The sequence below is a fragment of the Microcoleus sp. ARI1-B5 genome, from assembly GCF_036705795.1.
In the GTDB taxonomy this organism is placed as follows: Bacteria; Cyanobacteriota; Cyanobacteriia; order Cyanobacteriales; family Microcoleaceae; genus Microcoleus.
The window spans coordinates 1-115,343 of the sequence record NZ_JAUBVK010000010.1; the positions used below are offsets into that span (position 1 = coordinate 1).

Consider the following 115,343-nt stretch of genomic DNA (forward strand, 5'->3'; position numbering starts at 1 on the left):
TAAGGGGTCGCAACCGCAGCCGGTATCCGGTTCGGGCACTCGGTCGAAAATAGCCGTCGGTGTCGGCGCGGGTGTTGCCGTCGGTACCGGCCCGGTTTCTGGTGTGGGCGTCGGTACCGGCCCGGTTTCTGGTGTGGGCGTCGGTACCGGCCCGGTTTCTGGTGTCGGTACCGGCGCGGGTGTGGGAGTTGGCGCGGGTATCGGCGTGGGAGTTGGCGCGGGTATCGGCGCGGGTATCGGCGTGGGAGTTGGCGTTGGCGTTGGCGTTGGCGCGGGCGTTGCCGAGGGCAAAATTGAGATCGTGGCAGCAGCGGGACTGTCGAGGCCGCGGCTGTCTGTGACGCCGTAGGTAAAGGTGGTACCGGTGAAGTTGCCGGATGCCTGGAAGAACAACTGGTTAATCAAAGCGGGCGTCAAGCGCTGGCCGATCGTAATTGGAACTGGGCCGCTGGCCGGATCGCCCAAGAACAGACTGCCTTGAGCTGTTGGTGGCAGGGTTTCGATGTCGAAGGAGGCGATCGTATCAGCCGGATCTGGGTCTCGGCCGGCTAGTCCGGGCACGGTAATCGTGCTGCCGGGGGCCGCCGAGGTATTGGCATTCAAGGGTACCGGCGGTTGGTTAAATTCGATCGGAATTGCGGAGATAGTAGCAACGGCCGGACTGGTAGCGCCGGCGTTGTCGGTAGCGCTGTAGGTGAAGTTTGCCCCCGTGAAACCGCTGCCCGACTGGAAGAACAACTGAGTAATTTGAGCGGGCGTCAGGACTTGACCGGCCGTTACCGGGACTGGGCCGTTGGCCGGGTCGCCCAAAAACAGCACGCCTTGATTTGTTGGCGGCAAAGTCTCGATTTTGAAGGAAACCACAGTGCCATCGGGGTCTGTTCCTCCCAATCCGGGGAGGTTGACAGCGGTACCCGGCAGCAAGCTGACGTTGACGTTGTTCGCGATCGGGGGTTGGTCAGCCCCAGGCGGGAACAGGGCAGCAGTAGCGGGGGCCGGACTGGGCAACCCGGTGTCGTCTGTAGCGCTGTAGGTAAAGCTGGCCCCTGTGAACGTGCCTGTTGCTTGGAAGAATAGTTGGCTGATTTGCGCTGGGGTGAGGACTTGACCGGGTGTAACTGCCACTCCGCCGGCGGCTGGGTCGCCCAAAAACAGGATGCCTTGGTTTGGGGTGGGCAGAGTGTTGATGGTGTAAGAGGCGATCGGGCTATCCGGGTCTTTTGCCGTCAGCCCTGCGAGGTTGATGGTGCCGTTCACCGCCACAGGGGAGTTGGTATTGACAGGTACCGGCGGTTCGTTGAACTGCGGGGGAATTAGGGAAACTGTAGCTGCAAGACTGCGCTCTCCCCGATCGTCCGTGCTGCTGTAGGTAAAGTTTGCCTTTGTAAAAGTGCCTGTGGACTTGAAGAACAACTGGCTCAATTGAGCGGGCGTCAGGACTTGACCGGCTGTAACTGCTACTCCACCGTTAGCCGGATCGCCCAAGAACAGTACGCCTTGATTAGCAGCAGGCAGGGTGTCGATCGTGAAGGAAACCACTGTGCCGTCTGGGTCGGTTCCTCCCAAGTTCGCGATCCTGACAGCGCTGTTGGACGCCAGAGTGGCGTTATCGTTATTTGCGGTAGGGGGGATGTTGGGGCCCGGCGTCGCGCTGACGGTGGTGATCACCGTGGCTCTGGGCTCGGAACCGTCGTTGTTGCCCGGGGTGGGGTCGGGGGTTGTGGAGGTGCTGCGAGCCGTGTTTCTGACGCTAGTCAGGGTGGCTGGGGGGATAAAGCCGATCGTCCGAGTGACTGTATTGCCATTGGCGATCGCAATACCGGGGAAGCTGACAATCCCTGTGGTTGGGTTGTAGGTGCCGCCGTCGGATGCGGTGACTCCCGTCAAGCCGGGAATGATGCTGTCAGTGATGGTGACACCTTCGGCTCCACTCGGGCCGTTGTTGACTGTCGTAATTGTGTAGCTGACGGAGGCCCCGGGCGTCGCACCCGTGGGCCCACTTTTGCTGGTAACAAGATCGGCAACAGCACCGATCGAAGTGCGGACAGTGGAATTAGGGTTTGTGCCGTCGTTGTTGCCCGGGGTGGGGTCGGCTGTTGTGGAGGTGCTGCGAGCCGTGTTGCTGACGCTAGTCAGGGTGGCTGGGGGCACAAAGCCGATCGTCCGATTGACTGTAGTGCCATTGGCGATCGCAATACCGGGGAAGCTGACAATCCCCGTGGTTGGGTTGTAAGTACCGCCGTCGGATGCGGTGACTGCAGTTAAACCCGGAACGATGCTGTCAGTAATCGTGACGCCTGTTGCAGGACTCGGGCCGTTGTTGGCTGTGGTAATTGTGTAGCTGACTGTCGCACCGGCAGTAGTAACGGTGGGCCCGCTTTTGGTAGTAACAACATCGGCAACAGCACCGATCGAAGTGCGGACAGTGGAATTAGGGTTTGTGCCGTCGTTGTTGCCCGGGGTGGGGTCGGCTGTTGTGGAGGTGCTGCGAGCCGTGTTGCTGACGCTAGTCAGGGTGGCTGGGGGCACAAAGCCGATCGTCCGATTGACTGTAGTGCCATTGGCGATCGCAATACCGGGGAAGCTGACAATCCCCGTGGTTGGGTTGTAAGTACCGCCGTCGGATGCGGTGACTGCAGTTAAACCCGGAACGATGCTGTCAGTAATCGTGACGCCTGTTGCAGGACTCGGGCCGTTGTTGGCTGTGGTAATTGTGTAGCTGACTGTCGCACCGGCAGTAGTAACGGTGGGCCCGCTTTTGGTAGTAACAACATCGGCAACAGCACCGATCGAAGTGCGGACAGTGGAATTAGGGTTTGTGCCGTCGTTGTTGCCCGGGGTGGGGTCGAGTGTGGCCGAGGTGCTGCGAGCCGTGTTGCTGACTGTAGTCAGGGTGGCTGGGGGCACAAAGCCGATCGTCCGATTGACTGTAGTGCCATTGGCGATCGCAATACCGGGGAAACTGACAATCCCCGTGGTTGGGTTGTAAGTACCGCCGTCGGATGCGGTGACTCCAGTTAAACCCGGAACGATGCTGTCAGTGATGGTGACGCCTTCGGCAGGACTCGGGCCGTTGTTGGCTGTGGCGATCGTGTAGCTGACTGTCGCCCCAGGAGTAGTAACGGTGGGCCCGCTTTTGGTAGTAACAACATCGGCAACAGCACCGATCGAAGTGCGGACAGTGGAATTCGTGGGAGTGCCGTCTTTATTGGTGGCGCTGCCGTCGTTGTTGGTTAGAAATGGGTCGGGAGTCGTCGAGCTGCTGCGAGCCGTGTTCCTGATTGAGCTAAGGGTGGCTGGAGCAACGAAACTGATGGTGCGGAAAACTGTACTGACGGCTAGGGATGGCAGCACCGGGAAGGTGACAATGCCCGAAACCGGATCGTAAATGCCGCCGTCCGATGCGCTGACTCCAGTTAAACCGGGAACGATGCTGTCAGTGATAGTCGCGTTGAGGGCGGGGTCTGGCCCGACGTTGGCTGTGGTCAGGGTATAGGTAATCCTTGACCCGGCTACCGAAGTGACGGGGCCGCTTTTGGTAGTAACGAGGTCGGCAACAGTAGCGGTGAGAGTAGTCTGCTGTTGGCCTAGGGGCGCTGAACCGTCGTTGTTGCTGAGGTCGGGGTCGAAAGTCGCGGAACTGCTGGATGCCGTGTTGGTTAAAGTCCTACCGATGGCTAAAGAACCAGGTAAACCAACTGTCAGGGTGTAGGTGACTGTCTCGCCGGGATTGAGAACGGGAATTTTCGGCCAGGTGACGTTCCGCGTCGTGCTTGAGTAAATGCCGCCGTTGGAGGAAGTAACACTGGGATTTGCTGGGTAAGGCGGCAGTAATTCGTCTGGTATTTGGTCTTGAACGAAAACTTGTTGAGCCGGTTGCGGCCCCCGATTGGTGGTAGTGATGGTGTAGGTGATGCTGCCGTTCGGCTTGACGAATGCCGGGCCGCTTTTGATGGTAACAACGTCAGCTAGACTGGTGGGATTCGGATTGACTGTCTCGATTTTGAGGTTGCGAATTTCGTGGAAGTTGGTTGCAACTCCCGTCGAACTGGCAAAACCAAATTTGAAAGTAGGCGGTATCGCTGCGTTTCCGTTTGCAGTTACTAGATTGGGGATGTCGATCAGAGTTTCGCCCGCGCCGGTGAACAAGCCGTCGTTATTCAGGTCTAGGGCAATGGTGAGCTTGGGCGTTGCTGAAGTCGAGGGGTCTAGGGTAATTTGAATGCTTCTTTTGGCTGCATCGCGAGTGGTAGTGACAGTATTGTCGAAGTCAAAACCAGGATCTCTAAAGTCAATAGTTTTGGGGATGTTGTCGATGCCTATGGGAGAGATAGCGTTAGTTAAAAACGCATAACCGCCTGCTTGACTGCCTCTAAGGGTTATGGAATCAGGTCTGTAGCCACCCAGAGAGTTGGGCTGTTCGCCTGGGATGGGGGGATTTGCTGGTGGTATTTGTGCTGGTGCCGGGCCAGAACGCCCTTCCGTAGGATTGGAAAAATTCCCAAACTCGTCCAATCCAATGCCCACATAACCTCCCACCAATCCGGGTGTATTGGGGGATGCAGCAGTATTGACGTTGGCATAGCCCACAGAACCGCCAAAGCCTCCTGCTGTTGTAGGGCTAGCTGTCCCGTCAATCAGGAAGAAGCTAATACCGTCCCCAGGCTGTGGGGTGATAAAACCGTTTGGGCCAGGAGAAGTAGTGCCGTTGTAAGCAAAGAAATCGAAGGTAATTTTTAGACCCTCTGTGGAGGGTATGGGGTTGTCGTAGAGGACAAAGGCTGGGAGTGCCACACCGTTGCTCGTCAATCTCAAAGCCCCAGAGCCTGCTGCATCGCCCCCTAAACCCGGAAGTATCCCAGATGAAGTTCCTGCGGTGATACCGGGAATAGCTTGGGTACTGGCTGGAAAGGCTGGGTTGGGGTCGAATACCTTGCCGTCTTGTCCTCGGTAGAGCCAAGGCCCCCTGACTGTGGGATCTCTAAAAGTTTCGTTGACTAAGGTACCGAGGACTCCGCTGTATGCCTCCAGCACCTCTTGCTCGATCGCAATCCTCGCCCCTATTTCTCCTGTCGCAAATTCTAATTCCCAATTACCACCTAGTGCCGCACTCCCCGTCAAGCCTGTGGAAGCTGCAATATCCGCCCCCGTAATTTCACTGAGTCTGTGCGCGAAAGCCGCACCGCTTTCCCCCGCTGCTGTACGGCAAGCAAATAACAAGATGTTCCCTCTCTCGCTGAGGGCGTTTCCCCACTGCTGCAACAAATGGCTGTAGCTTTCTAAGTTGTCGCAGCAGAGTTCTGCTGACCCCAGTTGCACTCTGGCTTCTCGACCGTGAGAAACTATTTGAAGGCTGTCTAAATCGCTGCAATTAGCCAGAATTCTAGTAATTCGATCGACTCCATCCCGCGTCGAGTCCAGTACAAATACCTCTGTACCGGCTGTTGCTCCTCTTGCCAAGCTGTCGCTGTTCTCTACTCTGGCATCGATGAACAGTACATTTTTTACAGTCCGGGCACCCACCGACTCGGTTGCTCGCAAAAATTCTCTGTGCGGGTGTTCGATTCCCGCGTTGCCACCGGATTTTTGAGACAGGAAACACTCCTCTGATTTTACTTGTTTTATTCTTTGTTTTTCGTGAGGATTAGTTGCTGTTGTTCGGGATTTTTTGCCCGGAATGCTTGTGGTGTCACCTGCTTTTTGGGTTGGCAAAATTGGTTTGCAGCCAATGATTTTCATGGTAAAATGACCTCGCTGATTGTATATAACATACCCATTTCGAGATGATAATTATCACCTCTTGAAAAGGGTTTAATTGCAGAGTTAGAGGCTGTGTTGTTTGACTGCTAGAAATAGCAAAAGGCTGGTTTTGCTCAGCATAAAATTGTGCTATCTTGCTATTTGATAGCATTGGAAATACAGCAGATTTCATCTCGGTCGAGTACGCCTCGGAAACCGGGAAGGGCGCGCACGGGGCTTCGACGTGAGACGAGCGCGAGCGTCGAGTCGCGCCCGGCCGAACGGCACCGCTGTCCGAGCGAAACCAGTTTTTTGTATTTCATTGACCAGCAAAAGTGCTGTATCGCCTGCGCGATCGCACTCGGCGGGGCAGTTTAAATCGCAATAATCTATCTATCGGGTGATATTTTGCCTTCTGTTTTCTGGGAGCGAGTGTATCTTTGACAGGCAGATATCTTACATCCCGCAGCAGACAATAACAGGGATTCTCAAAAATTTACTTGATGAGGTTTTCTGTAGATCGTCTAATACACTTTATTAGCCGAAAACTTTTACCGTTTCTGGATGCAGACACCGGGTTTGATAAACTAAAAAACACAGGTTGCAGCCGTCGCTCTCGGTAAAAAACCGAGTTTGTGAGAGTTCCAAGCGCGCCAGCCCTGTTCGCAATAGAAACCAGATATTAATTAGACAGGCGATGGCTAGGGAGTGCTGGTCGTAACATAATTAGGTCAACAGCGCCCAATACGTGTCAGTCAATTTTAGATTTTAGATTTTAGATTTTAGATTTTAAATTTACTCCACAGATGAATCTGGGAGATTGAACTTTAGTCTAAAGTCTAAAATTTTGGGCTCTCCACGACGATTGTCGGGGGCTTGTCTGCGTTTTTTGGCGGTGTCATTCAATTGAAATCGGCATACCCTGTATCGACGAGGCGTCTTAAAAATTTATGACTTGCAGTCTAGTGACAACAATCCAGTTTGAGACTGCGTTCATCTGCGATCGCAAAAAACAGCATATTGTCGCCCACAAGCAACTTCTCAAACTTTCAACTTAGAGTCTTCGAGCGGATTTCTGTTTAAGGCAAATGCTCGAGACAATTGTTCGTGCAGAATTTTTCATCATGTTTTGGAGAAATCGACTTGCAGATTTGCCCGTCAGCTACTTGCGATTTTTATTCGCTAATGTTTTTAACAGCAGGAGTTACGCCCAGGAGACTAGAAACCCAATTTATTCCTAGATTTCTCGCCGCCCAACGAAGATTTACGATCTAAACCTGGTTTCTGAGCGCAAGTCCTCAACTAGAAAAACACCGATCGCCATCCGCTACTTATGGCAACTTTAACCCAGCAATACAGCTCGATTAGGTTTTAATGGCTTAGTTTGGCCGCGGCTCGTCCAGAAAAAGCTCCCACAACAATCCTTACACGTAAGTACATATTAACTCATCGATTAGTACATCAGCAGATATGCGTAGATACAAGCCCCAATACAACCTATATCTTTTCACCGCGAACGTCAAGAGTTCTGGTTTGGTAGTACCGACAATTTTGACAGGGCCCCTCTGGATTGACCGCGCAGCGGATGTAATTAGAGCGAGCGTTATACTCGCAAGTGATATCGCCGATCGGATAACCGAGGCCTTCTATGTAGGTGCGATCGCCCGTTGCTAGTTGAGTTCGCAGGGGTCTATTTGCTACTGCAAGCTGTGCCGCTGCAATTCTGTCGCGGGCTTGTCTCTCGGCAGAGCGCATCACCCACAAAGACACCAGCGACGGAGCTAAACCTATCAAAATAATCAGGAGAGCTGTAAACACATTTTCAAAGCTTTTGTGAATAATCTTTTTTTTTATTTACACGATCGCCAACATTAAATCATCAGGCAACAGACGGTTTTCTATCAGGAAAGTTCCCCGTCAAATCTCAAACTATGTCGCCCGTGCGTTAACCGTTTGCCGATGAGGGCTGTTGTGCATAGGTTCTCCGCATCGGAATGCAAGTTTTTTTTAAATCGCAGGACTCGCATTCCGATGCGGAGAACGGGAGAGGGGTTACACTTTAGCAACCTGGGCCGCTAAATCCATCACCGCACCGGAAACCTCTACCTTAGCAACATCAAGCAAAGTCTTCAAAACAGAATCGGGATTCAAACTAATCGAATCAATTCCCAACTCAACCAAGAAGCGAGCAAACTCAGGATAATCGCTGGGCGCTTGACCGCAAATCCCAATCTTGCGATCGTACTTCTTGGCGGCTTTAATGGCAATTTCCACCATCCGCTTCACAGCCTCGTTCCGTTCGTCAAAGATGTGGGCGACCAAAGCAGAATCCCGGTCTAATCCTAATGTTAGCTGAGTTAAGTCGTTAGAGCCGATCGAGAATCCGTCAAAAACTTGGGCAAATTCGTCAGCAAATATCACATTGCTGGGCAATTCGCACATCACATAAACTTGCAAACCATTTTCGCCCTTAACTAAACCGTGTTTTGCCATCTCGGCCAACACTTTGCGCCCTTCCTCCGGCGTGCGACAAAACGGAATCATCGGAATCACATTTGTCAAGCCCATGGAGTCGCGCACTCGCTTCAATGCAAGGCATTCCAAAGCGTAAGCTTCGCGGTAATTCGGGTCGTAATAGCGAGAGGCGCCGCGCCACCCGAGCATCGGGTTTTCTTCCTTGGGTTCAAACTGCCGCCCTCCCAAAAGATTAGCATATTCGTTACTTTTGAAATCGCTCATCCGCACGATGACTGGATTGGGATAAAATGCGGCGGCGATGGTGGCAATTCCCGAGGCGAGTTTGTCGGTAAAGAAATCGGGTTTGTGCGTGTAAGATGCTGTGAGTTTGGCAATTTTACGCTTGACGGATTCGTCTGTCAATTCGTCAAAGTGAATCAGTGCTAGGGGGTGCGCTTTGATGTGGTTGGCGATGATGAATTCCAGCCGCGCTAACCCTACGCCGTCGCAAGGAATTGCTGACAAACCAAAAGCTTCTTCTGGGTTGCCGACGTTCATTAAAATTTGAGTGCGGGTGCGGGGCAAATTGTCGATCGCAATTTCTTGAATTTCAAAAGGAACTAAACCGGAATAAACTTTGCCTTCGTCTCCTTCAGAACAAGAAACAGTGATTTCTTGATTGTTGTGCAAGACTTTGGTAGCGTCGCCGGTGCCGACTATTGCGGGGATTCCCATTTCCCGGGCAATGATCGCGGCGTGGCAAGTGCGGCCGCCGGAGTTGGTGACGATCGCGCTCGCTTTTTTCATGATCGGTTCCCAATCCGGGTCAGTTTTGTTGGTGACAAGAACTTCTCCTGCTTCAAATTCGGCGATTTTGTGAGAGTCTAAAATTATGTGGGCTTTGCCTTGTCCGATCGCTTCGCCAACGGCGCGCCCTGTTGCCAAAACTGCGCTGGAACCCTGCAATTTGTAGTTCCGCAAAACTGTAGCGGATTTTTGTGATTGTACTGTTTCCGGCCGCGCTTGGACGACGTAAAGTTCGCCGGTATTGCCGTCTTTTGCCCACTCGATGTCCATCGGCGTGTAGGTGCCGCGCACTTGGGAGTAGTGTTCTTCTATCAGTACGGCCCAACGTGCTAGTTGCAGGATTTCTTCATCGTTAAGGGCGTATTTGCCGCGTTCTCTTGGCGCTACTGATACGTTTTTGGTGTATTTGGAACCGCCGAGATCGTACACCATTTTGATGTCTTTGGTGCCGAGGCGTTTGTCGAGAATTGGGCGGAAACCTTGTTTTAATGTGGGTTTGAAAACCAAGTATTCGTCTGGATTTACCGCTCCTTGAACGATGTTTTCGCCTAATCCGTAGGCGGCGGTGATCAAGGCGGCATTTTTGAAACCGGTTTCGGTGTCGATGCTGAACATGACGCCGGAGGATGCTAAGTCCGATCGCACCATTTTCTGCACGCCGACGGATAAGGCGACTTCAAAGTGGTCGAAACCGCGCAGTTGGCGGTAAGAAATCGCTCTGTCGGTGAAGGTGGAGGCGAAGCATTTGTGGCAGCATTGGAGTACGCCGGTGCAGCCGTGAACGTTGAGGTAGGTTTCTTGCTGTCCGGCGAAACTGGCATCTGGTAAGTCTTCGGCGGTGGCGGAGGAACGCACTGCTACGTCGGTGCTGTGACCTTCGCGAGCGCACAGTCGATCGTAAGCATCTGCGATCGCCGCTTGCAGTTCTCGCGGAAACGGTGTATCCAGAATCAATGCCCGCGCTTGCTTGCCTTTTTGCCGCAGGTTCTGGACATCTTCTACGTCTAAATCGGCAAAAATTTCGCGCAATTTTGCTTCTAAACCCCCCGACTCGATGAAGTAGCGGTAAGCGCGTGCTGTAGTTGCAAATCCGTTGGGGACGCTGACTCCTTTGGGGGTTAACTGTTGGATCATTTCTCCTAAAGAAGCATTTTTCCCGCCTACTAATGGGATGTCGGCGATGCCGACTTCATCAAACCACAATACTAAGGCTTTTTCTTTGGGAATTAAAACTTGTTTTTGTTGACTTGCTAATTTTTCGAGCATGGCTTTTTTCCTCTCAACTTCAGCTCAGTTCGGTCAGTCGATTTGAGATTTTGGATTTGGGATTGAAGAATTGACTCCACCACAGATGAATCCGGGAGCTTGAACAGGAGTCTAAAATTTTGGGCTGCTCGCGACTTCTGTCTTCAAGCTGTGTATCGGTTTTGGGCGGCGATTAAAGGACAGCCAACAAAGGACAGTCTATTTTTGAATGTCGTTTTGTTGCGCAAATTATCGGATTTTTCCCGAGGCTCTATCCAGCCGACTTTTTGATTGCCTCTATTTCAATCTTACAACTTTTTTCCTAAATGGCAAGACCCCTAGGGAAGATTTATTTAATTGCAAATAGTAAAGAAATGGTAGTGGGGAGTTTCTGTAAGCTATCATAAAAAAGACGAGTGAAAATGTGCAGGTCAAAGATAGTTCCTACCGATTTTTGGGTCGAGGGCGCGTATTTGTGGGGGATAGCGCTCGGATTGTGTTGAAGCGTGTAAAGGGCAACCTGCGCGGCGGTTTCGATCGCGCGATCGGGTGTAAGATGGCGATCGCCCAAAAAACACAACACCCAGCCGCTTAGTTTTCTCAAGAAACCGAGCTTCTAAAAACCTTCATTCAATTGACAGTTGACAGTTGACAGTTGACAGTTGAGAGCGACCTCTACTTGGAAGGAAAAGGATTGGAGTATAGTCTTCTTTTACTTTCTCAAGGGATCTCGGGGCTCCGGCTTTAAACCAATTCTTTCTAGTAGAATATTTCAGTGTTACAGCATTTACATCATATATTTTAATGTCGTATTCCCTACTCATCAAATCCTCTCCCCCTTTCCCCGAAGCCCGATAGAACCCTCGAAGATAACAAACAATTTCTTTCTGCTCAGCAGCTTACATCAGATTGGGTTTATCTACTGAGAGCAAAAACACAGTCGATGTAGAACATTGTAGTTTTTGAACTCAAACAATTTTATTTTTTGCCAGTTTTTTTGGGCATTCAATTATTTATATGCTATAATAGTTAGCTCGACTGCCTTATGACGATTAACAAGGTATATGATATCAGTTTTGAGCCCAACCGCAAAGCGAAACGGCTTTAAAGTTCTCCTGGTCGAAGACAATCAAGCCGAAGCCGATCTGATCGAAGAATTGTTATTAGAAACAAATGTCAGCAGAGCCGAGTCCCAAAGGCTGTCAGTAAGCCGTACAGAGCGTCTGGGCACAGCGCAGCAACTTTTGGTGGGCGAACATTTTGATGTGATTTTACTAGACCTTTCGCTGCCAGACAGCCAAGACTTAAGTACAATTGTCAAAATACAAGAATACAGCCTCAATACTCCGATCGTCGTCCTGACAGCCCGCAACGATGAACAACTCGCCGTGCAGTCAATCCAAGCCGGAGCTCAGGATTATCTAGTCAAGCGAAAAATTGACAGCGAAGTGTTAATGCGATCGCTCCGCTACGCAGTCGAGCGGCAGCACAACCAAGAAGCTTTGCAAAAAAGCGAAGAAAAATATCGCTCGGTAGTCGAGAATTCCCTCGTCGGAATTGCGATTATTGCTCCTCCAAATTCCCCCTCAGAACCCGCAAAATGCGAGTGGTTGGAAGTTAACGATGCTTTGTGCGATTTGCTCGGATACGACCGCCAAGAACTTTTGCACGGAAATTGGGATCAGTGGGGTTTTCCAGAAGACTGGCCCGCCAGTTTAGAGCAGTTAAATAAAATTTTGGCTGGGGAGAGCGAAGGCTATGTTTTAGACAAAAGGTGGCGCAGAAAAGACGGACAAATAGTTTATACTCGGGTTTCCCTGCGCTGCATTCGCGGCCGGGACGGCTCGATCGACCGGATGATTAAAGTAATTTTGGACGTGAGCGACCGCTACCGCTACGAAGCCGAACTAAAAGCATCAGAAGAGTTTTTAAATCACACGATTAATGCTACTCCCGACCCAATTTTTGTCAAGGACGATCGGCACAGGTGGGTTGTATTAAACGACGCTTTTTGCGAATTGATGGGAAAAGGGCGATCGGAACTGATAGGGAAGTCGGGATATGAGTTTTTACCCCCTGCACAAGCCGATTTTTTTGCGCAACAAGACGAGCAAATATTGCAAACAAGCATTCCCGAGCAAACGGAAGAAACTTTTACAGGGGGCGCAGGTAAAAAACGCATTATATCTACTAAAAAAACAGTTTTTAACAAACCCGACGGCACTAAAATGTTGGTGGGAATAATGCGAGATGTGACCGAGTATAAGCGCCAGCAAATAGCATTGCAGGAAAGCGAAGCTCGATTTCAAATAATCACCGCTAACGTGCCGGGAATGATTTATCAATATCGGCTCTCTGTTGATGGCAAAACATCTTTTCCTTACGTTTCTTCGGGCAGTTGGCAGCTCTACAATTTAAGACCAGAAGAAATAGAAGAAAATGCCGGCTTGGCTTTTGCAACAGTTCACCCAGATGACATCTCAGACTTGCAGCGATCGATCGCAACTTCAGCGGCGACTCAGCAAGCTTGGCAACACCAGTGGCGGCAAGTTGTGGGAGAGCAAGTGAAATGGCTCTCTGGCGCGTCGAGACCGGAAAAACAAGCCAACGGCGATATAGTTTGGGACGGTTTGGTGATGGATGTCACCGAATTAAAACAAACCCAACAAGAGCGCGATCGATTTTTTAATATCTCGCTGGATTTACTTTGCATTGCAGGTTTTGACGGCTATTTCAAACGCTTAAATCCCGCTTGGTCTACTGTATTAGGTTACAGCCGAGCCGAACTTATAGCCCAACCTTTTCTAGAATTATTGCATCCAGAAGACCGAGCAACAACTCTAGCTGAATTAGAAAAAATAAAAAAAGGCAACCCCGTTATTAACTTAGAAAACCGCTATCTTTGCCGAGATGGTACTTATAAATGGCTGTCGTGGACGGCATCGCCGTTTGCAGAAGAAAGTTTAATTTATGCAGTTGCCCGAGATATTACATTGAGCAAGCAAGCTGAAGCTGAATTGCGCAAAAGCGAAGCCACTAATCGCGCTCTTTTAAACGCCATACCCGACATGATATTTCGCTGTCGCGCCGACGGCACTTTTGTAGATTTCAAACCCGCAAAAGACCTCCAAACGCTTGTACCGGAAAACATATTTATTGGCAAAAAAGCACAAGACATATTGCCGGCTGCTTTTGCTGAAAAAATCGTGTCCGGCAATCAACAAGCGATCGAGACCGGCGAGATTCAAGTTGTAGAATATCAACTGCAAATTAAGGATGCACTGTGCGATTTTGAAGCGAGAATAGTCTTCTGCACGGATGACGAAATTATTGCGATCGTCCGCGACATCACCAGCCGCAAACGTTTTGAGTCAAAACTCCAGCGACAAGCAGCAGCAATGGCAGCGGCTTCCGAAGGCATCGCTATTGTCAATGCCAGCGGAGAGCTGATTTATGCCAACGCAGCTAAACTCAAAATGTACGGTTACAATGCCCTCGAAGAAATGTTGGGCAAAAGTTGGAAAATCTTTTATGAAGGTGCAGAATTCGCAAGGTTCGAGCGGGAAATTATGCCGGCTTTAGCGCGCCAAGGTTATTGCAGCACTGAAGCCGTAGGCTGCCGCCGCGACGGCTCTCAATTCCCTCAAGAAGTCTCGCTGACAGTTTTGCCCGACGGCGAATTAATTTGCATTGTTCGCGATATTGCTGCGAAAAAGAAAGCAGAAGCAGACTTGCAAGATAGCAAGCGGTTCGGCGATCGCATTGCTGAGGCAAGTCCTAATATTTTGTATGTTTACGACTTGATAGAACAAAAGAATGTCTATGCGAATGCTTCTATATCCCAGATTCTCGGCTATACAGTAGATGAGATTCAGGCAATGGGGCCGTTGATGTCAACTTTAATGCACCCGGAAGATGCCATCAAAATGCCTGAATATTTACAGCAAGTCGCAACGGGGAGAGAAGGGGATATCTTTGAAATTGAATACCGCGTCAGGCACAAGGATGGTTCTTGGCGCTGGATTGTCAGCCGAGATACTGTATTTGCTCTAACAGCAGACGGCGAGTTAAAACAAATTCTCGGCACGGGAACTGATATTACAGAAAGCAAGCAAGCCGAAGATGAAATTAAGCTGTTGCTGGCAGCAACTCAAGCAATTAGTCAGTCGGTAGATTTTCACAGCGCTCTCCCTGATATCCTGCGGTTGCTGTGCACTGCGATCGGCTGGGATTTTGCGGAAGCTTGGATACCCGCAGCTAACGATAATGTTTTGGAACACAGCGAAACTTGGTACGCTAGCGATCGCGATTTAGATAGGTTTGGCGGCGAAACTAAGAAAATTAGATTCGCCCCCGGAGTGGGAGTGCCGGGACGGATTTGGTCAACCCGAAAGGTAGAATGGATTGAAGATGTTTCTGATGTCAAAAATTCTGTTTTTGCCCGAGCGCAAATGGCGGCAGCAGTCGGATTGAAAGCTTGTTTCGGAGTGCCGATTCGCGCTAAGAAAGAGGTGCTGGCAGTTTTAGTATTCTGCAAGCGCGAACGCTCGATTATGGAACCGCGTATAGTAGAGTTGGTCAAGGCGGTAGCGACTCAGTTGGGTTCTCACATTCAGCGCAAACAAGCCGAAGAAGAATTGCGCAAAAGCGAAGAACGCTGGCAGTTAGTTCTCAAAGGCAATCAAGACGGAATTTGGGATCTGAATCTTCAAACAAATGAAGCTTTTAGATCTGCCCGCTGGCAAGAAATTATGGGTTACGCAGACGGCGAAATTGACAGCAGCAACAGCGCATGGATCGATCGCATTCATCCAGACGATCGCGATCGGGTGCAAGCAGCGATCCAAGATTATCTCGATCGCCAAACCCCCAATTACGCCGCCGAATACCGCTTGCAGTGCAAAGACGGCAGCTACAAGTGGGTGCTCGCCCGCGCTCAAGCAGTCTGGGACGAAGCCGGAAACCCCTTGCGGATGGTGGGCTCGATGACGGATATCAGCGATCGCAAAGCAGCAGAATTAGCTTTGCTGCAGGTCACTCAAGCCGTCGAAAGTACCAGCGACGCGATCGCGATCGCCGACTTGAAAGGGCGGTCTATTTACCACAATCAAGCCTTTATTCAGCGTTACGGCTACACAGTAGAAGAACTCAACGAGCTAGGCGATCGCGCCGCGCTTTACGTCCGGCCTAAAAGTTACAAGAAAATCTATAAAAACATTCGCAAAGGTCGCTCTTGGTGCGGCGAAGTTGCCCTCCGAACTAAGAGCGATGAAGCTGTTACCGCTTTGGTGCGAGCCGACAGCATTAAAGATATAAGTGGCAATTCAATCGGCTTAATTGCCGTGATTACCGACATCACAAGACGCAAAGAATCTGAAGCACTTTTGCGCCAGCAATTAAAGCGCGAACAGTTGGCAGTAGCCATGCTGGAACGCATTCGCTCTTCTCTCAATTTAGAAGAAATTCTCACCAAAGCAGTCGAAGAAGTGCGGCATTTTTTGCAAGTAGACCGCACTGTTATTTACCAATTCAAGCCGGATTGGAGCGGGTTTATCGCTGTCGAGTCGGTTGACGAAAATTGCCTATCAATTATAGGAACGGAAATTTACGACCCCTGTTTTGGAGAAACCTACGTTACTCTTTACCAAGACGGCAGAATTAGAGCCACAGATGATGTTTACAATGCCGGCATCGCCGACTGCCACTTGAATTTGTTGACTCAGTTCGAGGTGAGAGCGAATCTGGTAGTGCCGATTTTGCAAGGCGAAAACTTGTGGGGGCTGTTAATTGCCCACCACTGCACGGGCCCGCGTCCCTGGCAGAAATTGGAGGCAGAGTGCCTGAAACAATTGGGGGTGCAGTTGGCGATCGCGATCCAGCAATCGACGCTGTTTGAACAAGCACAAACCGAAATTGCCGATCGAAAACTTGCAGAAGCCGCCCTGCAATTAGCCGCATTAGCCGCCGAATCCGCCAACCGCGCTAAAAGCGACTTTCTCGCCAACATGAGCCACGAATTGCGGACGCCTTTGAACGGGATTTTAGGATACATTCAACTGCTCAAACCGGATAAGAATTTAACTGCGGAGCAGCAGGAAAGTCTCAACAACGTTCACCAGTGCGGCAACCACCTGCTGACGCTGATTAATGACGTTTTAGACCTCTCGAAAATAGAAGCTAGAAAAATGGAACTGTCTCCGGCAAACCTGCATTTTCCCAGCTTTGTTAAAAGTATTGTCGATTTGTTCCAGATGCGAGCGGATCAAAAAGGAATTGCTTTTAATTACCAGCAGGTGTCGGCGCTGCCAGATTGGGTTTTTGCTGACGAAATAAGGTTGCGCCAAGTTTTGATTAATTTGCTCAGCAATGCGGTTAAGTTTACCCAGAGCGGTGGCGTGACATTCAAAGTCGGTTATGCAGAAAAATTAGCCGAAAATTCGACTTTGACAGCAGAAGTTGCTACTCAAACAATCAATTTGACTGCGAATGCAGACGATCCGAAAAAGTCTAGATCGCCCCAAACCACAGAAGCGCCCGAGGCGATAACAGCAACAAAAGTCGAGATCGCCCCAACCGCTAAAATTCGCTTTCAAATCGAAGATACCGGCATTGGCATTTCTCAGAATAAATTAGAAGAAATATTTTTGCCTTTTCATCAAGTGGGCGATCGTAACAATTTTGTCGAAGGTACCGGACTAGGACTTTCCATCAGCCAAAAATTAGTCAAAATAATGGGCAGCCAAATTCACGTCCAAAGTACCCCCGGCAAAGGCAGCATATTTTGGTTGGATATAGACTTGCCGGCAGTCGCCGAGTGTTCTGAAATCCCCTCCACGCAAGAAAAACGCCGGCTTGTCGGTTTTAGCGGCAGCCAGCGGAAAGTGCTGATCGTCGACGATCACGAAGTAAATCGCGCCATGATGCACAGGCTGCTTTCTCGTTTGGGCTTTGAAATTGCACAAGCCACAGACGGCGAAGACTGTTTGCACAAAGCACAGGCATTTCTACCGGATCTAATTTTAATGGACTTGCTGATGCCCGTAATGGACGGTTGGGAAGCTACCAGGCGACTGCGACAGTTGCCAGAATTAAAAGATGCGGTTATCCTTGCTTTGTCCGCTAGCGTTTACGAGACTACCAGGCAAAAAAGCATACTTGCAGGTTGCGATAATTTTCTCACCAAACCGATTCAAACTAACGACCTTTTGGAATTATTGCGCCTGCATTTGAGACTAGAATGGATTTACGAAGATGGATCGGAAACCAAAAAACGGAAAGTTCAAACTCCCAAAGCATCATCTGAGATTGCTGTTGCTGACAGGGCGATGGTGTCTCCTGCCTCAGAGTCAGTCATGACCTTGTTAAGATTGGCTGCAATGGGCGATATAGAAGCTATTCTGGAGGAAACTGCTAAACTCGAACATTCTGACCCGAAATTAGTGCCTTTCGTTCATCACGTGCGCCAACTTGCTAAAGGATTTCAGCTCAAGCAAATTCGAGATTTTTTGAAGCAACATTTGCCCTAAAATTGACGGTAGCTAACCGATAAATTAAAATCAGTTAAATCTCACGCCCCGATCATCATTGTCAATAACGCAATACGCTTGGATTAAATCCGATCCCCCCTAGCCCCCCTCCCGGGGGGGACAGGATTCTTCTCTTTCGTCAACCCCTACTCCCCTACAACCAGGGGAGTAGGGGTCGAGTAGGGGGTATGCTGCAAGGGATCTCCGGAAAATAAACACTGTTAACCCAACAGTATTGCCCTAAAAGAGGTTATTGCAAATAGAAGCATCTACGGAGCAACCTGTTTCTAGAGCCGCAGAAAATTCCTTGAATCTGATGTAAAGTCACGACCCACAACTCACAAGTAAACACTTTGAATGTCTCCCTTGAATATGAACGATAAGAATTCCGAAAGAAGCATCATACTAATTGTCGATGACAACCAAACCAATCTTGACGTACTTTTCGAGCTGTTAAGGAATTACGGCTTTAAAGTATTAGTGGCTCTAGACGGCGAAAGTGCGATCGAGCAAATTGAATACATCCATCCAGACTTGATTCTTTTGGATATCATGATGCCAGGAATTGACGGTTTTGAAACTTGCCTGCGTTTAAAAGCAGACCAGTCAACGCGAGACATTCCCATCATATTCATGAGCGCCCTTTCCGAGACGCTTGATAAAGTAAAAGGCTTTCAGACAGGAGCCGTTGACTACATCACTAAGCCCTTCCAGCACGAAGAAGTGTTGAGCCGCATTGAAACTCACCTGACAATCCGCAACTTGCAAAAAAAACTCGAAGAAAAAAACCTCGAACTAGCCCACCTCAACCAAAATCTGGAAAAACTTGTCGAACAAAAAACCAAGCAATTGATCGACCAGGAAAAAACAGCCATCATCGGACGTTTGACCCAGGGAATGGTGCACAACCTCAAAAGTCCGCTGCAAGTGATCCAGACAAGCGTCGATTTGATTGAAACAAAAGCCACAAAAATTCAAGAAGACTCTTTTTTAAATTATACTAAGTATATTTTTCAAGCTGTCACAAAAATCAATCAGATCATGGATACTCTGATGATGAAAAGCAGAAAAGAACAAAACCAAGATTTGCATCCTGTGAATATCAACGATTTAGTACAGCGAGAAATTCAGCTATTGGAAGGCAATCTGTATTTTAAGAATAAGATTAGAAAAAAATACTTTTATGACGAACAAATTGAAAGTATTCCCTTAATTTATTCCTATATTTCCCAAGTATTTTATAATTTAATCAATAATGCAATGGATGCGATGTGGGAAAGAAAAAGCAGGGAACTCACTATCGTGACTCGCCAAGACGACTCGAACATATACATGGATATTGCAGATACGGGATGCGGCATAGCACCTGAAGATTTGTCAAAAGTTTTTGACCCTTTTTACACGTCAAAGCCGCCTAAAGGCGAGGAAAAAAGCGAAGGCGAACCAACAGGAACTGGTCTCGGACTTTATACTTGTATTGAACTTTTAAAACCTTTTAACGGCGAGATTGCTATTAGCAGTAATGTCGGCCAAGGCAGCGTGTTTACAGTTGTTCTACCCAAACAGCAGAAAAATTGATCGACTCAACAGAGTAAAATCCTGTCCGATTAAACAACCATAATTAAGTTCATAATTAGGTTCGCAGCATCGGAATGCAAGTCCTTTCTTTGAGATAAAGAAGGACTTGCATTCCGATGCTGCGAACAAAAGCTAATTGTCAGTAATTCAACGGATACAATCTCCTAGGGCGTTCCGTAAATTCACTGTAGTTTCCCTAGGTTCGCAGTCAGGAATCAAAGTCTTTCTGGAGCCGCGCTCTTTTGCCTTGCCCCTTGCTATTTCCCTGCCAAAGGTTGTAAATTTAAAATAGAGGGGAGTTGCAATATCGGAAAGAGTATGATAATTTTGGGCCACTAGGTTTGGGGCGAGGCGGACAACTTGCAGCGAACAACTCAATTCTACAAATAAATCTGGGCGGTCTGCAAGCACCCAGCGCACCCTAAAGCCTGCGGTTCAAGTTCCCAAAAAATGAGCTAGGTAGCTGCATCCGCTGCTGCGATTTTTTCTTTAGTAAAAAATAGCCAAATGAAATCTGTTTTTGAATCAACTTTAACGCCTGCTTGCTTGAAAGTTCTTTTAGTAGAAGACTGTGCAGAAGATGTAGAACTTATTCAAGAACTGCTGTCTGAGTGCCGACTGGGACAATTAATTGAGACGACCAATGTGGTTCGCCTCCGGGAAGCTAGAGAAATTTTAAGCCGCGAGATTTTTGATGTAATTTTATTAGACCTTTCACTTCCTGACAGTCAAAAATTCAATCCTCTTTTCCGGCTGCAAGATTTCGGGATAAATATTCCGATCGTCATTCTGACAGCCGCCGATGACGAAGAACTGGCCGTCGAGTTAATTGCTGCCGGCGCCCAAGATTATCTGGTGAAAAGCCAAGTAGACAGCCGGCTGCTGGTGCGGACGCTCAAGTGCGCGATCGCCCGCCAGAAACGGCAAGCTGAATGGCAAAAAAGTCAAGAAAAATACCCGCAGGTTGTTGACAATATCAAAGAAGTAGTTTTTGAAACAAATATTGCGGGCAATTGGACTTTTCTCAATCCGGCTTGGACGGAAATTACCGGATTTACGGTGGATGAAAGCTTAGGAACTTCCTGTTTGAGTTACATTCATTCTGACGACCAATACCAATATTTAAATTTGTTTAGACGCCAGAGCGAAAATCAAGAAATATCCTGCTGCTATCAACTTCGATATCTTACCAAAAATGGGGAATTTCGCTGGGTGGAAGTGCAGGCAGGTTTGATTTTTGGCTGGGACGGGGCGGCTGCCGGGACGACAGGAACTATCAACGATATTACGGATAAAATTTTTGCCCGAAAGGAACTGGAAGCTAGTAAAAATTTTTTAAATTATACAATCGATGCAGTTGCCGACCCAATTTTTGTTAAGGACGAACAGCACCGCTGGATACTGTTAAATGATGCTTTTTGCAAGCTGATCGGCAAGCAGCGCGAGGAACTGGTAGGTAAATCGGATTACGATTTTTTCCCAAAAGAAGAAGCTGATTTCTTTTGGGAGAAAGACGAACAAGTGTTTAGAACCGGGGAAGAAAACGACAGCGAGGAAATATTTACGGATGGCAGCGGTGCTAAGCACATTCTGTCTACAAAAAAAACCGTATTTGAAAATACCGACGGCAGTAAAATACTCGTCGGAATAATTCGAGAGGTCACTGAGGATAAGCGGAAACAATTAGCACTGCAAGAAACCCAAGCTAGACTCCAGCAAATTGCTGCCAATTTGCCCGGAGTAATTTATCAATTTCGCCTCTCAAGCGACGGGAAAATATCTTTTCCTTACATTTCTTCTGGCAGCCGCGATTTATATGAATTGGAACCCGAAGATATTCAGGAGAATCCGGAACTTGTCTTCAGTTGTACTCATCAAGACGACATCCAAAAAGTTCGCGAATCTATTGCTATTTCTGCTGCAAATATGCAGCCGTGGCAGCAGGAGTGGCGCGCGATTTTGCCGTCGGGAAAACTTAAGTGGATGCGAGGGGTTTCGAGGCCGGAACGAGTTAATTTTACGACGGTGATAGGGCAGGAAGGGGATATTGTTTGGGAAGGGATGATACTGGATATTACTGATTTAAAACAGACGGAAGCGGCTTTGCGGGAGAGCGAAGCAAGATTTCGATCGCTAATTGAGAATATCCCCGGCGCTATCTGCCGCAGCTTGTACGATGCTGATTGGACGATGGTGTTTGTTAGCGATGAAATTGAGGCAATTAGCGGCTATCCGGCTGGGGATTTTATTCACAACAACGGCTTGAGTTTTGGTAGCATCATTCATGGGGCAGACAGGGAAATGGTCGATCGACTCCGCAGAGCAGCGGTAGAGTCGAAACAGCCGTACCATGTAGAATACCGGATTGTTCGCGCTGACGGCGCCCTGCGGTGGATGTCGGAAAGAGGCAGGCCGACTTACAATCCAGAAGGGTTGGTTTTGTGGCTCGACGGAGCGATTTTTGATATTACCCCTCGCAAAGGCGCCGAACTGACTCTGTGCTTGGTAACTCAAGCTGTAGACAGCGCTAGCGATGCGATCGCGATCGCAGATTTGGACGGCTGTTCAATTTATCACAATCAAGCATTTATTCAGCGCTACGGCTATACAGTTGAGGAACTAAATAATGCCGGCGGCCCAGCAGTAATGTACGCCAAATCTCAAGAATTGAGAAAGTTATTTAAGGTGCTGCGGAAAGGTTTGTCCTGGAGCAGTGAAATTGAACTCAAGGCTAAAACAGGCGAAATTATAGAAACTCAATTGCGAGCAGACTGCATTAAAGATAGCGCCAGTCAACCAATAGGAATGATGGCGATTATTGCCGACCTCACAGAACTCAAACGCGCCGAATCGGCATTAAAGCTCAGTCAAGAGCGATTGCAGTTGGCGGTTTCCGGCAGCTCTTTGGGGCTGTGGGATTGGAATATAGCTACTGGCGAAACTTATTTCGACTCGCATTGGAAATCAATGCTCGGTTACGCAGAAAATGAAATTGAAAACAACTTCCAAGCTTGGGAAAATTTGCTGCATCCCGAAGACAGAATGAAGGCAATAGAATCGTTAAATTTATATTTTGAAGGTGGCATCGAACTATATGAATTTGAATTTCGGCTGCTCAATAAAGCGGGCAATTGGCAGTGGATTCTGGGGATGGGCAAGGTAGTCGAGTACGACGAATGGGGTGCGCCGTTGCGGATGACAGGCACTCACAAAGATATCAGCGCCCGCGTTGAGGCCGAAGCCGAAAAAACGCAGTTTATCGCATCTCTACAAGAACTTGCCGAGCAATTGCAATATGCACAAGAAATTGCCCGAATGGGAACTTGGGAATTCGATATAGAGACCGATATTGTTAATTGGTCTGCCGAAGTGTTTCGAGTTTACTGTAGAGAATTTAATTGGCAGCCGACAATGACAGAAATTTTAGAGCAAATTCATCCCGATGACAAGGAAAGCGTTACAGAAGCTTTGCAAAAGGCGGTGAATGAAGGGATAGCTTTCGACATCGACCACCGCATATGTTTTCCATCAGCAGAAATCCGGCACGTTAATTGTAAAGGAAAGGCTGTTAAAAATGACTTGGGTCAGGTGGTGCGGCTGTTTGGCACGGAAATGGATATTACCCACCGCAAAAAAACAGAAATTGCTTTGCAAGAAAGCGAACAGCGATTTCGAGCTGTATTTGAACAAGCGGCGCTCGGCATTGTTAAAGTGTGGCCGGACGGTCAATTTTTGAAGGCAAATCAACGCTTTTGCAATATGGTCGGATACTCTGAATTGGAACTGAAAGCGCGAAATGTTTGGGAGATTTCTCACCCGGAAGATGTAGAAGCAGATGTCGAGTCGGGCAAAAAACTGTTAGCTGGGGAAATTTTGAATTATTCACTTGAGAAACGCTTTGTGCGCCAAGACGGTTCATTTGTTTGGACTAACGTGAGTGTATCTTTAGTCCGGGATGGATTTGGGGAACCGAGTTACGGAATTGCTGTGATTGAAGATATTAGCGATCGCAAACTTGCCGAGGCGATCTTGCGGCAGCAATTAAAGCGAGAACGCTTGGTGGTAGGGATGCTGGAACGCATTCGCTCTTCTCTCAATTTAGAAGAAATCTTGACAAAAGCTGTTGCTGAAGTACGGCATTTTTTGCAAACAGACCGGACAATTATTTATCGGTTTAATTCCGATTGGAGCGGTTTTGCAACTGTCGAGTCGGTGGGCGAGAATTGGCTGTCGGTTCTGGGAATAAGTATTAACGATTCTTGCTTTAAAGACAGCTATGCTTTTGCTTACCAACAAGGTCGCACTGTAGCTGTGGATGATATTTATCAAGCCGGTCTTTCCCAGTGCCACATTAATTTGTTAAGTCAATTTCAGGTGCGAGCTAATTTGGTAGTGCCGATTTTGCAAGGCGAGAAGTTGTGGGGGCTATTGATTGCTCACGAGTGCGCGGGCCGCCGCCCCTGGCTGGAAATTGAGGTGGAGTGTCTCAAACAAATTAGCGTGCAGTTGGCGATCGCGATCCAGCAATCGACGCTGTTCGAGCAAGCACAAACTGAAATTGCCGATCGCAAACAAGCCGAGTCAGCTTTGCAGGAATCGGAAGCGCGAGAACGTTCAAAAGCGCTAGAGTTGGAAGCAGCTATTAACAAACTCAGAACCACTCAAGCTCAGCTCGTTCAAAATGAAAAAATGGTGAGTTTGGGTCAGTTAGTTGCTGGTGTCGCTCACGAAATTAATAACCCCGTCAGCTTTATTCACGGCAATCTCAGTCCGGCTCGCGGTTACAGTTTAGATTTGCTGGAATTGATTAAAGTTTATCAGGATTACTGTCCTAATCCTCCGGCTGAAGTTTTGGATAAAATTGATGCAATAGACTTGGATTATATTGCTGAAGATTTCCCGAAATTGTTTAGTTCGATGCAAGTAGGAACCGAGCGAATTGTCGAGATTGTCAAATCCTTGCGCAACTTTTCCCGCTTGGACGAGTCGGCTGGGAAGTCGGTCAACATTCACGAGGGAATTGACAGCACTTTGATGATTTTGCAAAATCGCTTGAAATCTCACAGCAGCCGTCCGGCGATTCGGGTAGTTAAAGATTACCAGTTATTGCGGCGAGTTGAATGTTTTCCGGGCGAGTTGAATCAGGTATTTATGAATATTTTGATTAATGCGCTCGATGCTTTGGAAGAACGGGACAAAGAGCGATCGATCGAGGAGTGCGATCGGCATCCCAGTACGATCGCTATTCGCACTTATCAGGCTGCTGCGGGCTTCGTAGCGGTATCTATTGCGGACAACGGGCGGGGGATACCGGAGTCGGTGCGATCGAGGCTGTTTGACCCGTTTTTCACGACTAAGCCTGTGGGCAAGGGCACGGGTTTGGGACTGTCGATTTCTCACTCGATTGTAGTCGATCGGCACGGCGGCCGATTGAGCTGTATTTCGACACTGTCCGAGGGAGCGGAGTTTTTAATTGAAATTCCAGTGCGATCGAATTTAACTGGTACGAGTTCAAATAACAGTTGACAGTTGACCTGGGACAGTTGACCTGGGACAGTTGACAGCTTTCCAGGTTGACAGTTGACAGTTGACAAAAGAAGGAAGAGGATTCGAGTAATTAATAGTCTTCTTTTGACAGTTGACCTGGGACAGTTGACCTGGGACAGCTTTCCAGGTTGACAGTTGACAGTTGACAAAAGAAGGAAGAGGATTCGAGTAATTAATAGTCTTCTTTTAATATCATTTCCGGTTGCATCGGAATAATATATTTGGATGATATCAGTGCGAGCGTCTCGCTCGCGGCATAGATCGCGAGCGAGACGCTCGCACTCTCATAATTCCGATGCTGCCGGATTTGATATAATTTGTCCCTAAAAGGGAGAGGCTTTAAACCAATTATTGGTTGTAAAAAATCAATTACCAATTACCAATTACCAATTCCCAATTCCCAATTACCAATTCCCAATTCCCAATTCCCAATTACCAATTACCTCAAAATCGGGGAAGATTCCGACTTGTTGCTGGCGTGACAAATACGATTTTTGCCTTCGGTTTTGGCTTGATAAAGGGCGCTGTCAGCGCTGCGAATTAGGCTGTCGGGGGATGCCTCGCCAGAAGGAATCGCCGTTGCAATGCCGCAACTGAGGGTAACGCACTCGCCGATCGACGATCGCGCGTGGGGCAGTTTCAAGCTGGCGATGCCGTCGCAAATTTTCCGGGCGACAATGTTTGCCCCTTCCGCGCTGGTGTTGGGCAGCACTACGGCAAATTCTTCGCCGCCGTAGCGGGCTGCCAAATCCCCAGCCCGCTTGGCATTCGAGGCGATCGCCCTGCCAACTTGGCGCAAACAATCGTCGCCGCCGAGGTGGCCGTAAAAGTCGTTATAAAGTTTAAAAAAGTCGATGTCAAACATAATTAAAGACAGCGGCAGTTCCTCTCTTGCCAATCTGCGCCACTCTAACATCAAAACGCGATCGAACTGGCGGCGGTTGGCAATGCCCGTCAGTCCGTCAGTAGTTGCCAGTTCCTGCAATTTTTGATTGGCTATTGCTAGCTGGCGGTAAAGTTGAGATTGTTCGATCGCGATCGCCACTTGATTTGCCAAGTGCTGTAAAAAATCTATTTCCCACTGCTCCCATTCCCTGGCATCGCTGCAATTGTATGCTGTCAGCATTCCCCACAAATTATTGCGATTTTCACTTACCAAATCCGGCGCACTTTTTCCCTGCGCCTGCGGTTTGCCAACAGCCGGCAGCGAGATATAGTTTTCGGCTGCATATTGATTTTTTTCGGCTTCCCAAACAGGGCCTTGTAGTCTTTGGTTTGCCGTTTCCCAGTCGCCAGATTGCCAAATTGGCACGCTTAAAACTGCTGCAATTTCACAATCTGCCAGCAATTCTTTGCAACTGCCAGACAATGCGGCAGTGTTGACATCTGCTATTGCTTGTACCGACTGGGATTCTACCAAAACAAAGCATGACACCGCCAAAGCAGCACTAATATTTTGGTTGTCAATATAACCGTCTGGCAAACCGTCACCTGCAACGATCGCACCTTTTTGCTCTTCCCCGTCAAATTGAGACGCCCAATCCTGACAGCGATAAATTAAAACGCGGTCTGTTTTGAGAAATTGGCGCACTTCTGCTACGGTACTCTGGAGAATGCTTGCCGCGTCTATTGACGATCGAATATGTTCGATCATTTGTCCCAACAGCCGCTCTCGGATGGCCTGCTGCCGCAATTTTTCTTCGACTTGCTGGCGTTCGATCGCGTAATGGATCGCGCGCACCAGCAGAGTTCTCTGAAATCTTCCTTTTACCAAACAATCTTGAGCGCCCGATCGCAATACCGACAGCCCCGTATTTTCATCGTTGATATCTGTCAGCACCAAAACTGGCACTGTGGGCGATCGGGCTTTCAAAATTGCGATCGCCTCGCTTCCCCCCAAGCTGTCTGACACTGACAAATCTAACAGTACGGCGTCAAACTTTTCTGCTTCCAGACACGCGAGTCCCATCTCCAGGGACTTAACAGTTTGGAGGCGAAACAGAGACTCGCTGAATGAGCCTAAAAGGTCTTCGATCAGCGTCGCATCTGCCAGATCGTCCTCAACCAACAAAATTTTCAGAGATTGGTTACGTGTTAACACAACTATAGCGTTCGGGGCGGGTTGAAGGAAACTTTTTAGTTTTGAGAGCGATATTTGCGATCGGCAAACAACAATAATATCTTCTAGAGGCGGGTTGAGTCCGGATTTTTTCTAGCAGCCAGTGGAGCGCTGCTCTCACCCACCCTCCCCATAAGCCTGTTTATTTGTACCTACCTACTTACTTGCGATCGGGCTATTTATTCCCCGGAGATCCCTTGCAGCATACCCCCTACTCCCCCGATCCTCGGGGAGTAGGGGTTGACGAAAGAGAATATTCTTGTCCCCCCCCCTACTCCCCTTAAAAAGGGGGGCGCCGGGGGGATCGGGCTTAATAGAACCGTATTGCAGCAATATGTCGGTCTATCAAATTCTGTTTACACTCAAACTATCGATCTAGCCCTCAATTAAAGCTTACAGATCCGCAGGCGGGAGCGAAACGATTTCAAACCAATACTGGCATAAAGTCTTCATTATTTCAACCAATCCTTCAAAAGTGACTGGTTTAGATATGAAAGAATTCGCACCCAACCGATAGCAAAGCAAGATATCTCCGCTGCGGTGCGACGTTGTTAGGATCACAACCGGAATTTGTTGCAACTCCGGGTCTGATCTGATCGAAATTAGTGCTTCTCGCCCGTCAAGCCTCGGCATATTCAGATCCAAAAGTATCACGTCTGGTCGGTGCCAATTGCTGCCACCAGCATATTGACCGCGACGGTACAAATAGTCTAACACTTGTTCTCCATTTTCCACAAATTCGCTTCTAATTGCTAATCGAACTTCTCGCAGTGCTTCCTCCACCAAAAAGCGCGTGTCCTCGTCATCGTTGGCTATTAAAAGAGTAAATTTTTTCTGGGGATTATTCACGGCTTTGTCTCACTACCAACGGATTTTGTGAGGCTGCAGGACTTGGAGCAGTGTCGGATTGCCTGCAAAGCATCTGTTGCCATCATCCGGCAAATCAGGCCGACCGCACTGAATTTGTGTTGCAGCAATTTGCGGTTTTGCTTGATTTGCTCATGTTTGCGAATCATACTTGTTTCACTTGGCAGTTGGTCCGAGAACCTGCCAACTGCAAAGACATCACAAATGCTTGTGGGCGAACTACTAAGGAAACTACAGAATCCCAAAGCAAGATGCTCTGGATACATTTGAAACAAACTGAAAAGTCTGGCGCACACCGCTGATTGTTAATTTGTATAAGGATCGAGGTAATAGATTTATACTGAGGGATTTTTAGCTCGTTGTCATCAGTGAATATGCTACACTTTCTGAGGAGGTATGTAAAGAAACGATAAAGATATTTATAGTTTAAGTAAATGACTGGTGACTGCTCCAAGGCGACTGCTGAGTTCACTGTGCAACAGGAATAGAAAAATAAAAAGTCGAGCCTCTATCGGGTTCTGATTCTACCCAAAGGCGGCCGCCGTGCCGATCGACAATTCTTTGACAAATCGCTAAACCGATACCGGTTCCCGAATACTCTTTTTGGGTGTGCAAGCGCTGAAAAATCTGAAAAATACGCGGATGGTACTGTTCGGCAATGCCAATACCGTTGTCCTGCACCGAAAACACCCAGTTATTCCCCTGACGCGAAGCGCCCAAGAACACCACCGGCTCCTCGCTGCTGCGATACTTAATGGCATTGCCAATTAAATTTTGAAACAGTTGCAGCAGTTGAAAACTGTCACCTCTTACCCTTGGCAAATCGCCCCTAGTTACAGAAGCTTGATTCTTGCGGATTGCCAACTGCAAATTAGCGCAAGCATCCTCAAAAACCTGATTGCAATCTATCAGCTCAAAAGGTTTATGACTGATCCCTACCCGCGAATATTCCAGCAAGTCATCAATCAGTGCCTGCATCCGCCCGCAAGAGTTAACAATATTGCGGATAAATTTATTTCCTTGGGCATCAAGTTGGTTGTGACAGCGCTTTTCTAATAGTTGAGCGTAGCCCGCAATCGTACTCAAAGGCGCTTGTAAATCGTGAGAAGCCACGTAGGAAAACTGTTCTAGTTCGGCATTAGAACGAGTTAATTCTTGAGCGTAGCGGGTTTGAGTGTCTAAACTCGCTTGCAGCAGTTCTTGTACCTGCTTGCGCTCGGAAATATCCTCGATCGCACAAATCAAATACTGCGCCGTCCCCTCAGCATCGCGCATTGCCGAAACAGTAACATTCGCCCAGCACACTTCCCGATCTTTGCAGATCAAACGCTTTTCCACAGAAAAAGTTTGAATCTCCCCAGATAACAGCAAGCGCACGTATTCTCTGTCAGCTTCGATGTCATCCGGGTGAGTAATTGCCTGCCAATGAAGCTGCAACAATTCCGATTCTGCATAGCGGACAATTTGACAAAAGCCGGGATTTACCCGCAGAAATTGACCGCAGAGCGCGGTTTTAGCTATGCCGACCGCAGCTTGCTCGAATATGGCGCGGAAGCGTTCTTCGCTTTCTCGCAGGGCAATTTCTGCTCGTTTGCGATCGGTTATATTGCGAAATGTTACAGCCAGACCGTCGTTTAATTTGACCGCCACAATGTGCAGCCAAACACTTGTCTCTCGATCGTGTTCGTAATAAAATTCTTGGTCTACAGTTTCTCCTGTTTCTACCACAGAAACGTACAAATCAAATAACCCGCTGTTGCGGACTTGGGGAATTTCTGCCAACAAATGCTTGCCAACAATCTCATTTAATGACCGAGCAGAAATTTTTTCGGCAGCACGGTTGACCAACAGCCACTGAAAATCCACAATATTTCCCTCATTGTTGCGGACAGCAGAATAAGCCGCCACACCGTCTAAGGAACTATTTAAGATGCTAGCAAGCAGCGATTGCGACTGTTGCAGTTGAGCGTTTTGCTCTTTTAGCTGCTGTTGCAGTTTTTGCAGGCCGACTTGCTTGTCGATGCGCGCTAAAACTTCTTCTACTTGAAAGGGTTTGGCAATATAGTCGGCGGCGCCCACTCGAAAAGCTTGTAATTTATCGTTAATGTCATCTAATACGGTTAAAAAAATCACCGGAATTTCTTCAGTTTCCGGTGTCGCTTTCAGTCTCCGACAAACTTCATAACCGTTCATTTCCGGCATTCTAATGTCGAGCAAAATTAAATCGGGGCAATGGGCGATCGCAGCCTTCAACGCCAGTTTACCGCAAATAGCCCGGTAAACTTGATACCCCTGGGCTGTTAGCAGCTCGGATAACAACCGCAGATTGCTCGGTTGGTCGTCAACCACCAATACTTTAATTGCGCTATTATCCATTTATTTTAAACTCGATTGAGTTAAATCCATTATCCTGTCGAGTCGGTAATCGGCAAGCAAATCTTTTAAAGCATCAGCTAAAGTTGGATGACTTTCACAAATGCGATCGACAATTTCAATCGCCAGCTCTTCATTAACATCATTAACTGCATCGTAGAGTTCCTGCACCCAACTTCGAGGCATCTGGGCCAGCAGCGGCCAGAAAAATGAATCTGGTTTTTCACTCACAAAATAACGCCGTAAACCCCCGACAGGGAGCCCCGGCAACTCTTGATAAATATAGCGCACTCCCAAATAGCCAGCCATCTTCTCAAAGAGGATTTGTTCTTGAAAAGGTTTCCGCACAAAATCGTCGCAACCTGCGGCGATAATTTCGCCTTTTCTTTCCTCAAAAGTGCTAGCAGTCAGAGCAATAATTACAGTTCGCCGCCCAGATGGTTTCTCTTTAGCTCTAATTTGTCTGACAGCTTCAAAACCGTCCATTACTGGCATTCGCGTATCCAGCCAAATTAAATCAGGCAGCCAACTTTCCCAAAGTTCAACAGCTTGGAGGCCGTTTTCCGCTTCTCGGACTTCAAAACCAATTGGTTGCAGCATTTTAACCAGCAGCAGCCTATTTTCTTGATTGTCGTCAACTGCTAAAATCCGATAAACCGGTTGATCTGGTTCCAATCCCATTACCCGCTGCAATGTCGCCACTGTTATGTCAGAAGAAATAGCGGGAAATACTCGGATATTAAATTTAAAACTGGTTCCCTCACCTAAAACACTGTCTACCCCAATATCTCCGCCCATGATCTCTACGTATTTTTTAGTAATTGTTAAACCTAATCCTGTACCGTCAGCCGCTTGTTTGCCAGCTTCTGTTTGCAGGAAAGCATCAAATAACTTGTCAGTTTCTGATGCTGCTATGCCAACTCCCGTGTCTTCAACTTCAAACAAAATTAAACATTCCTCGGTCGATGTAGAGTTAGGATTAATCTCCGATGCTGCGGGCTGCTGCTTGTCTGCCACGCTCGCGCGCAGCCAAATACTGCCGCAGTTTCCCGTAAATTTTATGGCATTTCCCAGCAAGTTAATTAAGCAGACGCGCAGCTTTTTTTCGTCTGTTTTGATATATTGGGGAACATTCGCCTGCACGGAAAATCTCAGTTGCAAATTTTTGGTTTCTGCTTTGATTTGAAACATCTCTTCGAGAGTGTCTAGGAGTTGATAAAGGTCAAAGCTGCGTTCATCTAAGCCAATTATCCCTGCTTCTATTTTCGACAAGTCTAAAACATCGTTAATTAGTTCTAGCAAATGTTGACCGCTGCGGTTAATAATTCGGAGATTTTCGAGATTTTCGTGGCCCAGCAAAGAGTCGCGGCTCATGACTTGGGTAAAACCGAGGATGGCGTTCAGGGGAGTCCGCAATTCGTGGCTCATGTTGGCAACGAATTGAGTTTTGGCGAGCGATGCAGCGGCGGCGGCTTCTTCGGCTTTTTTGCGTTCTATGATTTCTTGTTGCAGTTCGGTATTGCGATCGATCAATTGTTTTTTCAGTCTTTGGATAGTGAGTTGATGTTCGATTCGCGCTAAAACTTCTGCTACATGAAACGGTTTTGTGATATAGTCAACACCTCCCACTTGAAAAGCGGTTACTTTGTCCAAGACTTCATCTAAAGCGCTGATAAAAATAACGGGAATTTCTGATGTTTTCGGATCGGCCTTGAGCTGCGTGCAGACTTCGTAGCCGTCCATTTCCGGCATTTTGATGTCGAGCAAAATCAAATCGGGAGAACCCGATCGCGCTGCTCGGATTGCCATTTTGCCGTTAATTACGCCCCGGACTTTGTAGCCGCGATCCGACAGCGTTGCTGATAAAACTTGCAAATTTTCGGGAGTGTCGTCAACAATTAATATGTTGCCTTTATTCTCTTCTGTTTGATTGCTCGTCATCTATGCTATTTTTTGTTAAATTGAGAATTGCTGAGATTATGAAAACCGGTTAACTCGTCATTATAGCACTCGCTCGTGAATCAACTACTTGTATATTTACAGAACTTGCGCACACAAACCCAAGAAACCGGGTTTTTTAACCGGGATAGAGAGCCGTAACGAAGTATTTTCGTTAAAAAACCCGGTTTCTTCGTCCAGGACTGGTTTAAAAGATCATCAAGGGTAAATTAGCCGATCGCCCGCAGCCGAGTTTACAAATAGTCGATCGACCCAAACCATCAACAATTCCGAACCCGCCCCTCTCCCCTCAACATCCATCCGTTAAATCCGTTAAATCCGTTACATCCGTTATAAAATCCGTTGCCGAACTTCCTTCAAACATTTCTAAACTCATCAATCAAATCAATAATCCGATCGCACCGGAAGTTATGCACCAAATCCGCGATCGCGCTGCGGAAAGGAGCATCAACAGGAGGCACCGACAACAGCAGCCGAAAAATCTCCTCATTATCAACCGAATCCGCCGCATCGTACAACTCATCAACCCATTGGGGCGGCATAGTTTCAAAAAATGAAGCATTCAGCGTCAAAGGCAAATCAGCAGTCCCAGTTAGCGCGGAAACATCACCGGGCGCCACAGCATCAGAACTCGGGGAAGCTTCTCGATCGTAAACATAGCGGACACCCAGATACTTAGCCATCTTTTCCAGAATCACTTGCTCCCGAAAAGGCTTCGCCACAAAATCATCGCAACCAGCAGACAAAATCACCGATCGCTCCTCATCAAAAGCACTCGCCGTCAGAGCAATAATCACCGTTGCTTGACCCTTCAAATGCGCCTTAATTTGTTTAGTAGCTTCATAGCCATCCATCACCGGCATCCGCATATCCATCCAAATCAAATGAGGTTGCCAACTCGACCACATTTCCATAGCTTCAACGCCATTTTCAGCGTCCCGCACAGCAAAACCGAGGGATGTCAGCATTCTCACCAACAGCAAGCGGCTTTCCAGGCGATCGTCCACAGCTAAAATGCGATATTCCGGCTGTCCCGGTTCCAGGCCCACAACGCGGCGAGCCGTTTGAGCCACCTGAATTTCCACTGCATTAGGGAGCGAAACCTTAACATCAAATCTAAAAATGCTGCCGTTACCGACGCGGCTTGTCACCGTCATTTTCCCTCCCATTAACTGCACGAACTGTTGGCTGATCGGCAAGCCTAAACCAGTTCCTTCTTGAGCTTTTCTCCCGCTTTCAGTTTGCGCAAAAGGTTTAAACAAATTGTCGATTTCTTCCGGCGAAATTCCCGCCCCCGTATCTTCAACTTCAAAGAGCAAGCAGCAATTTTCACTTAGCGGAATCTCGCCGCGATTTTTCTTTGACAACAACTCATGCTTAATTCTCAAATTAACACCACCTTCCGCAGTAAACTTAATCGCATTACCCACCACATTAATCAATACTTGGCGCAACTTGCTTTCGTCTGTTTCTACATATTTAGGTAAGTCGGGCGTCACATCACAAATTAACTGCAACCCTTTTTTTTCTGCTTGCAGCTTCAGCATCTCTTCAGTATTTTTCAGCATTGTATGCAAGTCGAAAGTGCTATTATTAACTGTCACCAGCCCGACTTCAATTTTTGACATTTGCAGAATATTGTTGATCAGATCCAGCAAATGTTCGCCGCTGCGGCTAATAATTCCTAAATATTGCTGTTGGTCGGCACCGAGGGCTGCGGATCTGGCCAGCAGTTGGGTGAAACCCAGAATAGCGTTGAGGGGAGTTCGCAATTCGTGGCTCATATTCGAGAGAAATTCGCTTTTTGCCCTGTTGGCTCTGTCGGCTTCTTCTTTGGCTTTTTGCAGGGATATTTCTGCTTGTTTGCGCTCAGTAATATCGCTGGCTGTGCCTGTTGTACCGGTGATGTTTCCAGAGGCGTCCAATCGCGCGATCGCCTTCGTATTTACATCAATCTGCCTGCCGTCTTTTCCTAATACTATACTTTCGTACTGAAACACATCATCTCCCCTCAGCAAGCGCTGCTGAAGTTCCCAGTTCCGGTCTATTTGTGCAGGCGCTAAAAAATCGCTAAAAGAACAGCCTAGCATTTCTTCAGGGTCGTAACCGTAGATTTGTTTGACAGCTTGGTTCACAAAAGTAATGTGTCCTTCTGCATCGCAAGACCAGATAATATCTTGGGAAGTTTCAACTAAATGGCGGTATTTTTCTTCGCTCTCTGCTAGGGCTATCTCTGCCAGCTTTCGGGGGGTAATGTCCATCAAAGTTGTGAAGAGTTTTGTCACTTGCCCTTGTTGGTTGACAACTGCTTCTCCTCTGGATTCGATGTAGCGGATGAAGCCGCCTTCACTTGTCTGTGACGGGCAATTATCCCCAGCAATTGTCGATTCCGGGCGGAGGATGCGATATTCCAAACTGTAGGATTGCCCGCTGGAAATAGTAGCGTCGATCGCAGTTTGCCATTTTTGTCGATCGTCCGGATGCACGTATTGCCCAAACTCAGTTAGTGTAGGCGCAGCCTGGGTTGAATCGAAACCGAAAATATGAGATAATTCTTCCGACCAAGTAGTTGTATTGGCAGAAAAATCGCATTCCCAATTGCCGAGGCGGGCGATTCTTTGCGCTGCTGCTAAAGAAGCCGCTACGGTGCGGAGTTTTTCTTCGGCTAATTTGCGATCGCTAATATCTTGAATCACAGAAATCACGCAGGTTTCGCCGTGAATGTCAATGATTTCAGCAGACAGCAGCCCGGTTCGGAGTTCCCCAGTTTTAGTGCGCCAATCAAATTCGTAGTTGCGAACAATTTTTTGTTGGTCTAACATTGCAAACAACTTGGCGCGGGCTGGTTTGCTTTCCCAAAGATTGAAATCCAGCGCCGTGCGATCGATAATTTCTGCTGCCGAATAACCAATTGTCTGACAAAAAGCCTCATTGACTTCTAAATAACGACCGTCTTTAAGTCTAGTAATAGTAATCGGGTTGGGAGAAGAACGAAAAGCTTTAGCAAACTTTTCCTCAGACAAGCGCAGTTGTGCAGTCCGCTCCTCAACTAAAGTTTCCAATTCTTGATTCAGCTTTTGGAGTTGAGCATTTTGTTCCCCTAATTGCTTCTCCATAAAATAGCTGTTGACCGCTTCTTTTAAGGTCAACTTCAAATCTTCTGACTGCCAAGGCTTAGATATGTAGCGGTACAATTTAGCATATTTAATAGTATTCGCCACAGCTTCGAGGTCTGCTTGCCCCGTCAGCATGATTTTGATAGTTTTTGGCGAAATTATGTGAATCTGCTTCAGCAATTCGTCCCCTTTGATATTCGGCATCAGATAGTCGGAAATCACAGCCACGATTTCGCAGCCCTCTGCCAGCAAATCCTCGATTAACTCTAAAGCCTCTTCGCCGCCTTCAGCAGTTTCTAATAAGTGTTCTTCACTGAGAGCTTTTTTTAACTCAATCTTCAAACTTTCAAGAATGATCGGTTCGTCATCCACGCAAATAATCACAGGTTTATTGTTCATATTTTTGCCAAGCCAGATTTTATAGTTTCTACTAATTCTTGGCCGTCCCACGGCTTGTACAAACAGCGGTGCAAGTTTGCCTGCTCTTTCACCCGCTCTATTGCTACTTTGTCGGCTTGCCCAGTCAGCATGACTTTCACAATATTGGGATATTTTTGGTGAACCCGGAGCAAAAATTCATCTCCTTTAATACCCGGCATCAACCAGTCAGATACTATGACCAAAATATCGCTTTCATCTTCTCCTTGAATTTCCTCGATAATTTCGAGAGCTTCATCAGCATTTTCTGCTACTTCATATAGGTAATCATCACCAAATTCTTTTTTGAGTTGGATTTTCAAACTATTTAAGATTACAACTTCATCGTCAACGCACAAAATTACTGGTTTCGGCATAGAATTTTCCTCCTCTTTGATTTTAAAATTGGGGGGCGTCTCGCCCCTGGTTTTTAATTGCCCTCAGTGATTTCGATAGTCCTGGACGCACTCCATGGCTCAAATGCCGATCCCCCCGGCGCCCCCCGATCCCTTGGGGGGGAACCTGAAAGCCCCCCGAACCAAGGGGGAAATGGCTCAAATGCTGATCCCCCCTTAAAAAGGGGGGAACCTGAAAGCCCCCCTTTTTAAGGGGGGTTGGGGGGATCGATGCGTAAGTCCTGTTCGAGGGGCAAGGATACAGTAAATTTGGTGTGACCAGGCACGCTTTCTACTTGCAGTTTACCTTGGTGTTTTTCAATGATTTTTTGAACTATATCCAATCCCAAACCGCTGCCTTCTCCAGGAGGTTTAGTGGTGAAAAATGGCTCAAAAATTCTCGGCATAATCTCTGGGGGAATGCCTTTGCCGCTGTCGGTAATACTGACTGATATTGCGTTATCTTGGCGTTTGACATCAATTTTTAACACTCCTTTGTTGCCCATCGCTTGTAAAGCATTGTGAAGCAAATTTGTCCAAACTTGATTGAGTTCATCAGGATAGCATAGCACAGAGGGCAAATCAGTACCATAGTTTCTGACTACTTCCACACCGTGTTTGATTTGGTAGTGGTAAAGCGTTAAAACAGTATCAATGCCGTCGGTAATATTAGCCATCGCCTTGGAACCCGACTGGTCGTAACGAGAGTAGCTTTTCAAAGCAAAAACGATTTTAGCTGCCCTATCTGTCGCAGTAACAATATTTTTAGTGCTTTTTTGTACCGTAGCAAATTCGTAGGCGATTTGTAAAATATTTGGACTTGTGCTGTCTTTCAACAAAGGTAAAAAAGGTTCAACGTTATTGCATATACCAATATCTAATAAGGTACAGGCAAGGCTGTCGGCGCCGTCAATTTCTTCTAATTCTAATTGCCGCTGCAAACTTTTTTTCAACAGACGTTTTTCTTTACTAGATAAGTTGTCTGTTTCCGTACTTGAGTTGTACAGCAGGGCAAAGAAATCGTGCTGCCGTTCCGGGGATAGTTGCTGGAAAAACATCGGCAACTGCTGCAATTGTTCGGCCCAGAAGTCGGCGATGTTCTGCACCGAGGAGCGAATCGCCCCTAAAGGAGAATTGATTTCGTGGGCAACTCCGGCAATTAACTGTCCGAGGGCTGCCATTTTTTCTGATTGAATCAGCTCTTGTTGAGTGCGCTTCAGTTCTTCCAGGGTATGAGCTAATTCTGCATTTTTTTGGGACAGCGCTGACTCTGCTAGTTTGCGAGCGCTGATGTTGCGGGCAACCCAAATCACTGCATCTTTTGAGAACAGAGAAATGCAGGCGGAAAACCAAATTTCGCGGTCGCCAACTGTTAAGCTGTAGTCGAAATTGAGCGTTTGTTGCGTATCTAACACTTGCTTAACTAGCATCCACCAATCATCCGGGTTGTCGTCGTCAAAAAAATGTTCGATCGTCAAGCTGACTGTATCGCAATCCGGCTCTGAAAACGCCGCTGTATTTGTCGGCAAAACTTCTATGTTGCCCTGACTGTCTAGCACCATAACGATGTCTGTCATCGCTTCAAAAACTGCGCGAACTTTGCTTTCAGAAAAGTGCAATTTTTCTTCGAGCAATTTGCGATCGCTAATTTCTTGCTGCAATTCTTGGTTGCTGGCTGCTAGTTGAACCGTGCGCTCTAGAACTCGCTGTTCGAGTTCGGTGTTGAGGCGGCGGACTTCAGCTTCAGCGGTGGCGCGGTCTTGTATTTCCTGCTTTAACTGACTGTTAGCCTTAAGTAATTCTAAAGTACGCAGCTTAATTTGTTCTTCTAAATTTTCATTTAAAAGCCGCAACTGTTCCTCTACTTCGGTTCTCCGCAGCGCTTCTTTTTGCAATTGTTCGTTCACTTTTTTCAACTCCTGGATATTTTCGGCAACTGTTTCCTGCAAAAGCTCGACATTCGCGTGCATTTCTACCGGATCTAAGGCGTGCAGCAGCGTACTTTGGGTCACAATTCCGGCTAAATATCCTCCCTCGTCCACCACCACCAAGCGCCGGATGCGGTGCTCCTGCATGAACTGGTGAGCCTCCCACAATGTGGCTTTTACCTGCAACGGCATCAGGGGAAAACTCATGGCGGCGGCGGCAGGAGTGCCGGCGAAATCGAGTCCGGCAGCTTGAAATTTAACAATGTCCCGTTCTGTAATTATGCCCACAGGTTTCTGATTTTTGTTGTCGCACTCAGTGCAAATGACTGTGCAGCATTTGCGCCTTGTTGCCATCTGTTTTGCGATTTCTAAAACAGATGCACCCGTTGAGGCAACTATTACTTCTGCAGTCATAATTTCTTGGGCCCGCCGCATTTGCAGCAAGTCGCCCGGTTTCAGGATTTGACGGATGCTATCATTGGTGATTGCGCCGAGCAAGTTTCCGCCTTCGTCTGTGACGGGCCTATGACGGATTTTTGCCGTTAGCGCAGCCCTCGAAGAGGATCGCAATATACTCAATATTCTGAAGATATTCCCCGCTTTATCCAGAGAAATGGCGATCGGATTTTCCGTCATTACCTCAGAAATTGTCACCCCTGCTAGCGGTATTTCGCTAGCAGTTATTTTCACAACATCGCGCTCTGTAAAAATTCCGAGCAGTTGCCCCTCAAACGCGATTAAAACGCAACTGGCTCTGGCCTCAGTCATGGCGGCGATCGCCATTTTCAAAGGCGTGTCTGGAGGCAGCACCGGCGGTTTGGGGTCGATCGCCTGTTCTAAGAAGCTTTGGCTATCAGAAACTGTTATTGACATGGGCAAATCAAGGGGGAGATGCAGGCGGAACCGGCAATTAATACCATTTTAGATTTGAGATTTGACAATCGCGGCACACTGACCCAAATCCAGCTTTTACATCAGTCTAGAGTTGCATTTGTGGTCGCGCCTCGGTAGAATTTTTAGTGCTATAGGGCTAAAGAGTTCAGTTAAGCCCGATCCCCCCGGCGCCCCCCGATCCTCGGGGAGTAGGGGGTGGGACAAGAGTATTCTCTCGCGTCAACCCCTACTCCCCTTATTAAGGGGGAATAGGGGGTATGCTGCAAGGGCTCTCCGGGCAATAAACAGTGTTAACTCAAGTCTATTGTGCTATAGGGCTAAACGGCGATCGGAATTGACACGATAAAGCTCGTTTGACCGATCGGGGATGTTACTTCTATATTACCCGAATGTTTTTCGACAATTTTCTTAACAATATCCAGTCCCAAGCCGCTGCCTTCCCCAGCGGGTTTTGTGGTAAAGAACGGCTCAAATATGCGCGGCAAAATCTCCGGGGGAATTCCCTTGCCGCTATCCGTGACGGTGACGAACAGGCTCTGATTTTCTACTCTCACCTCTACTGTTAAAACTCCGCAATTGTTCATCGCTTGTAAAGCATTGTGAATCAGATTTGTCCAAACTTGATTGAGTTCGTCTGGATAGCACAGCAATTCAGGCAGTTTATCTTGATAAATCCTGACAACTTCTACTCCCTGTTTGAGTTGGTTGTAATAAAGAGTTAATATCGTTTCAATACCCTCAGTAATATTGGCAATTACCTTTTCTCCCGTACAGTTATAGCGAGAATATGTTTTTAAATAAAAAACTACTTTTGCTGCTCTATCTGTAGCTGTGATAATAGTATTCGTGCTTCTTTGCAAAGTAGCAAGTTGATAGGCTCGCTGTAAAATATCGGAGCTGGTCGGGTCTTGCAATAAAGGCAAAATTGATTCGATATTGTCGTAAATGCCGATGTCTACTAAAGTGTCAGCTACTGTTTCTGTATTGGCCACAGAGCTGTTTGATAGTTGCTGAACCAAAGCTCTTTTAAACTGGCGTTTTTCTCGGTTGGAAAAGCCGATCGCTTGCGGCTGGTATTCCGGCAGCAGCCTCAATAAATCCGAGTAGCGTTGTGGGGACATTTTGTGGAAAAAATCGGCGATTTCCGCAAGATTTTGATTGAAGAAACCGGCTAAATTCTCGACAGACGATCGAATCGCACCGAGGGGAGTATTGATTTCGTGAGCGACGCCGGCAACGAGCTGTCCCAATGCTGCCATTTTTTCTGATTGAATGAGTTCTCGCTGCGTTGCTTGCAGGTTTTGCAGAGCTTCCGAGAGCTCGCTGGTGCGATCGGCTACTTGCATTTCCAAGGTTGTGTTGTACTCTGCTACCAGTTTCTCAGCTTGTTTGCGATCGGTGATGTCGCTGAAAGCAGTAATCGCATACACAATATTGTTTTTGTTGTCAAAAATTGGTTTCGAGTGCATTTCCAAAGGCACAATCTTCCCGGATCTGCGGACTTCTAAATTATCGGCGATCGCACTTTCACCCTTGAGAACTCGCCAAGCCGGTAGTTGTTCGTCAGAACACGGGCTTTCCCTTCCTGATATATAAATTTCAGAAGCTGAGACAAACTCTTCACCTGTAGCTGACGGCGCCCAAATTTGAGCCAGCAACCCCTGTCCGGTTTGATTGATGTAGGATACCTCACCCTTGGAATTGTGTACAGTTATTCCCACAGGTACAGCCTCTAAAAACTGCGTCAATTTGCTTTGACTTTCCCGCACTTGGGCGTAAAGTTTAGCATTAGCAATAGAAACAGCAGCCTGCGTCGATAACAGTTGCAAAACCTCTACCCAGTCATCAGTAAAAGCACTGGTACTTAGATGGTTTTCTAAATAAATAATCCCAATTAATTGACCTTGATTAAGCAAAGAAGCGCACAAAAGAGATTGATAATGCTGTTTGATAATATACGGAGCGCGCGTAAAATTTCCTTTTTTAGCAGCGCAATCTTCTACAACACTTTGTTTGGTGCGTTCGATATAATTAATGATGGAAACTGGCAGGCATTTTTCTGCCGGAATCGACTGCAAAACATCAACGCGATCGCCATCTACTCTCCCCGCAGCTTCCACCAGCAACTCACCTCGGTTTTCCCAAATCAAAAAACCCTTTTCTGCCCCAGCATTTTGCAGCATAATTCTCATCAACTTCGCCAGTAACTTGTCCAGCACAATCTCGCTAGCGATCGCACCAAAAGCTTTCATCACTGCGGCCAAATCAAAATTTTTGCTGGAATCGCCACTCTTAGAAATATTAGTAATTGTAGCGCCGTCGCTGGTCATGCTAGTTGCTGCTGGAATTATGATTAAAAGTTGCGGATATTTTTTTTCCAAATCCTCAACTTTGGCTTGAGCTCCCCAGTGAGTGTAACAGTAGTGAGCGTCAGCCAAATAAACTCGCGCAATCTTCTCTTTTCCCCAAGCGATATAAAATTTAGCGGCCAGTTCCTGAGCCAGAGCTTCTTCGTTCATATATTCATTTTGCTTCGCTAAACCAATCGCGCGATCGTACTCTTCCATTGCCTGAAAATTATCGCCCAAAACCCGATGCTTCTCGGCCTCAACCAGATGAAAATTGTGCAAGTGATTCATGGGGGCGCGTGCAGCCCATTTCTGCATTTTATTTGGGTTTTCTCCTACTCTTTCGAGCAGAATCTCTCGCTCCAATACATCCGCCTCCGAATACGCAGCCCGTGCAGCCAAAGAATCGTAAAAATGGAAAACCGGCACAGTTAAAAAACCAGTTCCTCCCGTTAAACCTTGTCTAAATTTACCTGCATTTTCCAGTGCTTGGCACAAATCGCCGAACAAATAACACAGTATGAGCTTCTGCAAATAAAAGTAATGTATTCCCGTGCGATCGTTCGCTTTCGCCAGCAGCGGCAGCAGATGCTCTTCTTGGCAAGCTGTCCCGGATAAATTGCAGGGATTATCTGCCTCACCCAGCAAGTTAAGCACCGCTTGATGAAATATTTGATTGCACTGCAAGTTTATTGATTGCTTCAGTTGAGCGAGCATATTGCTAGACTCGGCAATTTCGCCTTTGAGGTTTGTAAGTTCTTGCCCGACAAAATAGGAATATTGAGATTTTTGTTGGGCACAATAACCGACAACTTCAAAATCTCCGTTTTTGAGCGCACTTTGATAGCTTTCTCGGAACATTGGCAGGGTTTCCCTGACATGATACTTGCTGTGAGCGATACAAGCTGCTACTACATATAATATCCTGCCTCTGAGGCTTTTGGCATTGAACATCGATACTAAGTTTAAAGCCAATTCGCCTAACTTATTTGCCGAGTCAATGTCTTGAGATTCGCCGTTTAAAACTACGCCCCAAGCCGCGTAAAAAATTGCAGAAATCGGTGAATTTCCATACTGAATACATGAACTAATCTGTGACAAAACCAGCGGCGCGAACAGTTGAGGAGTGCAGTGAAATGCAGCAGGAACTATGCTCGCTGCGATTTGCATTGCTGCCAGTTGTTCGGGAGATGTCATCAAAGGCAGATTAATTAAGTCTTCGATATTTTTTCCGGCTAATTTTGCCGCTGTTTGCTCTAATTCTCGCTGAATGTTTAACTCGCTAGGATTGTCGGGAAAACTGACGCCAAACTGTGCTAGCACTTCTCGGGCGAGATCGATCGCTTCTGGCTGTCTCCTCTGCACTATATAAGCTTGAATTTTTACCTGATAAACTTTGATTTTGTCCAGCAGAGTTCTCCCTTGCAGCAGCACAGTCCCTGCTAACTGTTCCATCAGCTCAAATTCCCGGCTCAAGTACGCCGCCTCTACTGATTCTACATAAATATTTAAAGTTAACTCGTACAGATTTTCCCAGCTCGAATCTGCCAGCAATCTCGTGCTGACAGTTAAATACATAACCGCAGCACCATAAGCTGCCACCGCTGATGCTTTTTTGCCAGCAATCCAATTCAAATTAGCGATTTTATCTCGCTCTTCCTGAGTAAATATCGCTGTTAAATTTCAACCATTTTCTCTGCCAATATTAATACGAGCGACAATTTTAAAGATATCATCTGCTAGCCTCACGCCCTCCGTATTCTCCCATAAGTAGTTTTCTAAGCTGTAAGCTTTGATGACTCCTGGGAGATTTAAGCTGCGGATGATGTCATATTCAAGCTTGTGAGGGGCGAGTGCTGCCGGAGTGGGGTAGTCTTGCTTGAGTATCTTGAAGATTGCGGGCTGTCCGTCTGCCGATCGCACTCCCCGGTAAACTAGAGATCGATCGCTTTCATAGATTTTCCTGAAAATTTTGTAGCCGGGAAAGTGGAGCATAGCTGCAGAATCTTAGGTAGCAGGTTGAGGAAATCGCCAATGAGCACCCTTTATATGAGTGTAACTACTGATATGTGTCCGCAGCTACCGCCACAAATATTCTCAGACTTGCCTGTAAGCTCTAAACCACGAGCTTCATCAATCATTCGCAAATCTTCAGTCTAAAATCTCAAATCTCAAATCTAAAATCATATAACCCTGCCTTTGTGCGCAAGCATTCAAGGCAGGGTTATTATTGAGTATTCAGAATTCTGAGCCAGTAGTCCATTGCCGGCGAAGCCGGATTCGGCTGCCGAGCGGTGAACTACTCGCCCAATCGAGTTATTTTAGAGCTGCGTTCAGCCAACATCAGCACTATATAAATAGTCATTACATAACCGGCGGCCAGAATGGGAATAATTAGAGGAATATCGCGATAAATCATAATGATAACCAAAAGTCAAGGACTAGGAGGAGGAGGAGGAGGAGGACAAGTTCAAGACCTACGACATTAAGTCAGCACGCAAGACGATGCCTTGGTTCTGAAAGCTGCTTTTCCATATCAAGCCTGTGGGAACATTTAGGCGTTCCCGGTCAATAATCATTTAGTGCTTTACAGATGCTTAAACAGCCTAAAGCCATCCACTTTGGCTGCTTTGAGCTACTGTGCATATATGATGCGCTAGTCTTAACTTCTGAAAATTTTTAGCCGCAAGTAACTAAAAATCTGTCCCAGAAGTTTTTGCTGCGATCGACTAACAAGGCTGGCTCTACGAAACTCTTACAGGCACATGAAAGCTAGCTGCCAGCCTGGCTCAAGTACAGCCTGTACTTAATGTATAGAATTGTTTAAATCCTTAATACGTATAATAACACAGGGTTTCTGGGATTTAGAGATTTTTTTGCAGTATCCTTAACAATTCTGCACAATGAGTGAAATTTATTATTAAAAAACGGCCCCGGTGGCCGTTGTATTTATTTTAGCGCTTGGTGGAGTTCTCTAAACACCAAATCTGCGAGCTTGCGACAAGTCGCGTTACGGGCGTCCGCGAGCTGGCGGCCGCGCTTTTTCGCGCCGTTGGCGTTGCGCGCTCGCCACAGAAAGAATTCTTTCAGTTCCTGCTGCAAGGGGAGGTAGCTCTTGTTTTTATCGGGTTCGATGCGGGTGTAGCAGTACGTCCACAGCACCGATCGCGTATTCGAGCACCCCGTCCACTTTCCGCCACCTTTACCCGCTGCGATTAGGCCGCTGGATTTCTCGACTTTGCCCAGGCCGCAAGCTTGCCGGAACCTCCGCAGAGCTGCCTTTTTTGGCAAGCACAAGAATGAGTCAAAGGGGAAAATTCTAGATAAAATCCATCCCCGCTCGATCGGTCCAAATCCGAATCTCTCAAAAACTTCATGGTATTTTACAAAATCTTCGAGTTTTAGTAGCTCAATGAGTTGGTTTTGGATAACTGCCTTTGACGAGTGCAAGTCGCAAATTTGGGCCGCAAACTGATGCGTCAGTTCGCTGACGTTTGCCCGACCGGCTTTGACTTCCTTGGTGTAATGATTCTCGAACCGCGATCGCGGATTTGCCGAAATCATATCGCCTCGGCCAGCCAACCAAGCCCAAAAGCCCGGTGGGCTGTCAGGTTCGAGCAAGCCGCGCCGCTTGCTCTGGATTTTCGCTCTCGCGGGGTACTCAAAAGCCAAGCGGCTCTTCACGGTGTTGATGAATGCAGTCTGTTTTTTTACAGTGGTTTTCAGATCCAGCAAGCACCGCTTGATTTGCTCAATCTCAGACGGGCGCTCGGACACCCAGAACCTGCGATCGTAAATTTCGAGGTAGTGCTGGACGTACAGCGCAACCATTACCAGCGCATCAAAAGCATCATCTTTGTTGTCTGTGCCGCCCAGACTGCGGCGGGTAGATTTTACCATGCCTTGATCGGCGACCAATACGGTAATTCCCCGCTTTTTGAATTGCTGTTTCCAGAAATAAGAGTAAGTGCCGGTGCTTTCGAGTACAGCAACACAGTTACTCGTCTCATCGGGAGCGAGAAAATTAAGCAGCTTTTCAACTTCTTCCGATTTCCAAACAGAATGCACGGCTTTAAAATCATCAGATTTGTAGAAGTCCCTGAGTGCAATCTTTGGCAAACCGTCCATCACTACAACATCGACTCGATTTAACGATATGTCAATTCCGATAATCTTCAAATTTTCAAGGTTCTCCTCACGTTAAAACTCTTACATAACCCATGAATCACCCAAGGGGATAAACCCAATTCTGCACCGGGGCTTAGGAGTTTGAAAGCTAGGAAGTTGTGGAGGCTTCCTAGCCGTGCGATTAATTTAACGTTCCCACGAGTCGTTAGAGCCATACTCTGAAAGCCCACTTCGATACTAAAGAACTAAAATTAATGCGAGGGCGCAACCCTTTACCGCGACCCCCTTAAAAAGGGGGTTTCGACTGCCAAGGGGAGGCAGTCATCATCAGGCGGGTTTGATGCAGTTGAGGGACACTAGCGCTATGTAAGCGTAGAGCGTTTTTGAATGTTTGAGAGAAGCGCTCAACAATTCCTCGGATTGACAGATTCTCAACAAATGGTTTGCTGCGTTCACGGTTTCTGCGAAACAGCAGCTCGGAAGCCTGTCAACCCCAAGCAAACCTTTGGCTTTTGCTTCTTGAAGGATGACAAACGAGTTTCTTAATTCATATTGGCTGAAGTTGTCGCCCAAGTATGTTTTGCAGTCGAGTATTAGCTGTTGGACTAACTTGTTGCGATTGGTGTTTGCTTTCATGATATTGTGAGTATCTAGGTTGGCGCTGGCAGCGATTGATGTCTTTCTCAATCGCTTCTGATTTTAGATTTCGGTTGTGAAAATATGGCCGTTCGGTTTCTCCCGAGCTGCTTTGGTTAATTGTTCGAGAACCTCTTCTATTTTTTCGGGAGACATTTCCCCAAATTGATTCTGAGCTTTGTGTCGAATTAGGGTTGCAGCGTCGGGGTAGTCCAAATCGAAAATATCAGCTAGCATCTCGATTGCCACTGTAGAAGTGATAGCGGTAGAAACAATTATTTGCTTCTCAGTTGTGGGTAGGTTAGCTAACCCGATCGCCCCCGGTGACACTTCGCCGTCGGCAATGATGCGAATAGAGCTCAAATTCAGTTCGCAACTATCTAGACAGTCAGCAAGAGTTTCTGCTAGCTCGGAGAGTGCGCGGTAATTGCCCTGAAATTTCAAAATCAAGTTCGCTACATTGAAGTCGATTTCTGTAATTTCCGATTTCATCTCATCAGTCATCAGCGGCATCTCTGAATGCCGGTAAGTGAAAGTATTTGGACTATTCATTGTTTTTGTGGTTGCAGGAAGCGATCGCCCGTCACAAGCGATCGCGCTAATAGGTAAGCAAGTGGTATGGAACGCTCTAGTTTTATCGTCGCACTAAGACATAGCATCACCTCCCGGCGGGCTGCGAGAATCTGACCGGGCGCCGATCGCCCGCGCAGGTTGTTGCTCGCTGGCCGCCACAGCAGCAAAAAAGCGATCGCACTCATCCAAAGTATCCACTTGCTCCGGCGCGTACTCGGTCGGCTCTTCTGGCGGTTCGGGCGGTTCGGGCGGTTCGGGCGGTTCGGGCGGTTCGGCGTACCGTTCGGTCAGAATTTCTTCGATCAACTGCTGCAAAGAAATTCCTTTGGCGCGGGCTTCTTCTGCCAGATTCTTGTTGAATTTCTTAATTTTTATAGTTGTCGGCTTTTCTTCTTCTGAGCCGCTTACTACTTCTTGAACGTGGGCGGTTGTAATCCGCCCTTCGGGAGCTAAGTTTAAAACTTCCTGCCATTTTTGCCCTAAGCCTTGATTGCCAATTGCATCGCTGTCGGGGCCGTCGGCTTGAGTGTCCGACATAAATTTTGCTAGCGGTAAAGCTTGTGAGATACAGCTAGGCAGTTTGGAAAAGCCTAGGTTAATCAAGTCGATCGCAACTTTGGCGGCTTTAATTATGTTCCGTGCGTAAGCAACGCTGCCTACGGGAGAGGACTTGCAAAACGTTTCAAATTCTTGCTTCCAGTTTTTGTTTTGGCAACTAAGTTTCAAGCGAATTGCGTGCAGGGCTAGACCGATTCTCACGTAAGCTAGGGAGCCGTCAAAAACTTCTGTCTCCCAGTAAGGGAGATCGAGCTTGGTAAAAGTATCTGCGTTCCAGAATGTTGTCCAAGCTTCGTAGAGGTTGGCAAGGTGTCTGTTGCCCGGTTCCTCAAAGTCCGGCTGGTGATGCAGGTAAGGTTTGACGAAATTGAAGAAGGAGGTTTTCGGCTCCTGGGGGCGATCGACTTTCGGCTCCTGGACGATCTCGACATCGATGGAATTTTCTACAGGGCGATCGACTTTCGGCTCCTGGACGATCTCGACATTGATGGAATTTTCTACAGGGCGATCGACTTTCGGCTCCTGGACGATCTCGACTTTCGGCTCCAGGGCGATCTCGACACCGGGGGAATTTTTTGCGGGGCGATCGGATGCGGCGAACACTTTGGTGAGGAAGTCGATCCAAGTTTGCTTGAGGCGCTTGTCACCAACCGGCTCGCATCGATGCTTGAAGGAAGCCTTCAGCAGCAAGCGCTGGGCGATCGCCTTGAGTTCGGTCAGAGTCTTGGTTTCTAGTTCTAGGGAAGATTCCATCTCTAGGAAAGGGCGAGGGAAAAGCTCGCCCACTACGTTTAGGGTATGCAGATATGCTCTTAATTAAGAGTCTGAATGTATGGTATACTCTTAATTAAGAAAATGTCAAGGCTCTTAATTAAGATTCGCTATTCTGGAGTAGAAGTCATGATCGAAACCTATGCGCAAAGCGAAACAAAAAGCACACGGAGAGACGAAGGCTCCGAAGAGTTACGGATTGACCCCGACGGCGGTGAAAATGTTGGACGAACTGGCGAAGGAACTCGGAGTCTCAGCTTCCCACCTGATAGAGAAGGTGGCGCGCCGGGAATTACTCTTAACTTCGCCATTGGGGGAATTCTCGACCAACTGATTGACGACGCGCGCAAACAGTTGGTGAAGTCAAACGAGTGCATTGTCTGGTACCAGTCCGAAGCCAGAGAGTACGAAGAGAAGCTCCAAAACCTTCTCAAGCTGAAAGAGCTCCAACAACAGGAGATAGCCAACCGCCAAAGCCAAACCCCTAATCTTGAACAACTAGAGTAAAAGCAAAAACCAGCACCCTCTTGGATGCTGGTTTTTGCTTGAGTTCCAGAAATCGCGCTACACATAAATGTCCTTCCCATAGAAACCGCATTTATGTGTAGCACCACAAACGAGAAAAGAGGTTAGAGAGCAGTTATGGCACATCAACAGTTAAGCTTGTTCGACTCGCTTTCGGGCGGCGAGGGAACTATCCGACCGGGCGACCGGGTGAAGCTGCGGAAGAAATCGGCGAGCGCTCCTTACACCAAGAAAGGCGACACCTTCCAAGTTGATATGGTTCACCCTGGAAACGGCAGCGTCAGAATTTGGAACCCGAACACCGAAGAATGGGGCTTTCTCTATCCCGGTGAATTTAAGCTAGTTCCGACCCCAGTTGATTCTGTAACACCGGAACCTGTTACAGAATCAATTCCCCCAGATGATTCTGTAACACCGGAACCTGTTACAGAATCAATTCCCCCAGATGATTCTGTAACAAAGTCGATTTCCCGGTACCGGCCCAAAGGTACGGCGCGGGGCGGCGAATATTTCCGATTCTCCTACCGCAGCGGCAACAAAGTGCGGCACGTCCACGTACCCGGCGGCAATACCGACTCGGCGATCGCCAACGCCCGCTGCGAAGAAATTCGGGAGGCGATCGCCCTAGGGGTGTCTTCGGAGGCGATCGCACAGTGCTTGCGAGATCGAAGTGCGATCGTCTTATTTTGAGAGGTAGTGCACCCAGAACTGACCGTCTGGGATGCACGTCCTCTCGATTAGCCCGTAGGAATAATGAAGGGATTCGCCGCTCACATCAGTTCGATAGCCGCCTTCAAAGTATTCTCCGTAGGGGTCATGAACGACAAAGCCTTCATCATCGAAACCAATCAACACAATAATGTGTCCCGAGGGCGTAAAGTGGCCGTGAATCACGCAGGGATTTCCCCCCCGAATATGCTGGCAACACTGCTTAACAGTACCCCAAACAGTAAAAACGTCTCTTTTACCGTAATCTCGGACAACCTGAGCCAAATCTTGCGGAGAATGTCGGTTCAGGCTATTGTCCTCCATGTACTGGTACAGTTCATCTTCTAGCTGCCCAGAACCCTTAGGCTTCACTCCAAAATAAGCCAAGCACATAGCGATGCTGGTAACGTTGCACGAACCGGTAGGTCGGAAACTGTTGTCTAATTGAGACTTAAACGGAACGTCGAGCCGTATCATTATTTCTACTCACTTAATTATATTGATTTACCTAAAAACCCGTATCCTTGCCTTCATAGTTGTCCAAGAAAGCTTCTTCTATGTCTGAAGCCGCGCCCCTGATGTGATATCCGTGATTGACAGAAGCAAACTTCTCCAAATCGCTAGTTCTAGACCTCAAGGCAATTGCCAGCCCCTTGAGAGAATCCAACCTCATCTGAATTACAACAAGTCGGCGGAGAATCGAATTGTATATCCTCCAAATAGTAAAAGTAGCAATTGTTATGCTAAGCACTACAGAGGCAGTTTCAATAGTTTCTTTCATTTACAACAAGTATTTATCTATTTGAATTTGGAAAGAATCTATCCAATATTTCGGATAAAACTTTAACTGATAGCCTGCAAACTCAGAAAAAGAAATTAACTTCGCGGCATTGAGCGGCAGATACTTGGTTTCCCCTTCAAAATCCCACCCCGAAACTTGCCCCAAGATTTGAACGAGTTCTCCCGCAGCGCGCCACGTGTTTCTAGCTGTCGCAGAACTGACTCGAACGCGGAGCGTTTGCGAGGCAAAGGAACCGGGCAAGTAAATCGGCTCCACCTGTTGGTAGCCGATCGATTCCCGGTAGTAATCCTGTCCAAAAACTGATTTCCACAAAGACTCGTCACCGACGCTCATAAACTATCCGTACAGCAAAAACAGTCCCAAAACCGGAGGTTGCTGCTTGCAAGGCCTCCAGTTTTGCAATTCGCTAAGCCTCTGTTTTTCCTTTGATGGACTTCAGGGGTTTGAGCTTTGTTGACTCAGTCATTTTCGGGTCTATCACGACTTCGGTACCCGATTCTAGAGTGAAATAGGCCGGTCTCCTATTTGCCTGCATCGCAGTATTCACCCACAAGGCAATTGCTGCCGCCGAGAGGATCGAAGGCACTCGAATTGTCATCGTCTTTTTCTTTTTGTCCGGTTTTGCGGCACTAACCGGCGGAGCGTCTGCACCAGTTACCGGAAATTTGATTTTTTTCCCAGCCAATTTCCGGCTTTTTGAGCGGTAGGAGACGCCGTTGCCTTTGTTGGTGTCGGAAGTCCCGGCGGTAGCGCCAGCACTCCCGGGCTTGTATCTTGTCACCGCAGCGTCAGCGGTGAGCGCAATTGTTGGCTGGAGACCAAAATAATTGTAAAAATCTTCTCTTACTCGGAATTCTAAGTAGACATTTGGCTCTACATAGGCTTGGACGACGCGAGATTGAATGCCTTTTTTCGCTGTTAACTCGGTAGTTATATCTGACTGTTGCTGTGGGGTTTGCGGCAAGTTTGTCATTTATTTTTCTCCTTATTGCTGCGCGGGCAGCAACTGTTGATTAGAGGAATACTTCCGTAGCGGTTGCCACGGGTTTGCCGGCAGTGTTGTTTGCCAGCGACGCCGGTAAAGTCAGCGCGACACTGAAAACGCCTGACAGTTCGTTTTGAGTGAACTGAGTGACCACCGATCGGTTTTGCGGGTTAGTAGTAGTAGAAACTTGCCTGTCGGCCACCAATCTCAATATTTCCAGCAGCGCGCCTTCTAAAGTTGTCGAAACCAAAGAGGTGTTGGTAAAAGCGGCCATAATGCGAATCTCCGATTGCTTGTTGCTTTTAGACGCTAGCACGCCAAAAACCTTGCTGTCACGCTTTTTTTTGTTCTATAATCAGACGAAGAAACTTACACCACCTTAAGGTGGTATAAGTCTGCAAAATAATTTTAAAATAGTTTCAATTATGGTTGCTATTACTCCGGGAACGGGAGCCACGATCGCGTCTCCTACGGCCGAAGGTCAAGCGTTTCTCACGTTGCAGTGGTGGCAAAATATGGAAGAGGACGCTAGCAAAAACCCGACCTCGATCCAGCGCTTTACCGGCTCAAAGGGAACTGACAACGATCGCTTTTTTAGCGGCTCGTGGCAAATTTTAGCCAAGCAAGAGATTGGCCCGACAGGCAGTTTGGTGATAACAGCGGAGTCTTATTTGAACAACCTGACTTTTTCTCCGGGCAGTCCGGCAGGTACATTTAAGAGTACAAATCCGGCGGCTTACCTGCTAGAAATTTTGAGCTTTTTGATGGCGAGACAAAACGATTCCACTAAAAACCCAGAAAAAAAGAACTACATTACCGGGACGTTCAACGCCGTCAGCGGCGTTTATTTGGGACAGTTCTCCCTGCCCTTTGCCACCACCATGCAAGCTAACGGAACGCTAGACACGCCACAGGAATACTTGCTCTAATGGAACCTAGAGGTTATACAATCCCAATTTTGCAGCCGATCGCCCTAAACAATTCCACCGTTCAAAAAATAGTGGACTGCAAGGCGATCGCCGACCGCTGCCTCAATTGGGCGGCAAACTTCTCTGCCAGCGCCGGCGATCCGCCGCAGCTTACTAGAGAAGCTGTAGGATTTGAACTTTACCTAGAACACTTGCAGATGCACTTTTACCTGCCCAGCCTGGGAACGAGCACGCCGGCACCGGATATCAAGCCAAATGCTTCGATCGCCGATCGCCTCGCAAAAATGCAAAACCTAGCCTCGGCGTTCCCCAAGTGCCAGTGGCTGCTGCACCAGCGAACAAGCGCATCGGCAAGCTGGACTTGGATTTATTCCAACACTTGTCAGAATTTTGGCGATCGGGTAAACAGCGAAAATCTGAAAGCCTACCTCACCGCTGGGGAAGTCGATCTGTTTGACGGCAGCGCGGAGATCGGGTTGCAATTTATCGCCGATCCGAATTTCAAAGTGCAGCTTCCAACCGGGAGCGATCGCATTACGGTGCGCGGTGGCTGTCGGGCGATCGTGAGCTTTTGAACTTTCAGGCCGAATGCGAGGCAATACTACAGCGGGATGAGTTGAAAAATGGTAGAAATAGGAGCTAGCTCAAAAGGTATTGATGTCAGCGGTTCTGTTGGAGGAGTCAAAGGAAAAGTTTCCGCCAGTTCTAGCGGTATTGATGTCAGCAGTTCCGTGAAGGGAGTCAAGGGAAAAGTCGGCCTCCGTCCCGATTCGATATCCCTGGACATAAATCTTGGAATTGGTGGCATCGGCGTCACGACTGACTACGGCGGCGCTGCTAAGGTTGAAATTGCCGGACAAAAAATAACTTGGGGAATAGAAGGCGGCAAGATAGAACTCGGCGTGGGCGGCTTTGAAGTGAAGGTTGAGGCGAGGGATTGCGTCGTCACCGAAACGAAAAAAATATTCGGGCAGGTAGTAGCTACCCGGACTTACCCAGACCCCGGCTGCAATCCAAAGCCTCCGTTTGAACCTGCTCCGCAAGTTCCTCAACCTCCAAAAGAGATACCTCCTGGCAACACAGGATTAGAAGCCATGAGCGACTCACAGCAACTGGCACTTGTTTCTGTTGATTGCGAATCGTATTTTTACGGATGGAATTATTTCCAACCTTTGGCTATAATTACCAAGTGGAAAAAAACTCAGCTTACTTTCCCTCCATTGCTTGCTCGCCCCGCGACTTTTGTGGAAGGACTGAATTATACTGAAACTTATTTCAAACTATTTCCCAACCACGTACCTTATCCAAACAAAGATTTAAGCTTTGAGACAAAATTTTTGAATGGTGTTATTTCAGGATTTTTTACTAACATAAAAGAAAATGCTTATTATTATACATATTATGCCAGTTGGCTTGACGAACCATTTTTGTCGATAGAATGCTATGCAGCCGTAGAAAGTAATCGAAAATACGGAGGATTTCTTTTCTATGGATCTATAGCAAAAATACATAAATATATCCAGACCTCAAACAGGTATTATAAGGAAAGGCTAGACTCACATTTAAAAAATAGAATAACAGGCGAAGAAACTTACTCTTTTTATACCGCAGCTTACGTGCTGCCTATAGGTGAAGTTAAAGTTGCACAAATACTACCAACAGGAAACAGACCTCTCGTGGAAAATTGCTGCAAAGAAGTATTAGCAGAACTAGAAGATATAAAAGAAGCTCTCGGAGTAGAGCGTTTGTTAAAAGATAAATTCCCGGTCAGCAATTCTTTCATGGCCCCGGGAGTCGATCCAAACAGCAAAACAGAAGCCAAGGACTATTACGAGATTGCTCAGTGCATTTTCCGAATGATGGCGCACGGCATGATATTCGAGCCGGAAGCTGTCATCAAAGACGCCGAGAGCGCCAGAGCGGGCAATCAAGCGCTCACAGTTCGTTACGTCAACGCCACCGGCTGGGCGAAAGCGATGGCAGAAGCGATGTTTGAGGTTCGCGACGATGGAAACGTCGGCACAAATATGGACTTGCGCAACGGATTTACCGTCACTCAATCTTTAGTGGCTTTAGTTGACGTAGTGAATAAATTAGACGCAATACTTGATGTTTTAGGCGTTACATTGAAACCCAAGACGGAAAAAGTCGTCACGGCGTTTAATTGCATGATTCAGACCGGTAAAGGTTTTGGCGAAAACAATGAAAGACAGCTAGACTTGAACGAAGACGAATCTACGGAAGCTTTAATCCCCGAGTTCCTAAAAACAAGAGAGAATAAAATTAAAACAGTCGAAATGCACCCCCGTTCAGAATCGCTGTTTGAAATACTGCGTCAGATTCAGAAAAACTTACCAAGGCAAGAATAAATATGGCAAAAAGTAGTCAGATAACTAAAACAGGTATCAAGACGTACCTAAAATTAAAAATCAAAGACAACGTACTCGAGCTTCGCAGGCAGCTAGCGCTAGACAGAATTAATATCAATCGCGCCGTAGGAGTAGGAAATATGAAAGACTACATCAAGGAGTACGAGAGCGACTTCGCGAATTCAACAACGGGCATTAAACCTGTCAAAACTAAAACTAAGAATCTCAAAAAACTAACAACCAACAAATTGGAGGAAAAACGATGAAACCCAGCCCTGGCGTCACGACAGAAAACTCTTCCCTCGTGGTTTCTTCAGGAGGAACTCTAGGCAGTTGGTTTAACTCGATCGGCAGTTCGATCGGCAGCATTTTGGCAAAGGGTTTGCTCAATGCCAAAGCCCTTCTCAAAAATATGGCCGACGGGGCAAAAGAGCTCTTTGGAGCGATCGCCCGCGGCGACTGGAAAATCTTCGAGAACTGGCTGAAAGAAGATCCTGTAGCCGTAGTAGCGGGTGCCGGTGCGGTGCTGCTGATCGGTGGAGTGATTGTCGGGGGAATTGCAGCAGGTATAGGAGCGATCGCCGCAGCGATCGGTGGCGCTGGGCTGATTGGCGGCGTTACGCTTGCTGGAGTTATGCCGCAGTTGGTTAACGCCGCCGTCGGGGCGACGCAGACAATTTACAATTTTGATTTCAACAAATCTGATGACACGCTACTCAAAGAGTTACAGCAGGGTTTTGTCAATTTCGCGGGGGTTGCGGGCGAATCGCTAGGGCGCAGTTTAGCTGGATTCATCATCGGGAAAGACAAGACGCCAAAACTAACAATTAACATGAGGGCCACCAGCACGATGTTCATGGTGCTCGAAGACGAGAACGAAGTAGCCGAAGAAATTCTCGAAGAACTCAGTACGGTCGGCTGGGCTGTTTTCCGACTGGCCCGCCAAGCGCTTTTTGCCGCTGGGTACATCAACTTTAGGAAGTGGGCGAAGGCTAACATCAAATCTGGCATCCCTTGGGTTGATAAGGCGATCGCCAGTTGGGGAGAAGAAGGCGGCAAACCCTGGATATTGAGCGATAAAGTTAACGAATTCGTACAGGCTATCGAAGACCAAAACCCTGCATTGGGAAACTTCTTGGAAGGAGTAGTCGAAGGTTTCGGCGAGGGGATGAGCGAATTCATCGTCTTGGAGTACGCCCGGTAAATGACTAAAAACACATCCGAAGCGAAAGTCAACCGCATACTCCAAAAAAGCGATCCAATCACTCGGATTGCCGGACAAAGCGACGCGAAGGTCAGCGACCAGTCTTATTTTGAGGTGTACGAACTCGTTCTAGACAAAGACGGCGATGAAGAAACAAAACTGCTAATCTCAGGTAACGAAGTTTTTATCGCCTTGCAAGCCAGCCTCTTGCCAGCAATTCAGCAGTTGATTCGAGCGGAGCTGGCGCGGGCAGACTTGGGAACTTTTGTCGGCTACCCTTATGCCGAGTACGTTCAAAATTTTGTTGCGCCCCTTTCTGTTGAAATTCACTGGCGTCTGAGCGGCACCAGACCTTACGAACCGAGCAAGGAAGTCAAGCGCCTCGGCAACCGAACGCCGCCCCGACCGTACTTAAATATTCCGAACATTCACCGGAACAAGTGTACTTGGGAAAACATTCTGGCGGTGGCGGGAGGGGAAAACGGTTACATTTACGGAAACCACTACGCAGTTGCGCGAATGGTTGACAAAGATACCGACAAGATAGGAAGAGGCGGGCAAATGAAAGCTTATGCCAGCAGTCAAAATGCGGCCCGCGAAATTATTGAGCGGACGGCGGAACTCAGCAAGTCTAAAATAATAAGCCTTGTCGGTGGGGAAGATTTGAAGGCAAAAATGCAAAAACCCCGCGTCCGAGTACACCCGGCTTGGTTTGTTATTTATGGAAGCCGACGCAGTAAAGACGGCTCTGACGAGTTGAGCGCGATCGGCGGCAAAAAAATCCCGCTGGGATTCAAACCGGCAGACGTGCGCGAAACTATACGAAAGTCGCTAGAAAGGTGACGGTCTGAGATAATAAATTTACTGATTAATTGTTGTTATGAAAAATTGGTTTCACATTCAAGAAGGGCAAGCAACCGTCAATTTGGATTGCGTTTCGTTTATAAGTTGGAACGAAAGAAAGAAGTGCCGCGACGGTGTAACGAGAGCAATAACCGTCGTTACTATCGGAACTGCGGGTACATACGACCCAGACACGCGCAGCATTGAGTATCATGAAATATGGATTCGTGATGACGGCGATCGCAAAGCGCTTTATGATACGGTATTTGCCAGCAATATGGCGACTGCTGCCAACATCCCGATCGAGTTATACCTAAACAACTAACATAATGGAATCTATAACCGAAACCCTTGCTTTTTCGCGTCGGCTCGTTCCAGCCGACGGCACCAACACCGTGACTCTTCTCGACTTAGCCCAGTGGACGCAGAAATTTGCGCCGTTTCTGGCTGATTATGAAATTTTTTACGAGTGTCGGCTCGTCGATGTAAAAGTTCGCCCGACAATTCCCAGCCTGCAACTGCCGGTAGCGACAGACAACTCGGTACCTCGAAGCGATCGGGGAGAGAGGTTGCAACTAGCCGCCAAACAACTCTTAAGTCAAAAAATAGCGCTTCAATTCTTTGGGATTGATACTTTCGGAGCGTGGGCAATCGAGAAAGAATTGACTCTTGAGGGATTCCCTTTTGAGGGTGAAATCGCCCTAGACGATCGGGCGATCAGCAGCAGCTTTAAATTAGGTGTCGGGGTACCGAATAAATGGCAAGCGCCACTAAAAACTGGAGATTCTATTCTGGTAGCGGGGGCTGTCTCTGCGAAGGCGTATTTCAAAAAAAAAGATGACCCAGCACTAGAAGTTTTGAGCAATCGCCTCACCGCATTGGAAAACTTATTGCAATTATTCGGAGCGGCAACACCCACTGCTGCGGGTACGAATGGATTAGTCAATGCCGCGTCAGCCGGACAACAAAACTACTTGCTAAGAGGCGATAGGACGTGGCAAAATCCGCAACAATTAGGCTTTGTAAGTGCAACAGCCAATGAAACGATTTTTGGCAATAAGACATTCACGGGTAATATCGAAATATCCACAGCGTGGCTACTGGAGTCGCGTAGCAATAATGTAGCTTTTAATGCCAATAATTTGACTTTCAACCAGTACGCCGCCACGATTTGGATAGACGGCGGTGTGACAAATTCAAATTTTCCCGTAAATTCGGGGATGTTACTGCAATTCGACGCACTTTTCGGAACCACATCTGCGGCTAAATATCGTCAGCAGGACTTTACCGACGGCAGCGGCAATTGGTGGAAAAGAAGTGAGTATAACGGCGTTTGGGGTACTTGGAAAAAGCTAGTTTTTTCGTAATTGGTCGATCACGGGCTAGAATTTTAGTAACTGAATTTTAATTTTAGAATATGGACAGCAGGAAAATCATAGTTGAAAATCCCAAAGCCGTTATTGCTAATATGCCAAGATTAGCTTCTGCTATTTAACTAGCGCTAGAAAAATATTGGAATGAAAAATTAAAATCAATAACAAGCTCGCTTTTTCCACCGCTAAATTAATAATAAATGTCGCTCCTGTGTCTGGGCTGCTATTAGCGGTAATTCTCAAGAATTGAGGAGAAGTATTGACATTCTCGAAATAATTCTATCGTGTCGCGGCCGGAATAAAGATAGGTAAAAAACTTTGTAGTTAGGCTCAATATCACAAAAACAGAGGATGCCGGAATCGTTATCTATGAACCTACGTTTATCTTCGCCTATTCCGTCGGGCCACACCATAAAATTGTACCAGTTACCGCAACGAGAGAGAGTTAATTCGGCCTTATCTTTTTTCAACATCTTTATTCCAAAATACATTAAATCTATTGGGGCTGAATGCCGCATTGAAGCCAGCAGCGCTCTAACTTTCACAGGCTTTGGCAAAATTTACCGCTAAAATGATGGCAGTTGAAGGGATAAATCTATTTTTCCCATAATCCTTCAAACCTTCCTGGACTAAGTGCGGTATACGTTACTGTATGCTGGATGCTTTTGTGTCCTAAATACTCTTGAATAAGGCGAGTATCGTATCCCTTTGAGGCTAAATAAAATCCACAACTGTGGCGGAACATATGGGGATGCGTCGAAATTTCTAGTTTTGCGATCGCTGTTAGTCGCCGCAGCATTTTTGCAACTCCATCCCTTGTCAGCGGAATTCCACTTTTTCCAGTAAACACCCACGGGCTATTTTGAATCTTTTGCAGGCTCTTCAGGCTTCGCAATTCATCTGCCTGCAATGGGTGAACGCCGGGAGTACCGTTTTTTAGTCGCTGAATGTGAATTCTGGCGGCGTCAAAGTCGATCGCTTGCCAGCGCAGCGCGATCAATTCGGACACTCGCAATCCGTGGCGAAAACTCAAAAGTATGGCGAGATAGTCTCGCAGTGCAAAGAGTCGGTCTTTGTTTGCCTTGGCTGCCAACAGTAAAGCCTCTATCTCCTGTTTTGTTAGATATTCTCTCGACCGTATTGATAGGTTAGTCTGCCGCATTGTCGTTTCTGCTTTTGGTTATTAAACACGCTTCCATACCGTCGCTGAAAGCCTTAATAGTGGGATGAGTGTGCGTTCCGCACTCTACCTAATGGACATATTGCAGACGTAGCGAGAGCAAGTGTCGGAAGTGCTGGAAACTGCTGTTAAAAAAGGTCTTAAAGCTTTGGTGGCGAGCTTTTTGCCTTTTACTTTCAACCTTCGGTCTGATAGTTAGCGGGCTCTACCTAAGCGGACTCATCTACCGAGTTGAGACAATTCGGCGGGTGAATAAATTTGGCGCTCGTAGTCGCACCTGCCGGTGACGCAGCACTCAAACCCATCCGCTGAAATCATAGAAGGTAAGAGGTGATTGCACTTCGGACACCTAACCAGGAAACACTTGTCAACCCAGTTCCCCCCTATCTTAGTTTTTCTCAGAAAAGCTCCTTGCCGCGCATAACGTCGGGCTAGCAGCTCTACCTTTGACATTGTTTTTTGGGGCATTGGGGATTCGATACAATAGGGGCAACCCCTCTGCCAGCGGGCCACTCGCCGGAGGCAGTGGGGTGACTCCTAGCTCGTAGCAGATGACAAATAACTGCCGGTCGGCTAGATTTTTCTTCCCTATTGCAGAGAATTGGCTTAAAATAAAGATATGATATGTAAAATTTTGTTACTTTACGGCTTGAGTCGGCGTATCCATGATCTCTAGCACTCTCCTATTTTCCTCGGTTGAAGAAGACCTGCGACTGTTGACAGAAAACTTAAAACAGTTAGTGGGTGCCCGTCATCCCATTTTGTACGCGGCTGCAGAATACTTATTCGGCACAAAGGGAAAACGGGTGAGACCCGCAATAGTCTTGTTGATGGCGCGGACAACGATGCCCGATCGTCCAATCACAGAAAAACACCGCCGCCTCGCGGAAATCACAGAAATGATCCACACAGCAAGTTTGGTTCACGACGACGTGGTGGACGAGTCGGATCTGCGGCGGGGAGTACCGACGGTACACAGTCGGTTTAACAACCGAGTGGCAGTATTGGCGGGAGATTTTCTGTTTGCTCAATCTTCGTGGCACTTGGCAAATCTGGACAACCTGCCAGTAGTCAAACTGCTTTCAGAAGTGATTATGGATCTAGCAGAGGGGGAAATTCAACAGGGACTAAATGGATTTGACACCAGTTTGTCGATCGAAGCGTACTTAGAAAAAAGTTATTACAAAACAGCGTCTTTAATTGCCAACAGCTCTAAAGCAGCGGGCTGTTTGAGCGAGGTTTCAGCGGAAATAGCAGACGATTTGTACAACTACGGTCGCAACATTGGTTTAGCATTCCAAATAGTAGATGATATATTGGATTTCACCGCTTCTACGGAAACTTTGGGGAAACCCGCAGGCTCGGATCTGATCGGCGGTAATCTGACAGCACCAGCGCTATTTGCCCTGGAAGAAAAGCCTTACTTGGAAGTTCTCATAGAACGCGAATTCGCCCAAGAAGGAGATCTAGAGCAGGCTCTGGCACTGGTACACGAGTCTCGGGGCATAGAGCGATCGCGAGAACTAGCCACAAATCACGCACAGAAAGCTGTCGAATACTTGGCTGCGCTGCCCCATTCAGAGTCCCGCCAAGCTTTGATTGATTTGGCAGATTACGTTTTGAGCCGACTTTATTAGCAGGTTGAAAAGTTACACTTTATTGGTAATGGGTAATTGGTAATTGGTAATTGGTAATTCCCTATTACCAATTCATAAGAAATTGAGTTATAGCGCTTCTTAAGTGAGTTCGGGAGAGGGCGAGCAATGACATATTACCGATTACCGATTACCGATTACCGATTACCGATTACCGATTACCGATTACCGATTACCGGACATACCTCACGCCCTTGAGAAAGGCTATATTTAGGCAATATCCGACGGTGGAGCCGATCGATACTGCTGCAAGTAAACATTTATTAAGTCCTGCACTTGTCGGCGAGGGATTTCGGTTCCGACTTCCTGATTGCCGGGATTTTCAAAAAAAACAATGCTGTCGAGACCTTCAAGAGCAATCATCTGAAATAAAATGTGAGTAACAGGCAAAGGCACCGGTCTGACGCGATCGCCCCCAGCCGCCGCAGCGGAGGACGCATCTTGAAAAGTAGGAAAAGCATAAATCACCTTCTTTTCCCGTCCCGGTTGCTTGAGATTGCTCAAAACCACGATCGCCCAACTTTGGTCTAGCGCTTGCAGGATCGAGTATTCGAGGTGCTGTAGCTGTTGGGCAATTAAAATCAGCGCCGGGGCGATCGCCTTTAAGATTTGTGGCGTCGAACCGTCGGGCGGAGCTTTGTCAATCAGTGCTTGAATCTGTTGGTCTAAATCCATCAGTCAGTTAATTTGAGATTTGAGTTTAAGAATGTCAGGGTAACAGGTGCGCGTCCAAGTATATATTAACCAGGACTGCCCCATATTAAGCTAAAATGCGAAATCTGAAATCCCATGAATATGATTAATAAATATTAAACATATACCCAAATATAGCGTTTTTGAGAAAATATCCCGCATTTTTTAGATAAATTGACGGTTTAGCCTCCAAATCTAACAGCGTCCTGCCTCATGCTCGATTTAATTAAGGCGAGTTTCGGTGGCTGATACAACATTTATAGTCCAGGACGCAAAAAACCAGGTTTCTGCTAAAAATCCTCTGGCGCTTGCCACCAAAAACCGCTAGTTTAACCGGGTTTTTTGCGGATGGTGCCTCCGGGACAGATTAAAAAAAAGCAGTCCTCAGTGTTTTTGCCCAGGAGGAGATCGAGGGCATTGCAGTTTGTCCTCTACCGGGAATACCGGGTAAAGTAGCAATAGAAAAAATTTATCCGTACTGCTACTAATTGTGCTAATTTCAATGTGAGCTGTAAACCATCATGCGGGAAATCTGCCAGAGCGTGGAAACCATATTTCAACTGCTGTTAGACGAACTCAAAAAGTCCACTCGCGCGTCTGAGCAGAACTGCCAAGATGTAGCAGGGCGACTCGCAGCAGAAGTCACCAGGATATGCACCGAAAGTCAGCGGATTCAAAACTCCGGAGACATCGAGGGTTCAGCCCAGAGCCTCGCTCAGCACCGCTTGCAACAATGCCTCCACTATTACAGTTTAGGCTCCGGGCCCGGGCGAGTAGAATTGCACAGTACCCTCAGCGCGATCGTCTATCGCTACATCACCCCTCCCCAGGTGCAGTCTAGCTATCAGGCGCGAGTAGAACTGATCAAAGATTTTTTGCAAGGATTTTATCTGGAAGCTTTAAAGGCATTCCGGCGGGAAACCCAACTGCCACCCACCTACAGTCCCCGCACTCGCTTAGAACTAGCAGAGTACATGGCCTTTGTAGAGCGTTTCGGCAAGCGGCGCATTCCTTTACCCCGAAACCGCAGCCAGCAACTAATTATTTTACGGGCCCAAACCTTTTCCCAGCAGCAGCCCAAAGAAACCTCCGTGGATATGGAACAAGCCGCCGACGGAGGGGCTTCAGATTCCGACCAAACTTGGAACGACACCTCGGTGCACTCGGTGCGGGAAGCAATGGCGGGACAGGGTTCCTCGGCAATTCGCCCCCAAGGCGACGAGTCAGAATCTCTGCGGCAAAAGGTGATAGACGAATTAGTAGCCTATTTGAAAGAGCGCAACCAACAAGAATGCGCCGATTATTTCATATTGCGCTTGCAAGATTTGCCGACTAATGAAATAGAGTCGCTGCTGGGCATAACTCCGCGCCAAAGAGACTATTTGCAGCAGCGCTTTAAGTACCATTTGCTCAGGTTTGCCATGTCGCACCGCTGGGAACTGGTTCACCAGTGGCTGGAAGCAGACTTAGATAAAAATCTGGGTTTGCTGCCTTCTCAGTGGCAGATTTTTGGCGAGCAAATCGGCCCAGAGGGACAGCGTTTGTTAAAGTTGAAGCAACAGGGTCTGTCAGAGTCAGCGATCGCGCAAACCCTCGGCAGCACGGTAGCCCAGGTACAGAAACGGTGGTTTAAATTACTCGAACTTGCCTGGGAATTGCGAAATCGTTCAGATTCCGGAGAAGGGGCATCTAGTGATGAATAACGAAACGAACAGGGATGCAGAGGCTTTCGAGCGCCATTTCTTAGACTGGGTATTGCAGGCGCCGATCGAGAATGCCTCTAGCAAAGATGAGGAAAACCTCAACAGACCCCATCTCTCAGAAGAGTGGGGCGACATAGAAGACAATTCTGGGGTGGAATACTGGGAATGGGACGAACCAGACCCGCTGGATTATCAAGTGGGGGGGCACAGCAATGCACCCGCACAACCGCTGACTCTTGGAGATATACCGACCGTGCAAGACCGTTTTCAGACCTTGTTAAAACAAAGGCTTAGAGCCGAAATTGAATCCAACCCGCCGCTGTTCCCCTGGGAAACAGAAATTAAAAGTTACGACCACGATTACCCAGACGATGTAGCCCCCCAATGGGTTCCCCCCCTACACATCTGGACTCCCCAACTACAAAATATCAGGTGGGGTCGCCTGCCAATTCCGATCGCCCAAGGGGTTTTTGCTCAACTGCTAGAACCTTGTCAGGAAATGGTAATGTCGTCGCTGCGGGAAGGCTCGAAGTTAGTTCGCGCTGTAGATAGCTTGTTTCCGGGCCAGTCTCAGGAACTCAACCAATTAGCTGGTTTCGTACTCATGGGTGCGGCCAGAGGAATTACAGGTTTAGAAGTAGAAGATTTACCGAATTACTCCGAGGCAACTACCGATCAACAAATGCTAATGTCGCTGTTGGCCGCCCGAGAAATCATTGAGTCTCTAACTTTGAATTGTCATGTAAATCAGCCGCCGGTTTCCCGGGAGTGGCTGACTGCTTTAGGTTCGCTGACTCTCAGGGCTCAATACCTGTCGAACACCAACAGAGAACAGCCAATGCCGTGTTTAAGAGTAGAGTGCGAATTTCCCGGGGCAGGAAGTTTGGAACTCAAAGGAGGAGATGCCGAAGCAAGTGCACACCGTCCGAATTCTGGGCATTTAAGTGTGGAGTTGTTTGACCCGCAACCAGACAAGACTTATGCCTTAGAAGTTCGATTCCAAAACTTCGAGACCAGACCTCTGATGTTTGCTATTCGTCCAATTTTGTCAGGACAAGATAGCAATTAGAAAAATCAAATTAGAGTAAATTATGTAGGTTTTTACTCTGTGGTTTGACCTCACACAAAAACCGATTCAATCCCCCGACCTCGCTCGTGGGAAGCCAAAAATTTTAGATCTTTAGTTAAAGCCCTCTCAGATTAATCTGTGGATTCAATCTAAAATCTAAAATCTAAAATCTAAAATCGTTGGATGGGTGCACATGACAACTGATAACCTGCGAAAGATACCTGTTTTAGGTAAGCTGTGGGAGCAGATAGAGGCCATGCCTCCGCCGGTGATTGAGGATTCTTTACTGCTGCGAATCCTAGTTCAGTTGTTGGTAATTGTGGGAATTGTGGCGACAGACGTTGCTGCTGAAGAAGCCCTGAACCTGTGGGCTGTGCCTGTTAGTATTGTGGGAGCAACTTGGAGTTGGTACCGCCGCCGCGATCGCAATGTAGCTGCTAAGTTCTGCATAGCTATTGGAATGCTGGTGGCGCTGTTCGCTTTTTTTACCCGTTTGGTAGGAGAATTAAACGATACCCGGTTAGTTTTGGCACAACTGTTAATTAACATTCAAGTGCTGCACAGTTTCGATTTGCCCCGCCGCAAGGATTTGGGCTATTCGATCGTCATCGGGCTGATTTTGTTGAGTGTCGCGGCGACTATCAGTCAAACGCTGACTTTTGGGCCGTTGCTGTTGGTGTTTTTGGCTTTAGCGCTGCCGACTTTGGTGCTGGATTACCGATCGCGCTTGGGACTGTCGAAGCCAGAAGCTAGAAAGCAGAAAGCAGAAGGTAAAGAAAAAAACAACAACTGGTCGCTATTTGCTGCTACTTTATCCCCCAAGTATTTTGGTTTGCTGCTGGTGATAACTGTCGGGTTGGGGCTGACTATTTTTGCGTTTTTGCCGCGCCTCCCGGGCTATCAGTTGCGGACTTTTCCTGTGAGTGCTCCGATTCAATATCAGGGAGAGTTTGACTCGCGCAGCATTATCAATCCGGGGTATGTCAGAGGCGGAAATCAAAAAGGAACTGGCGGAGGAAGGGGGAGAAACCCAGACAAAGGGCCAGGAGAGGTTGACTCTACTTTTTATTACGGTTTCAACCAGCGCATCAATCAAAATTTGCGGGGGGAACTGAAACCTCAAGTGGTGATGCGCGTGCGATCGCAGGCGGCGGGTTTTTGGCGCGTGTTGGGCTTTGACAAATACACGGGCCAGGGTTGGGAAATTTCGCGCAACGAACAAGCTCAAAAGATTAATAGACCCAGGTGGTCTTATCAATTTTATCTGAATCCTTTTCCCAATGCGCCCCGCACTCAAGAGGTTATTCAAAGTTATACTATTGTGGCTCAGTTGCCGAATTTGATTCCGGCTTTAAACAAGCCGAAGGAACTTTATTTTCCGACGACAGAGGTGGCGATTGATGCGGAGGGGGGTTTGCGATCGCCTCTGGAATTGGCGGAGGGTGTGACTTATACCGTGATTTCTAATGTGCCTTTTCGCGAGCGCTCTGTGTTGGGGCAAACTGGTACAGATTACCCAAAAAATATTCGCAAGTTCTATTTGGATGTGCCGCCGAAAATTGCCGCCAAGGTGCGAGAAAAAACAGAAGAAATCTTGTTGGCGAGAACTAGAGTATCTAAGTCGGAAAGGGCGATCGATTCTCCCTACGAAAAAGCTTTGTACTTAGCTCAATATTTGAAGCAAAACCCGAATTACAAACTCGTAAAAGCCTTGCCTTACTTGGAAGAAACAGAAGATTTAGTCGAGGGTTTTCTCTTTGGCTACAAAAACACCCAGGACGGCAAAAAAGTTACTGGCGGATATCCCGACCATTTTTCGACGGTACTGACAATTATGCTCAGGTCGATCGGGATTCCGGCGCGAGTGGCTGGCGGTTTCGATACGGGAGAATTCAACCCGTTTACTGGTTTGTATGTTGTGAAAAATACCGACGCTTTCTTGATGACGGAGGTATATTTTCCCAAATACGGCTGGTTTGGTTTTAATCCGATTCCCGGTTATCCGTTGATTCCGGCTTCGGTGGAAGACAACCAGACTTTTAGCGCGCTGGAATCGTTTTGGAAGTGGATCGCGGGTTGGCTGCCGACGCCTCTGAGAAGCGGGCTGGATTCAGTTATCGGTTTTGTGATTGGCTGGATAAGTTTGATTCTGGGCTGGTTTCTGGGACAGTTTGCGAAGGGTTGGGTGGGCTTGTTTACTGGCTTAATTGCTGCGATCGCATTTGGCTTCATTGGCTGGTTAATTTGGCAACTGTGGCGCAAGTGGCGCTACCGTCGCTGGCTGGGGAAATTGCCACCGGTGGAGGGGGTTTATCAGGAAATGCTGAAGGATTTGGCGAGTCGGGGATTTGTGAAGCAGAAAGCTCAAACGCCTTTGGAGTATGCTGAGGCGATGCGCGGGAATCATGCAACTGATGAAGCTGAGGTGATTGAGGAAGTTTCGCAGGCTTACGTGCGGTGGAAGTATGGCGGGGAAACGGGAAATTTGGATCGGTTGCGGGAGTTGGTGGGGAATTTGAGGCGATCGCACTTGAAGAAACTCAAAAAGCGCTGGTTTTAAGCGATAAGGGTAGGAAAAAAAGCGTCGCTTGCCTACCCTGTTGAGAAGTTCGACTAGCTCTTATTTAATCTTAATAAGTAACCCTCCTATTACTTGTAAATTTCTACCAGAAGGTACTCAATTATGTCATAGAAACCTCCTCAATTTGATTCCTTTAAAGTCATCCAACGTGCTGAAGAGTTGGTGGAATCTTCCAATCGCTACCGCATTACTGTTCAAGTTGCTAACCGTGCCAAGCGCTATCGGCTGGATGATTTGGAATATGATAACCTGATGGCGAAACCAGTAATACGAGCAATTATGGAAATGTCAGATGAGTTGACATACCCAGAAATTATTGATGGATTTATTGAACCTTCAGTTGAAGGAATATCGCCAACACCCGCACCAACACCAGCACCAACACCCGCACCAACACCCGCACCATCATCGCCATCATCGCCATCATCGCCATCATCGCCATCATCGCCATCATCGCCACAACCCAGCGAACAAATTCTTCAAATAAATACTGAAGTCAATGCTAATCCTCAACTACGACAACTAAAGCAAGAATCTAATTCAAATGCTTGGAATAGTCTAGTTAATTGGATTGGTGAATCTATTTGTGAAATTAATTTTGCTGCATCTGAATCGTCTGTTAAAAGGCTAAAGCACAGCTACCGAGACAAATCTCCCTATGAAAGTGCTCATGTTCTTATTGTTCAAAAATCGTTACAAGCGGCTGGAGTGGATTTAGTTAGAGGAATTCCGGGAGCTGAAGCTGTTATCAGGGGGATAGCTAAGTACGATTTACCAGAAATCACCAAACTCTCGGCAGAAATGGTTTATCAGATTGCCGATATTTATGGATTTAATTTACAAGCTCCCGAACGAAAAATTGAAGCTTTAACAGCCTTTGGTGCAGCTTTTTTGGGAGAAAGAGCTATTGATGCAGGTATAGACTGGCTAGAGTATGGCATGATTCCCAGTAAAATAATAAGTGCTTCTACTAAAGCCCTAATGATTTATGCCGTAGGAAATGCTGCTTGTAAGTTCTATGAAGCCAAACTTAATCAACATATTAATCCATTAACTTCGCCAACAGTTATAAATAAAATTAGGGAACAAAGTCAACATTATTTAGATAACGCTACTTCCGAAGAAGGAATCGTTGCTCTGATTTCTAGCGAAATCAATACGGCTTTGACCATAGACTATACTAGACTCAGTAGTTTACTAAAAGTGGGAGAATGGAAAAAAGCAGACCAAGAAACCTGTGACATCATAGTAAAGATAGCTAACCGTGATTTTGAGGGAAATCTGAGAATATTGCCCAGTGATGATTTACACACTATTAATCAACTGTGGTCAGATAACAGTAATGGGCATTTTGGTTTTAAGGCGCAAAAGCAAATTTATTTGAATGTGTTTAAAAACGTGGGAGATTTTGGAGAAAAAATTGGCTGGAGAAGAGACGCAGGTATATTCGGTGGGATTTTTGCTTGGAAGTCTTATGGATCGTTAACATTCAACCTAAATAATGCTCCTAAAGGACATTTTCCCGCTTTCCCTTTAGATATGCCTTGGTGGTATCACAAAGGTGAAACAACGAGAGATTTTGCCCAATCAATTTTAGAGAGAAACGATTGGTAAAGATTGACAAATAAAGCTGCAAATTTCATGGAATAAGCCTCTACCAATATGCAGCTTTATTGTCTGTGCTTCCTTCCCCACTCGTCATTATTCAAGCAATGGCTTAACCTTCTAAAACATTCGACTCAGAAAATTTCCACTATCGGACAAATGAGTCGATTCCAGAAGGAAGGATTGGATATTTTTTGATGAAACCTGCCGCCCTTGACTCACAATCGCAAAAACCCGGTTTCTGACTACCCGTGCATAATCCAAGAAACCGGGTTTTTTCGAGTTTCTACGACTGTAACGCGTATTCTCATAAAAACCAGGTTTCTGACTCCCCGTGCATAATCCAAGAAACCGGGTTTTTTCGGGTTTCTACGACTGTAATATCCTCATAAAAACCCGGTTTCTGACTACCCGCGCCAAATCCAAGAAACCGGGTTTTTTCGAGTTTCTACGACTGTAACGCGTATTCTCATAAAAACCCGGTTTCTGACTGCCCGCGCATCAAAATCCAAGAAACCGGGTTTTTTCGAGTTTCTACGACTGTAACGCGTATTCTCATAAAAACCCGGTTTCTGACTGCCCGCGCCAAATCCAAGAAACCGGGTTTTTTCGGGTTTCTACGGCTGTAAGGAAGTATTCTGGTAAAAACCCGGTTTCTGACTACCCGTGCATAATCTGCAAGAGTGAGCCAAAGATGAGCCAAAAACGGGACTCTTGGTTCAATGAACCAGAAACCCTTGATTTATAAAGCCTTAGATGCTATGCGGATAAAAGGACTTGAACCTTCACTCCTTTCGGAACCAGAACCTAAATCTGGCGCGTCTGCCAATTTCGCCATATCCGCATTTTGACATTCAATGACCATAACACACAACAGAGCGATCGGTCAACATCGAGAAACCCGGTCTTTTTTTGACACCGGGTTCACTGATGAGTCATCGCCACAGCAATTTTCCCTATTTTTAACTCGTCACTTAGTTTTGACCGATCGCCTTCCAGGTGATTTCGTCAACCACACCGTCAGCCGTCAAACCCTTATACTCCTGAAATTTCTTCACAGCCGTAGCAGTGCGATCGCCAAAAATGCCGTCGATCGGGCCCGGATCGTAACCCTGTACTTCCAAACGCACCTGTAGCGTCTTCACCTTGGAGCCAGCAGCGCCTTTAGTCAGAGCAGTTGCAGGATTGCCGGGAACAGGAGGATCGCTGTTCTGAGTTGGAGCATTGCCCTGCAAAGTTTCAGAAGCTTTAGCAGCCGGATCTGCTGCTAAAGCTGTCCAAGTTTCTTTGTCCACGATGCCGTCTGACTTGAACCCCTTAGACTCCTGAAAGGCACTGACAGCCGATGTGGTGCGAGAACCATAGGAACCGTCGATCGTGCCGATCGCAAAACCGTGAACTTGCAACCGCTGCTGTATGGCCGCAACTTCTGGCCCGTCAGCTCCCGCTGAGATAGTTTTTTCCTTTCTGACAGGCTTTTGCTCCCCAGCATAAAAAGGCTTATTAAACATATCTCCTTCGGAATTCGCCTCGGGCTGTGCCGGCGCACCCGGATCGGCGGGAGCTGCAAAGTCTCTGCGGTACTGTTCCTGCACAAAGGGTTTGGAGTCGAAGGCTGCATTTGCCTTTTTGGTCAACCCGGGAGCGAGCAGAGCGAGCAAGCTGAAAATCGTAACAGTAGTTACACGCATAAGTTTCATCCTGTTGGTAAGGTGTGACAAGGTTTCCCTGTTTTCTATGTTTCTCAATCTCATTGTATTACCCGGATAGCTTTCTGAGAAATAAAGAAGAAGTAAGAAGGAAGTTCGGCAGCGGATTCTGTAACGGATTTAACGGATGTTTTGAATATGATTTTTTTACTAACCGCGAAGACGCGAACGAGAGAAAGGAAGTTCGGCAGCAGATGCAAGTAACGGATGTAACAGATAAAAGACAGAAGTCCGAGGGAAAAAGCCATCCACCGCTGATGTTTGGGCCATTAAGAACGTCTTAACCGTCAGGGCGGTTGCTATATCTGCCCAGGCCTCTAGAAGTTGGTAATGGGGACAGCCTCCGTCAGCAGTTGCCAGTTGGAAGTAGGGGCCGCTTCGCACTATTCCGACTAAACCCGGTTTCAGCGGAGATGTTTCGTTACCAAACCCGATATTTTTGTATAAACCGGGTTTCTTAGCATCCACCTTAAATAAAGGTACGTTGTTGCGATGAAAGCGCTCTTATCTATAATAAGAGCGCTTTCATCGCAACAACGTACCTAGTCGATCGCTCCGAGGCCAAGTTTTTTCTCTGAACCGGCCCCTACAAACCAAAACTCGCCACTTATCGCTGCGCGTGTTCTGCCAATAAAGCCTTGGCTCTCGGCTTGTAAATCAGATAAAACAGCGCTTCTATATAGCGGAGCATATCTTCGCGGTTTTCTTTGGATGAGTAGTTCCAGAAACCGTAAGTCCGGGCGAGCGTCAGCAGCTTGGTAGTGTGAATTTTCCAGGTGTACGTGCTGTAAACTCGGTCAATTCCTCGCGTTGAAATTTCATACCAATAGTTGGGATTGTGTTCGCATTTCGATAAAAAATCGAGAAGTTTTTGGGCGGTTTCCTCGTGGTTTGTGGGGTTGATATAAAACCCATTTACCCCATCTTGAATGATTTCCAGCGGGCCGCCAAACTGCGTCCCGAAAGTCGGAATGCCGGTAATCATTGCTTCGAGAATTGTCAAGCCGAAAGCTTCAAATAAGGCTGGCTGAACAAATATACCTTGACCGTCGGCGATTACCCGGTAGATTTCGCCGGACAGGCTTTTGGAAAGCCGCACTCCCAGCCAGCGAATTTTACCGTGCAGGTTGTATTGCTCGATAATTGCGTAGAGCTTTTTAATTTCTTCGGCTTCTTCGTAGTCTTCGGTTTCTTCGACTCTGAGCTTGCCGGCTACTAGAATTAAGTTGCATTTTTCTTGCAATTCCTTGCTTTTTCCAAACAATTCTGCTAAGCCAGTCATGTTTTTAATGCGATCGAGCCTGGCCATGGAAAATAAAGGGCGCTTTTGCGGGTCGTCGAGTGTTCCGAAGACTTGTTCGGGGTCTTCTAGGGTAAACAGCAGTTCGTTGAGCCGATCGCGATCGCCCTGCACCCTGTCTTCGCTGCGCGTATAGGGAAAATACACGCTTTCGTTGACTCCCGGCGGCACGACGTTGAATTTAGGGCTGAACAGTTCAATGCCGTTGACGACGTGGTACAAATCCGGCATAGTAAAACAATTGTAAGATTCGTACTGCCCGACACTATCGGGTTTGCCCACAATCTCTTGATAGGTGCTGCTGACAATACAATTAGCTGCATTCATGGCAATTATATCCGCAGTAAATTGCAGCGCAAAATGGTATTTTTCCTCTGATTCTTGCCAGTATAGATTGCTGAACAAATATTTAGATTTTTCCAGCGCGTGGGCAATATTGCACTGAGTAACTTTGAGTTTTCTAGACAGCAAAAATGCTACCAAATTGCCGTCGGAATAGTTGCCAATAATTAAATCCGGCTTGCCCTGAAACTCAGCCAGCAGTTCTTTTTCGGCATCGATCGCGTAAGTTTCCAAATAAGGCCAAATCTCGAACCGCGAAATCCAATTTTGAGTCAATTTGGGATTGAACTCGCGGAAGGGAACCCGCAAAATCCAAGCATTTTCGGTGCCGTGAACTTTTTCCAAACGTTGGTTGCACCGCGTACCGTCGCTGTTAGGAATTAACCTGCTGAGAATAATTACTTTAGGTTTGACACCTAAACTATCGAGACCGGCAAGATGAATGTCTTCTTGCAGTTGTTTCTCTAAATTCTTCGCTTGATCGAGGACATAAACTACCTGACCTCCCGTATCCGGTCGCCCTAAAACTCCTTCTTGGCCGAACCAGCCGTGAGGAGAAACTAGGACGATTTTGAAAATCATCGGGATGCGAGAAATAAATGCTTCTAGGGTTTGCGGATCGGGGGAATCGATTAATTCGTCGAGAATTCCTAGAGTTTCTTGAACGCGGGCTGCGGTATTTCCCCAACCTGCGTCCAAACCCATCATTTGCAGGACAAATCGAAATCTTTCGTAGGCTTCATCTTCTGAAAGTTCGCTGACAAAGGTGAGGGCTTTTTTGACTTGTTCTGAAAGTTGTTCTTGGGATTTTATGCGATCGTTAATTAGTAACTGTGCGCCGTTATAGCGGTGAATGCGCAAGAAATTAAATAGAGTTTCCTGCCACTGTTGGGGGTCTTGAAACAGTTTGCTGGACAGGTATCGGTTGAGGAATTGTACTCCTTTGCCGATGTTTTTTGGGTCGCGTATGGAGGGGGAATAGTCGTAAAACGGGCCGAAATCTAGTTCGAGGATGTCGCCTTCTTGGGGGTGAAAGTGGTTGACGAAGCGATCGCGCACGTCGAGCAATTCTTGGACTGTCATCGGCTCCAGCGTCAAGTCGTCTCCAACTCGCACTATTTCCATTGTAGCAATTTTTGGTCGCAGCAGGACGCAAAGGCTGCCTTCTTCGACCATAATTTCCTGAACGTAGTAAATCAGTTTGCTCAAATGAGAGGATTGATGGAACTGTTCGGGTTTTTCGTATTTGGTACAGTAGGCGGCAAAAGCGCTAACTATGTCGTTTCGCAGTAAATATTTGTTTCCCAAAACCCGCAAATCGCTGGCAAACTGCCGCAAGTCGGTTTTTTCGTCGCTGGCAATAACAGCCTCAAAGAGTTCAGACATAGATACTCCCTTATTTGAGATTTTTGATTTTCTAGCGTGAAAAAGGGCGATACTATCTGAGTATCGCCCTTTTTTTTGAGGCTCCTACTTTTTGTAATGTAATTTTAAAGTCTGCAATCGGAAATTGCTATCCCTCAAATGACATAAAATTCCCCGTATTTGTGGCGGATGTAGCGAACAAACGGATCGATAGTTAAAGGTGAACCGGTAACGCGATCGATCAATTCGACGGCGGTGTATTTGCGGCCGTGCTGGTAGATGTTTTGTTTGAGCCAGTCGTGGAGTACGGTAAAGTTTCCCTGTTCTATTTGTGCGGGAATGGAGGGATGGTTTTTGAGTGCGGTTTCGTAGAATTGAGCGCTCATCAAGTTGCCGAGGGTGTAACCTTGGAACATTCCGCCGATCGTCCCGACATACCAGTGAACGTCTTGCATAGCGCCTGCGCTGTCGGTGGCGGGGACAACGCCGAGGTCAGTTTTATAGCGTTCGTTCCAGGCTTCGGGGAGATCGCGCACTGCGAGTTTTCCCTCTACCATTGCCAATTCTAGGTCAAAGCGGATGGCGACGTGGAGGTTGTAGGTTACTTCGTCAGCGTCGGTGCGGACGAGCGATCGCGAGACTTTGTTAATGGCGCGGTAAAATTCCTCTGGGGATACGTCCCCCAACTGCTGCCAAAATAGGTTTTGCAGTTGCGGGTAAAAACACTGCCAAAAACCGCGGCTGCGCCCGACTAAATTTTCCCAAAGCCGCGACTGGCTTTCGTGCACGCCCGAGGAAATGCCGCCAGCCAGAAGCGTGCCTTCCAATTCCGGGGAATTGCCGAGTTCGTAGAGGGCGTGTCCGGCTTCGTGGATGCTGCTGAAGAGGGCTTGATCGAGGTGATCTTCGTAGACGCGGGTGGTGATGCGCACGTCGTCTATGGAGAAGTTGGTCATGAAGGGGTGGAGGGTGGTGTCTTGCCGTCCCCGCTGGAAGTCGTACCCCATGCGTTCTACGACTGTGCGGGTGAATTCTAGCTGTTGAGCTTCTGGGAAGTTTTGGTGCAAGCAGGAGTCGTCGGCGGGAGGTTGTGAGGTGATGGCTTCGACTATCGGCACTAATTCTTGACGCAGTTGGGCGAACAGCGGGCGCAGCAGGGATACTTTCATGCCGTAGTCGCTGCGATCGATCAAAGGATCGGCGATGTGTTCGTATCCGGGGAAAAAGTCGGCGTACTGCCTGCTTAATTCTAGGGTTTTTTCCAGATAAGGCTCGACGGCTGCGAAGTTGTCGGCTGCTTTGGCTGTTGCCCAAACTTCGTAGCAGTCGGCTTGGTGGCGGCAGAGTGCGGACATGAAGGCTGCGGGGACTCTGGCTGCGCGATCGTAATCTCTGCGGGCGATGCGGATCAAGCTAGCTGCGGTGGAATCGTGGGGGAGGGTTTGTTCGTAGAAACGCAAGTCTTCTAGGAGTTCGCCAATTTTGGGATCGGTAAATTTTTCGTGGGATATTTGTTTGAGTGTGGCCAACTGGCGGCCTCTGGCACTTCCACCTTTGGCGGGCATATAAGTCGCCTGATCCCAATGCAGCAGTGACGAGGCTGATTCGATGTCGGTAACTTCCCTGAGGTGCGCTGCGAGTTGAGCGAATTTTGCTTGAGTTTTGTCTAGGGTTTGCATGATTGGGGTTTGTGGTGCTGTTTTGCCTACAAAAATTGCAGTGCGGCATTGGTATCCATCAATCATTGCTACCCTGAAATCAAGCTAAAAACCGCACTTCTTCCCGTATTGTACGCAATTTAGAGTCATTCTGGCACAATTTCCGGTATTTCTTAGGATTGAGTTCGATCGCCTTGGATAAGTTTTCGATCGCGTTGCGGGTGCTGGTTGCTACAGCTTCGGGGCTGTTTGTGCGATCGTTTGCTGCTTTTTCTAGGGCGTAAATGCAAGCTTTTTGATAGTAAAGATGTGGATCGTCGGGTGTGATGGCGATGATTTTATCGTAGGATGCGATGGCTTCGGTAAATCGTTGGATTTTTTTGAGGGCGACGGCGCGGTTGTACCAGGCTTCGATGTTTTCGGGCTGCAACTCTATGGTTTTGTCCCAAGAGGCGACTGCTTCTTCAAAGCGTTGTAAGTTGGCGAAAGCTAAGCCGCGGTTGTACCAGGTTTCGCTGTCGTCGGGCTTGAGTTCCAGGGCTTTGTCCCAGGATGCGATCGCCTCGGAAAATTGTCCCATTTGGGCGATCGCCGTGCCGCGTTTGTTCCAGACTTCGGGGGAATGCGGCCGCAGTTCCAGGGTTTTGTCGTAGGATGCCACTGCTTCCGGGTATAGTTTTTCATCGGCTAGGGCTGCGCCGCGGTTGTACCAGGCTTGATGCAAGTCTGGTCTTAGTTCTAGTGCCTTATCGTAGGAGGCGATCGCGGCTGTGTTTTGGCCGGAGTTTTTCAGGGCAAATGCTTTGTTGTACCAAGCTTCGCAGTAATCTGCTTTGATGGCTATGGCTTTGTCGTAGGAGTCGATCGCTTCTGAGAATTTTTCCAAGTTGACGAGGGTGTTGCCGCGGTTCGTCCAAGCTTCGTGATAGTCCGACTTGAGTTCGAGCGCCTGTTCGTAGGAGGCGATCGCTTCTGAGAGTCTGTTGAGCTTCCGCAAAACGTTGGCGCGATTGTACCACGCTTCTGGATTTTTGGGTTGAATTTTTAATGATTTGTTGTAGGCCCAGAGCGCTTCTGGTAGCTGTCCCAATTTTCTGAGGGCTACGCCTTTGTTGTACCAGGCTTCGTGAAATTTCGGTTCGAGTTCGATCGCCGCTGACCAAGATTCGATCGCTGCTGACAAGCGTCCCATTGCTTCTAGGGCGTTACCGCGATCGTACAGCGTCTGAGCGTTTTGGAGGTTGACTGGTATGGATTTTTCTCCCGAGTCGAGCTGCTTTTCTCTGCTAGCTAATTTTTGCAAGGGTTTTCACCTCATTTTATGTAAATTTGTTGTCTTTTCTTTTGTATGCGATGTTTTTCGCCATCTGCCATCTAATGCTGGCGATTGTACCTTAATTTTGTTATTGCTGACAATTTTACCTAAACTGGAGAACTTTTTCAATTTTTTGTCGTTGAATTCTAAGTAATTTTGTCTTCTGTGTTGATTTCGATGTAGGGATTTTTACTAAAATTTTTCGGGAATTGCGTAGAAGAGAGGAAAGGGCGATCGACCTGCGGTGTGACAATCCTCACCCTCGGTCATGGAATGGTTTACCGTCAGCAATGGTATAAATGTCGGCTTACGGGTCTAGAATCGAACCAAAATTAGGCTCGATCGCTGTTTTAATCGATTCTGAGTCGTGGAATGGCAAGCCATCAGCTAAAGTGTAGATATCTTCCGCGCTTGTCTCTGAGAGAAGCAAAGGCTGGATTTGCGATCGCAGCTTTTAGCTATTGATATTCTTCTAGTTTTGCTTGGTTAATGAGGGCAGCTTCTAGTGCTTCGTGTCGCTTCAGGTATGTCATTAATTACAGTTACATTTAGTTGAGTCATCTATTACCTCGCTATTAATTATCCCATCCGAGAGTGTTTGTGATGCTGTAGGGATTGGTTTTACAAACAATAATTGCCTCAACACCGACAATTTCGTAAACCCGCCCCGCTTGGGCGGCAAATCCCTATCCTTGAATCAAGGCTTGAAACTGAGAGTGCGATCGCACGCTGTCAAAAATAGACTCTGTTTTTATCATTTCTCGGTATCTGTCAGGGTTCAGCTTCATAGCTTGCTGCAAATTTTGAAGAGATGAGTCAACCTGACCTTGTAGTGCATAGCAGACAGCTTTATTATAAAATGCGTTGTCGTCATCTGGTTTGAATTCTAAGGCTTTGTCGTAGGAGGCGATCGATTCTTCCCATCTGCCTAACTTACCCAGTGCATTGCCCCGATTGTTCCAGGCATTGTCGTCATCTCGTTTGGATTGTAAGGCTTTATCATAGGAGACGATTGCTGCTTCTAGTCTACCTAAATTAACCAGTTCATTGCCCCTATTATACCAGGCTTTGTGGTCATCTGGTTTGAATTCTAAGGCTTTGTCGTAGGAGGCGATCGATTCCTCTAAGAATCCTAATTTACCTAGTGCATAGCCTCGATTAAACCAGGCTTTGTGGTCATCTGGCTTTAATTCTAAGGCTTTGTCGTAAGAGGCTATCGCTTCTTCTAATTTACCTAAATCATACATTACATAGCCCAGATTGTACCAGGCTTCGTGTAAATCTGGTTCGATTTCTAAAGATTTATCGAAGGAGGATCTCGCTTCTTCTAAGTTACCTAATTCACGCAATGCAATGCCCCGATTGTACCAGGCTTGGTGGTCATCTGGTTTGATTTGTAAGGCTTTTTCGTAGGAAAATATCGCTTCTTCTAGTCTGCCTAAATTAAGCAGTCCATTACCCAGATAGTTCCAACCTTCGTGTTTGTCTGGCTTGAATTCTAAGGCTTTGTCGAAGGAAGAGATCGCCTTTGCATATTGTTCAGCACAGAGATACAATAAAGCTTGTTCACCAAACAATTTAGCCTTTTCTTCTCGTGTTTGTCCGTCTTCATCAATTAAAGTTTTAATTTTTACCAATTCCCGTTTTCGTGCTTCGGGAGTTAAAGATAAATAATCTTCGGATTTCCCTCTTTCCGAACAAGCTTTGATTGATTCTGCTTGCAGGAGTTCTCCATCCATCGACAACTTAAATAAACTCGATCGCCAATCAAAAAAATCTGGTGCCCGCTGAATAAAATAATCAATAGCAAACTTAGGCAACATAAAAACAAAACAGATTTTAAAATTATCTCGAAATCGTTCTCGCTGCTGGTTTAAATTAATTAAAACAGGCGGTACACCCCGCCAACTGTAAGAGTAAATATCCTTACTTTCCCAGCCTCCCGCCCTTTTCTCTTGTTCGTATTCATAAAGTGAATATTCTAAACCATTGACAAATAGAACATTGATGAGATCGCGATAGGGTAACTCTGCAATTAGATTATAAAAGTCATAAACCGACTTATCCAACCGCAAAACCTCAATCTTTTGCTGCGGAATATCTGTTTTAACTCTAGCAATCCAGCGTTCTCCATCGGCCGGCGAACACTCCACAAACAACAAGCTAAAGCCATCTGTCCGCTTGAGAGTGCGTACCAGAGCTTGATATTCTTCCTCTGGTTCTGCTGGGGGTAAATCTTCGTCCCAATCAATTGTTTGTGGTTTCATGGCTAGCGACTGCTTCCTTAAATTCATCAAGACCTTTAATTAGCGGGTGAACATCGTACCATGGTCGCGTTTCCCCTTCATCGTCATAGTATCGGTATTCCAAAATACAGCGGTTAAATAACAAATTGCGGTACTTTTCTTCATTATCTATCTCATGAGAAATAGATACATCTGCTAATATTTGCCATTCATCTTTTCCCGGAGTTCTGCGGTAGACATCCCGCGCTCTTGTGATGGCTCTTTGCGCGGCTTTTGCAGTAATTGGTAAATCCTGCGTCCGAGTTATAGCTTCTTGCATCATCAACATCAAATTCCTGACGTGACCCCCGCTCATCAAACACAGCCGTTCTAGGGTTTCTTTTGTGTCAAACAATTCTGTTTCTAAAGATAGATTCGGATCGAGCTTTTGCACCCGCTTCTTAATCAACTCTTTCATTTTATCAAGTCCCGGTCTGTGTACTTCACCGCTGGGTTCACATACCATAATCATCGGCATCACTTGGGGAGCATTATTATAATTGTCTCTTAAATCAGCAGCGCGGTGGGAATGCACCATTGAAATCGGTACGGTGTAAACGATATGACAATCTAAAGCTTTAAGTTGTTCGCTGCGGTCTACAAAAATCTCATCAAGATTGCTGCGTCCCCCTGCATCTGTAGAAAACGGTACAATTCGGTCTAAATTATCGGCAATCACGGCTAGTTTTAAATATTTGGCGGGCAACTTTTTTTTAGCATTGCGAATAAACTCATTGAGTGCATCAATCAGCGTTGGTGTGTGGGGATTAACTTTTTCTCTGATCTTTTGGCGCAGACTCGGTTCAGTTCTCAGATTCGCTGTCAGCTTGGCAAACTGATGAATTTGCATTTCTAAGCTCAAGTCTTTAAAAGATAATTCTGTCAGTGCTAAATCTTTTAAATCGTTCCAGCGGTTTTCCATCCAATCACGCAAAGGTTTTGAGTCAGCATCTTTAATTGCTTCTAATAAGTGTCTGGTGCAAGCTAGCAAAATATCTGTATATTCTGTATCTTCGGGATTGATATCTTCCACGTCAGCGGCGAAATAAACGACAAAATAACCTTGTTCTTTCAAATATTGCTCTAACCGCAGCAATTCAGTTGATTTCCCCGCACCGCGATGTCCGGCGTACAACTGACAAGTCATCTGTTGGGAAAGCTTAATTTTGCGACCCAAGTCTACGGTAATATTGTCGTCTCCTCGCACTTCCCGACAGTCAACATATTGGGGGTCGCCTGCTGGTAAAGGATAAAATGGGTCGAAGGCATTGTAGAGGTCTGTTAGTAGTTGTTCTGTATTTTGAGTCATAATTTTTTTTAGTATTTTTGGGTTTTTATAGGAGCGAGCGCAGATTTAAGGCAGATGAACACGGATAAACGCAGATAATTTTAAGAATAGCGATCGAATCAATGCAATTGGAGTATATTTTGTCATTGCGAGCGTCCTCGCGAAGCAATCGTAATGCCCTGTGATTGCTTCGCTAAGAACTAGCAATGACAAAGGCTGGGTGCGTATTTCGCACCCAACAATAACTACTTTTAGGCTTGGTATTTTTTGAGGGTTGCGACTTTTTCGGGGAAGATTTCGATCGCCATTTTGTCATCATCACGAGTCGCGAGCGATCGCCTCACCTCGCCCAAAAACAGCGGCTGCGACAAGCCCGGTTCGGGATGTACAATTGTACGAACGCGGATTGTCATGTAGTCTGTTCCGCGTCCTGAGCGCCCTGGAGAGTACAAATCCGCAGCCGCTTGCCGCATCGTTGCTTCTAGCTCGGATTCGGCGATCGAAGGCGGCACCGTAACTACAGTTTGAGCGCCGCCAGTATCGTAAACTAAAGAATAGCGCACTGCGCCGGGAATTTCCGTGCGTGAAAACAGTCCCAAACCCAGACCGAATATACTCGCAGCAATTACCCCCATAAAGCTGGTCACTCCTACCAATCGGAAGCGAAAACCCCATTTTAAAATAAATGCTATGATTGTTAAAACAAACAAAGCTGCTGTTAGAATTCCCGCCCATTGGGCGTACATTAAAAGATTAGAATTTACGTTCATCTGTCAATTTAGTAATTGGGTAATTTAGTCATTGGTCATTAGTAATTGGTCATTAGTCATTAGTCATTAGTGATTTTTTAGCGGTCATTAGTCAGATCAAATCCTGTAACTACGGAATTATACTATAGTCCCGATCGCGATCGACACGGAGCCGGGCGGGACGATCGCACTAAATGCTGATTCGGATGTAATATCCTGTCCGATCCATTGACCGCAATTAGATTCGATCGCGCGTGCCCCCTTCAGTCCGCACGCGCGAACTGTTTTTGTTATGGTAATCGACCGGACATGATGTAACATGATTTGATATAACTCCTAACTAATGACTGAGGACTAATGACTAAGGACTAAGGACGGCAGGACTCATTAGCCTTTTCTGGCCACAAGCAGATAAGTCATCATATCGCCTTTGCCTTTCACCGAAATCACGCCGCGCTCCTCAAAAACGTACTTGTCCCGCAGGCGCTCGTAGGTAGCAACTGTCACCTGAATGCCGCCGGGGACGCCTTGAGATTCCATCCGGGAAGCTGTATTTACCGTGTCTCCCCACAAATCGTAAGTGAATTTTTTAGTACCGATTACCCCGGCTTCCACCGGGCCGGTGTGGATGCCGATGCGGATGCTGAGCGGCTGACCTCCCTTGGTGCGGATCTTGGCCATTGCTGCTAGAATGTCGATCGCCATGTCTGCAATGCTTTCGGCGTGCTTGTCGCTGGGCTTCGGCAAACCGCCAACCACCATATAAGCATCGCCGATCGTCTTAATTTTCTCAAGTCCGTAGCGATCGGCCAACTCGTCAAAAGCTGAAAAAATCTCGTTGAGCAACTCCACCAACTGGGCCGGCGACAAATGAGCCGACAGCTTAGTAAAACCGACCAAATCGGCAAACATCACTGTCACTTCAGCGAAACTGTCGGCGATCGTAATTTCCCCTTCTTTGAGGCGCTGCGCGATCGGGCCTGGTAAAATATTCAGCAGCAAACGCTCTGACTTTTCCTTTTCGCGAGCCAACTCTCGTAAATACGTCTGCTCCTTATCCCGCAGCCGCTTTTTTTCCAGACAAGCACTAATCCGAGCCTTGAGCAAAACCGGATTGAAAGGTTTAGAAAGATAATCCTCCGCCCCCAACTCAATACAGCGGACAATACTGTCAATATCGTCCACCGCCGAAATCATAATCACCGGGATGTGGCGCAACTTCTCGTCCGCCTTGAGATTTTCCAGCACCTGATAGCCGTTCATTTGCGGCATCATGATGTCCAGGAGAACCAAATCAAAAGGCTCGCTCCGCATCAGTGCCAGAGCTTGGACACCATCTTCAGCAACAGTCACCGCGTGGCCTTGACGCTGAAGTCGGCGGGCCAGCAAATCGCGGTTCACCTCATTGTCATCAACAACCAGCACGCTGCCCTCGTCAGCTTTCATGTCATGGCCTCTTTGAGAAGCGTTTCAATCTTACCCAAAAGTCGGGGAAACTCGACCGGTTTGGTGTCGTAGTCGTCGCAGCCGGCCGCCAGACACTTTTCACGATCGCCCGCCATTGCGTGAGCTGTCAGCGCAATCACCGGAATCGTTTTAGTTTCAGGAGCAGCCTTAATTTGCTGCGTGGCTTGCCACCCGTCGAGCACTGGCAGACTCATATCCATCAGAATTAAATCCGGTACTTTGTCGAGGGCCATCGACACTCCCTCAGCACCGTCCACAGCAATAAAGACCTCGTGTCCCTTGCGGGCCAGACGCCTCGAAAGCATATCCCTATTCATTTCGTTATCTTCGACCAACAGGATTTTAGCCATTGGTGTTCTCCTTGCCTTTCGAGTCGTACCTGCGATCGAGCCTGTCATTTACTATAGAGCGAACATCGCGCAGCAAAGTATCGCAACTGTAGACTCCCTTTTGTAACACGCGATCGACATAGCCGTTGAGTTGCTGACTTTCTGCGGGAGTCAGGTCTTTGGCGGTAATTACGACGATCGGTATAGGATCTTCAGAATGCGACTTGCGAAGTTCGGCGATCAACTCAAAACCATCCATTTCTGGCAGCATCAAATCCAGCAAAATCAATTGCGGGCGAGCAACTTCTAGCTGTTCGAGAGCAGTGCGTCCGCTGTCAGCTTCCGCCACAGCCCAGCCTTGTTTTTCTAATATCCGCCGCAGTATTTTGCGGGTGGCATCGTCATCTTCCACAACTAATATCTGACAGGGCAAACTGTGAGCCGCAATGCCTTCTTGGTCGCGTCGGTACTTGTTCAACAAAGCAACCAGCCGTTTGCCGTCCACTGGTTTGGTGAGGTAGTCCGAAGCGCCCAATGCAAAGCCGAGGCTTTTGTTGCCAACAAAGGATAGCAGGATTACGGGAATTTCGGCAAGGTCAGGATCTGCCTTGAGGGCGGAAAGCACCGCCCAGCCGTCCATTCCGGGCATAATCACGTCGAGGGTAATGGCGTCTGGCCGCAGTTGCTTCGCGAGCCTGAGGGCTTCCTCGCCACTGCCTGCGACTTCTATGTGCAGTCCTTGGCGAGCGAGGGCGCGCTCGATCAAATCCTGGGAGATGGGGTCATCGTCAACTACCAGCACAGTGCCGACAGCAGGTGCGTCCGCAGTCCTAGTGCTGTCGCCGACTTTGTTGGGGATTTGTGGCTGTTTGATGGCGCTGGGCAAGAGTACGGTGAAAGTAGTGCCTGCGCCCAACGTGCTGCTTGCCTCAATGCTGCCGCCCATCATCTGACAGAAGCGCTGGCTGATAGCTAGTCCCAAACCGGTGCCGCCGTACTGCTTGGTAGTTGAGGCGTCAGCTTGGGTAAAAGGTTGGAAAACTCGCTGCAATTGCTCTTGTGTCATGCCGATGCCGGTGTCGGTGACGCGAAAACTTAAAAATTCGGAGTTGGAAATTAAAATTTGGGCAGATTCCTCTTGATTTTTCATTCTTAATTGTTCGTTGGTAATTCTTTCAACTCCGATCGCAATTTTCCCGTTTTTGGTGAACTTGGCAGCGTTGCTGAGTAGGTTCAGCAGCACTTGCCGGACTTTGGTCATATCGGCGTGCATGGTGTCGAGATTGTCTGGACAGTAGACTTCTACCGTGTTGCCGTTTTTTTCCACCAGCGGCCTCGCCGTCGCGACAGCGCTTTCAATCAAGGCATGAATGTCGAAGTTTTCTAAGTAGAGATCCATGCGACCTGCTTCAATTTTAGAGATATCTAGGATGTCATCGATCATCGATAACAGGTGTTTACCTGCGCCGCGGATTTTTTCGAGGTCTGCGACAAATGTTTCATCGCCGGATTCTTCGGCTTCTTCTTGGAGCATTTCGCTGTAGCCGATGATGGCATTGAGGGGCGTGCGCAGTTCGTGGCTCATGTTGGCGAGAAATGTGCTTTTTGCCCGGTTGGCGGATTCTGCTGCTTCTAGGGCCGACTGCATGGCGGATTCTGCCTGTTTGCGATGGGTGATGTCGGTGACTGTGCCTTCGTAGTACAAAACGCTGCCGTTTTCGTCGCAGATGCTGCGGGCGTTTTCGGAAATCCAGATCGTGCTGCCGTCTCGGCGGTATATTTGAGATTCAAATTTTGACACTTGGCGGCGATCGTCCAATTGCGCCACAAATTCGGCGCGCCGGTTGGGGTCTACGTAAAGTTGGCGGTTGATTGGGAGTTCGGCGAGCATTTGGCTGACTGTTTCGTAGCCGTAAATCCCGGCTAGTGCGGGGTTGGCGCTGAGGTAGCGCCCGGTCGGGGTTGTCTGGAAAATGCCTTCTGCTGCGTTTTCAAAGATGCTGCGGTATTTGGTTTCGGCTTGTCTGAGGGCGAATTCTGCTTCTTGGCGTTTTAGGGCATGGGCGAGCATTTCTCCTACCATTTTTAGAGGAGTGGATATTTCGGTCGATCGACCGGCTGCGGGTTTGCAACTGTCGCATCCGAGAAATCCTACTAGGTTTTTACTGTAAATTAGGGGAATAATTATCAGCGACCGCAGATTTTTTTGAGGTTTGTTTAATTTGGTTTTGCCCGAATGTGCGATCGCGCGTGTTGGGGCGGTTGCTGTTTCGGATGGGGAGTTTGTCAGGAATTCTGCTGATTTTTTGCCTGTCAACCGGGCTATTTCGGCTATTGCTCCGGGCGGGAGTTCGCGGATGTCTCTGATGTGCAGGCATTCGGCGCGATCGAGCTTTTCTGCAATCCAAGGGATTTGTGCGATGTCTATTTGTTTTTCGGCACTGTCTTTGATTTGGGCCGGAACGCTGTCGGCGCACCACTCGTAGGTTTTGTGGGCGCTAGTTTTGTCGAAAGATAACAGGTAGATGTAACTGCGCTCGAAGCCGCTGAATGTGGCGATTGCTTCGAGAGTTCGATCGATGCCTTTGTCTATTTCCGATCCGGGCTGGCTGATGAAATGGGTTGACAAACTGGCAATCAATTGATCTAATTCTGCTCGCTCCTGCAAAGATCGTGCTACTTTTTGGCTGTCGGTAACGTCTCGAAAGCTCCATATTCGGCCGACTGTGTTCGCTCCGACTTTTGATGGCCATGAATTTAATTCGATAATTTTTCCGTCTTTAAATTCTAATAGTTCGCTGATTTGAGTATCTGGATCTGCCGACACTTCGATCGCGTTTTGGAGAAATCCTTGGGGGTCTTTTAATTGTTCCCGGGCGAAGGGGAATGCTGTTGCGATGGTTTTTGGGAGGGTTTTTTTTACCTCGCGAAGGGTCGAGCGGCTCAACTTTCCTGCTGCTTGAGACCAACCCCACATCTCGACAAATCTCTGATTGTAATGGCATACATTGCCGTTGCTGTCAACCGCGAGAATTCCCGCATCTGTAGATTCTAGAACTGCTTGCAGCATCGAGAGCGATCGCTGGTGTTCTCTACTGTCAAAAAACACCAAGACTGATATTTCGCCGCCCTCAACTGCGGGATTGAAAAAATAGGAAACTGGTAAAATGTTGCCGTCGCGACATAGAAACTCGCCGTCCCAATTGCTGCAAGGTTGACGGTCGGCGATCGCCTGCTGTAAAGATAGTGTAGGTGCGATCGCCCCATCAAGACTCTTGCTTGCTGCCTGTTTGGGAGCCGTCAAAACTTGGGATTTCTTGCCTTGCTTTTGCTTCCGAGCGATGCGAGAGAGCAGCGAAACGCCTGCAAGTTCCGACTCTCGCCACCCCAGCAAGCGCTCGGCTTCTGGATTCACCTCCAGCGCCAACCCGTTGCCGTCAAGGATACACAATCCCGCGCCCAAATTGTTGACAGTCGCCCGCAGCCGATCGAACTCTGAAGCTGTTGGAGAGTCATGAGGGAGGGCTGATTCATTCTCGGAAAAACGAGGGTTTTGTAGGGGTAGTACCCCCGTGCCTAGCCCCCCCACCGACAATTTGTCGGTAATTTCAGATATCGGGGCGATCGCGGGGGGATTGCCCCTACTAGAGAATGAATCAGCCCTGGAGTCTTGGGGCGACTGGGGCGAGGATGCCAAATCCTGTAGCGCCAGCGGTGATGGCTGACTCGGAGTGCAGTCATAGCTACAACTTACCTGCTCTAAGAATAGCTGCCACTGCTCAGCAGTGTTCGGGGGGGACTCGCCGGCTAAACCGAGCTGTTCGAGTTGGCGCTGGAGGTGGGGATGCATAATTTCTGGCGCTTTGTAGGCAACTTTCTACAGTATATCTTGTTAATTAATAGTATTTATACGCAGCTAGACAGTGAGTGGAAAGGTACGGAATCCAACTCTATCACAGGTTTTATCGATAATCCGATCGATCGTCTCTGTTATCCGAAAAATTTCCAACTGCGCTAATTATATTTATTATCAAAATTTTTGGGCGCTCAACAAACCCATGCTCTAAATGTCTGCCACCACTCAAAAATGGTATCATCTTATCAAGTGAAAACTCTCCGTCCCTCGCATACGATATGATAACTTAGGTTCAAAATTACCATACCTAGTAGCAAAAGAATCAGCCAAGGGCGGAAGCTAATAAAATTGGCGGCCGACCAAGAGCAAAAATTATTAGGGCGGAGAGTTTTCGATGAAGAAGGAAGTTTCGCTCAGAATAGCTGGCAGCCGAATTGTAAAAGTAGAGCCTTTTTCCAACTCGCTGAATGCGGTAATGTCTCCGCCCATCATTTCGCAGAATTTCTTAGTAATTGTCAGCCCCAAACCAGTGCCGCCGTACTTCTTAGTAGTTGAGGAATCGGCTTGCGTGAAAGGATCGAAGATTCTGGCTAACTGTTCTGAGCTCATGCCAATGCCGGTATCTTTGACTGTAAAAACGATCCAATCTTGAGAGGAAGACAAGGAAGACGAGCTATTTTCAGCAGGGGCACCTGCTATATAGGAGCCAAGTTTTTTGCGTCTGGCGGCAGTCTCGGCGGGGGTTTCGGCGCAGCGGGCAACGGCGAAAGTAATCGCGCCCGAGCAAGTAAACTTCGAGGCGTTGCTGAGGAGGTTGAGCAGGGATTGGCGGAGTTTAGTTAAGTCGCTCTGCATCGAGCCAATATCCTCAGGGCATTGTATTTCTAAGATATTGCTATTTTTGTCTGCAGGCGCGATCGTGGCGACTACTTGCTCAACCAGATTTAATATGGTGAAGGTTTCGACGTGCAAGTCGATGCGCCCTGCTTCTATTTTAGAGAAGTCGAGAATATCTTTAATCAGCGCTAGCAAGTGCTGGCCGGCCGTGTTAATTTTCTGGAGGTCGTCGATGAACTCTTCGGCACCGAGGTCTCGGGCGTCTTCTTGCAGGAGCTCGCTGTAGCCGATGATGGCGTTGAGAGGGGTTCTGAGTTCGTGGCTCATGTTGGCGAGAAAAATGCTTTTCGATCGATTTGCAGCTTCGGCGGCTAATGCGGCGCGCCGGAATTCTTCGGAACGCAAGCGTTCGGTGATGTCGCTGGTCATGATTAAAACGCATTGAGTGCTGCCGAGGTCGATGAGTTCCCCTGACAGCAGCCAGTCGCGCACTTCGCCGCTTTTGGTGCGAATTTTGATTTCTTGGTTGCCGATCGAATTTTGTGTTTGCAAAATCTGGGCGAGGCGCGGCCCGTCTTCGGAATTGACCCACATTCCTAAGTCGGTGGGGGTGCGGCCGATAAATTCGTGTCGCGACCAGCCTAAGGAGCGCAAAAAGCTTTCATTGGCATCGAGGAAGCGTGCGTCTGTGAGGGTACAGATGCCGATGCCAACTGGGGAGGCGTGAAAAGCCTTGGAAAATCTTTCTTCTGAAGAACGCAGGGCGGCTTCGGCCCGCTTTCTGTCTGTGATGTCTTGGACGGTGCTGGTGATGTAGAGGGAGTTGATGGCGGCTTGTTCGCAGACTGTGCGGTTGCTGGCGTCGCGGAGTACGAGCCTGTAGTCGATGCTGTAAGGCTGTTGCTGAAATAAAGCGGCTTCGATCGAGCTTTTGACTAATTCTCTGTCTTCGGGGTGCACGTATTCCAAGAAGGCTTCGAGGCTGGGTTCAAAAGTTCCGGGCCGCTCTCCCAGGATGCGATAAATTTCCTCTGACCACCGCAATTGCTGGGTGTTGCGGTCTAAGTCCCAGTTGCCTAGCTGGGCGATGCGCTGGGCGTTGGCGAGGCTGGCTTCGCTGGCGCGCAGGGAGGCTTCTGCTTGGTGGCGTTCGGAGACGGTGGCGGCTAAGACTAAGCCGGTGACGGCGATGACGGCGATGAAGGCTTGCAGGGATAACAGTGCTTGGGGGATGCTGCTGGCGTGCTTGAGAAAGGGGCCGCTGCCTCTGGCTATGCCCCAGATGGCGAAGCCGCAGAGGATGAAGTTGGACAGGGCCGTGTAGCGCTGGCCGAATCGAAAGGCCGCCCAAACTACTAGGGGAAATGGTAAGTATTCGAGGGGATAGCGGGCGTAGGCGGCGCGGGTGCGGGAGCAGAAGACGAGCCAGCCGATTGCTAGCAGCAGCAGCAGCCAAATCGCTCGTTCGGCAATCTGCCCTTTTTTGGTTCTGGCGTTTGGCAATTTGCGCCACGTCAGCAGCAGCGGGGCGACGAGCAAAATTCCCATCGCGTCTCCCACCCACCAAGTCCCCCAAATCGTGCCAAAATTGCTCCAGCTAGATAAACCGCTCAGGCACACGACGATGCTGCCGATGGTGGAGTTGATCGAGGTAGATGCTAAGGCTGCTAGTCCGACTATTCCTAAAACGTCTTTGAGCCGATCGAGCGCGGGGCTAAAGTTAATCCTCTGCAGCATATAAGTTCCCGTCCACGCTTGCAGGGTTCTCGCGCCGGCCGAGATCAATGCCGCGGCGATGTTTGCCGACGGTGCGCTGATGCTGAACAGGAAGCCTCCGATCGCGATTCCCGGCCACAGTTGCCGCCCAAACAGCAGCAGGGCGACTTGGGCAATTCCTGCTGCTGGCCACATGGGGTAGATTTCTGAACTCAGGGTAAGGGTGGCAATTGCGAATTGCGACGCCGCATAGTAAATCAGGGCGATCGCGCCTACTGCGAGGAAGTACCGCCAGGAATGTCCTTTGATTGCGTTAAGGAACTTTGTCTGCATTGTCGTTTGGGGAAAAGGTGGATGCTGGTTGGAGTATCAGTAGGTAGCACGGGACGGGCACGGGGTAGGAAAAATCTTTCTATTAGGCGATCGTAAGTCATGGGTGGTAGGTAGGGGGAGAACCTGTTGAGCTAACTTTTACACTGCGCGCGATCGGGAGCGGTTTTTTTGGCTGCCCGATCGCGATCGCCTATAAATTTTGGGAGCATCCCTTTTGTGCCAATATATCTGTGATGGCTAAGCATTCGGTCTGTTAATTTTGGTTTTTGTTAAAGATTTATTACCGAGCGACAGCGGGCGTCTTTTCGTGTCGGGCGATCGCTACTCGATTCATCCTAACATTTTGCACCATCAGTTCTGGACGCACACACTCTATAACTATTGTCAACCAAGTGAAGCGATCGCCAGTTGTCTTAGCTAATTCCCAATTCCCTGTTTTGCCAATTCCCAATTCCCTGTTTTGCCAATTCCCAATTCCCTGTTTTGCCAATTACCAATTCCCAATTCCCTGTTTTGCCAATTCCCTGTTTTGCCAATTCCCTGTTTTGCCAATTCCCAATCTGTACCTCACTTGACTGCAATATCTAAAGTTAATGTCAAACGGTCTTGAGCTTCTTTAAGAGCGTCTTGGGGGTGGCGGCCGAGAAGAGTTGCTTCTATGGCGCGGCCGAGGTTTTCTGACAGGCGGGAGTAACCTGAGATAATTGGGCGCGATCGGGCCCAGTTCATTTGTTCTAAAAATACTCGCAAAACAGGGTTTTTTTCCACAAAGCTTTGATAAGTTGGGCTCTGTCTCGATTTTAAGTTAATTGGCAAGTAACCTGTGCCCAATGCCCAGGCTGTTTGGAATTCTTCGCCAAGAACGTATTCTAAAAATTCTAGGGCTGCTTTTTCGCGTTCTGGCGAGGTTTTCATTAAAAATAGGTTTTCACCCCCAACAACGGCTGCTGGGCGCTTGAGGGCTGGTACAGGCATCACTGCGTAGTCGATCGCGCTTTGCTGCAATTGTGCTAGAGTCCACGGCCCGGTGATTTGCATGGCGACTTTGCCGGCGATGAAGTTGTCGAGTTCGTAACCGCGCTCGGGTGCTGACAGTATTGCTGAACCTTCTTTTAACAAGTCGCTCCACAATTCTAAGGCGGCGAGAGAACCGGGATTGTCGATTTGGGGTACGGGAGTTTGAGCTGTTTCGGTCAAGAGTTCGCCGCCTGCGCTGAACATGAATGGCAGCCAGGTAAATACTGTCCATTCTCCTTTGCCTAGGGAGAGCACTATGCCGTGTCGATCGGGGCGGCCGTCTCCGTTGGTGTCTCGCGCGAGCGATCGGGCTGCTTGCTTGAATTGCGCCCAATTCTGCGGCACTTTTGTGATTCCTGCTGCTTTAAATAAACTGGGACGGTAAAATATGGCGGCGTTGTTTGTGGCTAAGGGAACTGACCAAGTGTGTCCGCCGAGTTCCATAGACTCGAACAGTGCCGGATAGATTTCTGCTTTTCGGGGCGATTTGTCGAGCCAGTTTTCTAAGGGTTGAATTGCGTTTAGTTCTGCTAGTTTTCCGGCAATTGTGGGAACGTTCCACAGCAAATCCGGCGGCGCGTTCCCTACTATTGCTGTGAGGATTTTTGGCAGTTGTTGGTCGGGCTGGCCGATGTAAATTGGTTCGACTTGGATGTTGGGATGTGTTTTGTTAAATTTGTCCGTGAGGGTTTGAAATACGGAGCGATTTGGCGGGGGATTGATGCCGTGCCACAGTGTTAGTTTTATTGGTTCGCCGTTTTTGCGTGTGTTTTCACAGCCGCTTAATATTAGCAGATTTAAGGCAAGTAAAATGCAGACTGCTAGTTTTAGTTGACTTTTAATTGCTTGGGAAAATTTGGATAAAATCATTTTTTAGTTGCATTCAGGGCAGAAGATTTTTGGGAACCGCAGATGTACGCGGATGGACGCGGATGGTTAGAGGTTGGTAAAACGGGCTGAATCTAAGAAGTCTGGGGGGAGGTGATTTGTCTCTCCTTCTGTGGTATTTTGAAACAAAACTGTGAAAGCTCCTGCTCCTAGTCTATCTTGCGGCCGCATCCGACAGCAAGGAATTTCTGTCAGGTGCGATCGATATTTTGCTAAATGAGGCACTTCCACGGGCTCGAATGCGGTAATTCGGTTAACAGCCATTGGCTGACTTGTTCGTTATAAATATATTTTTATGGTAGTGCGGTATCTGCCAATAAGCTGCGACTGGCTGGCGGCCGCATATTCCAAGGATTTTTTCATGTTTTGGCAGATATGATAAAATCGACATGACCAGTAAAATTGGTGACTCAGATGACAACTTTTAGTGTAGAGCAGTTAGATTTAACTTTGGAAGAATGGATGCAAAATCCTCCTGACGGGACGGAGTGGGCGGACGGTAAAGTGATAGTCAAACATCCTGTAGAATTTGTCAATGGAGAAGTAGTAGGGAAACCGGGAATGACTGCAAAGACTCGTCGCATTCAAGCTAGATTGGTACGGTATTGGGGCATTTACATGGACTCAAGCGCCCAAGGGGGCGAGGTTTATGTGGAAGTTACTTGTCAAACTCTGAAAAAAGGGCGAATACCGGATGTATCTTATATTACTCCTGAACTGTTGGCGCAAGTTGGGGAGTTTTCTGTTTTGCCGCAGAGTTTTCCCCTGCTAGCTGAGATTGTTTCGCCTAGCGATTTTGCTGATGATGTTTTTGCTAAGGCACAGGAGTATTTGGATTCGGGTTGTCGGGAAGTTTGGCTGCTGTTTCCTAAAAGCAGTTGGGTGTTAGTAATTACTCAAGGTGAGACCGTTTTATTTAAGCCGGGTGAGGTGGCGAGAACTCAGGTTGTGTTGCCAGGATTTAGCGCGGCAGTTGATGAGTTAATGGCGTAGTTTTGGTATTATTATAAAAACTAACTAAAAATCTATGAAACTTGTTTTTTTTGGTACTCCCGACTTTGCGGTTCCTACTTTGTCCAGTTTGCTGAGTCACCCAGAATTTGAGGTTGTGGGTGCGGTGACTCAGCCGGACAAGCGCCGGGGAAGGGGCAATAAATTGATGCCTTCACCTGTAAAAGATGTGGCTTTAAATCACAGTCTCCCGGTTTGGCAGCCGCGCCGAATTAAGAAGGATGCGGAAACTATTGCTAAGTTGCGGGAAGCGGAGGCTGATGTTTTTGTGGTGGTGGCTTACGGCCAGATTCTTTCTCAAGAAATTCTGGATATTCCTAGTTTGGCTTGCGTTAATGTTCACGGTTCAATTTTGCCGAAGTATCGCGGTGCTGCGCCGATTCAGCGGTGTCTTTTTAATGGGGAAAAGGCTACTGGAATTACTACTATGCTGATGGATGCTGGCATGGATACTGGGGCGATGCTGTTGAAGGCTTTTGCGGGGATTACGCTGTTGGATAATGCTGATTCTTTGGGAGACAGGTTGGCGGAACTTGGGGCGGATTTGTTGGTGGAAACTTTGATAAAATTGAGGGATGGGGAAGTTAATGCTGTTGTTCAAGATGATGCTGAGGCGACTTACGCGCCGATGATTAAGGGTGCTGATTGTGTGCTGGATTGGTCGAAAAGTGCGATCGCGCTTCACAATCAAGTTAGGGGTTTTTTCCCGGATTGCACCACGACTTTTCGCGGTAATTCTTTGAAGGCGATCGCAACTGTGCCCGTCGGGCCGGAATATTGGCTGCAAATGCCGCCGGAGTTGAGAATTTTGGAACGGGAATGGCCCGTTTTGGCCGAGTTGTCGGGCAAAAATGGGGAGGTTGTCAGGGTTGTGAAGGGCTTGGGCGCGATCGTCCAAACTGGCGATGGTTTGTTATTATTGCGGGAGGTGCAGTTGGCGGGGAAAAAGGTGCAGTCTGGGGTGGATTTTGCCAATGGCACTCGGTTGGCGGCGGGTGAGGTTTTTGGGAGTTAAATAGTATGTTGAGGGCGGGCTTTCGGGCCCACCCCACAAGATTTGGCAGCAAAATTATTCTGTAATTAGATGCGCGATAGTTGACCTAAAATTACACCAAAACTTACTCCGTGCCTTCACAAATCCTTTACAGTCTGCCGGGGCGGGTTTATAGATATTGTGGATGTGAATCACAGATTGTTGGCTCACTGGCCCCTACAATTATTATGGTTGATTTACTAGATATTGTGTTACCTAAAATTCGACCAAAACTTCCTCCAAAAGTTCCTCTTCTACTCCCAACAAATCCCGCGCGGCCTCTAACATACTGTCAGTAATATCTTTCAAATCTTCTCGACTTGCTAAATAAGTTTTCAAGGCTTCTAACGGTTCGATACTGTTGTTAGCATTCAATTCCGGCAACCGCGGCCTTGCTAGCTGGCTGACTAATTCCGGTTGAATTGTGTAGCTGTGGGCTTCGCCTAGAAGTGCGTGCAATTCTGCGTTGTCAATTAAATCTAATTGTTCCGATCGCAATTGGTAAATTAATCTCACGACTGCATCTTGGATTTCCTTCTTACCAATAGCTTTAACTAACTCGGCTTGCGGGTTTTCCGATTCGGAAACATTCACTTTAATCGTCTGAAACACCCGCACCGGCAAAGTGCAAAATTCCCACTCTGCTTTCCCCCGTTCCAAATTTATTAACACAAAACCTTTGTCTTCTTTCTCTTCGCTAAAGTCAACTCGTTCGATACTTCCCGGATAAATTACTGGCGGATTGTTGTTGGCGTTGAGATTTTGGTGTTTGTGGACGTGGCCGAGGGCTACGTAATCAAAACAAGGGCGAGTTAACATGGAAACGGGTATGTTAAAACCTTTGCCAACTGCTAAAAAACGCTCGGCGCCCAAGCTGGCTTTATCTGCCATTAAGTGCGCTAATAGTACGGTGGGGATGTTTGGATCTAGGCGGCGGATTTCACCTTCCATGGCGATCGTCAGTTTTTCGGTTAATAATTGGTTAACGTCGCCCACAGAAAGGCTTTCAGTCTCCGATCGCGTCATTAGGGTCGATCGCGTCAACCAAGGCAGCGCAACCACCTGTACGGCGCCGTTGCGGGTGTGTATGAGGTGAGTTTCCAGGCGATCGCCTACAATAAACTTAGGTATTCCCAAAGTCCGGTAAATTCCCAAACTCGCGCCGCCCTGTCCCTGGGAATGTTGGTCGTGATTTCCTACTAGCAAAACCGTCGGAATTTGCGCCTCCACCAAGCGGCTGAATTGGCGCGCAAAAGCCTCTTTGACAAACGGTGGCGGCGTCGAATCCGGGAAAGCATCGCCGCCGAATATGACTAAATCTACGGGTTCAGAAATTGCTCTGTCCATACATTTGCTCAGCGTCGCCGCGAAGTCTTCCAGCCGCGTATTTAAACCTGTTTCTGGATTGACGCGGCCGTGGGAAAAGCCGCTTCCCATGTGAATGTCTGAAAGGTGAAGAATTTTAATCATTGTTTTCTTTGTGAGTTGTTATACCTGAATATCTGTAAGGAAACGGCATTGCCTTTCGTCGTGTCAACAACCAGCTAAAAACCGTTGTATCTCTCGTTTATCGCCGAGGCCCGATCCCCCTCGCATACCCCCTACTCCCCCGATCGAAGACTTACTTTGAGCGCTTCTTGTCCCACCCCCTACTCCCCTTAGGAAGGGGGGTTAGGGGGGATCTGGGCCTTAATCGCCAGACAGAAGACCGGCACTACGTTTGACGTTAAGTTGACACGACGAAAGGCACGGTGCGGTGTCCGTACCCGTGCCTCAACGCGGTGCTAATTCGACGCTGCGCCGATTGGGATTGATGCGTTTCTCGATCGCAAATATTGCCTTTTCTTCCTCAAAATTGATTTCGTGAAACTCTTTAAACAAACATTCTAACTCAATTTTGGCAATAACAGTTTCCAGCCACTTATCAAACGAATCGCATTCAATACTTCTCAAAGGTTCGCTTTTGCACTCGAAACTGATAATTTGTCCCGGAATACCGCCGAAACAGCCCTGTGTATCCACAACCCGCAGCCACAAATCATCTACTTTCATAAACGGAATCCATGCTTCATGCCAATATTCTCCTGGCTGCCATTCTTGAAAATTAACTTGACTCTGGGCGTCCCAAAAATCTTTCTCCTTGGCAATAGATCCCAAAGGTAAAATACTCCGGCCGTGTTCAAAAGGCAACAGCCAGTCATTCTCTAAACTCTCATAAGCCGAACCGTTACACCAGCGATAAAAATCATAAAATGTTTCGGGAAGCGATTGTTGGTAACGATTTTTGAATAAGTTGATTTCCGGTTCGGCGACACCGGGATTTAGCAAGTCGAGCGCGTCGGGACAGCAGCGGTTTAAGGTTTGTGCAAAGGTACGAACCAGAGGATTTCGTGGTTGAAAAAGTTGTTTCATACATTATAATAGAATTCCGGGTACTTTTTGATATATTTGTTCAATCGGGCCGCGAAAATCTATACTCGTTAACTCTAACTCATCTCCTTGTCTGTAAATCTGAGACACCCAATTTCCCTCAGCATTGAGTCGAAAACATTCAATTTTGATTTCCGATTGAGTGATAAGTACGTATTCCTGCAAACTCGATGCTGTTTGGTAATCTGCAAATTTATCGCCTCTGTCAAAAGTTGCCGTTGACGGCGACAAGACTTCAATAATCAAAGACGGATGAACAATGAAATCCTCGGTGGAATTTATCTCTCTTTCGTCGCAAGTAACTGCTATATCGGGGTAGTAATAGCAATTTGCCTCTTCTAATCGGACTTTTATATCTGATGTTAGAACTAAGCAGGGCGAATTCCGAAGATGAGTCCCTAACAACATGATTAAATTGCTAGAAATAATGATGTGAGGCTTTTTGGCCCCAGTCATTGCATAAACGTGTCCGCGTCTGTATTCGTGTTTGATCGGACTTACTCGTTCGCCTTCTAGGTACTCTTCTGGGGAAATGTAAAAATTGTTTTTGCCGATCGCCATTGATTTGTCCTTGGCTGATTTTGTGCGATAATATTTGTTTGAATTCGCAGATCCGGCTAGGACATGGCTGAAGACCGGACGGCTAAAATTATGTTATTTTCTTAAGTCTGCGGAGGCCGACATCGTTTGTATAGACGCGGTTTCAACCGCCGTCCTATTTTAACACAATTCGAGGAATCGGGCGTGCCACAGTTTGCCGCTTTCCGTCAATCCCTGCGATCGCACTTTAATTTTAACTCCGCGGGGGTTAGCCTCGTAGAGTCGGGCGATTTCCTGCATTTCCCCGCTGCTAAAGCCCGTTCCCACTGTTCCGACCGGCACTAATTTGCCCGCGATTTCTTGGGCGACTTCGATCGCACTAAACGGCCGCCCCGCAACTTTTGTCGGCGTCAACCCGACAATAAACAAATCGTGTTCCTGACAGTATTTAGTCCTCACCATCGGAAATTTCTTAACATCTTTGCCGCCGACATAGCGGCAGTTGTGCAAAATCCAAACTTCTCCTTCTCTGTTTTCAGATTCTTGCTGCTTAGCGAGTAACAGTTTTTCGGCGGCGGTGCGAAATGTCGGTACAATTTCAAATTCTGAAGACAAACTCACCAGCATTTCGCCAACTGCAACTCCGGCTGCAATTCTTTCTGATTCGGCAGTTTGGGTCAGGTCATTTCCCTTGAAAAACAAAGCTTTAAAAATGGCATAAACTGCCGTTGGCTGGGTTGTCGGAAAACCGCTTTCAATATTAACTGTAGCAGCTTGCGCGCCCGTGCGGTGTTCGCTGCCGGTACAGCTTTTGTAGTAAAGTTCGCCGTCTAAAACAAAGGTGCCAATTTGAGCGGCCGTGTCGGTTAATGTGCGATCGATCGCAACTGATGCTTGCTGCCGCAGGTTAGTCGATCGCGATTGGTAGTATACTTTATCTGGCGTCGCGATGACCGCAACTCGATTGCCGTCCCGTTTTGGCTGTCCCCAATAATCGGGATTTTCGATGTAATAAGAACGTTCGCTGGGCGCGTCAACCGGCTGCATCGTCACAATCCTTCCCGGCTGCAAGTGCGGAGGTAATTCGGCAACTACGGGGTAATTAACAGTCTCAACTTTGCTCGGAGAAGTTGATTTGGCAGCAGGAGCAGGATTGGTGGTAGAGTTGTTTGGAGGATTTTTAGTCGGCTTTTCTCCTGTTTCCAATTCAAACGCTCTTTTCCAAAAGCCGATCGCCATGGAGGGGTATCCTTCCGACTCCGCGCAGAGTGCAAAACTAATAACTTTTGCCGTACCAATTCCGCGCCCGTAATCAGCCAAATACTGCACCGCCCCCGCTTCACCCATCAAGTGCAATCCCCGCGTGACGATGCGATTGTTCCAGCGTTCTCGAATATCGGCGCTAATTTTTTTTGCTGCTTTTCGCTTTGCTTCTGCGTATTCGGTGTAATCCATACAGCCTCCTTTTTGTTGGGTTACTTTTACACTATACTGAAGCTTGATTCATTAGTCAAGTAAGGACAAAACCAGGAGTTACCAGAAAGAATTGGTTTAAAGCCCCAAGCCTTGTAGGGAGAAATGAAAAGAAGACTATTCATTACTCCAATCCTCGGACTTATGATTGTCAACTGTCCACTGTCCCAGGTCAACTGTCAACTGAATGAAGCATCAAGCCCAAGAAACCGGGTTTTTTCACAAAAATTCTTCGTTGCAGCCAGCAGATAAGCGTAAAAAACCCGGTTTCTGACCGCCCGCGCGTAAGTTATAACAACATTGTTATGTCCCTACTCCAAGGCATTATGCCATCAATCATTGCTCATCTTAAATCTTAAATCTTAAATCTTAAATTTTTAAATCTTAAAATCTTCAATCCAAAATCTAAAATCCAAAATCCAAAATCGTCTGATTATCCTCTGGCGCCTGTTATCCTTTGGAAAAACTTAGGCGTATACCTTTGTAAAAGATTCCCCACCGCCAGCGTTACTAAAGTGGTACTTGTGAGTATTAACAAATAGTTAACAATGACAGCCAGCGAATTTGAAGGATTTAACAATTTCTGAAAAACCTCCTTAAAAACTGTTACCGTTGGTTCGTGAGCAGCATAAACAAAAAATGCCAAACCAGAAAGATTTAAACAGGCTTTTTCCAGCTTCCCAGACACCAAATCGGAAGCGCACCAAATCGCCGCCGTACCTACTACTCTCGTGCAGCATTCAAGCTGGTGTTTGAAAGTTTGAATGTCGGATATTTCCATGATTGTCAGCACCACAGCCATCCCTAAGTATATACCTAAAATCGCACTTTTTTGTCGGTCGAGCCAAGTTAGATCCAATTTTTGAACAGCAATCAGACATCCCAAATAAAAGAACAACGGCCCCAACCACTGGATGTTAATAAAACCAAGTTGTAATTCCAGCAACCAAGGCGCGGCAAACAAAGCTAAACCTAGATACGGTATCTTTCTGGCAATTAGCAAAAATACCGGAGACAAAATCACCATCGCGATTAAATCCCGGACGTACCAGAAATGAAATGCGATCGGATACAGGCTTTTGTACCCGGTAAAACAATCTATAAAATTGGCGAAGCTGTAGTCTCCAATGTATTTCTTGTAATGCCCTTGGATAATTGCACTCGTTGCCGGTACGTTCATGACAATTAACACCATTGCCAATAAAGCCAAGTTCCAGAACAAATAGGGAACTAGGAGAGTCCACAACCGAGATTGCAGCTTTTCTCTGTAAGAATTAAGCGATAAATTAAAATTTCTGAAAAACAGGAATCCTGAAAGAATGAACAAAAAAGCCACGCAAGAACCGCCCCAAGTTCCGGCAATTAACGTCTGGAAAAAATTGTCAGCATATCCCACAGAATTGATCGAGGAGTGAATAGTAACAATCCCAATGATTAGAGGCAGACGCAATAATTTGATTCGACCAGATATTTCAGGCGTAATTAGCATTTTTTACTGACAGAGTGTAGGGTTCGATCGGCTGGTATTTGCATTGAGATGGCAAATTGTAGTAATCGGTTCGCCGCCAATGCTAAGATAATCTGGATCGTGCGTTGAGGGCAATAATAATGCGGCAGCTTGCTTCTTGCGAAGTCTGGTTCGCCAACTTCCGATCGCACTTTCGAGATTTTAAGATCGAGTCTAATTGTACTCTTATGATGCGATTAATTTTGTACAGCAAACCCGGATGCCACTTGTGTGAAGGGTTGCAAGAAAAACTCGAACAGATTGAAAGCCTCAAGTTTCAATTGGAAGTACGAGACATTACCGAACGCGATGACTGGTTTCAAGCTTATCAGTACGAAGTGCCAGTTTTGTTTAAAGTGCAGCCCCAACGAAGAAATTCTGCTGGCGACGCTGCATTTTCCCCAGAAGAACAATTACCTCGTCCTTCTCCCCGCTGTACAGTCCCACAATTGGAGCAAATGTTACAGAAATATTTGCAAATCCATCCGTCAGAATAATACGATTTACGCAAAAAATCAAGCCCTCCGGCTGCCGGGTCCGCACCTTTGACCCGGATGGCGCGCACCGGACACCGAAAAAGCCTGTAGGTAGCGGATCGAACAATTTCTGGCGCAAGTCATATTCAAGACATCCAAGTGAGGAGTTTTTCAGATGAAATTGAGAGAATTATTAGCAACACTTCCCGGCATTTCCTTTGACGCCCAACATCCGGCCCTCGACGCCGAAGTCAAGGGTTTATCGACTAATTCCCACGCTTGTGGGGCGGGGGATTTGTTTTTGGGAATGCCGGGAACTCGGGTAGATGGGGGAGATTTTTGGCAAGGCGCGATCGAGGGCGGTGCAATTGCCGCCATAATTTCCACTCAAGCCGCCGAGAAAACACCCCCCCAACCCCCCCGAAGCCTGGGGGGGCTAGAAGAGCTTCCCTGCGTCATCCCAGTAGCCGATATGGCTCAAGTTTGCGGTCAAATAGCAACCGCATTTTACGGCAATCCAGCTAGCAAATTAAAACTTGTCGGCGTTACCGGTACCAACGGCAAAACTACAACAACTCATTTAATCGAATTTTTGCTCAATCAAATGCAGTTGCCGGCAGCGATTTTCGGCACGCTTTACACTCGCTGGCAGGGCTTCCAACAAACTGCACTTTACACTACACCTTTTGCGGTTGACTTGCAAAAACAGCTAGCAGAAGCTGTAGCCGCCGGATGCAAACACGGCGTGATGGAAGTCAGTTCCCACGCTTTGGCACAGCAGCGAGTTTTGGGCTGTAATTTTGAAGTTGCTGTGTTTACCAACTTGACTCAAGACCATCTCGATTATCACCGCGATATGGAGGATTATTTTGAGGCGAAATCTCTGTTGTTCGGTTCGGATTACCTCAAAAATCGCGCTGTAATTAATATTGACGACTCCTACGGGCGGCGGATTGTTGAAAGCCTCAAATCCGAGCAAGTCTGGAGTTACAGCACTACCGACAAGACGGCTGATTTGTATGCTTTTGATTTGCAGTACCAGCCCAACGGAGTTAAGGGAATGCTGCACACTCCCAAGGGCGAAACTGCTTTTGTTTTGCCTTTAGTCGGTCAGTTCAATTTATCTAATATGCTGGCGGCTGTCGGTGCTGTTTTGGAATTGGGTTTAGATTTGTCCGCAATTGTGGAGAAATTATCTCAGTTTTCGGGAGTTCCGGGACGGATGGAACGGGTGCAAATTAGTTCCGACCAAGATATTAGCGTGATTGTCGATTACGCGCACACTCCCGACAGTTTGGAGAACTTGTTGAAGGCTTCGCGGCCGTTTATTCCGGGTCAAATGATTTGCGTGTTTGGCTGCGGCGGCGATCGCGATCGCACGAAACGCCCGCTCATGGGTAAAATCGTTGCAGAGTTGGCCGATGTAGCTGTTGTTACTTCCGACAATCCGCGCACCGAAAATCCCGATCGCATTTTGGAAGACGTTCTAGCAGGCATTCCCGCCACCGTAAAACCGATCGTCACGTGCGATCGCGCAGCAGCAATTCGCACTGCTATTATCGACGCTAAACCCGGAGATGGCGTGCTGATTGCAGGAAAAGGACACGAAGATTATCAGATTTTGGGCACCGAAAAAGTCCATTTTGACGATCGAGAACAAGCGCGAGATGCCTTGAAAGCCAGAATGAGTTAATTCTCTTAACTGTTAACGGTTAACCGTTAACAGTTAGCTGCTTGCTGGTGGGGAAATTTGTGGTATTTTTAAGTATTTATACGAGGGGGAGAATCTGATTGGGATTAGAGCGCTATAGTTAGTAACACTAAATACTATAATAATCAAAATAATAAGTCTCGCTATGATCGAACTAACAGGTTATCAAATTCTCGATCGCATTTATTCAGGCACTCGCACCCTAGTTTATCGCGCCCGCAGCCTCTGGGACGAAACACCCGTCATCATCAAAGTCTTGCACAAGGAGTATCCCAGCTTCAGCGAACTGTTGCAATTTCGCAATCAGTACACCATTGCCAAAAACCTGAATTTCCCCGGAATCATCAAAACCTACAGCTTGGAAGCGTACCGCAACGGCTATGCGCTGATTGTGGAAGACTTCGGGGGAATTTCTCTGAAGGAATGGACGGGGAAAGGGGAAACCGCGCCATCTCTGGCTGATTTTTTCCAAATTGCGATCGCGATCGCCAATACATTAGATATACTTTACCGCCAGCGCATCATTCACAAAGACATTAAACCCGCCAATATTTTAATTAATCCCCAAACAAAACAAGTCAAACTCATTGACTTTAGCATCGCATCTTTGCTGCCGCGATCGACTCAAACCCTGATGAGTCCCAACCGGCTCGAAGGCACATTAGGCTATTTGTCTCCCGAACAAACGGGAAGGATGAATCGCGGGATTGACTACCGCACTGATTTTTACTCTCTGGGCGTGACTTTTTACGAGTTGCTGGCGGGAGAGTTGCCGTTTGTGTCGATCGATCCAATGGAATTGGTACACTCTCATATTGCCAAACAACCGCCGCCGCTGCATGACATCAATCCGCAAATCCCGTCGGTACTCTCGTCCATTGTCAGCAAATTGATGGCGAAGAATGCCGAAGACCGCTATCAGAGTGCATTAGGATTAAAGCACGATCTCGAAAAATGTCTGTCTCAGTGGCAAGAAACAGGAAACATCGTTCTGTTTGAATTGGGAGAACGAGATATTGGCGATCGCTTTACCATTCCCGAAAAATTATACGGTCGGGAAACCGAAGTAGAAACCTTACTCAATGCCTTTGACCGCGTTGCGAACCCCCTTTCATTTCCCCGAACCTCGGGGGGACAGAGGGGGGGCGAAATGATGCTAGTCGCCGGGTTTTCGGGGATAGGAAAAACCGCCGTTGTCAACGAAGTCCACAAACCCATTGTACGGCAGCGCGGCTATTTCATCAAAGGCAAATTCGACCAATTTAACCGCAATATTCCTTTTTCAGCATTTGTCCAAGCATTTCGAGATTTGATGGGACAATTGCTGAGCGAAAGTGATGCTCAGTTGCAGACTTGGAAAACGCAGATTCTGGAAGCTGTTGGTGAAAATGGACAAGTCATTATTGAAGTCATTCCCGAATTAGAACTGATTATTAGTCCTCAGCCGCCAGCGATGGAACTGTCGGGAACATCTGCTCAGAATCGCTTCAACTTACTATTTCAAAAGTTTATCCAAGTTTTTACAACCCAAGAGCACCCTCTGGTAATGTTTTTGGACGATTTGCAATGGGCCGATTCGGCATCTCTCCATTTGATGCAACTTTTGATCGCTGAATCAACAGCAGGCTATTTGTTACTGATAGGTGCTTATCGAGATAACGAAGTGTTTGCCGCCCACCCGTTGATGCTGACTTTGGAAGCAATTGCCCGCAGCGGCGCAACCGTTAATACCATTACGTTACAACCCCTGAGCGATACCAGCCTGAATCAGTTGGTTGCCAATACGCTGAATTGCTCGAGTGCATTAGCACAACCACTCACGGATTTGGTCTTTCAAAAAACGCAAGGTAATCCCTTTTTTGCAACCCAATTTCTGAAGGCTCTGCATCAAGACGGGCTGATTAGCTTTGATACTGAATTAGGGCACTGGCAATGCGATATCGCAAAAGTGCGATCGGCCGCATTGACCGATGATGTAGTGGAATTCATGGCGTTGCAGTTACAGAAACTACCAAAAACCACCCAAACTATTCTCGAACTAGCAGCTTGTATTGGCAACTCTTTTGATTTGACGACGCTGGCGATCGTTTCAGAGCAAACAGAAGCCGAGGCTGCCACTCACCTATGGAAAGCTTTGCAAGAAGGGCTGATCCTACCCCAAAGTGAAGTCTATAAGTTTTATTTGGGATCGGTTCCGACAACCGATACTACTCATGAATCGGTAATATATCGATTCCTACACGATCGGATTCAGCAAGCTGCCTATTCGCTTATTCCAGAATCACAGAAAAAAGCGACACATTTAAAAATTGGTCAGCTCCTTTTGGCAATAACACCTGAATTAACCGACAAATACAATATTTTCGATATTGTTCATCAACTCAATATAGGGGTTGAACCGATCGCCGATCGATCTCAATTAAATCATCTCGCCTCACTAAATCTACAGGCTGGAAAAAAAGCCAAAGCTGCTACGGCTTATGGAGATGCTGCCAGATATTTGAATACTAGCTTGGCCCTGCTGGACTCTGATAGTTGGCTAACTCAGTATGATTTGACGCTGGCTGTTTATATCGAAACAGCAGAAGCAGAATACCTTAATGGCAATTGGGATCGACTACAAAGCCTTGCTCAGATTATTTTAAATAATGCTCAAAATTTGCTAGATAGTATCATTATATATGAGCTACAAATTCAAGGTTATCAGTCGCAAAGCCTGATGACAAAAGCGATTGAAATCGGCTTTGAAGCCTTAGAAAAATTGGAAATTAACATTGCTCCCAGCATCAGCGATCGCCCCATGCCAGAATTACCTCGAATTGAAGACTTAGACAATATTCCTGAAATGACCGATCCGCAGCAACTGGCGGCTTTGCGGATTCTCATGGCACTTTTTCCTCCGATTTATATTGCCAGGCCAGAGATGATTCGTCCCCTGATCTTAACGATAGTAAATCTTACCGTTGAAGGTGGATATTCTGGATTATCAGCTTATGCGTATGTGCTCTATGGCACGATTCTCTGCGGAGCGCCGGGAGGCATTGAACAAGGATATCATGCAGGCAAATTAGCTTTAAATTTGTTAGATAAATTTCAGGGAGTCGCACTTAAAGCAAGAGTTTATAATTTATTTAATGGTCTGATCCGATCTTGGAAGGAGCCAGCCCAAGCTACACTAACCGCTTATATAGAAGGATGTCAAAGCGGTTGGGAAACAGGGGATTTGGAGTGGGCTAGTTATAACTCCATGCACTACTGTAAGAATCTATTTGTGACTGGGGAGAGACTAGAAATAGTCGAGGAAAAACAAACTCCTCACATAGAGTTATTAGTAAAAAATAAGCATAATTTTGCCTTGTCATACGCTAAAATATGGGCGCAAGCTACCTTAAACTTACAAGGCCAATCTTCTGACAAGCTCCAATTGATTGGAGAGCGTTTTGATGAATTGCACTTCCTGCCACTTTGGCAAAGTACGAACAATTCTATGTCCTTGTTTGCGCTATATGTTGCCAAAGCAAATATTTTCTATTTATTTAAGGAATATGGCAATGCTTTAGATTGTGCTTTGCTGGCTGGCGAACATATACAGGCTGCGATCGGACAGATCACGATCGCAGTTTATAACTTTTACCACTCATTGATTCTGCTTGCGGTCTACCCTCAAGCTGAACCGAGCCAGCAGCAACAATATATGCGGGCGATCGAGGAAAATCAAGCAAAGCTCCGAGAATGGTCTGATTGTGCTCCGCAGAATTTTCTCCATAAGTATTTATTGATTCAGGCAGAACAAGCCCGAGTATTTGGCAATGTTCTTGAGGCTATGGAGTGTTATGACCAAGCAATTCAAGGTGCAAAAGATACGGGATATCTTCAAGAAGAAGCCCTAGCCAACGAACTAGCAGCCGAGTTCTACCTCGACTGGGGTAAAGAAAAAATCGCCGCCGGCTACCTACAAGAAGCCTACTACTGCTATTCCCATTGGGGAGCCAAAGCCAAAACTGATGACTTAGAAAAACGCTATCCCCAGCTCTTGACTCCCATCTTGCAGAGCCAACAGAATCGATTTCTCCTCAACCAAACCCTGATTTCAAACACCAATCGCTCGTCTATTTCTCATCAAACAATCCAAACCACCTATTCTAGCAGCAGTACCATTTCTGACTCTCTAGATTTCGCCACCATCCTCAAAGCTTCCCAAGCTCTATCTGGTCAAATTCAACTGGAACAATTGATTTCCACCTTAGTGAAAATCGTGATGAAAAATGCCGGAGCAGATAAATGCGATTTAATTTTACTAAAAGGTGAGAATTTAGTTATAGAAACCACGGCTGTTTTAGGGGAAAAAACGACAGATAATCAAGCTGCTGTAAGGCGAGCGCTCCCCGTTGAATCAAGCCAAGATGTCCCTACTTCTATTATTAACTATGTGTCTCGCACTCAGGAGACTGTGGTCATTGATGATGCGATCGCTCAGACTTCTCTAGCCTCGGATGCTTATATTCAAAAGCAAAAGCCCAAAAGTTTATTGTGTACTCCGATCGTCAATCAAGGCAAATTAATTGGGATTCTCTCTTTAGAAAATCGCTTAACCCAAGGGGTATTTACGAGCGATCGCCTGCAAGTGATCGAACTGCTCGCGGCCCAAGCTGCGATATCCTTGGAAAACGCTCAACTCTACAGCCAGTTAGAGGATTATTCCTACACCCTAGAACAAAAGGTGGAAGAACGCACCCAAGAGTTAGAAGAAAAAGCCACTCAACTCGAAGTCACCCTGCAAAAACTTTACGCGACTCAATCCCAACTCATTCAAACTGAAAAGATGTCAAGTTTGGGACAGCTTGTTGCCGGAATTGCTCACGAAATTAACAATCCCGTTAACTTCATTCACGGCAATCTTAACCATGCCCATGAATATATTACATCCTTAATTGAGTTGATTGACTTATATGAAGAACTATCTCCTCAACCCCAACCCAAAATTCAAGCTAAAATCGCAGAAATTGACCTGGAGTTTATCGTTGAAGATTTACCTAAAATCCTAGGTTCGATGACGACAGGAACCGAGCGCATTCGCCAAATTGTCGAATCTCTGCGGAACTTCTCTCGCCTTGATGAATCTGAGATTAAACCGATAGACATTCATTCGGGAATTGATAGCACTTTATTAATTTTGCAGCATCGACTCAAAGCTAATGAGAAACATCAGGAAATCAAAGTGATTAAAGACTATGGTAAACTCCCTTTACTAAACTGTTACGGAGCGGCCCTAAATCAGGTGTTTATGAATATTATGACTAATGCCATAGACGCTTTGCGACAGGCAGAGGATAACCGAGCTAATTTGAATAAAAAACCGACTCTGATGCTTCGGACTTTGGTTCATGATGCTCGCAACCTGGTCATTCGTATTGCAGACAATGGTATAGGGATAGAACCCTCGGTGGTCAATAATATATTTGAACCGTTTTTTACCACAAAACCTGTGGGCAAGGGTACGGGCTTAGGACTGTCAGTCAGCTATGCGATTATTGTCGAGAAACATGGAGGTAGGATCGAGGTGAATTCAACGCTTGGAGAGGGAACAGAATTTACGATCGTCCTTCCTCTTTATTCAGTTGACAGTTGACAGTTGACAGTTGACAGTGGACAGTTGAGAGCGACCTCTACCTTAAAGGAAGAGGATTGGAGTAATGAATAGTCTTCTTTTAATTTCTCCCGAAAAAGCTTTGGGCTTTAAACCAATTCTTTCTGGTAAACAATTTAGTAAACAATTGCTCTCAACTCATTGCAAAGTCTTAATTGTAACTCCACCATATAAAAATCATGAGCGCAACAACTTTACCTCTCTCGGGATACAGCCTCGGCGAAACCATTTATTCAGGCACTCGCACCTTAGTTTATCGCGGAACTCGATCGTGCGATCGCACACCCGTCATCATCAAAGTCTTGCGGCACGAGTATCCCAGCTTCAGCGAACTCGTGCAATTTCGCAATCAGTACACCATTGCCAAAAACCTAGATTTCCCCGGAATTATCCAAACATACAGCTTGGAAGCGTACCGCAACGGCTATGCGCTGATTGTGGAAGACTTCGGGGGAATTTCTCTTCAGGAGTGGACGGGGAAAGGGAAAACCGTTAAATCTCTGGTGGAGTTTTTCCAAATTGCGATCGACATCAGCAATACATTAGATATACTTTACCGCCAGCGCATCATTCACAAAGACATTAAACCCGCCAACATTCTGATTAATCCCGAGACTAAACAAGTCAAAATCATTGACTTTAGCATCGCATCAGTGCTGCCGAGGGAAACTCAAACTCTGATGAATCCTAACCGGCTCGAAGGCACATTAGGCTATCTGTCACCCGAACAAACGGGAAGGATGAATCGCGGGATTGACTACCGCACTGATTTTTACTCTCTGGGCGTCACTTTTTACGAGTTGCTGGCGGGAGAATTGCCGTTTGTGTCGATCGATCCAATGGAATTGGTACACTCTCATATTGCCAAACAACCGCCGCCGCTGCATGACATCAATCCGCAAATCCCGTCGGTACTCTCGTCCACTGTCCGCAAATTGATGGCGAAGAATGCCGAAGACCGCTATCAAAGTGCTTTGGGGCTGAAATTTGATTGAGAATTTTGTTTGCGTCAATTGCAAGAAAGTGGGAAAATAGAAGATTTTGAAATAGGTCAGAGGGATTTGTGCGATCGGTTCATCATACCAGAAAAACTCTACGGGAGAGAAGCCGAAGTTGCCCAATTATTAGCAGCGTTCGATCGCATTTCTGGTTCCGAAACACTTCCAGAGAACCAGTCAAAGCGCGAGTTAATGTTAGTCGCGGGTTTTTCCGGCATTGGCAAAACCGCCATTGTCAACGAAGTCCACAAACCAATTGTCGGAGCGCGCGGCTACTTCATCAAAGGCAAATTCGACCAATTCAACCGCAATATTCCCTATGCAGCATTTGTGCAAGCATTTCGAGAATTAATGGGGCAATTGCTGAGCGAAAGTGACACCCAATTAGCAGCCTGGGAAACCAAAATATTAGCCGCACTTGGTGACAGCGCCCAAGTAATACCAATTTTAAAAAAGAATGCAACAGTATTCTTGTTCCCCCCGCAATACAGCGGGGGGGCTAGGGGGGGTCGAAGAGTGTTGCACGATTTTAGAAAAATGGTATAATTATCGACGTAATTCCTGAACGAGAGCAAATTATAGACCAACAGCCAACCGCCACAGAACTGTCTGGGACAGCCGCACAGAACCGCTTTAATTTACTGTTGCAAAAATTTCTGCAAGTATTCACCACCAAAGAACATCCCTTAGTAATTTTTCTCGATGATTTGCAGTGCGCTGATTCCGCATCTTTGAAATTAATGCAGTTGTTGATGAGCGAGTCAGACGGCGACTATCTCTTATTAATTGGAGCCGCTCGCGACAATGAACTTTCTGCAGCTCATCCTTTGATGTTGGCGCTAGACGAGATTGCGAAAGCACAAGCTGCAATCAATACGATTACATTAGCCGCGCTGACTGAAACGATTTTAAATCAACTTGTTGCCGATACGCTTAGCTGTTCGGAAGCGATCGCGCTACCGTTAACTAAACTACAGCACTTTGCGTGACTAAGAGGTACAGTAACAGCAGTGAGCAAAATAATTTCTGATTTGTTTACTTGAACATAATTTCACTCCCAATTCCCAGAGTTTTTCCACGCTTCTGTACACTTCGAGGTACGAATCTCCTGAGCCATGCCTTTAATTCCCACCATAAATATTCGAGCGGGTTAAACTCAGGTGAGTTGGCGTGATAAATACACTACTTTTGCTCCCACTGCTTCGATCATTTCTTTCACACCTTCTACCTTGTGTGCCTTCAGATTATCCATCACTAATACCGCTCCTTTCCATAATGAAGGCACCAGTTCTTCTTGCACAAATTTCTTGAAATCCTCTCCATTCATAGATTTTCCCATTGGATTCATGGCGATTACCTTCTTATTGCTTATTGCGCCAACTACTGTCACCCTACTTCCTCTATAAAATGGCTTGATATCGTAGCTTCTTTCTCCCTTTTTACTTCTAGCTCTGGACCTCATTATACCTAGCAATACGCCCCTTTCGTCCAAAAATTTAAATTTTTATGGTTCGACATCTCGGATTTTTTCCCAATACTCTATCCGCTGATGTTGGTTACTTTCTTTATCGGCTTGACTGCTAGGAGAGTGTTTTTTTTCAAAGTAAGTTTCTGCTTTTTTAGGAATCGGCACATGGCACTCTCGCTCAACCATACTCCTGTTTTTTCGTGCCAATACTCACAATATTCTGCAAGTGTGTAATCTGGATACTTGGCTACCATCTCTTCAATCTGTTGTTCGTGACCAAACAGTTGGCTCGGTTTACCACCCTTTGCCTGACTAGGGAGTAATCTTCCTGTCTCTTTTTTTCGCTTTAGTAGTGCCTGTACGGTACTTTTACTCACTTGAAATCTTTCTGCTACTTTCCTAATAGAGGTGTTACCTGCTTCTCCTTGTGTTAATGATCTTTTGACGCATATCTAGGGAGTAGGGTTTCATTTTTCTCTTTCTTATCACCTATACTATTGTACCTAATCGTTAAGCAAAGTGCTGTATTTACACGTTGGGTTTGGAAACCGGAGATTGGGAATTTACAGCCTACGGTATAGCCGAGTATTGCAACACTCCATATTTACGCGGTTACAATTTAGTAGATTTAGGGCCCGAAATTACCCAATACAATCATTTTCTCCGGCAAATCAAGCAAGAAAGAGTGTTTTACTGCAATTTAATCGTGGAGCAAGCAGTCTTAAATTTATTGGGAGCAAGCGCAAATCCCTGTTTGCCGATCGGTGCTGCTTATAACGAAGAGGAAATCCTGCCGGTTCACCTGCAAGCAAGCGATATGTTCGGGCTTTTTGAGTTCTATCGTTACAAGCTTCAGCTTTGTTATTTGTTGGGCGAATACGGTGCGGCGCTGGAAAATGCAGTGCAGGTAGAACAATATTTAATGGTGGCTGTTTCCCAGGTCAGAATTCCCAATTTTTACTTCTATGATTCGTTGACGCGCTTGGCAATTTATGCCAATGCTGAAGCATCAGAACAACTTCAAATTTTAGAGCGGATTAGTGCCAATCAGGGAAAGATCCAGCAGTGGGCCAACCACGCACCGATGACTTTTTTGCACAAATTATGTTTAGTTGCAGCAGAGAAACATCGAGTCCTGAATGAAAAGATGGAAGCAATAGAAATGTACGATCGCGCAATTCACCTCGCCAAAGACAACGGTTACATCCAAGAAGAAGCCTTAGCCAACGAACTCACAGCTAAATTTTACCTCGGCTGGGGCCAGGAAAAAGTCGCTGAAGCCTATATGCAGCAAGCTTACTACTGCTACGCCCGCTGGGGGGCGAAAGCTAAAACCGATGATTTAGAAACCCGCTATCGGCAACTGCTGATTCCCATATTGCAAGCCCAGCGATCTCGCCCTTTCCTGGGCGAAACCCGGTTTCAAACTGCTGATAAATCTTCATTGAGCGATCGAACTATCCAAACAACCCGCTCTAGCAGCAGCATTTCTGAATACCTCGATTTTGCCATTATTTTCAAAGCATTGCAAGCTTTGTCGAGTCAAATTCAACTAAAGCAATTGCTTTGCACTTTAATGCAGCTTGTGATGGAAAATGCCGGGGCAAAAAAGGCGGCTTTGCTGTTGCTCAAAGATGGCAATCTGGCTGTAGAAGCCCTAGCAAACCTGAACGAAAGCGTTACCTTGCTATCAGTGCCGTTAGAAAAGGGCGAATCGCTTCCCCTCACACTGATCGACTATGTTAAACGCACCTTAAAAACCGTCGTGCTGGATGATGCGACAGCAGGAACCGATTTTATTGCTGACTCGTATTTCGTGCAGCAACAGCCCAAAAGCGTGCTGTGCGCGCCGATTTTGTATTAGGGTAAATTAATCGGGTTGCTGTATTTGGAAAATCAATTAACGATTGGCGCATTTACTGAATCGCGCCTCGAAGTCGTGCAACTTTTGTGCGCCCAAGCCGCGATTTCTCTGGAAAATGCCCGCCTTTACCAACAATCCCAAGATTACGCGCAGCAATTAGAGCGATCGCTCGAAGATTTGCAACAAGCCCAACTGCAAACGATCCCAAATGAAAAAATGGCAACTTTGGGCAATTTAGTAGCCGGTGTAGCGCACGAAATCAACAATCCGATTGGCTTTATCACAGCCAGCGTCAACAACGCCGAAGAATACATTCAAGACTTAATTGCTCATATTGAATGCTATCTACAATCTTATCCCGAACCCGCGCCATTCGTCACCGAGCGTGCCGAAGATATTGACTTAGAATTCCTCGTCGAAGACTTGCCGAAGCTAATCCCGTCGATGAAAATAGCATCGCAGCGGCTTCGCGAGATTAGCACGACGCTGCACACTTTTTCCCGAGCCGATACCGCCGAAAAAGTGGCTTGCAACCTCCACGAAGGGATTGACAGTACGCTGTTGATTTTGAAATACCGCCTCAAAGCTAACGATAAACGTCCGGCAATTGAGATTTTCAACAGTTGACAGTTGACGTTCATGACAGTTGACCTGTGGAGAGCGACCTCTACCTAGAAGTCCGAGGATTGGAGTAATGAATAGTCTGATTTTAATTTCTCCCTCACTCGTGAGAGGCTTTCAACCAATTATTTCTGGTAAAAAAATACGGTAATTTGCCGCTTGTCAAGTGTTTTTTCGGACAATTAAATCAAGTGTTTATGAATATTATCGCCAACGCGATCGATGCTTTGGATGCAGCGTGCGTTGGGCGAACCTTTGCGGAACTAAAAGCCAATCCTGGGCGAATTACGATTTCTACTTCCAGGTCGATCGACTTGCAAACAGTATCAATTCGTATCAAAGATAACCGCCCCGGGATGCCAGACTCAGTAAGATTGCGGATATTCGACCACTTGTTTACTACAAAAGAGGTTGGGAAGGGGACGGGATTGGGATTGGCGATCGCCCGTCAAATCGTTGAAGAAACCCACAGCGGTAAGTTGAGCTGTATTTCTGCATTGGGAGAAGGAACGGAGTTTGCGATTGAGATGTTAAATGATTAAAAATGTGTGCGGCGCTGATGATTCGGAATGATAATTTTCCGAGTGCAGGGCGAGCGGACGCGAAGCCGAGCCATAGCATTATATCATGTGCGATCGGACGACCATAATAAGATGGGTTTGATCGTTCGGACTTTAGTCCTCATAATCAGAGGACTAAAGTCCGAACGATCAAACCTTTACAGATTGCAGGTAATTGACCGGACATGGTATAGCAGTTGACAGTTGACCTGTGACAGTTGACAGCTTACTATGTACCCTAATCAAACCGTTTATGCTAGCGGTTTCAGGGAGCTATTGATGAGGTTATTTATATCCGCGCCAGATGTGGCGGTTGCTATATGATAATTTCACTGAAACTGGATTTGATATTATCGATCTACCTTGGGTGCTAACTTCAGCTTTAAAGCGCTTAAAAATTGAACGCATTGAGCTTCAAGCGAGCGGTACTTAATGGGTTTTATGAATGTCTTAAAAGGATTTAATCCCACAATATAATTCCCAATTTGGATACCGATAGGTTCTAAATGATTGCCTTCAATTTCCCGAGTTAAAGCTGGCAATTCTCTAGTTTTCAACTGTTCAACTAACCAAAGCACATCGCTGTTTTTCTGTACTTCCAGACTTTTGTGAATATCCCTGACCGAGCCGGCAATTTCATCTCTGTCGAACGAAACCAGTGCAGTTAAATTAAACAAAGAACTGCTGGCAATAAAACACTGGGTTTCTGCTCTTGTCTGCCGCACTCCCAAACCGAGTTTGTCTAACAGCACTGCGAGCGATCGAATCGGAATTGCACTCTCGGTGTTGCTGATATCGGGAGCAATTAATAAAGACGGTTGACCTTTAATTGAAGGTGTCTCGATACTGCGATTGTAGATTAAGCTGTGAATCTGTAGATTTTCATCTCTACCGCAGCATTGATTCGCAATCGTTGGCCAATTGGCATCGCTTAAAAACTCTAAAAGAGCGATGTACTTGCATCCCAAACTGTGACCGACCCAAAAATAGCTCGATCGCTCTTGATAAATATCCGATTCATACCCCCGTCTTTTCGCAACTTCTGTTAGTTCTGTTCTAAGTATCTCCTGTTCTTGCAATAAACTAAGTGCGATCGGCCAGTGGCGAAAACTAAACCTAAACGGCAAAGCAACAATTGTATAGCCGTCGGCAAACAACTCTTTTAAAAAATGTCGGTAAAATAGAGTAGGAAAAGTGCCAAAAAAAGTGCCGCCTATAAACTGGATAACGCCTTTTGGCTGTGGGTGAACCGCTACCCAGCTAAAGGAAATTGGCTGAAACTTAAATACTGGTTGCATCTGAATAATCCTCATACCATTTTCGCTTTTCGATTTTTAACGTTCGATCGTTCGGACTTCCGTCCGAGCGAAAAACTCGCGGGGACTGAATTCCGAACGATCGAACTAGCGGCAAGGTGCGCGGCCCGAGCGCACCCTACATACAAGGGATTTTAGGTATTTCCCACCCTATAGAGTTGGTGGATAATTCCCTTCTTTTCTAACAGTGAGACATTTTCACGGGAATATCGAACTTGTTCATCACGGTATTTAGCGCCTTCAAATTGGCCTCGTTTGGTTCAATTTCAGCTAGAAGTTCTACTAGCATTTGAGCTTTTTATGAAGAGTCTGCTTCCGAAGTAGCTAACTCCAAATTACCGCTGCGCAACTCTTCCAAAACCGGAATCAGAATTGGCGGATCGATAATAATTGGGCCGCTCGTTTTCAGTGGAATCAGATTCAGTGCTTGGCCGCTAGCAATCGCCAGGGTGTAATTAATTTGATCGAAGTCTAGATCCCCAACTACACCAGGAAAACCATTCGGCAAAAAAGTACCCCGAATTTCTGGATTCAGCAACACTCTGACTGCTTTTTTGGTTGGGATCGCGGGGCCTGGAAAGAAACGGCGGGGGTGGAAAAACAGCGAGACATATCCCCGTACTTCCAAGGTACCCGGAGTGAGAGCTGCTGGTACAATAGGCAACAGTTCCACAGATGCAGTTTTGCCAGCAGGTATTCTGAAAACCCCCCAATATACACTGGGATTCATTGGGCTCTGAGTCAGAGGTATAAAGGTGTTAGTGCCTTCAACGTCAATAATTAACCGAACGTTAACGCCGTCGATCAAGATTTTATTAGGATCGGCCGGTACGGGCAAACTGACGGTAAACTCAATCCGATATCGCAAGTCCATCGCTTCGAGATTAGAGATGGTGAGAAAGTATCCTTGAACGACTCGGCGCAGCACTGGAGCGAGTTCTGGTGATGTGGGTACTGGAGGTGCGATCGGCTTTGCCAACAGTTCAAAAGTTGAAATTTCCATTTGTTTATCTAAGTAAGTTGTTCGATCGTCCAAGTTTTGTTTTTGCTTTTCCGTCGCTATATCTATTGATAACTGGGGGTACAAGTTAGTTACCAGTCGCTTTTTGCAGTGACACTTATTTAAGCTAACCCGATCGGGCTAGCTCAACCGTGCGGCTTGACAATGAAAATAAGGTTTGTTAGAAGGGCGATCGTTTTTCAGTCAAAACTTATGTATCAACGCAAAGAAACCGGGTTTTTTGACTCTGATTGAAGGTTTTAAGCAAATATGAGGGTTAAAAAACCCGGTTTCTAGCTACCCGTGCGTCCAGGACTATAAGTATAACTGCACGAAAAAAAAATAAGCTCGGGTAGGGTTTTGTAGGGGAGCTAAAGAGCATAGAATCTATACTAGAAAAGAGCTGATGAGTAAACTCACCCGCCCTTTCCAAGTTATGTTTATTTGTACTGACTACTTAGCTTTTGATAAATATTAAAGTCTTTGCCGTCAGTAGAGTTGAAGACAAATTTCGATCGTTAAAGGCGTTTTATCGACTTGTGCGGGCTGTACGGGCGAGCATAGCCCCCCCAAGCCGCGATCGACATGATACCTGAGCCGCGATCGTCTCCCTCGCGACTGAGAACATTCGCTTGCAGGGGGACGATCGCACTGGGTATAAACTATTGCAGCGGCAAAAATACGGTCATCACCTCACCCTTTTGGGGGCGCTGGCGAATTACCAACTTCCCGCCAGCAGCCCGAAATAAATTCTTAGTCACGCTCAAATTTAAGCTCAAACTTCCCGTCTCCGGCTGTACCATGAGCAAAGGCCCGATCGATCGCAAAGGAGAATTCGCCGATTGTCCAAAAGTCGATTCGCCATTACCTTCAGATAGGTGTTCCGATTCCAACTGCAACTTTAACTGATCGCCAGCCAAAGTCACCTCCACCTGAATGCGACTCCCCGAGGGCAAAGTTCGAGTAAAATTCTCAATCAAATTAGTTAAAACCTGATCCAACATCGTCGGATCGCTGACTACCGCCGGC

At 47.2% G+C, this 115,343-nt stretch carries 75 protein-coding genes, 1 tRNA gene and 3 pseudogenes (1 of these 79 running past the window's edge); 29 read left to right on the forward strand and 50 right to left on the reverse strand.

The window, feature by feature from the left end:
• From QUB63_RS16610 to ppsA, 3 genes are all read right to left on the reverse strand, one after another.
• Positions 1–5,739, reverse strand: a 5,739-nt coding sequence (locus QUB63_RS16610) for a DUF4347 domain-containing protein (protein WP_332946363.1), incomplete at its 3' end; no start/stop codon positions are given.
• Positions 5,740–7,236: 1,497 nt separating this feature from the next.
• Positions 7,237–7,557: a DUF6464 family protein gene (locus QUB63_RS16615; RefSeq protein WP_332946364.1), complete on the reverse strand. Its 321-nt coding sequence runs from the start codon at positions 7,555–7,557 to the stop codon at positions 7,237–7,239.
• Positions 7,558–7,791: 234 nt separating this feature from the next.
• Positions 7,792–10,269: a phosphoenolpyruvate synthase gene (ppsA, locus tag QUB63_RS16620; RefSeq protein ID WP_332946365.1), complete on the reverse strand. Its 2,478-nt coding sequence runs from the start codon at positions 10,267–10,269 to the stop codon at positions 7,792–7,794.
• A gap of 403 nt (positions 10,270–10,672) precedes the next feature.
• On the opposite strand from ppsA, the gene QUB63_RS16625 reads away from it, so the two are divergent.
• The 4 genes from QUB63_RS16625 to QUB63_RS16640 all read left to right on the forward strand — a co-directional run bounded on the left by QUB63_RS16625 (position 10,673) and on the right by QUB63_RS16640 (position 24,878).
• Positions 10,673–10,843: a hypothetical protein gene (locus QUB63_RS16625; RefSeq protein ID WP_332946366.1), complete on the forward strand. Its 171-nt coding sequence runs from the start codon at positions 10,673–10,675 to the stop codon at positions 10,841–10,843.
• A gap of 469 nt (positions 10,844–11,312) precedes the next feature.
• The gene (locus QUB63_RS16630; protein WP_442921801.1) at positions 11,313–17,774 is read left to right on the forward strand and encodes a PAS domain S-box protein; all 6,462 of its coding nucleotides are present in this window, start codon (positions 11,313–11,315) and stop codon (positions 17,772–17,774) included.
• 357 nt (positions 17,775–18,131) lie between these two features.
• Complete coding sequence (locus tag QUB63_RS16635; protein WP_332946368.1) at positions 18,132–19,352, forward strand: hybrid sensor histidine kinase/response regulator; 1,221 nt, start codon at positions 18,132–18,134, stop codon at positions 19,350–19,352.
• A 507-nt stretch (positions 19,353–19,859) separates the two neighbouring features.
• Positions 19,860–24,878 (forward strand): PAS domain S-box protein, encoded by a 5,019-nt coding sequence (locus tag QUB63_RS16640; protein WP_332946369.1) that lies wholly within the window; start codon positions 19,860–19,862, stop codon positions 24,876–24,878.
• A gap of 460 nt (positions 24,879–25,338) precedes the next feature.
• Here QUB63_RS16640 and QUB63_RS16645 read toward each other — a convergent pair whose 3' ends face one another.
• The 13 genes from QUB63_RS16645 to QUB63_RS16705 all read right to left on the reverse strand — a co-directional run bounded on the left by QUB63_RS16645 (position 25,339) and on the right by QUB63_RS16705 (position 47,963).
• On the reverse strand, positions 25,339–27,000 hold the full coding sequence (locus QUB63_RS16645) for a diguanylate cyclase domain-containing protein (RefSeq protein WP_332946370.1): 1,662 nt from the start codon (positions 26,998–27,000) through the stop codon (positions 25,339–25,341).
• 411 nt (positions 27,001–27,411) lie between these two features.
• Positions 27,412–27,867, reverse strand: coding sequence for a response regulator (locus tag QUB63_RS16650; protein WP_332946371.1), 456 nt, complete (start codon positions 27,865–27,867; stop codon positions 27,412–27,414).
• 486 nt (positions 27,868–28,353) lie between these two features.
• The gene (locus QUB63_RS16655; RefSeq protein WP_332946372.1) at positions 28,354–30,261 is read right to left on the reverse strand and encodes a PAS domain S-box protein; all 1,908 of its coding nucleotides are present in this window, start codon (positions 30,259–30,261) and stop codon (positions 28,354–28,356) included.
• A complete protein-coding gene (locus tag QUB63_RS16660; RefSeq protein ID WP_332946373.1) occupies positions 30,262–32,199 on the reverse strand; it encodes a response regulator in 1,938 nt (645 codons plus the stop codon).
• Between the two features lie 374 nt (positions 32,200–32,573).
• Positions 32,574–35,732, reverse strand: a complete 3,159-nt coding sequence (locus tag QUB63_RS16665; RefSeq protein WP_332946374.1) for a PAS domain S-box protein — start codon at positions 35,730–35,732, stop codon at positions 32,574–32,576.
• Positions 35,729–36,127 (reverse strand): response regulator, encoded by a 399-nt coding sequence (locus QUB63_RS16670; protein WP_332946375.1) that lies wholly within the window; start codon positions 36,125–36,127, stop codon positions 35,729–35,731. The genes QUB63_RS16665 and QUB63_RS16670 overlap by 4 nt, the downstream gene beginning before the upstream one ends.
• 227 nt (positions 36,128–36,354) lie before the next feature.
• The gene (locus QUB63_RS16675) at positions 36,355–38,946 is read right to left on the reverse strand and encodes a CBS domain-containing protein (protein WP_332946376.1); all 2,592 of its coding nucleotides are present in this window, start codon (positions 38,944–38,946) and stop codon (positions 36,355–36,357) included.
• Positions 38,947–39,284: 338 nt separating this feature from the next.
• Positions 39,285–42,950: an ATP-binding protein gene (locus QUB63_RS16680; protein ID WP_332946377.1), complete on the reverse strand. Its 3,666-nt coding sequence runs from the start codon at positions 42,948–42,950 to the stop codon at positions 39,285–39,287.
• Positions 42,951–42,998: 48 nt separating this feature from the next.
• Positions 42,999–43,310, reverse strand: a complete 312-nt coding sequence (locus QUB63_RS16685) for a hypothetical protein (protein WP_332946378.1) — start codon at positions 43,308–43,310, stop codon at positions 42,999–43,001.
• 954 nt (positions 43,311–44,264) lie between these two features.
• Complete coding sequence (locus QUB63_RS16690) at positions 44,265–45,494, reverse strand: IS110 family transposase (protein ID WP_332946379.1); 1,230 nt, start codon at positions 45,492–45,494, stop codon at positions 44,265–44,267.
• A gap of 276 nt (positions 45,495–45,770) precedes the next feature.
• Entirely contained in the window at positions 45,771–46,130 is a 360-nt protein-coding gene (locus QUB63_RS16695; RefSeq protein ID WP_332946380.1) for a hypothetical protein, read from the reverse strand.
• A gap of 12 nt (positions 46,131–46,142) precedes the next feature.
• The gene (locus QUB63_RS16700) at positions 46,143–46,631 is read right to left on the reverse strand and encodes a hypothetical protein (protein WP_332946381.1); all 489 of its coding nucleotides are present in this window, start codon (positions 46,629–46,631) and stop codon (positions 46,143–46,145) included.
• Between the two features lie 93 nt (positions 46,632–46,724).
• Positions 46,725–47,963 (reverse strand): hypothetical protein, encoded by a 1,239-nt coding sequence (locus tag QUB63_RS16705; RefSeq protein WP_332946382.1) that lies wholly within the window; start codon positions 47,961–47,963, stop codon positions 46,725–46,727.
• A 147-nt stretch (positions 47,964–48,110) separates the two neighbouring features.
• Here QUB63_RS16705 and QUB63_RS16710 point away from each other — a divergent pair, with 147 nt between their 5' ends.
• Both QUB63_RS16710 and QUB63_RS16715 read left to right on the forward strand, forming a co-directional pair.
• A complete protein-coding gene (locus QUB63_RS16710; RefSeq protein WP_332946383.1) occupies positions 48,111–48,488 on the forward strand; it encodes a hypothetical protein in 378 nt (125 codons plus the stop codon).
• 135 nt (positions 48,489–48,623) lie between these two features.
• On the forward strand, positions 48,624–49,196 hold the full coding sequence (locus tag QUB63_RS16715; RefSeq protein WP_332946384.1) for a hypothetical protein: 573 nt from the start codon (positions 48,624–48,626) through the stop codon (positions 49,194–49,196).
• Here the strand turns inward: QUB63_RS16715 and QUB63_RS16720 are convergent.
• The 5 genes from QUB63_RS16720 to QUB63_RS16740 all read right to left on the reverse strand — a co-directional run bounded on the left by QUB63_RS16720 (position 49,188) and on the right by QUB63_RS16740 (position 51,275).
• A complete protein-coding gene (locus QUB63_RS16720; protein ID WP_332946385.1) occupies positions 49,188–49,691 on the reverse strand; it encodes a C39 family peptidase in 504 nt (167 codons plus the stop codon). The two genes, QUB63_RS16715 and QUB63_RS16720, sit on opposite strands and share 9 nt — an antisense overlap.
• A gap of 31 nt (positions 49,692–49,722) precedes the next feature.
• Positions 49,723–49,995: a hypothetical protein gene (locus tag QUB63_RS16725; RefSeq protein WP_332946386.1), complete on the reverse strand. Its 273-nt coding sequence runs from the start codon at positions 49,993–49,995 to the stop codon at positions 49,723–49,725.
• A complete protein-coding gene (locus QUB63_RS16730) occupies positions 49,996–50,349 on the reverse strand; it encodes a hypothetical protein (RefSeq protein WP_332946387.1) in 354 nt (117 codons plus the stop codon). It abuts the gene before it with no gap.
• Positions 50,350–50,422: 73 nt separating this feature from the next.
• A complete protein-coding gene (locus tag QUB63_RS16735) occupies positions 50,423–50,989 on the reverse strand; it encodes a hypothetical protein (protein ID WP_332946388.1) in 567 nt (188 codons plus the stop codon).
• Between the two features lie 40 nt (positions 50,990–51,029).
• Positions 51,030–51,275, reverse strand: a complete 246-nt coding sequence (locus QUB63_RS16740) for a hypothetical protein (protein ID WP_332946389.1) — start codon at positions 51,273–51,275, stop codon at positions 51,030–51,032.
• Positions 51,276–51,426: 151 nt separating this feature from the next.
• Between QUB63_RS16740 and QUB63_RS16745 the strand changes: the two genes are divergently transcribed.
• Genes QUB63_RS16745 through QUB63_RS16780 form a run of 8 tightly spaced genes read left to right on the forward strand, consistent with a single transcriptional unit; the run spans position 51,427 to position 57,713 of the window.
• A complete protein-coding gene (locus QUB63_RS16745) occupies positions 51,427–51,930 on the forward strand; it encodes a hypothetical protein (RefSeq protein ID WP_332946390.1) in 504 nt (167 codons plus the stop codon).
• Positions 51,930–52,505, forward strand: coding sequence for a hypothetical protein (locus QUB63_RS16750; protein WP_332946391.1), 576 nt, complete (start codon positions 51,930–51,932; stop codon positions 52,503–52,505). The genes QUB63_RS16745 and QUB63_RS16750 overlap by 1 nt, the downstream gene beginning before the upstream one ends.
• 48 nt (positions 52,506–52,553) lie before the next feature.
• Positions 52,554–54,299, forward strand: coding sequence for a hypothetical protein (locus tag QUB63_RS16755; RefSeq protein WP_332946392.1), 1,746 nt, complete (start codon positions 52,554–52,556; stop codon positions 54,297–54,299).
• A gap of 2 nt (positions 54,300–54,301) precedes the next feature.
• Positions 54,302–54,565, forward strand: coding sequence for a hypothetical protein (locus QUB63_RS16760; RefSeq protein ID WP_332946393.1), 264 nt, complete (start codon positions 54,302–54,304; stop codon positions 54,563–54,565).
• On the forward strand, positions 54,562–55,503 hold the full coding sequence (locus QUB63_RS16765) for a hypothetical protein (RefSeq protein ID WP_332946394.1): 942 nt from the start codon (positions 54,562–54,564) through the stop codon (positions 55,501–55,503). The genes QUB63_RS16760 and QUB63_RS16765 overlap by 4 nt, the downstream gene beginning before the upstream one ends.
• A complete protein-coding gene (locus QUB63_RS16770; RefSeq protein ID WP_332946395.1) occupies positions 55,504–56,346 on the forward strand; it encodes a hypothetical protein in 843 nt (280 codons plus the stop codon).
• Between the two features lie 37 nt (positions 56,347–56,383).
• Positions 56,384–56,671, forward strand: a complete 288-nt coding sequence (locus QUB63_RS16775) for a hypothetical protein (protein ID WP_332946396.1) — start codon at positions 56,384–56,386, stop codon at positions 56,669–56,671.
• A gap of 4 nt (positions 56,672–56,675) precedes the next feature.
• Entirely contained in the window at positions 56,676–57,713 is a 1,038-nt protein-coding gene (locus tag QUB63_RS16780) for a pyocin knob domain-containing protein (protein ID WP_332946397.1), read from the forward strand.
• Between the two features lie 601 nt (positions 57,714–58,314).
• Here the strand turns inward: QUB63_RS16780 and QUB63_RS16785 are convergent.
• A complete protein-coding gene (locus QUB63_RS16785) occupies positions 58,315–58,881 on the reverse strand; it encodes a tyrosine-type recombinase/integrase (RefSeq protein ID WP_332946398.1) in 567 nt (188 codons plus the stop codon).
• Positions 58,882–59,564: 683 nt separating this feature from the next.
• Between QUB63_RS16785 and sds the strand changes: the two genes are divergently transcribed.
• A complete protein-coding gene (gene sds / locus QUB63_RS16790) occupies positions 59,565–60,536 on the forward strand; it encodes a solanesyl diphosphate synthase (protein WP_332946399.1) in 972 nt (323 codons plus the stop codon).
• A gap of 228 nt (positions 60,537–60,764) precedes the next feature.
• Here the strand turns inward: sds and QUB63_RS16795 are convergent, their stop codons facing one another.
• Positions 60,765–61,229, reverse strand: a complete 465-nt coding sequence (locus tag QUB63_RS16795) for a hypothetical protein (RefSeq protein WP_332946400.1) — start codon at positions 61,227–61,229, stop codon at positions 60,765–60,767.
• 539 nt (positions 61,230–61,768) lie between these two features.
• Here QUB63_RS16795 and hetZ point away from each other — a divergent pair.
• The 4 genes from hetZ (at position 61,769) to QUB63_RS35070 (ending at position 68,214) form a co-directional block, all read left to right on the forward strand.
• Entirely contained in the window at positions 61,769–62,950 is a 1,182-nt protein-coding gene (gene hetZ / locus QUB63_RS16800) for a heterocyst differentiation protein HetZ (protein WP_332946401.1), read from the forward strand.
• A complete protein-coding gene (locus tag QUB63_RS16805; RefSeq protein WP_332946402.1) occupies positions 62,943–64,019 on the forward strand; it encodes a hypothetical protein in 1,077 nt (358 codons plus the stop codon). Before hetZ ends, QUB63_RS16805 begins: the two co-directional genes overlap by 8 nt.
• Positions 64,020–64,212: 193 nt before the next feature.
• Positions 64,213–66,579, forward strand: coding sequence for a transglutaminaseTgpA domain-containing protein (locus tag QUB63_RS16810; RefSeq protein WP_332946403.1), 2,367 nt, complete (start codon positions 64,213–64,215; stop codon positions 66,577–66,579).
• A 183-nt stretch (positions 66,580–66,762) separates the two neighbouring features.
• Positions 66,763–68,214 carry a GUN4 domain-containing protein gene (locus QUB63_RS35070; protein ID WP_442921798.1) on the forward strand — a complete coding sequence of 484 codons (1,452 nt, stop codon included), beginning with the start codon at positions 66,763–66,765 and terminating at the stop codon, positions 68,212–68,214.
• A gap of 753 nt (positions 68,215–68,967) precedes the next feature.
• Here QUB63_RS35070 and QUB63_RS16825 read toward each other — a convergent pair.
• From QUB63_RS16825 to QUB63_RS16905, 17 genes are all read right to left on the reverse strand, one after another.
• Positions 68,968–69,049: transfer RNA gene (locus tag QUB63_RS16825), tRNA-Leu, on the reverse strand.
• A gap of 130 nt (positions 69,050–69,179) precedes the next feature.
• Entirely contained in the window at positions 69,180–69,896 is a 717-nt protein-coding gene (locus QUB63_RS16830; protein ID WP_332946404.1) for a peptidoglycan-binding domain-containing protein, read from the reverse strand.
• Between the two features lie 168 nt (positions 69,897–70,064).
• Entirely contained in the window at positions 70,065–70,382 is a 318-nt protein-coding gene (locus tag QUB63_RS16835) for a hypothetical protein (protein WP_332946405.1), read from the reverse strand.
• Positions 70,383–70,521: 139 nt separating this feature from the next.
• Positions 70,522–72,942 (reverse strand): sucrose synthase, encoded by a 2,421-nt coding sequence (locus tag QUB63_RS16840; RefSeq protein WP_332946406.1) that lies wholly within the window; start codon positions 72,940–72,942, stop codon positions 70,522–70,524.
• A gap of 134 nt (positions 72,943–73,076) precedes the next feature.
• On the reverse strand, positions 73,077–74,600 hold the full coding sequence (locus QUB63_RS16845; protein WP_332946528.1) for a carboxypeptidase M32: 1,524 nt from the start codon (positions 74,598–74,600) through the stop codon (positions 73,077–73,079).
• A gap of 79 nt (positions 74,601–74,679) precedes the next feature.
• Entirely contained in the window at positions 74,680–75,882 is a 1,203-nt protein-coding gene (locus QUB63_RS16850; RefSeq protein WP_332946407.1) for a tetratricopeptide repeat protein, read from the reverse strand.
• 319 nt (positions 75,883–76,201) lie between these two features.
• Positions 76,202–76,324, reverse strand: coding sequence for a hypothetical protein (locus QUB63_RS16855; protein ID WP_332946408.1), 123 nt, complete (start codon positions 76,322–76,324; stop codon positions 76,202–76,204).
• 256 nt (positions 76,325–76,580) lie between these two features.
• The gene (locus tag QUB63_RS16860) at positions 76,581–78,161 is read right to left on the reverse strand and encodes a tetratricopeptide repeat protein (RefSeq protein ID WP_332946409.1); all 1,581 of its coding nucleotides are present in this window, start codon (positions 78,159–78,161) and stop codon (positions 76,581–76,583) included.
• Positions 78,142–79,488 (reverse strand): ATP-binding protein, encoded by a 1,347-nt coding sequence (locus QUB63_RS16865; RefSeq protein ID WP_332946410.1) that lies wholly within the window; start codon positions 79,486–79,488, stop codon positions 78,142–78,144. Before QUB63_RS16865 ends, QUB63_RS16860 begins: the two co-directional genes overlap by 20 nt.
• Before the next feature lie 230 nt (positions 79,489–79,718).
• Positions 79,719–80,237 carry a Ycf51 family protein gene (locus QUB63_RS16870; protein ID WP_332946411.1) on the reverse strand — a complete coding sequence of 173 codons (519 nt, stop codon included), beginning with the start codon at positions 80,235–80,237 and terminating at the stop codon, positions 79,719–79,721.
• 366 nt (positions 80,238–80,603) lie between these two features.
• A complete protein-coding gene (locus QUB63_RS16875; protein WP_332946412.1) occupies positions 80,604–81,662 on the reverse strand; it encodes an adenylate/guanylate cyclase domain-containing protein in 1,059 nt (352 codons plus the stop codon).
• The gene (locus QUB63_RS16880) at positions 81,659–82,033 is read right to left on the reverse strand and encodes a response regulator (protein WP_332946413.1); all 375 of its coding nucleotides are present in this window, start codon (positions 82,031–82,033) and stop codon (positions 81,659–81,661) included. Before QUB63_RS16880 ends, QUB63_RS16875 begins: the two co-directional genes overlap by 4 nt.
• On the reverse strand, positions 82,026–85,862 hold the full coding sequence (locus QUB63_RS16885) for a response regulator (protein WP_332946415.1): 3,837 nt from the start codon (positions 85,860–85,862) through the stop codon (positions 82,026–82,028). Before QUB63_RS16885 ends, QUB63_RS16880 begins: the two co-directional genes overlap by 8 nt.
• Before the next feature lie 381 nt (positions 85,863–86,243).
• Positions 86,244–88,754, reverse strand: a complete 2,511-nt coding sequence (locus QUB63_RS16890; RefSeq protein ID WP_332946416.1) for an MASE1 domain-containing protein — start codon at positions 88,752–88,754, stop codon at positions 86,244–86,246.
• Positions 88,755–89,034: 280 nt separating this feature from the next.
• Positions 89,035–89,244, reverse strand: a complete 210-nt coding sequence (locus QUB63_RS16895) for a hypothetical protein (protein ID WP_332946417.1) — start codon at positions 89,242–89,244, stop codon at positions 89,035–89,037.
• Positions 89,245–89,321: 77 nt separating this feature from the next.
• Positions 89,322–90,641, reverse strand: a complete 1,320-nt coding sequence (locus QUB63_RS16900; RefSeq protein WP_332946418.1) for an ABC transporter substrate-binding protein — start codon at positions 90,639–90,641, stop codon at positions 89,322–89,324.
• A gap of 66 nt (positions 90,642–90,707) precedes the next feature.
• The gene (locus tag QUB63_RS16905) at positions 90,708–90,923 is read right to left on the reverse strand and encodes a hypothetical protein (RefSeq protein WP_332946419.1); all 216 of its coding nucleotides are present in this window, start codon (positions 90,921–90,923) and stop codon (positions 90,708–90,710) included.
• Positions 90,924–91,073: 150 nt separating this feature from the next.
• Here QUB63_RS16905 and QUB63_RS16910 point away from each other — a divergent pair, with 150 nt between their 5' ends.
• Positions 91,074–91,652, forward strand: a complete 579-nt coding sequence (locus tag QUB63_RS16910) for a Uma2 family endonuclease (RefSeq protein WP_332946421.1) — start codon at positions 91,074–91,076, stop codon at positions 91,650–91,652.
• Between the two features lie 34 nt (positions 91,653–91,686).
• Entirely contained in the window at positions 91,687–92,685 is a 999-nt protein-coding gene (gene fmt / locus QUB63_RS16915) for a methionyl-tRNA formyltransferase (RefSeq protein ID WP_332946422.1), read from the forward strand.
• A 234-nt stretch (positions 92,686–92,919) separates the two neighbouring features.
• On the opposite strand, the gene QUB63_RS16920 is transcribed toward fmt, so the two are convergent.
• The 5 genes from QUB63_RS16920 to QUB63_RS16940 form a co-directional block, all read right to left on the reverse strand.
• On the reverse strand, positions 92,920–94,173 hold the full coding sequence (locus QUB63_RS16920; protein WP_332946423.1) for an exonuclease SbcCD subunit D: 1,254 nt from the start codon (positions 94,171–94,173) through the stop codon (positions 92,920–92,922).
• 303 nt (positions 94,174–94,476) lie between these two features.
• Positions 94,477–95,115 (reverse strand): SMI1/KNR4 family protein, encoded by a 639-nt coding sequence (locus QUB63_RS16925; protein ID WP_332946424.1) that lies wholly within the window; start codon positions 95,113–95,115, stop codon positions 94,477–94,479.
• A 3-nt stretch (positions 95,116–95,118) separates the two neighbouring features.
• Positions 95,119–95,694 (reverse strand): Uma2 family endonuclease, encoded by a 576-nt coding sequence (locus QUB63_RS16930; protein ID WP_332946425.1) that lies wholly within the window; start codon positions 95,692–95,694, stop codon positions 95,119–95,121.
• A 159-nt stretch (positions 95,695–95,853) separates the two neighbouring features.
• A complete protein-coding gene (locus QUB63_RS16935) occupies positions 95,854–97,128 on the reverse strand; it encodes an ATP-dependent DNA ligase (protein ID WP_332946426.1) in 1,275 nt (424 codons plus the stop codon).
• 451 nt (positions 97,129–97,579) lie between these two features.
• Complete coding sequence (locus tag QUB63_RS16940) at positions 97,580–98,635, reverse strand: acyltransferase (RefSeq protein WP_332946427.1); 1,056 nt, start codon at positions 98,633–98,635, stop codon at positions 97,580–97,582.
• A 209-nt stretch (positions 98,636–98,844) separates the two neighbouring features.
• On the opposite strand from QUB63_RS16940, the gene QUB63_RS16945 reads away from it, so the two are divergent.
• The 5 genes and pseudogenes from QUB63_RS16945 to QUB63_RS35075 form a co-directional block, all read left to right on the forward strand.
• Entirely contained in the window at positions 98,845–99,150 is a 306-nt protein-coding gene (locus QUB63_RS16945) for a glutaredoxin family protein (protein ID WP_332946529.1), read from the forward strand.
• A gap of 154 nt (positions 99,151–99,304) precedes the next feature.
• A complete protein-coding gene (locus tag QUB63_RS16950) occupies positions 99,305–100,822 on the forward strand; it encodes a UDP-N-acetylmuramoyl-L-alanyl-D-glutamate--2,6-diaminopimelate ligase (protein WP_332946428.1) in 1,518 nt (505 codons plus the stop codon).
• A 163-nt stretch (positions 100,823–100,985) separates the two neighbouring features.
• Entirely contained in the window at positions 100,986–106,469 is a 5,484-nt protein-coding gene (locus tag QUB63_RS16955) for a trifunctional serine/threonine-protein kinase/ATP-binding protein/sensor histidine kinase (protein WP_332946429.1), read from the forward strand.
• 197 nt (positions 106,470–106,666) lie between these two features.
• Positions 106,667–107,920: pseudogene (locus QUB63_RS16960) on the forward strand (protein kinase domain-containing protein); the annotation flags it as partial.
• Positions 107,921–108,030: 110 nt separating this feature from the next.
• Positions 108,031–108,459: pseudogene (locus QUB63_RS35075) on the forward strand (AAA family ATPase); the annotation flags it as partial.
• 182 nt (positions 108,460–108,641) lie between these two features.
• Here QUB63_RS35075 and QUB63_RS16965 read toward each other — a convergent pair.
• Complete coding sequence (locus tag QUB63_RS16965; protein ID WP_332946530.1) at positions 108,642–108,947, reverse strand: transposase; 306 nt, start codon at positions 108,945–108,947, stop codon at positions 108,642–108,644.
• Positions 108,948–109,024: 77 nt separating this feature from the next.
• Positions 109,025–109,330: a hypothetical protein gene (locus QUB63_RS16970; RefSeq protein WP_332946430.1), complete on the reverse strand. Its 306-nt coding sequence runs from the start codon at positions 109,328–109,330 to the stop codon at positions 109,025–109,027.
• Between the two features lie 164 nt (positions 109,331–109,494).
• Between QUB63_RS16970 and QUB63_RS16975 the strand changes: the two genes are divergently transcribed.
• The 3 genes and pseudogenes from QUB63_RS16975 to QUB63_RS16985 all read left to right on the forward strand — a co-directional run.
• A complete protein-coding gene (locus QUB63_RS16975) occupies positions 109,495–110,817 on the forward strand; it encodes a hypothetical protein (RefSeq protein ID WP_332946431.1) in 1,323 nt (440 codons plus the stop codon).
• 24 nt (positions 110,818–110,841) lie between these two features.
• A complete protein-coding gene (locus QUB63_RS16980; protein WP_332946432.1) occupies positions 110,842–111,444 on the forward strand; it encodes a sensor histidine kinase in 603 nt (200 codons plus the stop codon).
• Positions 111,445–111,572: 128 nt separating this feature from the next.
• A pseudogene (locus QUB63_RS16985) lies at positions 111,573–111,980 on the forward strand (sensor histidine kinase); the annotation flags it as partial.
• A 368-nt stretch (positions 111,981–112,348) separates the two neighbouring features.
• On the opposite strand, the gene QUB63_RS16990 reads toward QUB63_RS16985, so the two are convergent.
• The 3 genes from QUB63_RS16990 to QUB63_RS17000 all read right to left on the reverse strand — a co-directional run.
• Entirely contained in the window at positions 112,349–113,296 is a 948-nt protein-coding gene (locus QUB63_RS16990) for a DUF1350 family protein (protein ID WP_332946434.1), read from the reverse strand.
• Between the two features lie 316 nt (positions 113,297–113,612).
• Entirely contained in the window at positions 113,613–114,317 is a 705-nt protein-coding gene (locus tag QUB63_RS16995) for a hypothetical protein (RefSeq protein WP_332946435.1), read from the reverse strand.
• A gap of 659 nt (positions 114,318–114,976) precedes the next feature.
• Positions 114,977–115,343 carry the end of a sensor histidine kinase gene (locus QUB63_RS17000; protein WP_332946436.1) on the reverse strand. The gene runs 1,322 nt beyond the window's last position, so only the last 367 of its 1,689 coding nucleotides appear in the window; the start codon falls outside the window, past its right edge — the gene reads right to left on this strand; it ends in the stop codon at positions 114,977–114,979.

Bases quoted from the DNA above. Each gene is read 5' to 3' on its own strand.
- QUB63_RS16940 (WP_332946427.1), bottom strand. From the start codon at position 98,635: ATGCTAATTACGCCTGAAATATCTGGTCGAATCAAATTATTGCGTCTG.
- QUB63_RS16965 (WP_332946530.1), bottom strand. From the start codon at position 108,947: ATGAGGTCCAGAGCTAGAAGTAAAAAGGGAGAAAGAAGCTACGATATC.
- QUB63_RS16810 (WP_332946403.1), top strand. From the start codon at position 64,213: ATGACAACTGATAACCTGCGAAAGATACCTGTTTTAGGTAAGCTGTGG.
- QUB63_RS16935 (WP_332946426.1), bottom strand. From the start codon at position 97,128: ATGGATTACACCGAATACGCAGAAGCAAAGCGAAAAGCAGCAAAAAAA.
- QUB63_RS16700 (WP_332946381.1), bottom strand. From the start codon at position 46,631: ATGAATAGTCCAAATACTTTCACTTACCGGCATTCAGAGATGCCGCTG.
- QUB63_RS16990 (WP_332946434.1), bottom strand. From the start codon at position 113,296: ATGCAACCAGTATTTAAGTTTCAGCCAATTTCCTTTAGCTGGGTAGCG.
- QUB63_RS16930 (WP_332946425.1), bottom strand. From the start codon at position 95,694: ATGGCGATCGGCAAAAACAATTTTTACATTTCCCCAGAAGAGTACCTA.
- QUB63_RS16765 (WP_332946394.1), top strand. From the start codon at position 54,562: ATGAAACCCAGCCCTGGCGTCACGACAGAAAACTCTTCCCTCGTGGTT.
- QUB63_RS16660 (WP_332946373.1), bottom strand. From the start codon at position 32,199: ATGACGAGCAATCAAACAGAAGAGAATAAAGGCAACATATTAATTGTT.
- QUB63_RS16770 (WP_332946395.1), top strand. From the start codon at position 55,504: ATGACTAAAAACACATCCGAAGCGAAAGTCAACCGCATACTCCAAAAA.
- QUB63_RS16780 (WP_332946397.1), top strand. From the start codon at position 56,676: ATGGAATCTATAACCGAAACCCTTGCTTTTTCGCGTCGGCTCGTTCCA.
- QUB63_RS16785 (WP_332946398.1), bottom strand. From the start codon at position 58,881: ATGCGGCAGACTAACCTATCAATACGGTCGAGAGAATATCTAACAAAA.
- sds (WP_332946399.1), top strand. From the start codon at position 59,565: ATGATCTCTAGCACTCTCCTATTTTCCTCGGTTGAAGAAGACCTGCGA.
- QUB63_RS16805 (WP_332946402.1), top strand. From the start codon at position 62,943: ATGAATAACGAAACGAACAGGGATGCAGAGGCTTTCGAGCGCCATTTC.
- QUB63_RS16945 (WP_332946529.1), top strand. From the start codon at position 98,845: ATGCGATTAATTTTGTACAGCAAACCCGGATGCCACTTGTGTGAAGGG.
- QUB63_RS16740 (WP_332946389.1), bottom strand. From the start codon at position 51,275: ATGGCCGCTTTTACCAACACCTCTTTGGTTTCGACAACTTTAGAAGGC.
- hetZ (WP_332946401.1), top strand. From the start codon at position 61,769: ATGCGGGAAATCTGCCAGAGCGTGGAAACCATATTTCAACTGCTGTTA.
- QUB63_RS16875 (WP_332946412.1), bottom strand. From the start codon at position 81,662: ATGAAAGCTGACGAGGGCAGCGTGCTGGTTGTTGATGACAATGAGGTG.
- QUB63_RS16735 (WP_332946388.1), bottom strand. From the start codon at position 50,989: ATGACAAACTTGCCGCAAACCCCACAGCAACAGTCAGATATAACTACC.
- QUB63_RS16995 (WP_332946435.1), bottom strand. From the start codon at position 114,317: ATGGAAATTTCAACTTTTGAACTGTTGGCAAAGCCGATCGCACCTCCA.
- QUB63_RS16910 (WP_332946421.1), top strand. From the start codon at position 91,074: ATGACAACTTTTAGTGTAGAGCAGTTAGATTTAACTTTGGAAGAATGG.
- QUB63_RS16925 (WP_332946424.1), bottom strand. From the start codon at position 95,115: ATGAAACAACTTTTTCAACCACGAAATCCTCTGGTTCGTACCTTTGCA.
- QUB63_RS16630 (WP_442921801.1), top strand. From the start codon at position 11,313: ATGATATCAGTTTTGAGCCCAACCGCAAAGCGAAACGGCTTTAAAGTT.
- QUB63_RS16885 (WP_332946415.1), bottom strand. From the start codon at position 85,862: ATGCATCCCCACCTCCAGCGCCAACTCGAACAGCTCGGTTTAGCCGGC.
- QUB63_RS16950 (WP_332946428.1), top strand. From the start codon at position 99,305: ATGAAATTGAGAGAATTATTAGCAACACTTCCCGGCATTTCCTTTGAC.
- QUB63_RS16860 (WP_332946409.1), bottom strand. From the start codon at position 78,161: ATGAAACCACAAACAATTGATTGGGACGAAGATTTACCCCCAGCAGAA.
- QUB63_RS16720 (WP_332946385.1), bottom strand. From the start codon at position 49,691: ATGATACGGCTCGACGTTCCGTTTAAGTCTCAATTAGACAACAGTTTC.
- QUB63_RS16640 (WP_332946369.1), top strand. From the start codon at position 19,860: ATGAAATCTGTTTTTGAATCAACTTTAACGCCTGCTTGCTTGAAAGTT.
- QUB63_RS16745 (WP_332946390.1), top strand. From the start codon at position 51,427: ATGGTTGCTATTACTCCGGGAACGGGAGCCACGATCGCGTCTCCTACG.
- QUB63_RS16685 (WP_332946378.1), bottom strand. From the start codon at position 43,310: ATGCTCCACTTTCCCGGCTACAAAATTTTCAGGAAAATCTATGAAAGC.
- QUB63_RS16870 (WP_332946411.1), bottom strand. From the start codon at position 80,237: ATGAACGTAAATTCTAATCTTTTAATGTACGCCCAATGGGCGGGAATT.
- QUB63_RS16670 (WP_332946375.1), bottom strand. From the start codon at position 36,127: ATGCCGAAACCAGTAATTTTGTGCGTTGACGATGAAGTTGTAATCTTA.
- QUB63_RS16890 (WP_332946416.1), bottom strand. From the start codon at position 88,754: ATGCAGACAAAGTTCCTTAACGCAATCAAAGGACATTCCTGGCGGTAC.
- QUB63_RS16725 (WP_332946386.1), bottom strand. From the start codon at position 49,995: ATGAAAGAAACTATTGAAACTGCCTCTGTAGTGCTTAGCATAACAATT.
- QUB63_RS16675 (WP_332946376.1), bottom strand. From the start codon at position 38,946: ATGTCAATAACAGTTTCTGATAGCCAAAGCTTCTTAGAACAGGCGATC.
- QUB63_RS16920 (WP_332946423.1), bottom strand. From the start codon at position 94,173: ATGATTAAAATTCTTCACCTTTCAGACATTCACATGGGAAGCGGCTTT.
- QUB63_RS16635 (WP_332946368.1), top strand. From the start codon at position 18,132: ATGTCTCCCTTGAATATGAACGATAAGAATTCCGAAAGAAGCATCATA.
- ppsA (WP_332946365.1), bottom strand. From the start codon at position 10,269: ATGCTCGAAAAATTAGCAAGTCAACAAAAACAAGTTTTAATTCCCAAA.
- QUB63_RS16730 (WP_332946387.1), bottom strand. From the start codon at position 50,349: ATGAGCGTCGGTGACGAGTCTTTGTGGAAATCAGTTTTTGGACAGGAT.
- QUB63_RS16760 (WP_332946393.1), top strand. From the start codon at position 54,302: ATGGCAAAAAGTAGTCAGATAACTAAAACAGGTATCAAGACGTACCTA.
- QUB63_RS16755 (WP_332946392.1), top strand. From the start codon at position 52,554: ATGGTAGAAATAGGAGCTAGCTCAAAAGGTATTGATGTCAGCGGTTCT.
- QUB63_RS16955 (WP_332946429.1), top strand. From the start codon at position 100,986: ATGATCGAACTAACAGGTTATCAAATTCTCGATCGCATTTATTCAGGC.
- QUB63_RS16705 (WP_332946382.1), bottom strand. From the start codon at position 47,963: ATGGAATCTTCCCTAGAACTAGAAACCAAGACTCTGACCGAACTCAAG.
- fmt (WP_332946422.1), top strand. From the start codon at position 91,687: ATGAAACTTGTTTTTTTTGGTACTCCCGACTTTGCGGTTCCTACTTTG.
- QUB63_RS16845 (WP_332946528.1), bottom strand. From the start codon at position 74,600: ATGCAAACCCTAGACAAAACTCAAGCAAAATTCGCTCAACTCGCAGCG.
- QUB63_RS16795 (WP_332946400.1), bottom strand. From the start codon at position 61,229: ATGGATTTAGACCAACAGATTCAAGCACTGATTGACAAAGCTCCGCCC.
- QUB63_RS16665 (WP_332946374.1), bottom strand. From the start codon at position 35,732: ATGAACAATAAACCTGTGATTATTTGCGTGGATGACGAACCGATCATT.
- QUB63_RS16830 (WP_332946404.1), bottom strand. From the start codon at position 69,896: ATGCGTGTAACTACTGTTACGATTTTCAGCTTGCTCGCTCTGCTCGCT.
- QUB63_RS16715 (WP_332946384.1), top strand. From the start codon at position 48,624: ATGGCACATCAACAGTTAAGCTTGTTCGACTCGCTTTCGGGCGGCGAG.
- QUB63_RS16775 (WP_332946396.1), top strand. From the start codon at position 56,384: ATGAAAAATTGGTTTCACATTCAAGAAGGGCAAGCAACCGTCAATTTG.
- QUB63_RS16655 (WP_332946372.1), bottom strand. From the start codon at position 30,261: ATGGATAATAGCGCAATTAAAGTATTGGTGGTTGACGACCAACCGAGC.
- QUB63_RS16880 (WP_332946413.1), bottom strand. From the start codon at position 82,033: ATGGCTAAAATCCTGTTGGTCGAAGATAACGAAATGAATAGGGATATG.
- QUB63_RS16900 (WP_332946418.1), bottom strand. From the start codon at position 90,641: ATGATTTTATCCAAATTTTCCCAAGCAATTAAAAGTCAACTAAAACTA.
- QUB63_RS16710 (WP_332946383.1), top strand. From the start codon at position 48,111: ATGATCGAAACCTATGCGCAAAGCGAAACAAAAAGCACACGGAGAGAC.
- QUB63_RS16865 (WP_332946410.1), bottom strand. From the start codon at position 79,488: ATGACTCAAAATACAGAACAACTACTAACAGACCTCTACAATGCCTTC.
- QUB63_RS16750 (WP_332946391.1), top strand. From the start codon at position 51,930: ATGGAACCTAGAGGTTATACAATCCCAATTTTGCAGCCGATCGCCCTA.
- QUB63_RS16840 (WP_332946406.1), bottom strand. From the start codon at position 72,942: ATGTCTGAACTCTTTGAGGCTGTTATTGCCAGCGACGAAAAAACCGAC.
- QUB63_RS16905 (WP_332946419.1), bottom strand. From the start codon at position 90,923: ATGGCTGTTAACCGAATTACCGCATTCGAGCCCGTGGAAGTGCCTCAT.